At 64.0% G+C, this 104393-nt stretch carries 88 protein-coding genes and 6 pseudogenes (1 of these 94 running past the window's edge); 47 read left to right on the top strand and 47 right to left on the bottom strand.

Annotated features, from left to right (window positions below):
• The 4 genes and pseudogenes from M3I56_RS14885 to M3I56_RS14870 form a co-directional block, all read right to left on the bottom strand.
• The coding region (locus M3I56_RS14885; protein WP_254354611.1) for a transposase at positions 1 to 174 on the bottom strand (174 nt) is incomplete at its 3' end.
• 90 nt (positions 175 to 264) lie between these two features.
• Positions 265 to 2181, bottom strand: a complete 1917-nt coding sequence (locus tag M3I56_RS14880; RefSeq protein WP_254354601.1) for an SMP-30/gluconolaconase/LRE-like region family protein — start codon at positions 2179 to 2181, stop codon at positions 265 to 267.
• 273 nt (positions 2182 to 2454) lie between these two features.
• Positions 2455 to 4089: a class I poly(R)-hydroxyalkanoic acid synthase gene (gene phaC / locus M3I56_RS14875; protein WP_254354600.1), complete on the bottom strand. Its 1635-nt coding sequence runs from the start codon at positions 4087 to 4089 to the stop codon at positions 2455 to 2457.
• Positions 4067 to 4222: pseudogene (locus tag M3I56_RS14870) on the bottom strand (MaoC/PaaZ C-terminal domain-containing protein); the annotation flags it as partial. The gene phaC and the pseudogene M3I56_RS14870, both read right to left, overlap by 23 nt.
• Before the next feature lie 316 nt (positions 4223 to 4538).
• Between M3I56_RS14870 and M3I56_RS14865 the strand changes: the two are divergent.
• Positions 4539 to 4625: pseudogene (locus tag M3I56_RS14865) on the top strand (AraC family transcriptional regulator); the annotation flags it as partial.
• Between the two features lie 42 nt (positions 4626 to 4667).
• Here the strand turns inward: M3I56_RS14865 and M3I56_RS14860 are convergent.
• Positions 4668 to 5387: a TetR/AcrR family transcriptional regulator gene (locus M3I56_RS14860; protein ID WP_375541727.1), complete on the bottom strand. Its 720-nt coding sequence runs from the start codon at positions 5385 to 5387 to the stop codon at positions 4668 to 4670.
• 346 nt (positions 5388 to 5733) lie between these two features.
• Here M3I56_RS14860 and M3I56_RS14855 point away from each other — a divergent pair, with 346 nt between their 5' ends.
• From M3I56_RS14855 to hydA, 5 genes are all read left to right on the top strand, one after another.
• Entirely contained in the window at positions 5734 to 6999 is a 1266-nt protein-coding gene (locus M3I56_RS14855) for a Zn-dependent hydrolase (protein WP_254354599.1), read from the top strand.
• 123 nt (positions 7000 to 7122) lie between these two features.
• Entirely contained in the window at positions 7123 to 8517 is a 1395-nt protein-coding gene (locus M3I56_RS14850) for an NAD(P)-dependent oxidoreductase (protein ID WP_254354598.1), read from the top strand.
• Between the two features lie 62 nt (positions 8518 to 8579).
• Positions 8580 to 9857 carry an NAD-dependent dihydropyrimidine dehydrogenase subunit PreA gene (preA, locus tag M3I56_RS14845; protein ID WP_254354597.1) on the top strand — a complete coding sequence of 426 codons (1278 nt, stop codon included), beginning with the start codon at positions 8580 to 8582 and terminating at the stop codon, positions 9855 to 9857.
• Between the two features lie 64 nt (positions 9858 to 9921).
• Complete coding sequence (locus M3I56_RS14840) at positions 9922 to 11424, top strand: NCS1 family nucleobase:cation symporter-1 (RefSeq protein ID WP_254354596.1); 1503 nt, start codon at positions 9922 to 9924, stop codon at positions 11422 to 11424.
• Between the two features lie 44 nt (positions 11425 to 11468).
• The gene (gene hydA / locus M3I56_RS14835; protein WP_254354595.1) at positions 11469 to 12944 is read left to right on the top strand and encodes a dihydropyrimidinase; all 1476 of its coding nucleotides are present in this window, start codon (positions 11469 to 11471) and stop codon (positions 12942 to 12944) included.
• A 24-nt stretch (positions 12945 to 12968) separates the two neighbouring features.
• Here the strand turns inward: hydA and M3I56_RS14830 are convergent, their stop codons facing one another.
• The 5 genes from M3I56_RS14830 to M3I56_RS14810 all read right to left on the bottom strand — a co-directional run bounded on the left by M3I56_RS14830 (position 12969) and on the right by M3I56_RS14810 (position 17074).
• Positions 12969 to 13820, bottom strand: coding sequence for a lipase family protein (locus M3I56_RS14830; RefSeq protein ID WP_254354594.1), 852 nt, complete (start codon positions 13818 to 13820; stop codon positions 12969 to 12971).
• A gap of 199 nt (positions 13821 to 14019) precedes the next feature.
• The gene (locus M3I56_RS14825; protein ID WP_254354593.1) at positions 14020 to 14802 is read right to left on the bottom strand and encodes a phosphoribosyltransferase family protein; all 783 of its coding nucleotides are present in this window, start codon (positions 14800 to 14802) and stop codon (positions 14020 to 14022) included.
• A 19-nt stretch (positions 14803 to 14821) separates the two neighbouring features.
• Entirely contained in the window at positions 14822 to 15235 is a 414-nt protein-coding gene (locus tag M3I56_RS14820) for a hypothetical protein (protein ID WP_254354592.1), read from the bottom strand.
• 81 nt (positions 15236 to 15316) lie between these two features.
• Positions 15317 to 16435, bottom strand: coding sequence for a patatin-like phospholipase family protein (locus tag M3I56_RS14815; protein WP_254354591.1), 1119 nt, complete (start codon positions 16433 to 16435; stop codon positions 15317 to 15319).
• Positions 16436 to 16510: 75 nt separating this feature from the next.
• Complete coding sequence (locus tag M3I56_RS14810) at positions 16511 to 17074, bottom strand: TetR/AcrR family transcriptional regulator (protein ID WP_254354590.1); 564 nt, start codon at positions 17072 to 17074, stop codon at positions 16511 to 16513.
• Positions 17075 to 17135: 61 nt separating this feature from the next.
• On the opposite strand from M3I56_RS14810, the gene M3I56_RS14805 reads away from it, so the two are divergent.
• The gene (locus M3I56_RS14805) at positions 17136 to 17588 is read left to right on the top strand and encodes a monooxygenase family protein (RefSeq protein ID WP_254354589.1); all 453 of its coding nucleotides are present in this window, start codon (positions 17136 to 17138) and stop codon (positions 17586 to 17588) included.
• A 13-nt stretch (positions 17589 to 17601) separates the two neighbouring features.
• Here M3I56_RS14805 and M3I56_RS14800 read toward each other — a convergent pair whose 3' ends face one another.
• Positions 17602 to 19680, bottom strand: a complete 2079-nt coding sequence (locus M3I56_RS14800) for a triacylglycerol lipase (protein ID WP_254354588.1) — start codon at positions 19678 to 19680, stop codon at positions 17602 to 17604.
• Between the two features lie 211 nt (positions 19681 to 19891).
• Between M3I56_RS14800 and M3I56_RS14795 the strand changes: the two genes are divergently transcribed.
• From M3I56_RS14795 to M3I56_RS14745, 11 genes are all read left to right on the top strand, one after another.
• On the top strand, positions 19892 to 21508 hold the full coding sequence (locus M3I56_RS14795) for an MFS transporter (protein ID WP_254354587.1): 1617 nt from the start codon (positions 19892 to 19894) through the stop codon (positions 21506 to 21508).
• Between the two features lie 461 nt (positions 21509 to 21969).
• Positions 21970 to 22389: a cellulose biosynthesis protein BcsD gene (gene bcsD, locus M3I56_RS14790; protein WP_254354586.1), complete on the top strand. Its 420-nt coding sequence runs from the start codon at positions 21970 to 21972 to the stop codon at positions 22387 to 22389.
• 98 nt (positions 22390 to 22487) lie between these two features.
• Positions 22488 to 22934 (top strand): BcsR/BcsP family cellulose biosynthesis protein, encoded by a 447-nt coding sequence (bcsR, locus tag M3I56_RS14785; protein WP_254354585.1) that lies wholly within the window; start codon positions 22488 to 22490, stop codon positions 22932 to 22934.
• Between the two features lie 17 nt (positions 22935 to 22951).
• Positions 22952 to 25177 (top strand): UDP-forming cellulose synthase catalytic subunit, encoded by a 2226-nt coding sequence (gene bcsA / locus M3I56_RS14780; protein ID WP_254354584.1) that lies wholly within the window; start codon positions 22952 to 22954, stop codon positions 25175 to 25177.
• Positions 25174 to 27540, top strand: a complete 2367-nt coding sequence (gene bcsB, locus M3I56_RS14775; protein WP_254354583.1) for a cellulose biosynthesis cyclic di-GMP-binding regulatory protein BcsB — start codon at positions 25174 to 25176, stop codon at positions 27538 to 27540. The genes bcsA and bcsB (M3I56_RS14775) overlap by 4 nt, the downstream gene beginning before the upstream one ends.
• Before the next feature lie 40 nt (positions 27541 to 27580).
• Positions 27581 to 29911: a cellulose biosynthesis cyclic di-GMP-binding regulatory protein BcsB gene (gene bcsB / locus M3I56_RS14770; protein WP_254354582.1), complete on the top strand. Its 2331-nt coding sequence runs from the start codon at positions 27581 to 27583 to the stop codon at positions 29909 to 29911.
• 13 nt (positions 29912 to 29924) lie between these two features.
• Entirely contained in the window at positions 29925 to 33923 is a 3999-nt protein-coding gene (locus M3I56_RS14765; RefSeq protein ID WP_254354581.1) for a cellulose biosynthesis protein BcsC, read from the top strand.
• Positions 33924 to 33967: 44 nt separating this feature from the next.
• Complete coding sequence (locus M3I56_RS14760) at positions 33968 to 34618, top strand: SGNH/GDSL hydrolase family protein (protein ID WP_254354580.1); 651 nt, start codon at positions 33968 to 33970, stop codon at positions 34616 to 34618.
• 43 nt (positions 34619 to 34661) lie between these two features.
• Positions 34662 to 35402: an alginate O-acetyltransferase AlgF gene (locus tag M3I56_RS14755; RefSeq protein WP_254354579.1), complete on the top strand. Its 741-nt coding sequence runs from the start codon at positions 34662 to 34664 to the stop codon at positions 35400 to 35402.
• Between the two features lie 4 nt (positions 35403 to 35406).
• On the top strand, positions 35407 to 36816 hold the full coding sequence (locus M3I56_RS14750) for an MBOAT family protein (protein WP_254354578.1): 1410 nt from the start codon (positions 35407 to 35409) through the stop codon (positions 36814 to 36816).
• A gap of 4 nt (positions 36817 to 36820) precedes the next feature.
• Positions 36821 to 37987: a cell division protein FtsQ gene (locus M3I56_RS14745; RefSeq protein WP_254354577.1), complete on the top strand. Its 1167-nt coding sequence runs from the start codon at positions 36821 to 36823 to the stop codon at positions 37985 to 37987.
• Between the two features lie 41 nt (positions 37988 to 38028).
• Here the strand turns inward: M3I56_RS14745 and M3I56_RS14740 are convergent, their stop codons facing one another.
• From M3I56_RS14740 to M3I56_RS14720, 5 genes are all read right to left on the bottom strand, one after another.
• The gene (locus M3I56_RS14740; RefSeq protein WP_254354576.1) at positions 38029 to 38406 is read right to left on the bottom strand and encodes a hypothetical protein; all 378 of its coding nucleotides are present in this window, start codon (positions 38404 to 38406) and stop codon (positions 38029 to 38031) included.
• 79 nt (positions 38407 to 38485) lie between these two features.
• Positions 38486 to 38986: a hypothetical protein gene (locus M3I56_RS14735; RefSeq protein WP_254354575.1), complete on the bottom strand. Its 501-nt coding sequence runs from the start codon at positions 38984 to 38986 to the stop codon at positions 38486 to 38488.
• 165 nt (positions 38987 to 39151) lie between these two features.
• Positions 39152 to 40414 carry a patatin-like phospholipase family protein gene (locus tag M3I56_RS14730; RefSeq protein ID WP_254354574.1) on the bottom strand — a complete coding sequence of 421 codons (1263 nt, stop codon included), beginning with the start codon at positions 40412 to 40414 and terminating at the stop codon, positions 39152 to 39154.
• A 26-nt stretch (positions 40415 to 40440) separates the two neighbouring features.
• Positions 40441 to 41223 carry a 3-hydroxybutyrate dehydrogenase gene (locus M3I56_RS14725; protein ID WP_254354573.1) on the bottom strand — a complete coding sequence of 261 codons (783 nt, stop codon included), beginning with the start codon at positions 41221 to 41223 and terminating at the stop codon, positions 40441 to 40443.
• A gap of 34 nt (positions 41224 to 41257) precedes the next feature.
• Entirely contained in the window at positions 41258 to 42055 is a 798-nt protein-coding gene (locus tag M3I56_RS14720) for an acetoacetate decarboxylase (protein ID WP_254354572.1), read from the bottom strand.
• 578 nt (positions 42056 to 42633) lie between these two features.
• On the opposite strand from M3I56_RS14720, the gene M3I56_RS14715 reads away from it, so the two are divergent.
• Positions 42634 to 44646 (top strand): hybrid sensor histidine kinase/response regulator, encoded by a 2013-nt coding sequence (locus tag M3I56_RS14715; RefSeq protein ID WP_254354571.1) that lies wholly within the window; start codon positions 42634 to 42636, stop codon positions 44644 to 44646.
• Here the strand turns inward: M3I56_RS14715 and M3I56_RS14710 are convergent.
• Positions 44643 to 45338: a response regulator transcription factor gene (locus M3I56_RS14710; RefSeq protein ID WP_254354570.1), complete on the bottom strand. Its 696-nt coding sequence runs from the start codon at positions 45336 to 45338 to the stop codon at positions 44643 to 44645. The two genes, M3I56_RS14715 and M3I56_RS14710, sit on opposite strands and share 4 nt — an antisense overlap.
• Positions 45339 to 45520: 182 nt before the next feature.
• On the opposite strand from M3I56_RS14710, the gene M3I56_RS14705 reads away from it, so the two are divergent.
• Positions 45521 to 45952 carry a hypothetical protein gene (locus tag M3I56_RS14705; RefSeq protein WP_254354569.1) on the top strand — a complete coding sequence of 144 codons (432 nt, stop codon included), beginning with the start codon at positions 45521 to 45523 and terminating at the stop codon, positions 45950 to 45952.
• Between the two features lie 26 nt (positions 45953 to 45978).
• Entirely contained in the window at positions 45979 to 46344 is a 366-nt protein-coding gene (locus M3I56_RS14700; protein WP_254354568.1) for a hypothetical protein, read from the top strand.
• Between the two features lie 195 nt (positions 46345 to 46539).
• On the opposite strand, the gene M3I56_RS14695 is transcribed toward M3I56_RS14700, so the two are convergent.
• Entirely contained in the window at positions 46540 to 48021 is a 1482-nt protein-coding gene (locus M3I56_RS14695; protein ID WP_254354567.1) for an HD domain-containing phosphohydrolase, read from the bottom strand.
• A 151-nt stretch (positions 48022 to 48172) separates the two neighbouring features.
• Here M3I56_RS14695 and M3I56_RS14690 point away from each other — a divergent pair, with 151 nt between their 5' ends.
• Positions 48173 to 48757 carry a DUF308 domain-containing protein gene (locus M3I56_RS14690; RefSeq protein ID WP_254354566.1) on the top strand — a complete coding sequence of 195 codons (585 nt, stop codon included), beginning with the start codon at positions 48173 to 48175 and terminating at the stop codon, positions 48755 to 48757.
• Between the two features lie 235 nt (positions 48758 to 48992).
• Positions 48993 to 49202: an alpha/beta fold hydrolase gene (locus M3I56_RS14685; protein ID WP_254354565.1), complete on the top strand. Its 210-nt coding sequence runs from the start codon at positions 48993 to 48995 to the stop codon at positions 49200 to 49202.
• Positions 49203 to 49265: 63 nt separating this feature from the next.
• Here the strand turns inward: M3I56_RS14685 and M3I56_RS14680 are convergent, their stop codons facing one another.
• Positions 49266 to 51305, bottom strand: coding sequence for a pyridoxamine 5'-phosphate oxidase family protein (locus M3I56_RS14680; protein ID WP_254354564.1), 2040 nt, complete (start codon positions 51303 to 51305; stop codon positions 49266 to 49268).
• A gap of 33 nt (positions 51306 to 51338) precedes the next feature.
• On the bottom strand, positions 51339 to 51980 hold the full coding sequence (locus M3I56_RS14675) for a glutathione S-transferase family protein (protein ID WP_254354563.1): 642 nt from the start codon (positions 51978 to 51980) through the stop codon (positions 51339 to 51341).
• 126 nt (positions 51981 to 52106) lie between these two features.
• On the opposite strand from M3I56_RS14675, the gene M3I56_RS14670 reads away from it, so the two are divergent.
• Entirely contained in the window at positions 52107 to 53051 is a 945-nt protein-coding gene (locus M3I56_RS14670) for a LysR family transcriptional regulator (RefSeq protein ID WP_254354562.1), read from the top strand.
• A 47-nt stretch (positions 53052 to 53098) separates the two neighbouring features.
• Here M3I56_RS14670 and M3I56_RS14665 read toward each other — a convergent pair whose 3' ends face one another.
• The 5 genes from M3I56_RS14665 to M3I56_RS14645 all read right to left on the bottom strand — a co-directional run bounded on the left by M3I56_RS14665 (position 53099) and on the right by M3I56_RS14645 (position 58316).
• Entirely contained in the window at positions 53099 to 54337 is a 1239-nt protein-coding gene (locus M3I56_RS14665) for an NAD(P)/FAD-dependent oxidoreductase (protein WP_254354561.1), read from the bottom strand.
• Between the two features lie 194 nt (positions 54338 to 54531).
• A complete protein-coding gene (locus M3I56_RS14660; RefSeq protein WP_254354560.1) occupies positions 54532 to 55806 on the bottom strand; it encodes a DUF2252 family protein in 1275 nt (424 codons plus the stop codon).
• Positions 55807 to 55940: 134 nt separating this feature from the next.
• Positions 55941 to 56309 (bottom strand): DUF2784 domain-containing protein, encoded by a 369-nt coding sequence (locus tag M3I56_RS14655; RefSeq protein WP_254354559.1) that lies wholly within the window; start codon positions 56307 to 56309, stop codon positions 55941 to 55943.
• A 52-nt stretch (positions 56310 to 56361) separates the two neighbouring features.
• Positions 56362 to 57417, bottom strand: coding sequence for a hypothetical protein (locus M3I56_RS14650; protein WP_254354558.1), 1056 nt, complete (start codon positions 57415 to 57417; stop codon positions 56362 to 56364).
• 302 nt (positions 57418 to 57719) lie between these two features.
• Entirely contained in the window at positions 57720 to 58316 is a 597-nt protein-coding gene (locus tag M3I56_RS14645; protein WP_254354557.1) for a DUF1571 domain-containing protein, read from the bottom strand.
• A gap of 104 nt (positions 58317 to 58420) precedes the next feature.
• Between M3I56_RS14645 and M3I56_RS14640 the strand changes: the two genes are divergently transcribed.
• The 5 genes from M3I56_RS14640 to M3I56_RS14620 all read left to right on the top strand — a co-directional run bounded on the left by M3I56_RS14640 (position 58421) and on the right by M3I56_RS14620 (position 64024).
• The gene (locus M3I56_RS14640) at positions 58421 to 58912 is read left to right on the top strand and encodes an SRPBCC family protein (protein ID WP_254354556.1); all 492 of its coding nucleotides are present in this window, start codon (positions 58421 to 58423) and stop codon (positions 58910 to 58912) included.
• Positions 58913 to 59024: 112 nt separating this feature from the next.
• Entirely contained in the window at positions 59025 to 59498 is a 474-nt protein-coding gene (locus tag M3I56_RS14635; RefSeq protein WP_254354555.1) for a bacterioferritin, read from the top strand.
• 25 nt (positions 59499 to 59523) lie between these two features.
• Entirely contained in the window at positions 59524 to 60210 is a 687-nt protein-coding gene (locus tag M3I56_RS14630) for an ABC transporter ATP-binding protein (protein WP_254354609.1), read from the top strand.
• Between the two features lie 3 nt (positions 60211 to 60213).
• The gene (locus M3I56_RS14625; protein ID WP_254354554.1) at positions 60214 to 62856 is read left to right on the top strand and encodes an FtsX-like permease family protein; all 2643 of its coding nucleotides are present in this window, start codon (positions 60214 to 60216) and stop codon (positions 62854 to 62856) included.
• Between the two features lie 4 nt (positions 62857 to 62860).
• Positions 62861 to 64024, top strand: a complete 1164-nt coding sequence (locus tag M3I56_RS14620; RefSeq protein WP_254354553.1) for a lipocalin-like domain-containing protein — start codon at positions 62861 to 62863, stop codon at positions 64022 to 64024.
• Positions 64025 to 64039: 15 nt separating this feature from the next.
• On the opposite strand, the gene M3I56_RS14615 is transcribed toward M3I56_RS14620, so the two are convergent.
• From M3I56_RS14615 to M3I56_RS14585, 7 genes are all read right to left on the bottom strand, one after another.
• Positions 64040 to 64885, bottom strand: coding sequence for a GNAT family N-acetyltransferase (locus tag M3I56_RS14615; RefSeq protein WP_254354552.1), 846 nt, complete (start codon positions 64883 to 64885; stop codon positions 64040 to 64042).
• Between the two features lie 126 nt (positions 64886 to 65011).
• On the bottom strand, positions 65012 to 65419 hold the full coding sequence (locus M3I56_RS14610) for an OsmC family protein (RefSeq protein ID WP_254354551.1): 408 nt from the start codon (positions 65417 to 65419) through the stop codon (positions 65012 to 65014).
• Positions 65420 to 65484: 65 nt separating this feature from the next.
• On the bottom strand, positions 65485 to 65955 hold the full coding sequence (locus tag M3I56_RS14605) for a hypothetical protein (RefSeq protein ID WP_254354550.1): 471 nt from the start codon (positions 65953 to 65955) through the stop codon (positions 65485 to 65487).
• Positions 65956 to 66233: 278 nt separating this feature from the next.
• Positions 66234 to 66452, bottom strand: a complete 219-nt coding sequence (locus M3I56_RS14600; protein WP_028204606.1) for a DUF2945 domain-containing protein — start codon at positions 66450 to 66452, stop codon at positions 66234 to 66236.
• 139 nt (positions 66453 to 66591) lie between these two features.
• Positions 66592 to 68172: an isocitrate lyase gene (locus M3I56_RS14595; RefSeq protein WP_254354549.1), complete on the bottom strand. Its 1581-nt coding sequence runs from the start codon at positions 68170 to 68172 to the stop codon at positions 66592 to 66594.
• A gap of 441 nt (positions 68173 to 68613) precedes the next feature.
• Positions 68614 to 69921: a chloride channel protein gene (locus M3I56_RS14590; protein ID WP_254354548.1), complete on the bottom strand. Its 1308-nt coding sequence runs from the start codon at positions 69919 to 69921 to the stop codon at positions 68614 to 68616.
• Positions 69922 to 70011: 90 nt separating this feature from the next.
• Complete coding sequence (locus tag M3I56_RS14585) at positions 70012 to 70431, bottom strand: MarR family winged helix-turn-helix transcriptional regulator (RefSeq protein WP_254354547.1); 420 nt, start codon at positions 70429 to 70431, stop codon at positions 70012 to 70014.
• 208 nt (positions 70432 to 70639) lie between these two features.
• Between M3I56_RS14585 and M3I56_RS14580 the strand changes: the two genes are divergently transcribed.
• Positions 70640 to 70909, top strand: coding sequence for a hypothetical protein (locus M3I56_RS14580; protein ID WP_254354546.1), 270 nt, complete (start codon positions 70640 to 70642; stop codon positions 70907 to 70909).
• A gap of 41 nt (positions 70910 to 70950) precedes the next feature.
• Here M3I56_RS14580 and M3I56_RS14575 read toward each other — a convergent pair whose 3' ends face one another.
• The 5 genes from M3I56_RS14575 to M3I56_RS14555 all read right to left on the bottom strand — a co-directional run bounded on the left by M3I56_RS14575 (position 70951) and on the right by M3I56_RS14555 (position 75495).
• Positions 70951 to 71379 carry a hypothetical protein gene (locus tag M3I56_RS14575; protein WP_254354545.1) on the bottom strand — a complete coding sequence of 143 codons (429 nt, stop codon included), beginning with the start codon at positions 71377 to 71379 and terminating at the stop codon, positions 70951 to 70953.
• A gap of 70 nt (positions 71380 to 71449) precedes the next feature.
• Positions 71450 to 72808, bottom strand: a complete 1359-nt coding sequence (locus tag M3I56_RS14570; protein WP_254354544.1) for an epoxide hydrolase family protein — start codon at positions 72806 to 72808, stop codon at positions 71450 to 71452.
• A 153-nt stretch (positions 72809 to 72961) separates the two neighbouring features.
• Positions 72962 to 73897: an NAD(P)H-binding protein gene (locus tag M3I56_RS14565; protein ID WP_254354543.1), complete on the bottom strand. Its 936-nt coding sequence runs from the start codon at positions 73895 to 73897 to the stop codon at positions 72962 to 72964.
• A gap of 79 nt (positions 73898 to 73976) precedes the next feature.
• Positions 73977 to 74969: a carbon-nitrogen hydrolase family protein gene (locus M3I56_RS14560; protein WP_254354542.1), complete on the bottom strand. Its 993-nt coding sequence runs from the start codon at positions 74967 to 74969 to the stop codon at positions 73977 to 73979.
• 49 nt (positions 74970 to 75018) lie between these two features.
• Complete coding sequence (locus tag M3I56_RS14555) at positions 75019 to 75495, bottom strand: MarR family winged helix-turn-helix transcriptional regulator (RefSeq protein WP_028204584.1); 477 nt, start codon at positions 75493 to 75495, stop codon at positions 75019 to 75021.
• 240 nt (positions 75496 to 75735) lie between these two features.
• Here M3I56_RS14555 and M3I56_RS14550 point away from each other — a divergent pair.
• Positions 75736 to 76317 (top strand): annotated as a pseudogene (locus tag M3I56_RS14550) (alpha/beta fold hydrolase); the annotation flags it as partial.
• Entirely contained in the window at positions 76244 to 77080 is an 837-nt protein-coding gene (locus M3I56_RS14545) for a GlxA family transcriptional regulator (protein WP_254354541.1), read from the top strand. The pseudogene M3I56_RS14550 and the gene M3I56_RS14545, both read left to right, overlap by 74 nt.
• A gap of 39 nt (positions 77081 to 77119) precedes the next feature.
• Here M3I56_RS14545 and M3I56_RS14540 read toward each other — a convergent pair whose 3' ends face one another.
• Complete coding sequence (locus M3I56_RS14540) at positions 77120 to 77767, bottom strand: transcriptional regulator (protein WP_254354540.1); 648 nt, start codon at positions 77765 to 77767, stop codon at positions 77120 to 77122.
• A gap of 94 nt (positions 77768 to 77861) precedes the next feature.
• Positions 77862 to 78830, bottom strand: a complete 969-nt coding sequence (locus M3I56_RS14535) for an ornithine cyclodeaminase family protein (RefSeq protein WP_254354608.1) — start codon at positions 78828 to 78830, stop codon at positions 77862 to 77864.
• Positions 78831 to 79000: 170 nt separating this feature from the next.
• On the opposite strand from M3I56_RS14535, the gene M3I56_RS14530 reads away from it, so the two are divergent.
• Together M3I56_RS14530 and M3I56_RS14525 are read left to right on the top strand one after the other, a co-directional pair.
• Positions 79001 to 79798, top strand: a complete 798-nt coding sequence (locus tag M3I56_RS14530; protein ID WP_254354539.1) for an ABC transporter substrate-binding protein — start codon at positions 79001 to 79003, stop codon at positions 79796 to 79798.
• Between the two features lie 31 nt (positions 79799 to 79829).
• Positions 79830 to 81074 carry an FAD-binding oxidoreductase gene (locus tag M3I56_RS14525; RefSeq protein WP_254354538.1) on the top strand — a complete coding sequence of 415 codons (1245 nt, stop codon included), beginning with the start codon at positions 79830 to 79832 and terminating at the stop codon, positions 81072 to 81074.
• Positions 81075 to 81145: 71 nt separating this feature from the next.
• Here the strand turns inward: M3I56_RS14525 and M3I56_RS14520 are convergent.
• A pseudogene (locus tag M3I56_RS14520) lies at positions 81146 to 81343 on the bottom strand (helix-turn-helix domain-containing protein); the annotation flags it as partial.
• Between the two features lie 438 nt (positions 81344 to 81781).
• On the opposite strand from M3I56_RS14520, the gene M3I56_RS14515 reads away from it, so the two are divergent.
• Both M3I56_RS14515 and M3I56_RS14510 read left to right on the top strand, forming a co-directional pair.
• A complete protein-coding gene (locus M3I56_RS14515; RefSeq protein WP_254354537.1) occupies positions 81782 to 82819 on the top strand; it encodes a 3-oxoacyl-[acyl-carrier-protein] synthase III C-terminal domain-containing protein in 1038 nt (345 codons plus the stop codon).
• 28 nt (positions 82820 to 82847) lie between these two features.
• On the top strand, positions 82848 to 85436 hold the full coding sequence (locus tag M3I56_RS14510; protein ID WP_254354536.1) for a hybrid sensor histidine kinase/response regulator: 2589 nt from the start codon (positions 82848 to 82850) through the stop codon (positions 85434 to 85436).
• Here M3I56_RS14510 and M3I56_RS14505 read toward each other — a convergent pair.
• Together M3I56_RS14505 and M3I56_RS14500 are read right to left on the bottom strand one after the other, a co-directional pair.
• A pseudogene (locus M3I56_RS14505) lies at positions 85409 to 86117 on the bottom strand (response regulator). The gene M3I56_RS14510 and the pseudogene M3I56_RS14505 sit on opposite strands and share 28 nt — an antisense overlap.
• Positions 86118 to 86310: 193 nt before the next feature.
• Entirely contained in the window at positions 86311 to 88197 is a 1887-nt protein-coding gene (locus M3I56_RS14500) for an EAL domain-containing protein (RefSeq protein ID WP_254354535.1), read from the bottom strand.
• Between the two features lie 270 nt (positions 88198 to 88467).
• Here M3I56_RS14500 and M3I56_RS14495 point away from each other — a divergent pair, with 270 nt between their 5' ends.
• Positions 88468 to 88827 carry a DUF3564 family protein gene (locus M3I56_RS14495; protein ID WP_254354534.1) on the top strand — a complete coding sequence of 120 codons (360 nt, stop codon included), beginning with the start codon at positions 88468 to 88470 and terminating at the stop codon, positions 88825 to 88827.
• Between the two features lie 46 nt (positions 88828 to 88873).
• On the opposite strand, the gene M3I56_RS14490 is transcribed toward M3I56_RS14495, so the two are convergent.
• Positions 88874 to 89131, bottom strand: a complete 258-nt coding sequence (locus tag M3I56_RS14490; protein ID WP_254354533.1) for a hypothetical protein — start codon at positions 89129 to 89131, stop codon at positions 88874 to 88876.
• 264 nt (positions 89132 to 89395) lie between these two features.
• Here M3I56_RS14490 and M3I56_RS14485 point away from each other — a divergent pair, with 264 nt between their 5' ends.
• From M3I56_RS14485 to M3I56_RS14475, 3 genes are all read left to right on the top strand, one after another.
• Entirely contained in the window at positions 89396 to 90202 is an 807-nt protein-coding gene (locus M3I56_RS14485) for an IclR family transcriptional regulator (protein WP_254354532.1), read from the top strand.
• A 65-nt stretch (positions 90203 to 90267) separates the two neighbouring features.
• Positions 90268 to 90969, top strand: coding sequence for an ectoine/hydroxyectoine ABC transporter permease subunit EhuD (ehuD, locus tag M3I56_RS14480; protein WP_254354531.1), 702 nt, complete (start codon positions 90268 to 90270; stop codon positions 90967 to 90969).
• Positions 90970 to 91107: 138 nt separating this feature from the next.
• A complete protein-coding gene (locus tag M3I56_RS14475) occupies positions 91108 to 91914 on the top strand; it encodes an ABC transporter substrate-binding protein (protein WP_254354530.1) in 807 nt (268 codons plus the stop codon).
• A 30-nt stretch (positions 91915 to 91944) separates the two neighbouring features.
• Here the strand turns inward: M3I56_RS14475 and M3I56_RS14470 are convergent, their stop codons facing one another.
• Complete coding sequence (locus M3I56_RS14470) at positions 91945 to 93237, bottom strand: GGDEF domain-containing protein (protein WP_254354529.1); 1293 nt, start codon at positions 93235 to 93237, stop codon at positions 91945 to 91947.
• Between the two features lie 178 nt (positions 93238 to 93415).
• Here M3I56_RS14470 and M3I56_RS14465 point away from each other — a divergent pair, with 178 nt between their 5' ends.
• The 7 genes from M3I56_RS14465 to M3I56_RS14435 all read left to right on the top strand — a co-directional run bounded on the left by M3I56_RS14465 (position 93416) and on the right by M3I56_RS14435 (position 102738).
• Positions 93416 to 96313 (top strand): EAL domain-containing protein, encoded by a 2898-nt coding sequence (locus M3I56_RS14465; protein WP_254354528.1) that lies wholly within the window; start codon positions 93416 to 93418, stop codon positions 96311 to 96313.
• 98 nt (positions 96314 to 96411) lie between these two features.
• Complete coding sequence (locus M3I56_RS14460; RefSeq protein ID WP_254354527.1) at positions 96412 to 97104, top strand: thioredoxin family protein; 693 nt, start codon at positions 96412 to 96414, stop codon at positions 97102 to 97104.
• Between the two features lie 148 nt (positions 97105 to 97252).
• Complete coding sequence (locus M3I56_RS14455) at positions 97253 to 98365, top strand: beta-propeller fold lactonase family protein (protein ID WP_254354526.1); 1113 nt, start codon at positions 97253 to 97255, stop codon at positions 98363 to 98365.
• Positions 98366 to 98493: 128 nt separating this feature from the next.
• Positions 98494 to 100518 carry an NADPH-dependent 2,4-dienoyl-CoA reductase gene (locus M3I56_RS14450; RefSeq protein WP_254354607.1) on the top strand — a complete coding sequence of 675 codons (2025 nt, stop codon included), beginning with the start codon at positions 98494 to 98496 and terminating at the stop codon, positions 100516 to 100518.
• Positions 100519 to 100557: 39 nt separating this feature from the next.
• Positions 100558 to 100998, top strand: a complete 441-nt coding sequence (locus M3I56_RS14445) for a nuclear transport factor 2 family protein (RefSeq protein WP_254354525.1) — start codon at positions 100558 to 100560, stop codon at positions 100996 to 100998.
• A 91-nt stretch (positions 100999 to 101089) separates the two neighbouring features.
• Entirely contained in the window at positions 101090 to 102208 is a 1119-nt protein-coding gene (locus M3I56_RS14440; RefSeq protein WP_302056841.1) for an enoyl-CoA hydratase-related protein, read from the top strand.
• Between the two features lie 248 nt (positions 102209 to 102456).
• Entirely contained in the window at positions 102457 to 102738 is a 282-nt protein-coding gene (locus tag M3I56_RS14435; protein WP_254354524.1) for a CBS domain-containing protein, read from the top strand.
• Here M3I56_RS14435 and M3I56_RS14430 read toward each other — a convergent pair.
• The 3 genes and pseudogenes from M3I56_RS14430 to M3I56_RS14420 form a co-directional block, all read right to left on the bottom strand.
• Positions 102725 to 102936: pseudogene (locus tag M3I56_RS14430) on the bottom strand (hypothetical protein); the annotation flags it as partial. The gene M3I56_RS14435 and the pseudogene M3I56_RS14430 sit on opposite strands and share 14 nt — an antisense overlap.
• Before the next feature lie 425 nt (positions 102937 to 103361).
• The gene (locus M3I56_RS14425; RefSeq protein WP_254354523.1) at positions 103362 to 103961 is read right to left on the bottom strand and encodes an NADPH-dependent F420 reductase; all 600 of its coding nucleotides are present in this window, start codon (positions 103959 to 103961) and stop codon (positions 103362 to 103364) included.
• A gap of 311 nt (positions 103962 to 104272) precedes the next feature.
• Positions 104273 to 104393, bottom strand: the final stretch of a protein-coding gene (locus M3I56_RS14420) for an SDR family NAD(P)-dependent oxidoreductase (RefSeq protein WP_254354522.1). Its footprint extends 614 nt past the window's final position; the window shows 121 of its 735 coding nt (coding positions 615-735); the start codon falls outside the window, past its right edge; it ends in the stop codon at positions 104273 to 104275.

The raw sequence follows: 104393 nt of genomic DNA, 5'->3' as shown, positions 1-104393 counted from the left end.
GGCATCCAGGGACTGCGGAAACGAACATTGCGGAGCGTGCGAGAGTTGTCGCGCGAGTGCGATCAAACGCTGCGTCAGGCGAGCGTCGCCCAACTGCGCCGCACCAAACTCATCATTCGCCCAATCATCGTCATTGTTCGCGTCCGACAATGCCGCTCCTCGCTTCGGGGACATCGCACGAGCGAAAAGTTAACATCGTGAGCGGCAGTTTACAAGCAGCGCCATTCCGAGATGTGGGTAAACCTGAGCCTTCAAGGACAGGGGTCACGGGTGCCAGTGATAGACCACGACGCTCGATCCGTTGTAATTGTCTTTCGTGACGACGTATTCGCCGGTCGAGCGCAGGTACGCGCGAATGCCGTACATCGAATCCACGTCGTTGCCGACATCCATCGCCGACGCGTTCGAGTTCGTCAATGTCGTGACGAGACTGCCGGTGTCGAGGTCGAACACGTCGATATTCGGCACTGTATGCACATAGCCCACGAACAGGTAGTGGCCCGCCGCCGCGATCGATTTCGGATTTGCGCTGGTGAGATCGATCACCGGGCCCGGCGCGCTCACGTTGCCCGCTTTCCAGCCGTGATAGATCTCGATGTGTCCGTTCATGGCTGTCCAGTCCCAGCTCCCGGCAATGCCTTGCGCGAGGATCATCGTGTCGCTGTCCGACTGGTAGATGATGCGCGTGAGCGGGCGCACGGTCCGCGGGATCTGGATCGCGCTGGCGGCTCCCCATGATGGCTTGCCGTTCGCGTCGAAGCCCGTTAGCGGGTAATGGGAGATCTGGTTGGTCCGGTCGAGGCCGGCCCAGACGTCGCCATTGCCGTCGATCGCGAAGCCGCCCGTCACCTTCGTATTCGTATTGAACGCGTTGCCCGGGATCGAGCCGTCGGGAATGGCAATGTACCCGCTCGACGGCTGGAAATGAAAGAAGTTGAAGGTGTCGGGATTCTGCCCGGAGGCGACGAGAATGCGGTTGCCGCCCACCACCACGAGTTGCGCGAACAGCTGGCCGCGCTGATAGTCGTTCATATTCAGGCGCGGGTCGGCCGGCCAGCTGAACGGATCGATCGTGTTGGCTACGAACGTGCCGCCCGATGTCCCCGTGTAGATGTTGTTGCCGCTGTAGAAGTTCGCACCGTCGGTTGCCGGGTCGGGCGCCGCGATCGCCTCGAAGTTGAGTGCCTGCAAGGTCCACTGCAGCGTGCCCGATGAGTTGTACGAATGAATGTCGGTGCTGCCGTTGCGGCCCATGTCCCAGTCGCCGCCCCATGCGTTGTTGAGCACGTACAGATTGCCGGCGGCGTCTTTGCCGATACCGGCGACGCGCGTGAAGCGCTTGTCGCCGACCTGCCCCTTGATGCCCGTCGTGGTGTCGAGATAGCCGCCCTGCACGCCGAACGTGCCGACCAGCGCCGGCACCCCGGTCAGGGCATAACACTTGATGTTCATGTCGGGCCCCTCGTCGCCAACCAGCAGCTGGTTCGTCGGCGCGTCGAAATCGAGTGCCGATGGCCGGGCGCCCGCGGCCATCTGGATCGTGTTCATCGGCGCGCCAGCCGGGCTGAACTGCGCGATCACGCCGACGTTTGCGCGCGCGACCCAGACGTTGCCCGCACCGTCGACCGCGAGTGCGCCGGGTTGCTGGACGCCGATGTCGCGCTGCCAGACGCCGTCGGTCGTGTACACCCGTACGCGGTTGCCGTAATAGTCGCTGGCGTAGAGGAGTGTGCCCGCTGTCGCGAGGCCGGTGATCACGTCCGCGTTCTGGATGCCGGTCCACGTGCTCACGGCAATGCGAAGGTCGCGTGTTTTCGAACTTCGGCTGTAGCGGCCCACCGATCCGCTGCCGAACGCCCGGCTATAACCGAGCGCGACGAAGATCGACGTCGCGTTGCCCGTGATCGCACTGCCCTGGAACTCGTCGTGCGCGCCGATGGTGCCGAGCGTTGCGCCGTTCTGATAGAGCGCGACGCCGCCCGCGTTTTCGTCCCAGCGCGATGACGTATAGATGACACCCTCGGGCGAGACCCACAACGAGCGCGCGCCGTTACCGACGTGTGCGGCGAGCGTGCCGAAGCTGTTGGCGAGCCAGTCGGTCGTGTATTGCGCGTGACTGGCGGGCGCAATTGCGGTGACGAAAAGACCCAGCAATGCTACGCGAATCCGGTTGTTGAACATGCGCTGGGCTTCCCATAGACATCGCGCCGCGATGGCGTGAATCGCGGCGCATAAAGTGACCGATAATGAAGCCACGCCGCAATCGGGAGGTCGTGCTCTGTGAGCGCGTGTATCTGGAGTGTAGTCAGTAAATCGCGTTCAGCGTTTCAACCCGTTCATGGATTTCGATAAAGGATGCGCAGCGAATGATTCAGTGCGCATCAGCTTGTATTGGGTCACTGGAAGATAATCAGGAAAACGTAGTACATGCAATGACTTCGCGTGCGAGTGGACTCAATTCGCCCGCGCCTTGACGTAACGGCCAGGTGCGGGCTCGATCGACCGAAACTTCGTACTTCCCAGCTTCGTGCGCGCCTTGACTTGACCACCCGCATGCGGCCGCAGCCACGCGATCCAGTGAGTCCACCAGCTGCCCGAAGTCTGCTGCGCGGATGCGAACCACTCATCAGCGTCACTTTCAGGATTGCCGTTCACGCCGTCGACCCCGCCGTTGACCCCGCCGTTGACCCAATAGCTCCGTTTGTTCTTCGTCGCCGGATTAATGACGCCGGCGATGTGTCCGCTCGCCCCCAGCACGAACTGGTTTTCGCCGCCAAGAAGCCGGGTGCTGCGCCACGCCGATTTCCACGGCACGATGTGATCCTCCTGGGTCGCCAGCATGTAGGCCGGCATGTCGACACGGCCGAGGTCGACCGGCACGCCGCACATGGTGAGCTTGCCGGGCTCGCGCAGGGTGTTTTCGAGGTACATATTGCGCAGGTACCAGGTGTACATCGGGCCGGCCAGATTGGTGCTGTCTGCGTTCCAGTAGAGCAGGTCGAACGCCGCCGGGCTCTTTCCCTTCAGATAGTGGTTGATCACATTAGGCCAGATCAGATCGTTGGCGCGCAGCATCTGGAACACGAAGCCGAGTTCTCGGCCCGGGTAGATGCCGCCACTGCCTATCGAACGCTCACGCTGCAACACGGTTTGCTCGTCGATGAACACGCCGAGATCGCCCGGATCGGTGAGGTCGAGCATGGTCGTCAGAAGCGTCAGGCTCGCAACCTTCTCTTCTTCGCGCGCGCGTAACACCGCAAGCGCCGAAGAGAGGATCGTTCCGCCCACACACCAGCCTACCGTGTTGACCTTGTCCGCACCGGTGATCGCAAGCGCAACATCGATTGCCTGCATCACGCCCATTTCCAGATAGTCGTCCCAGGTCGTATGCGCAGTGTCCGCATCGGGGTTGCGCCACGACACCATGAAGACCGTTTGTCCCTGCTCGACGGCGAAGCGCACAAACGAGTTTTCGGGCCGAAGGTCGAGAATATAGAACTTGTTGATGCAAGGCGGCACGATCAGCAAAGGACGCTTTACTACGTGCGTGCCGAGCGGGGCGTACTGGATTAGCTGAAACAGGGCGTTCTCGAAGACCACCGCGCCTTTGGACACGGCAACGTTGTGACCCACTTCGAAAGCGGCTTCGTCGGTGATCGTAATGGTGCCGCGCGCGAGGTCTCCAAACAGATTCGTCATGCCCGTACGAAGGCTTTCGCCGTTCGACTCGATGGCCGTACGGATCGCTTCGGGATTGGTCGCGGCATAGTTGGTGGGGCTCGCCGCATCGATGAACTGGCGCATGAAAAAGCGCAGCCTGTGCTTTTCGCTCTCGTCATAGCCTGTCGCGCCGACCATGTCTTCGAGCAGGCCCGCGTTGGCCAGGTAGCTCTGCCGGAGCAGGTTGTACCAGACGTTGCTGGTCCATTCGTTCGCCCGAAACCGTGGGTCGCGGCATGCCTGACTGGCTGCCGCCTGCGGGTTCAGCATGTTCGTCCACAGCGCCCACTGCTGTTCCCAGTAGCGCGCGCCGGCTTCATGCAATACAGCCGGCGCAACGGCTGCGCGTTTTGCGCGAGAACTCTTCATCGATGTGCACGGCGTTGTTGTCGCCCGAAGCGCCGGCGAACAGCACGATATCCGCGTCGGTAATGGTCTTGGCGAAGCTCGCGCTCATCCCTGGTGCGAGGTCTTCGAAGTCGTATCCTGCAATATCGTTCATACGTGATCCTAAGGAAATGGTGATCGCTTTCAGCCGCCGTGCCGGTCCGTGCAGGGAAGACGATCACCTCGCGTAGCGGGGCGGAGAATGCTGTCGCGGCCCGACCGTCATGTCGTGATTCTTCACGCGAAGTGTCGTCGGTACTGGGTTCATGATCGAAATCGCACGATACGGCAAACGCGGATCTCGCATTTCCGATTGGGCGCCATGGTTTTAATATTTCGCGCCATCGTTCGTTTTGGAATCGGGCGGAAAAAGGGAGGCAAGCGGCGCGCGCCACGTTTGCGCGAGCAGCACGCCGGCGAGCGCCACGCCGCTCGGTCACGGCTACAGGAGCCAGAGCGCGTTTGCTGCGATGTTCAAGCGGCATTTCGGCGTCGCGCCTTCGGAGTTTTGCCGCTGAGATAACGGCCGCAGAAATCCTCGGAGCGAGGGCGCGCTTCGCTCAAAGCCCAGGCGAGCGCGCTCCACACGCGCGCAAAATCAATTGCACCACTTCCTCGGTGCTCGCCTCGAACCCCGCCGATGAAAGCGCGCGCTTGCCCGAGAGCGCGCGAATTTGCGCCTCGAAATCGGCGTAGTGCTGCGTGGTCGCCCAGATCATGAATAGCAGCGTTTTCGGATCGACGGGGGCGAGCAAACCTTCCGCAATCCATCGGTCGATCAGCTTCACGCGCGTTTCCATCCAGGGCCTCACACGCTTGAGCAGGATGTCCTGCATATGCGTCGCACCGCTGATGATCTCGTTCGCCCACACTTTCGACCCGAGCGGCCTGCGCCGCGAGAGTTCCATCTTCGCGCGCACGTAACCGCCAATGGCCTTGACCGGATCGTCGCTCGCGTCGAAAGTGTTGGCGGCCGCGTTCCATTCCTCGAACAGATCGTCGAGCACGCGCCAGTAGAGCGCGAGCTTGGTCGGAAAGTAGTAGTGCAGATTGGCCTTCGGCAGGCCCGCGCGCTCCGCGATCAGCGCCGTGCTCGCGCCTTCGAAGCCGCGCTCGGCGAACACGGCTTCCGCGCAGGCAAGCAGATGCGCTTCGTTCGACTCGCGAATGGCGGCTTTGCGCCGGCGCGGCTTGTGCGTTGCGTCAGCGGCCTCCCGCATCAGCGCCGCGACGCGCATCGCGCGGGTCGCGGCTCGCGTGGTGGGTTCGTCGTCGCGCATGATGGTCGGTCCGTTCAGAAGGGAAAAGGCGGCGCACGGCTGGCGCGCCCATGTCGGCTTCATTGTAGCCACGATGTAAGCGCCTCGTGCATTCACCGCCCTCGGGGAAAACGCACGGAGCGCGTGGGCGTTTTCGCGCACTGCAGCATCGATGGCACGGTTCTCGCTGGTAACACCGCATTGAATTCGCAAAGTTTATCGTCTACAACCTGTCCAATCGGACAGGATTCGCGGGGCGAGGTTTCGGGAGTCGCGAAGCGCCATTCGAGCGTGCACCGCCATGGCTCTTCCCGCCCCAGAAGGTGGCACCAATGCACGTTTGACGAACACGGACAGGAGAACACGCATGAACGCAGTAAGCGAAGCCGCGCTGACGACCGCGATTCACGTGAACGGCCAGCGTTTGTGGGACAGCCTGATGGAGATGGCGAAAATCGGCGCCACGCCCAAGGGCGGCGTATGCCGTCTCGCGCTCACCGATCTCGACAAGTCAGGGCGCGATCTCATCGTCCAATGGGCGAAGGAGGCGGGCTGCACAGTGAGCGTCGACCAGATGGGCAACGTGTTCATGCGCCGCGCGGGGCGCAACAACGACCTGCCGCCGGTGATGACCGGCTCGCACGCCGATTCCCAGCCCACCGGCGGGCGCTTCGACGGCATCTATGGCGTGCTGGGCGGGCTCGAGGTGATCCGCTCGCTCAACGATCACGGCATTCAAACCGAGCGCCCCGTCGAAACCGTGATCTGGACCAACGAGGAAGGCTCGCGTTTCGCGCCGGCCATGGTCGCCTCGGGCGTGTTTGCAGGCGTCTTTACGCTCGACTACGGGCTCTCGCGCAAGGATGTCGATGGCAAGACCATCGGCGAGGAGTTGCAGCGCATCGGCTATGCGGGCGAACTGCCGTGCGGCGGGCGCAAGATTCACGCGGCGTTCGAACTGCATATCGAGCAGGGGCCGATACTGGAAGCCGAAAACAAGACCATCGGCGTCGTCACGGACGCGCAGGGACAGCGCTGGTACGAAGTCGTGCTCACGGGGCAGGAAGCGCACGCGGGCCCGACGCCCATGCCGCGCCGTCGTGACGCGCTGCTAGGCGCCTCGCGAGTCGTGCAGCTCGTCAACGAAATTGGCCTGCGCCATGCGCCGCTGGCCTGCGCGACGGTCGGCATGATGCAGGTGCATCCGAATTCTCGCAACGTGATTCCGGGCCGCGTGTTCTTTACCATCGATTTCCGCCATCCGCAGGACGACGTGCTCGCGCAGATGGACGCCGAGCTGCGTGAAGGAATTGAAAGGATTGCCGGGCAAGGCAAGCTCGAAACGCAGGTCGAACAGATTTTCTATTACGCACCGGTGCCGTTCGACAAGGCCTGCGTGAACTCCGTGCGCGCGGCGGCGGAGCGCTTTGGCTACTCGAACCGCGAGATCGTTTCGGGCGCGGGCCACGACGCGTGCTATCTCGCGACGGTCGCGCCGACTTCGATGGTGTTCGTGCCATGCATCGACGGCATCAGTCACAACGAAGTCGAGGACGCGACGATCGAATGGATCGAGGCGGGCGCGAACGTGCTGCTGCACGCCATGCTCGAACGCGCGAGCGAACCAGGCTGACGCCTTTGACGCTAACGCAAGCGGCCTGAGAGCCGCGTTTGCTTTCCCGTTGTCCCCACGTACCGGCTGCGCGCGTCGCGCACAGCCGGCGGACCCGTGTTTTGCCTCGCAAGGAGCATCCGGATGTCCCAGCCCAACTCGAATGCCGCCGACGGCATCGCGCCTGGCCGCCTCACGGCCGAACAGCTTGGCTGCAACTTTGCCGACGTCGCGCCGCCACTCTCCAACAATGCAGCCGTCATCGCCGCCGACCGCTGCCACTACTGTTACGACGCGCCCTGCGTCGCGGCTTGCCCGACCGGCATCGACATTCCGGGCTTTATCCGCAAGATCGGCAATGGCAATCTCAAGGGCGCGGCGCGCGACATATTGAGCGCGAATCCGCTGGGCGGCACGTGTGCGCGCGTGTGCCCAACCGAAATCCTCTGCGAAGGCGCGTGTGTCCGGAATCATCAGGATCGCGAACCAGTTCAGATCGGCGCACTGCAGCGTCATGCCACCGACTTTCAGATGGCGCGCGAAGCCACCGGCGCGCCAGCGCTCTTCAAACGCGCGAGCGAGACGGGAAGGCGCGTGGCCGTGGTCGGGGCCGGACCGGCGGGGCTTGCCTGCGCGCATACGCTTGCGCTCGCCGGGCATCGCGTGAGCGTGTTCGACGCCGGCGAAAAGCCGGGCGGGCTCAACGAATACGGCATCGCGGCGTACAAGGTCGTCGACGATTTTGCGCAACGCGAAGTGCATTGGCTGCTTTCCATCGACGGGATCGAAATACGTCAGGGCCAGCGGCTTGGCCGCGATGTCACGCTTACGGAGCTGCGGGCCGCGTATGACGCCGTGTTCATTGGCGTGGGCCTCGGCGGCACGCAATCGCTTTCCATTGAAGGCGAAGCGCTCGATGGCGTGCGCGATGCGGTGGAATTTATCGCACGCCTGCGCGAAGCCGACGATCTTTCTACGCTTGCGGTGGGCCGCAAGGTGGTGGTGATCGGCGGCGGCAATACGGCCATCGATGCCGCCGTGCAAAGCCGCAAATTGGGCGCCGAGCAGGTGACGCTTGCGTATCGCCGCGGCGCGGCGCAGATGAGCGCCACTTGGGCGGAACAGGAATTCGCACGCGCGCAGGGCGTGGTGCTGGTCGAATGGATGAAGCCGTTGCGCATTACCGGCGACACCTGCGTGCAGGCCGTGGAGTTCGAGCGCACCGCGCTCGATGCGGGCGGCGCGTTGCGCGGCACCGGCGAGATTGTGCGTGTAGAAGCCGACATGGTCCTGAAAGCCATTGGCCAAAAGCTCTTGCCAGAAGGTCTGGTTGGTCTCGATGCCCTGCAACTTGCCGCGGGCGGCGCGCGCATTGCCGTGGATGCGGATGGTGCGACCTCCATCGAAGGCGTATTCGCAGGCGGCGACTGCGCAGCCCATGGCGCAACCGATCTCACCGTGCAGGCCGTGCAGGACGGCAAGCTCGCCGCGCGCGCGATCGACCGCTACCTCGCGAGTCAGTCCGCTAAAGCCGCTTGAACTGCGCAGCTCGATCCAGGCGAGCAACACACCGAATCCAGACAATACGAAGGAGTTGCATCATGGCCGACCTGCGTTGCACGATTGCCGGCATTGAATCGCCGAACCCGTTCTGGCTTGCCTCCGCGCCACCCACCGACAAGGCCTACAACGTCAACCGCGCCTTCGAGGCGGGCTGGGGCGGCGTGGTCTGGAAAACACTCGGGCTCGACCCGCACGTGGTGAACGTGAGCTCGCGCTATGGCGCCACCACGTGGCGCGGTCAGCGCATTGCGGGGTTGAACAATATCGAGCTCATTACCGACCGCCCGCTCGACGTGAACCTCAAGGAAATCGCGCAGGTGAAGCGCGACTGGCCAGACCGGGCGCTCATCGTCTCGCTGATGGTGCCGTGCACCGAGCAGGACTGGAAGTGGATCCTGCCGCAGGTGGAAGATACCGGCGCCGATGCGGTGGAGCTCAATTTCGGCTGCCCGCATGGCATGAGCGAGCGCGGCATGGGCGCGGCCGTGGGGCAGGTGCCCGAATACATCGAAATGGTCACGCGTTGGGTGAAGGAGGGCACGCGCCTGCCTTGTCTCGTGAAACTGACACCTAACGTGACCGACATACGCCACGGCGCGCGCGCGGCGATGAAGGGCGGCGCGGACGGCGTCTCGCTCATCAATACGATCAACTCGATCGTGGGCGTCGATCTCGACGTGATGGCGCCGCTGCCGACCGTGGATGGAAAAGGCACGCACGGCGGCTACTGCGGCCCCGCAGCGAAGCCCATAGCACTGCACATGGTCGCGGAAATCGCGCGCGACCCGCAAACGCACGGCTTGCCCATCTCCGGCATCGGCGGGATTTCCGACTGGCGTGACGCCGCCGAATTCATCGTGCTGGGCGCGGGAAGCGTGCAGGTCTGCACCGCCGCGATGCACTACGGATTCCGAATCGTCAGCGATATGATCGACGGCCTCTCCAACTGGATGGACGACAAGGGCTACGCGAATCTCGACGCCATTCGCGGCCGCGCCGTGCCCAACGTCACCGACTGGCAGTACCTGAACCTCAACTACGACATCAAGGCGCGCATCGATCAGGACCGCTGCATCCAGTGCGGGCTCTGCCATATCGCCTGCGAGGACACCTCGCATCAGGCCATTACGGCCACGCGCGACGGCAAGCGTCACTTCGAGGTGGTCGACGCAAACTGCGTCGGGTGCAATTTATGCATGCATGTCTGCCCGGTCGACCAATGCATCACGATGGAGCGCGTCGACTCGGCCCGCTACGCGAACTGGACCACGCATCCCAACAACCCGGCGCGCGTGGCCGATCCGAAAGCCGCCTGACGCATCGAAACAGCACTGAGCCGAACCGAACCAGACCAACGACAAGCCACGGAGAACTGCAACCATGAGTCAGCCATTGACAGGCGACGCGAGCGTGCGCCGCGCCGAAAGCGAGTTATACAACGACGATCTCGCGCCCACCGGCGCAGCGCAGCGCACGTGGCGCTGGTATCACTTCGCGGCGCTCTGGGTGGGCATGGTGATGAACATCGCCTCGTACATGCTCGCGGCCGGGCTCACCGAGCAGGGCATGTCGCCGTGGCAGTCCGTGCTCACGGTGCTGCTCGGCAATCTCATCGTGCTCGTGCCGATGCTGCTGATCGGCCACGCCGGCACGAAATACGGCATTCCCTACGCGGTGCTGGTGCGCTCCTCGTTCGGCACGCAGGGCGCGAAGCTGCCCGCCATGCTGCGCGCCATCGTGGCGTGCGGCTGGTACGGTATCCAGTCGTGGCTTGGCGGCAGCGCCATCTATACGCTCGCCAATATCCTCACGCACAACGCGCTGGTGGGCGACGCGCTGCCGTTTCTCGGCATCTCGATCGGCCAGGGCGCGTGCTTCCTTGTGTTCTGGGTGCTGCAGCTCTATTTCATCCTGCACGGTACCGATTCGATCCGCTGGCTCGAAAGCTGGTCCGCGCCCATCAAGGTCGTGATGTGCGTGGTGCTCGTGTGGTGGGCCTGTTCGAAGGCGGGCGGCGTGGGTTCGATGCTCTCGCAGCCTTCCCAGTTCGCCGCTGGCGGCAAGAAGGCGGGGCTCTTCTGGGCGACGTTCTGGCCGAGTCTCACGGCCATGGTGGGCTTCTGGGCCACGCTCGCGCTCAACATCCCCGACTTCACGCGCTTCGCTAAAACGCAAAAGGACCAGTTCGTGGGGCAGGCCATCGGCCTGCCGATTCCGATGGCGCTGCTTTCGGTGGTCTCGGTCGTCGTGACTTCGGCCACGGTGGTGATCTACGGCAAGGCGATCTGGGATCCTATCGATCTCACGAGCCGCGTGGAAGGCGTGGGCGTGGGCATTGCGCTCGTCATCCTCACGCTCGACACGATGTGCTGCAATCTCGCCGCGAATCTCGTCGGGCCGGCCTACGATTTTTCGAGCCTCTGGCCCAAGGCGATCTCGTACAAGGCGGGTGGGCTCATCACCGCGGGTATCGCCATCGTCATGATGCCGTGGAAGATTCTCGCCACCACGCAGGGCTACATTTTCACCTGGCTCGTCGGCTACTCGGCGCTGCTCGGACCCGTGGCGGGCATTCTCATCGTCGATTACTTCCTCGTTCGCGGCACGCGCCTGAATACTGCGGAGCTATTCGAGGAGAACGGCGAATATGCCTACTCGAATGGCTGGAACCTGGCAGCCGTCGTCGCGCTGGTCTTAGGGGTGCTGCCCAATCTGCCGGGCTTTCTCTACACCGCGTTCCCGAATGTGTTTCCCTCCGTGCCCGACGCATTCAAAAGCATTTACACCTATGCGTGGTTCGTGGGGCTCGCCATCGCGGCGCTCGTCTACGGCGTGATGATGAAGCTCGGCAAGAGCCGGCGCCCGAGCGTGGCAAACGCGTGAGTTGTGGCAGCGCGAATTCGTTCAACTGAAGGAGACTTGGCATCATGGCGATCCTGATTCGAGGCGGCACCGTCGTCAATGCGGACAAGAGCTGGCGCGCGGACGTGCTCTGCGAAAGCGGCGTGATCCAGGCCGTGGGCGAAAACCTCGACGCGCCCGCGGGCGCGACCGTGGTCGACGCGGGCGGCCAGTATGTGATGCCGGGCGGCATCGACCCGCATACGCACATGGAGCTGCCGTTCATGGGCACGACAGCGAGCGACGACTTTTACACGGGCACGGCGGCGGGCCTGGCGGGCGGCACGACGTCGATCATCGATTTCGTGATTCCGAACCCGAAGCAGCCGCTCATGGACGCGTTTCGCGAGTGGCGCGGCTGGGCCGAAAAAGCTGCCGCCGACTATGGCTTTCACGTAGCGGTCACGTGGTGGGACGATAGCGTGCATCGCGACATGGGCCTGCTCGTGAACGAACACGGCGTGTCGAGCTTCAAGCACTTCATGGCGTACAAGAACGCCATCATGGCCGACGACGAGATTCTCGTGAACAGCTTCGCTCGCTCGCTCGAACTGGGCGCTTTGCCTACCGTGCATGCGGAAAACGGCGAACTCGTCTTCCAGTTGCAGCGGCAGTTGCTCGCGCGCGACTTCACGGGGCCCGAGGCGCATCCGCTTTCGAGGCCGCCCGAGGTCGAAGGCGAGGCGGCAAATCGCGCAATTCGCATTGCGCAGGTGCTGGGCGTGCCGGTGTACATCGTGCATGTTTCGGCGAAAGACGCGCTCGAAGCCATCGCCCGCGCGCGCAGCGCAGGGCAACGCGTGTTCGGCGAGGTGCTCGCGGGGCATCTGGTGATCGACGAGTCCGTCTATCGCGACCCGGACTGGACGCGCGCCGCGGCCCATGTCATGAGCCCGCCGTTCCGTACGAAAGAGCATCGCGACGCGCTTTGGCGCGGGCTGCAAGGCGGCCTGCTGCACACCACGGCGACCGACCACTGCGTGTTCTGTGCTTCGCAGAAGGCAATGGGACGCAACGACTTCACAAGGATTCCGAATGGATGCGGCGGCGTGGAAGACCGCATGGCCGTGCTGTGGGACCAGGGTGTGAACACGGGCCGGCTCACGCCGAACGAGTTCGTGCGGGTGACCTCCACTAACGCCGCGCAGATCTTCAACCTGTATCCGCGCAAGGGTACGGTGGCTGTCGGCGCCGACGCCGACCTCGTCGTGTGGGATCCGCAGGCCACGCGCACGATCTCAGTGAAGACGCACCATCAGAACGTCGACTTCAACGTCTTCGAAGGCATGACGGTGCGCGGCGTGCCCACGCATACGGTCTCGCAAGGCGAACTGGTGTGGGCGAACGGCGATCTGCGGGCGCGGCGCGGTGCGGGGCGTTACTTGAAGCGGCCTGCGAATCCTGGCTATCTGCAGGCGTCGCGGCTCGCGAAGAGCCTGAAGGAGACGCAGCCCGTGCATCGTGAGGGGGATGCGACTAGCGAGGCGAAAGGGCTCGGTTAGTCTGATTGACGGCGACGTGTCGCTTCAGGGAACCAGACTTCTCACGTAGTTGATCGGGGCGTGATCCGCGAGGTCGCGCACCATGACGTCACCGATGCGCCACGCGTATTGGAGCAGATAGTCGTCGCGCGCGGCGGCGCGGTCCGCTTGCACGAAAGCATCGTCGGCATGCGGTGCCAGTTTGCCTTCGCGCGTGATGTAGTTCGACGCTCCCGCGTGAACGTATCCGCCAATGGGCGGTGGCAAATCGGTGACGAGATCGCAGCAATCGACATAGCGCGTGATGTCGACATGGGCGAGCGTGGCGACAAACGCCGCGTCGCCGACGCGTGGCGAACCGATCGTCACGAGGGCGTTGGGCGTGCACAGGCTGGCAAAGAGCGTCGCGATGGCCGCACCGAGGCTATGGCCCGTCAAGATGAGCTGTTTTCTCGTCGGCGCGGTTTCGTTCAACCAGTTGCCGACTGCTTCGCGCAAGCCGCGGGTGGCGCGTGCAAATCCAGCATGAACCTGGCCGGCGCTTTCCGTCCAGGCGGACAAGCTGCCTTCGAGGTCGAGAGCGATATCGGTAAGCGATTGCGGCTCCGTTCCCCGGAACGCGAGCACGGCGAGGCCATCGGAGCGCCTCACTGCGCCGAAGCCATGCGTGTCGTCGTCGGCATTGTTGAAGGGAGCAGCGCCTTCAAAACCCACCAGGGCGAGCGCTTGTTCGAGCCGCTGGAGTTCAGCGCCGCCTTTCTCGTAGCGTATATAGGCAAGCCGCGCGAACTCCGCGCACAGTGCGTCAATATCGTAGTTGCCACCGGCAGTGAACACAGTCGGCCTGAGTTCCGGTGAGTTGAGCGCGTCGCGCGATGGGTCGTAGGGGATAGGCATGTGCACCTCGGTGGTATCGTTGGGAAATGAGGCGCTCGCGGATTTCGGCGCCGAAATCGACGCGAGCGTTTCGGTCACATCTTGACGCATCACCGGCTGATGGACAGCCACGCGATCTTTGCGGCCTCGAACGTGTTCTGGCCAATCAGCGTCTGGAACAGTTCATTCGCCCGGACAGGGGCGGCGAGTGCCGAATCAGTCATTGATCAAAGGCACTTATTCTGTATCGCTTGTTGTTAATTGTTTTATACATTATGGAAAACGGGAATTCATCCAGAATGAGGCCTATCAGGGATTCGTTGTTGCAATAAATCTCCTCTGGCCCGACGGCTTTGATGGTATCGAATAGTGAGTTGTGGTCACCTTTGAATTCCACGTGGCAATCCACCCTCCATTCATGCTTCAAGTTCAACGGGTAGGCGGAATCGTCGATGGCCAACGTCTTCTTATAGCGTTGATCCTCTAGCAGTGCCGCTTCCGCCTTCACGAAATCATCGAGGCACTGGCGGCTGGTGACATACCGCTCCCAGGGCAATATTGCGCGCACGGAGGTGCAGTCTCGGCAGTAATCAGCCTTCGTCCTGCTGTTTACGTGGTGCACCAACGTCAGAACCCTGATCAAAGACTCGTCTTTAACAAACGAAAGCAAATACTCGTAGCAATTGGCCAGCGTATATCCAACGCCGGCAACATCGTCCACCAGCAGGATTCTCTTGCCCTCCTTGATGCAGGTGTCGACGAGATCAAACACTTTGTTGTTGTTGATTTCAGCCTTTGCTTCCCGACGATCGTAGTGTACAAACTCGACGGGCAGGCCCAACATCTGCGAAAGCATCAGGGCCGGTATGGCGCCTCCGCGCAAGATGCCGAGTATCAAACCGATGTTTTCCTGAACCAGTTGCTCTCTTTTAGACAGGCAAAAAATTTCTATGTCGTCGTAGCCATAGAAGTAGACGGGAAGTCTGGCAAATTCTGTGTTCACCTGGTTTTGCTCCGTTCACCTACAGCGATAGCGGCAACGCAAGATGTCGCGCGTACATCAGGCGGCGAGACCACCCCAAACCGCTTTCACCGCACAGTTCATGCGCGAGGCCGAAAGCCAGCGCACGCTCGGCGGGGTCCTCCGGCAACAACGAAGGTGCGGGCACCAACCGCTCCGCGAGTAGAAGAATATCCGCCCAACCGCGGCGCGGTCGCTCCTGACCGACCATGAGCGCGGGCGCGCTCAGTTCCCCGGTCCACTGCTTCAGTGTCTCGCTGTCGTAGGCGAGTCGCACGGCAGCCCACTCGATACCCTTGATGTGCAGAATGCCCTTGGCCGCTTCGCTCCAGGGACTCGGAACGCCACCTACCACGACCATGCGCAAGCCATCGCGCTGCACGGCTGTTTCGACGTCGATATATGCGAACGGCATTGGTCTGCTCCCTCAAGGCGAGCGGGGCCAGCGCACTGGCCCCGCTCAGCCGATCCAGGCCAGAATGTTACGCCACGCACTTTATTGCGTTTGCGATCCGCTGACCTGCTTGAGCGTGGGATCGAGCAGCGCATCCTTGACGTTGAGCGAAGACGCTTGCCCGAGATTCGCGTAGTCCTTCTTGAGCCACCCGTCCGCCACCTCGCGTCCACGCTCGAACAGCGTTTTGAGTAGCGACCAGGACGTGCTGCTCTTGGAAACGAAGCCGAACTGCGCGAGAAAGTCGTCGTCGCGAATCAGGTGAAACCTGACGGTCTTGAAGCGGCTTTTGCTCGCGGCTTCCTCGCCAACCGAGTCGAGCACGCGGTTGACCGCTTCGATCGCGTTGATCTCCAGCACGACGGAAGCGTTGAAACCGATTTCGTTGAGCCGGTCCAGAATGCCGCGCGCATTTTTCGGCGGCATGTCGCGGCGTACGAACGGATTCACGAGGATCAGGATCAGGTCCTGGGCATGGGCGATCAACGGCGCCAAAGGCGGATTGCCCAGATAGCCGCCATCCCAGTACGGCACGCCGTGAACGTTCACGGTGCGGAATTCGCTTGGCAGGCACGCGGAAGCGCGCAGCACATCGACGGAAATTTCGGGCTGCGTAAAGATGGTGCGTTGATTGGTGCGTACGTTGGTCGCGCAAATGAAAAGCTGCAGGCTCCCGCTCTTCGCGTTGAGCGTGGAGAGATCGGATTCCGGGAGCGCGGAGCGGATCACCGGGCCGAGCGGATCGCGATAGAAGGGATTGTTGTAAGGCGAAGCGACGAGTCCCACGATCTCCGAGAATATGGCCCCAGGACTCCAGTCGATATTCCAGCCGCCAAACGGCCCGGGCTCGGAAAAGCCGAAGAGCGCATTGCCGGTCTGCTCCCCGACGCGCGACACCGCTTCCCAGAAGGTTCGCAGCCTCTCGCGCGCTTTCGTGGCGCCCCCGCTGGCCAGGCCCGCCGCGCAGAGCGTCGCGTTGATTCCGCCTGCGCTCGCGCCGCTGATCGCCTCGACGCTGAACGGCGTGCCCTGCGATGTCGATTCGAGCAATCGATCGAGCACGCCCCACGTGAAGGCGCCGTGCGAGCCGCCGCCTTGCAGCGCAAGCGCGACTTTGGGGCCGGACTGCTGCATGCCGCTCGTGGATTCCTCTATCGCCATGGCTCCTCTCTCGTCGTCATCGCGCTGCACGCAATCGTACGCGCGAGAGGGAATGCGCGTGCTGCGAATGCCGCCTCAGGAATTGATGAGGACGGGCGGTGCGGCCTTCAGCGCGTGGGTCATCAGCGTGATCGCCGCACGCTCAGCGGCCGGGTCGGCCGGAATTCTTCCGTCGAGCGCCAGCGTCGCCAGACCGTGAACCAGCCCCCAGCAGGCGAGCGCCCCCCCCTCGACGCAATGCGGCGCCAGCTCCGCCACCCGGCGCGCCATCAGCGTATACGCACTTCGGCAATCTTCATGGGGCAGGGCGAGTCCTGCGCCATCCGCGAACATCAGCCGGAACAGCGCAGGATGCGCGCGGGCGAAGCCAACGTAGGCCAGGCCCTGCGCGGCGAGCGCTGCGCGCGCGTCGCCCGCCTCGTTGGCGCGCGCGGCGCCTGCCTCCAGCATGGCAAAGCCCTTGAGCGCGACGGCGCCCATCAGCGCCGCCTTGTCCTCGAAATGGCGATAGGGCGCCATCGCCGAAACGCCGGCGGCACGCGCCACCGCACGCAGGCTGACGTCGCTTTCGCCCTGTTCGAGCAAGGCCAGCGCGCAATCGACCAGACGGTCACGGAGGGACAAATTCGAATCGCTCATTCGTTGTTTACACTGTAATCATTCGGGACTATGCTTACAGCGTAAACAACCGGGAGCCCCCATGCAAGCCTCTGTTTCCCGTAGGTCCGTCGACCTCAGCACGTACCCGAATCTTGTGGTCATCATTCTTGGCTTTCGCGTGCGCCGGCTGCGGGGAATCGCCACCTTGTTCGGCATCGGCAAAGGCTTGCGGCAAATCGAATTGAATCCGCCTGCAGGATTGCTCTCGAGCGAGCAGTTCCTGTTCGCACTCAATCATGTGGGTATCCGCCAGTATTGGCGCGACCTCGAAAGCCTCGAAGCCTTTACCCGCAGCGCGCCGCATTCGCGCTGGTGGGGCGAGTTTCTGCGCGACAGCGGCGGCGCGGGCTTCTGGCATGAAAGCTATAGCCGGCAAGGAATGGAGGCGGTTTATATCGACATGCCCGGCCCCGTGGGCTTCGACCGCTTCGCGCCGGCGCGCCAGCCGACCGGACCTTTTATGACCGCGCGAAAGCGCATGGCGGCAGACTAGACGAAGGCGCCATTCACTGCGTCTCACGCACAGCCTGGTGCCTGCGGCAAGCGCCTTCGTGTGCGCCCTGGTTATCAAACACATCGATATCCTCGTGCAAAATGCGGCGGATTTCGAAAATCGCCTCAGGAGTTTCCTGAACACTATGTCCCGAAACGATCACCTTTTCGGAGAGCGCGCCATCGAGGTGCGCGCTGCGATAGGGGACGACCCCGTCGTCGGAATCTTCGAGCGGGCCCGTCTCACGGCGCCGCGCAATGATCGAGTGAAAGCACACATCGGGGCTGATCGGCAGTCGTGAAATCGACTGGATGATCGGATCGGTCTCCCGCAACTGCTCGATGCTGTTGGGAATCGGGATGGTCTTTCCGGCCCGCTGAGTGCTATCCGCGTTGGTGGCGCTCTGCAGCATCTCGTCGATCTCCTTGAACAGCGCAAGCGGCAGGCGCACCAGGTTTGCGACCCAGCGAGACAGGCGATTGCTCGCGAACGGCGTGCCGCGATGTGGCGTGGCGATGAAGATCGCGCGCTCGACCTGTGGCATCGGCGTAAAGCGCAGCAGACGATCGAGCCGCTCGTCCTCGCGCACGATGTCGACGCCTTCGGGCAGGTACTTGTTCTGGATGGTTATCCACAGTACGTCGTCGGAGGACGAGACGAGCAACCGCGCGAGCACGCCGCCCATGCTGTGCCCGATCAGCACCATACCGTTCGAAGCCGGCAGCTTGCCTGCGGGATCGAAATGCGCGAGTGTCAGTTGTACCGCCCGCCGAATTCTCGCGAGGTTGATGAGAATGGGTACGTTGGTCGGGTAATAGACCTGCCAGACCTGGAAATGCTGGCGCAGCATTTCGTCACCCTGAAGGTCGTTGGCGACGTTGACCCATGCCTCGGGACTGCTGGCCAACCCGTGCAACATCAGCACGATGCGCCGGTCCGGATCGAACGGTTGCATCATGTAGATGCGCGGACGATCGATACCCCTCGTGCGGCCGAGCAGCGAACGCAAGGACTGCCTGGCAAAGCCGGAGCGGGCAAGCCAGATGCCGTAGCCCGCACTGAAGTTGGCCGCGAGCGGCACGGTCTCGCCATTGATCTCTACGCTCTCTACGCGAAACGGATCGTAGGCGGAGAACACCACGTCGTGCGAATCGAGCAGCTGCTCGAGCGTGCCATTGCCGAACAGCAGCAGTGCGGTGACGTTCGGCGAAGGCATTTCATTGAATGGACGCGAGCCGGGTGCGAACCAGATGGTTGCGCCTGCGTTCGCATTCGCATCGTCTTCAGCGGTTGTCGCTGCGTTGTTAGTCGTCGCGCTATCCGGGTCGGGTTGGGCGGGCTGTGTGACCGCAACCAGATCCGCACCCAGACCGTCACGGCGATAGGTACTGTGGAGTCCCGCGAACGACAGCCCCGAGGCGGGAATGACTTCGCTGAGTTCGCGTACGCCCTCGGGCAGCCGGACCTCTCTCAGGTCGACATGGATGGTCCAGCCTGCGATGAACTGCTTTGCCGGATCGCGCTGGCCGGTGGTCGTTTCAGTGGAGGTGCCGCGCAGAAACAGCGCGCCGGCAAGCTCCTGGACCGCATAGTTGTAGTAGTCGCGAACCTGCGTCTGGCGGTCCTCGAAGGCCCGTTCGCCAGCCGTGCGCTGGCCGAGGAACAGAAACGCATACGCGTATCGCGCTGTCTTGAGCCACGAATCGAATTGCGCGTCGGTCCAGGGGGCGCCGGCAGGCGGCGTTTGCTCGAGCGCCATCTGGAGCGATAACTCGGCGAGGCAGGCAAGGCGCTGTCCGGTACTGAGTCCGCCGACGGTTGCGATCGTATCGATACACGCTTGCGGTGCACTCTGGCACGAACTTTCGTCCAGGGCCGCAACCCGCAACGTGGCCTGTGTCGCCGCGCTCAACTGGCCGGTCGAGAGAATATCTCCCCGACGCATGGCAAAGTACTGCTGCGGGCCGAGCGAGTTCACGCGCACCATCGCGCAGCCGCATAGCAGCGCGGCAACGACGAGGGCCGACACATTGGCCAACAGATGGGCTAACGGCGGGCAACGCGACATGCGTGGTGGGTAAGGGCGCGTCATGAAGGATCCAGGCCATTCGCGCGGTCGCGCTCAAGCGTGTGGCGAAATGGGGGACGGCGCAGCGCGGTGGCCGGCAGACCGATGTATACCAGCCTGATCTGGATTGCGTCCGCACGGTGATCCGCGGCCGACGCCTTTGCGCTCTGCCGGGTTGACTCGCGCCGCTGGCATCAACAGACTCTAGTCACCATCGATCGACACGGGAGCGAACTTGGCCAACCCGGATCTTGTTGAAAGCGGGCCGAAGGGCGCGCATGTCGTCGCCGCGCAGGCGAGCCCGTGCGACGAGCTCGTGATCCGCACGCAGCCCACCTCAGTCGACCGTCCGTGCCGGCGCAAGCGTCTCGCGCTCGCGGCGACGATCCTGGGTTCGAGCATGGCGTTCATCGACGGCTCCGTCGTCAACGTCGCACTGCCGTCCATTCAGAGCGAACTCGGTGCGAGCGTCGCCGCGATGCAATGGGTCGTCAACGCGTATTTGCTGTTTCTCGGCTCCCTCGTGCTGGTCGGCGGGTCGATGGGGGACAAGCTTGGCCGCCGCACGGTATTTATCGCGGGCATCGCGCTGTTTACGCTGGCGTCGGCGGCTTGCGGTCTCGCGCCGAATGCGGCTGCGCTGATCACCGCGCGCGCGGTTCAAGGCATCGGCGCGGCGCTGCTCGTACCCAGCAGCCTCGCGATCATCGGCGCGGTGTTCGACGACGAAGCGCGTGGCCGGGCGATCGGCACCTGGGCGGGCGTCGGCGCGATCACGTCGGCGGTGGGGCCCGTGGCGGGCGGCTGGCTCGTCGATGCATTTTCCTGGCGCGCGATCTTCTTCCTGAACGTCCCGCTCGCCGCGCTAACCATCGCGCTCGCCATTTCATCGGTGCCCAACAGCCACAGGCCCGATGCGCCCGGGCAGCTCGACTGGCCCGGCGCGCTTGCCGCGGCCGGGGGACTCGCCAGTCTGACTTTCGGGCTGACCCAGGCGTCGGCGCGAGGCTTCCAGCATCCGGTCGTACTGGTCGCAATCGGCGCCGGCGCGCTCGTGCTCGCGGCGTTCGTCATGATCGAAGCGCGCAGCGCCAACCCCATGATGCCGCTCGATGTATTCCGTTCGCGCGACTTCACCGGCGCAAACCTCGTCACATTGCTGCTTTACTTCGGGCTCGGCGGCGCATTCTTCTTCCTGCCGTTCACGCTGATCCGCGCGCATGGTTTCACCGCGACCGAAGCGGGCGCGGCGCTGCTGCCGGTGCCCGTCATCATCGGCTTGCTGTCGCGCTTCACCGGTGGCCTGACGAGCCGCTTTGGCCCGCGCGCGCTGTTGACCGTTGGCCCGGGCGTCGCCGGGCTCGGGTTCACGCTATTGGCGTTGCCGTTCGTGCGCGGCAGCTACTGGACCGGATTCTTTCCTGCGCTCGCGGTGCTCGGGCTCGGCATGACGATCACCGTCGCGCCGCTCACCACGACCGTGATGGGCTCGGTGTCGAGCGAGCGCACCGGCGTCGCATCTGGCATCAATAACGCCGTTGCACGCGTGGCGAGCCTGCTGGCGGTGGCGGTGCTCGGCATCGTGTTCGTGTGGTCGCATCACGCAGCGCTGGCGGCGCGCCTCGACGCGTTGCACGTGCCGGTGAACGCACGCCAGACGGGGCAGCTGCTGGAGCCGGAGGGGCAAGGCGGGCTCGCATCGGACGGCGCCGGCACGCCGCACGCAACGCTGGTGGCGCGTGCGGAAGCGGACGCGATGATCGACGCGCTGCGTGCCGTCGCCATTGTGTCTGCCGCGTGCGCATTCGCTGGAGCGGGTATTGCGGCGCTAGCCATACAGCACAGGAAATGAGCTGCAAACGTTTGCACCTGATCGAATTCGCGGAAATGACACTTCGGCATGAATAATTAGCGAATCCAGGTGAATTTATAAATGCGCGGAGAAATTGCCAGCTCAAAATGAAAACGACCGAATTCGTGTTTCGTATTCGGGGAAGCCGGCGGTATGGGTTAATGAATTCGATGCGGCGTTAAATTCGCGCGCCCCTTTTTTATGCGCAAACGTTTTCGTTTTTGATTTGTCGCGAACGCGTGACAAATTTAGCGATGCAGACAAATTAAATAATAAACACGGCGAGAATAATACGTATAATCCGCCGCGCGTCAGTTGATCCGCCGTTCTTCCGGAATCACCCACAAGGATCGCCTGCGCTTAACGCCGGTCACTGCCCGAATGGTGACTATGGCTGCTTCTGCAAATTCTGTTGACCCTGTGCGTCTCCTTTCCGGGCGCATGAATAGGTGATGAATTCCATGCCAGCACCGCAATGGCGTCCGTTCCTGTCGTTCCTCACGCAAGCGTTGACGCAGAACCTGACGCCCAGGTTTTTGGCCCAGCTTATGCGCGCTGCGGGCGGTCAATTCGCGCATCAATATGCACCTGGTGAGGCGGCCACCGTGGCTGCGATGCGGGACGCCATGAATCAGGTGTGGGGCGAGCTGGACTGGGGCCGGGTCGAGATACGCGAGGCTCAGGACTGGCTGGTGCTCACGCATTACCACGCACCGCTCACGGCCGTATTCGGCGCGGAGAACGTGGCGTGGGCCGGGGCGTTCCTCGAAGGGGCCTATGAAGCGTGGATGCATCAGTTGGGCGCCGACACTCAGTTGCGCATGACCACGGCGGGTCCTGCGGATGCGTCGGGCACGATGGTTTTCCTGTTTGGTAAGTAGAGGTCGGCAGGTCGGCAGTTCAGGAAAAAAAACACAAAACGTGCTGCGCGCATGACGCGCCTTGATGGACAGCACAACGAATACTACGGGGTCGGGGCATGAGCAGTGCATCGGACATTGCGAATCTTTTCGAGGTAGCGGACGCAAGCCCATCGCAGTACCGGGAAGTGGAAAGGGCGGAGCAGACGCAAGGTCTGCGTGGGCGCTGGTCCACGCTGGACGCGGCGGAGCCGGACCCCGTCGCGCCCGCGCCTGTCGCGTCGGCGCAGGGCGACGCCGCTGATCCGGCCGATCTTCCCGTTGCGACTGATGCGCTCGATGCGCCCGTTACGACCGATGCGTCACCCGACGCGGTTTGCGCCACGCCTGTTGCCGCGTCCGAACCTCCTCCGGCAGAGCAGGCCGCACTCGAAGAGCCTGTCGTTCAACCCACGCCCGAGCCTGTCGTCGCGGTGCAGCAGTCCGCCGCGCTGAGCAGTGTGTTTGCGCGCCTCATGGAACGCAATGAACCTCGTGGCGATGTTGCGCAGCGTGGTGCGCCATGATCGTCAAGCGGAAATCGATGCGGCCGCAACGACAAGCGGCCGGTGCGGGGCAAAGTGACGATGCCGGAGACTGGGACGACACACTGCTGCAAGCGGGGGCGTCGCTGCTCGCGTCGCGCTGGTCACGCGTGCTCGTGACGCTGGCGGCCGTGCTGTTGTTCACGTCGGCCGTGACGGTCCATCTGGCGGTGTCGAAGCAGTGGCTGTTCGCCATCCTGTGCATGGGCGTCGCGATCGCGCTGAGCCGCGTGCGCGGCCGCGTCCTCACCGTGTCGCTGGTGGCGTTGTCGGTATTCATGTCGCTGCGCTACCTGTACTGGCGCGTGACGCAGACCCTGTCCTTCACCAACTCGCTGGACAGGACCTTCGGCTATCTGCTGTTGCTGGCCGAAGGCTACGCGGTGCTCATGCTGTTGTGCAGCTACTTCCAGACGCTTTGGCCGCTGCATCGCCGGCCTGCGCCGCTGCCGGCCGATACGTCGGCCTGGCCCACGGTGGACGTCTACATCCCCACCTACAACGAGCCGCTCGACGTGGTGCGGCAGTCGGTGCTGGCCGCGACGCTGCTCGACTGGCCCGCCGACAAGCTGCGCGTATACCTGCTCGACGACGGCCGCCGTGACGAGTTTCGGGCATTCTGCGAGCAGGCCGGCGTGGACTATCTGACCCGCCCCGACAACACGCACGCCAAGGCGGGCAATCTCAACGCGGCGCTGGCGAAGACCCACGGCGAGTACATCGCCGTGTTCGACTGCGATCACGTCACCACGCGCTCGTTTCTGCAGATCTGCATGGGCTGGTTCCTGAAGGATCCCAAGATGGCCATGGTGCAGACGCCGCACGTGTTCTATTCGCCCGATCCGTTCGAGCGCAACCTCGAAACCTACCGCAAGGTACCCAACGAGGGCGACCTGTTCTATGGCGTGCTGCAAAACGGCAACGATCTCTGGAATGCCGCGTTTTTTTGCGGTTCCTGCGCGGTGTTGCGGCGCTCCGCGCTCGACGAAGTGGGCGGCGTGGCGACCGAAAGCGTCACCGAAGACGCGCTGACCGCGCTCAAGATGTGCATGAAGGGCTACAACACGGGCTACCTCGCCATTCCGCAGGCGGCGGGGCTGGCGACCGAAAGCCTGGGCCGCCACATCGGTCAGCGGATTCGCTGGGCGCGCGGCATGGCAGAGATCTTCCGCCAGTTCAACCCGTTGTTGATCTCGGGGCTGACGCTGCCGCAACGGCTGTGCTACCTCAGCGCGATGATGCACTTCTTCTTCGGCTTGCCGCGCATCGTGTTCCTGATCACGCCGATGGCCTATCTGTTCTTCGGCGCGCACGTCTTTCATGCGTCGGCGCTAATGGTGCTCGCCTATGCCGTGCCGCATCTCGTGATTTCGAGCATCGGCGCCTCGCGCATTCAGGGGCGCTTCCGCCATTCGTTCTGGAGCGAGGTCTACGAAACGGTGCTGGCGTGGTACGTGATTCTGCCCGCACTCCAGGCCGTGCTGTTTCCCGGCAGTAGAGGCTTCAACGTGACGTCCAAGGGCGGGGTGATCCGGCAGTCCTTCCTGGATTGGGCGATGGCGCGGCCCTACATCGTCCTGTTGCTCATCAACCTCGCCGGCTTCGCAGTGGGGGTGGCCGGTCTGATCCGCAGTCCCGGCTGGCCCGAGGCGATGAGTATTCTGTTCAACCTGGTCTGGGTGATCTACAACGTCATGAACCTGAGCGCGGCGGCAGGCGTGGCGTCCGAGTCGAGGCAGCTGCGCCTCATGCCGCGCGTGCAGATCGAGTTGCCGGCCGCCATCCGTCTGGCCGACGGGCGTCGCGTCGTCTGCCAGACCAGCGACTATTCGCACGGCGGCCTCGGACTCGTGCTGCCCGAGGACGCGCCGCTGCCGCAGCGCGGCGAGCGCGTCGTGGTCTCGGTGTTCCGCGACGACTACGAGGGCAAGTTTCCCGCCGAGGTCCAGGTGTGCCGCGGCCGCACCGTGGGCGTGAGTTTCCCGGCCCTGACGATCGATCAGGAACGCGACCTGATGCGCGTGACGTTCTCGCGCGCCGACAGCTGGATTGCTTCCTGGGGCCGCTATCGTCGCGACCGGCCGTTGCGCAGCCTGTTCGAGGTGCTCGGCGTCGGCGTGCGCGGCCTGAAGGAGTTGTTCCGGCATCTGCTGATGGGCTCACGCGAGCGTCTCGTACGTTCGACCGAGGCGCAGGCGGGCGAGTTGGGATCGAGGCAATCGTGAGTCCCGTCCATCTGTTGCCTTTGCGCGCCCTGGCGTGCGCGCGCCGGCTGGCGCCGCGGTTGGGTTCGGTGCTCGCCGTGCTTGCGCTCGGTGGCAACGTTGCGCTGGCCGCGAGCGCGCGTAGCGCGCCGACCGCATCGGCGCCGCCGTTTGCGTCGCAGGCCGTGACGGCCGAAGCGCCTGCATCGGCGCAGCCGCAGACCGCCACCGGCTCGGGCGATACCTATATCTATCGCATCCCGCTGCTGCGGCAAAACGCTGTGCAAGGCCTGACGCTGCTCGGCGAGGACGCCTATGGCGGCATGGACTTCGGTTTGCGCCGTGACGAGCGCGTGGTCGGCGCGCGGCTCGTGCTCGACTACCGCTATTCGCCTACGTTGCTCCCCGCGCTCTCGCACCTCAATGTGCTGCTCAACGGCGTGGTGGGGGCGACGATTGCGTTGCCGGAGCCTGTGCCGCGCACGTCGACGCAGGTGAGCGTGGATTTGCCGGTGTCGCTGCTCGGCGAGTTCAATCACCTCAACCTCGAGCTGATTGCGCATAGCAAAGCCAGCGATCAAGGTAACGATCCGCTGAGTCCCGACCTGTGGCTGAAAGCCGGCCCGAATAGCGCGCTCGAACTGACTGTGGCGCCGGCGGCGGTCTCCAGCGACCTGTCGCAACTGCCCGCGCCTTTCGTCGATGCGCGCGATGAGCGCCGCGTGAATCTGCCCGTCGTGCTGCCGCGCGCACCGGGCGAGCGGCGCCTCGAATCCGCGGGGATCGTGGCCTCGTGGCTGGGCGCGCAGGCGGGCTATCGCGGCTCGCACTTCACCGCGAGTCTCGGCGCGCTGCCCGCACATGGCCATGCCGTCGTGCTGGCGCTGCGCGACGAGTTGCCTTCCCTGGGCCTGGCCCCGCTCGCCGTCGACGCCCCGACGCTGGCGATCGTGCCCAACCCCAACGACCCCAACGGCAAGCTGCTGCTGGTCGCGGGCCGCGACGAGCCGCAACTGCGCACGGCGGCGCTGGCGCTGGTGCTGGGCGCGAAGACGCTGGCGGGCCCGCAGGTCCGCATCGACGGTCCCGTTGCCGCAGCACCGCGCCAGCCTTTTGACGCACCGAACTGGTTGCCGGGCGACCGCCCGGTGGCGCTGGGCGAACTGTTGCCGGCGGACCGGTTCACGATCCAGGGGCTCCGGCCCGGCGCGATCGATGTGGACCTGCGCCTGCCGCCGGGCCTGTTCGGTTTCAACAACAGCGGCGCGGTGCTGAACTTGCGTTATCGCTATACGGCGCGCCCGGAGTCGACGCGTTCGGCGCTGAATGTGCTGGCAGGCAACACGCCGATCGCGACGTTGCCGCTGCCGGGAGACGCATCGGACGGCCATGCCGTGATGCGGATTCCGACGTATCTGCTGCCGCCGCTGACGACGCTGCAATTCGACTATCGCTACGAGCCGGTCAAGACGAAAGACCACTGGCAGGACGTGCCCGGCGGCCCGCTGCTGAGCGCCATCGATCCGACTTCGACGATCGATATTTCGCAGTTGCCGCGTTACACGGCCATGCCCGATCTGGGCGCGTTCGCCAACGCGGGCTTTCCGTTTACGCGCCTCGCCGATCTGTCCGAAACCGCGGTGATCCTGCCCACGCAGCCGGCCGCGGACGACGACTCCGCCTATCTGACGCTGATGGGCAGCATGGGGCAGGCCACCGGCTATCCGGTGCTGGGCGTGACGGTGGCCGATCCGGCTCAGGTCGAATCGCTGCGGCAAAAGGACTTGCTCGTGCTGGCATCGGGCGACAACCAGCCTTTGCTCAAGGCGTGGCGCAGCGACTTGCCGCGCGGGTTCTTCGCACCGGCTCCGTCGTCCGGCAACGGGCTCGCCGGTTGGTGGGACAAGCTGACGGGCGGCCAGACGCAAGCCAGGCGCGAAGCCGACATCGCCGCGCTCTATCGCAGCGACGACCACGACGGCATGGTGGCCGGGTTCGAGTCGCCGCTCGCGCATGGCCGCAGCGTGGTGGTCGTATCGGGCAATACGCCGGGCGGCCTCAGCGCGGTCGCGGACGCGCTGCAAGCGCGCCACTACCGCGTCGACGACACGATCGGCGGCAGCCTCGTGGTCGTCAATGACGGCATCCTCACCACGCTGAACAAGGACCAGAGCTATTTCATCGGCTCCTTGCCGCTGCGGCTCGCGATCGAGTGGTTCTTCGCGAGTCACATCGTGCTGCTGCTCGCGGCGACGCTCGTCAGCGTCGTGCTCATCGGTTTGCTCGGCGGCGTACTCCTGCATCGGCGCGCCCTGAGACGCCTGAATCTGGACATTCCCCAGACATCGCAACGTGAAGAAGGACGACGAGGTTCTCATGTTTAAAAGACGGCCGGCTATTTCCCGGGCACGCCTCGCGCGTTGCATGACCGTACGGCCGGTATTGCGGGCGTTGCCGGCACTGCTGTTCGGCTGCACCTTCGCCTCGACGGCGCACGCCCAGGCCGCGGCTAGCGGCAATGGCGCAAACAACGCGCAGGCGCAGCCCGCTGCGGCTACGGCGGCGTCGTCAACGACCGTGACCTGGTCGTTGCGGCAATTGGGTGCGCAATACGCGCTCAACCTGCGCGGTGTCGACGGCAGCAACACGGTGCCGGTCGGCGTGCGCGACGATCAGGTCGTGAGCGGTGCGCGCCTGAATCTGCGCTATGCCTATTCGCCGGCGCTGCTGCCCGATCTCTCGCACATCAACGTGCTGGTCAACGACCAGGTGGCGGCCTCGATCGCGGTGCCGAAGGATACGGCCGGCGCGAGCCTGCAGCGCACGATCGCACTGCCGGCGTATCTGTTCACCTCGAACAGCAAGTTGCGCCTGCAACTGATCGGCCACTACACCACGCAGTGCGAGGACCCGCTGCATTCGAGCCTGTGGGCCAACATCAGCAACGAAAGCACGCTGAGCGTCGATACGCAGCCGCTGCCGCAGGCCAACGATCTGGCGCGCCTGCCCAAGCCGTTCTTCGACGGCCAGGACATCCGCCGGCTGAACCTGCCGGTCGTGTTCGCGGGCAATCCCGATACGGCCGCGCTCGAGGCCGCAGGCGCCGTGTCGTCGTGGTTCGGCGCGCTGGCCAGCTATCGCGGCGCAGACTTCCCGGTGTCGCTCTCCACCGTCCCCGCGCAGGCCAACGCGGTCGTCATCGTCCAAGGCGCGCAGCAGGCGGCGCTCGCCGGAGCGCCGCTGCAAGGTCCGACGCTCGCCATCGTCAGCAACCCGAACGATCCCAACGGCAAGCTGCTGCTCGTCATGGGCCGCGACGGCAAGGAACTCAAGCAGGCGGCCGACGCGCTGGTCACGGGCAGCCAGACGCTGGCGGGCTCGAGCGCGCTCATCACGCATTTCGCCGATCTCGCGCCGCGCAAGCCCTACGATGCGCCGCGCTGGCTGCGCACCGACCGCCCCGTATCGTTCGGTGAGCTGATCGACACCAAACAGTTGAGCGTGTCGGGCTACAGCCCGGACCTCATTCGCATCAATACGCGCGTGCCGCCCGACCTGTTCGGCTGGCACGCGTCCAACGTGCCGATCGACCTGCATTACCGCTACACGCCGCAGCCTTACATGGTCAATTCGTCGCTGCTGTTCAGCGTCAGCGATCAGTTCATGAAGTCGATTCCGCTGCTGCCGCTCGAGCGCCTGGAAGGCGGCGACAAGCTGCGCGCCGAAGTGCTGCCCGACAGCAGCCTGCCGCGTCAGGCGAACCTGGACGTGCCGCTGGAGACGCTCCTGCATCCGAACACGCAGCTGCAGTTCCGCTACATGTACGACTACATCAAGCAGGGCGAGTGCCGGGACATCATCATCGACAACGTGCGCGGCGCGATCGATCCCGAATCGACGATCGACCTGTCGAGGTATCCGCACTACATCGCGATGCCGAACCTGGCCGCGTTCGCCCAGGCGGGTTTCCCGTTCACGCGCATGGCCGACCTGTCCGACACGGACGTCGTGCTCGGCGCCAATGCGGGGCCGCAGGAGTACAGCACGTATCTGGCCGTGATGGGCCGCATGGGCGACTCGACCGGCTATCCGGCGCGCGGCGTGACCGTGCTGCGCGGCCAGCGGATCGACGCCATGCCTGCGGCGAAGGATCTGCTCGTGATCGCCTCGGGCGCCGATCAGGCCTGGCTCAAGGACTGGGCGGCGTACATGCCCGCGGCGTACGACCACGGCGCGCAGTTCTCACTCTCGGATCTGCCGGGCCGCGTGCGTGGGTGGTTCCACGCCAATCCGCGTCTCGATTCGGCACCCGGGCGCCTGTCGCTCGCCTGGACGGGGCCGGGCGTAAGCGCCGTGCTGGCGGGCTTCGAGTCGCCGAAGGAAAAGGGCCGCAGCGTGGTCATGCTGGTCAGCAATCAACCCGACGGTCTCAAGGATGCGGCCGCGGCGCTGCTGGGCGTGCCGAACTACGACAAGCAGCCCATCCAGGGCAGCCTCGTGTCGATCCGCGGCACCGAAGTCGATGCGCTCGTGGGCGAGCACACGTACTACGTCGGGCATCTGGGCCTGTGGCGCGGCCTCGACTGGTGGCTGGCTTCGTTCGGCGTGTCGCTGGCCTCGCTGCTGAAGGCGCTCGGTGTCGTCGCGCTCGTGCTGCTGGCGGCGGGTGGGTTCGTGGCCTTGCGGCACCGTCAGGCGCGGCGCGATGCCGAAGCCGAGGCACGGCTGCGCGCCAGGCAGCACGCGCAACAATAATCAGGAAACCTTCATGTTAGTCAGCCGCAGCCAGGCCTGTGTTCTGGGTTTGTTGCTCACCTCGGTCAGCCACCCCGCGTGGGCGCAGGACGCCAGCTCCAGCATGCTGCTCGAGCAGGGCCGCTATTGGCAGGCGCATGACAAACCCGATCTGGCCGCGCAGTCCTGGTCGAAACTGCTGCTGGCGGACCCGAAGCAGCCCGAAGGCCTCTATGGCATGGGGTCGATCGCCATCGGCAAGAAGCAGTTTGCGGTCGCCAAAGACTATCTGGCGAGGCTGCGCGCCGCTGCGCCCGACAGCCGCTTCGTGCCGCTGCTCGAGCAGGACCTGCGTCTTGCCGTGGAGCCCGGCAAGTCCACGTTCGCCAAGGCGCGCCAGATGGCGCAGGACGCGGTCAACCAGAACGACCCGAAGGCGCTGGCGGCCGCGATCGCGCAATACGACAAGGCGTTGGGCGGCAAGGCCCCGCAGGGCAGTGTGGCGCGCGAGTACTACACCTTCCTCGGCTATACGGACGGCGGCGTGGATCCGGCCATTCAGGGCTTGACGCGCCTGAACGCCGAGACGCCCGATCCGTATACCCAGTTGGCGCTGGCCCAGCATCAGGTGCGCGACGAACGCTATCGTGCCGCGGGCGTCGCGTTGCTGGAAAAGCTGGCCGCGCGCCCGGACATCGGCGGCGCGGCCACGGAAGCCTGGCGCTCCGTGCTGACCTGGGTCACGCCCACGCCGAAGAACAAGTCGTGGTTCGAGGACTATCTGAAGCTGCATCCCGATGACGATGAAATCCGCCATCAGATGCTCTCGCCGCGCGCGGCGGGCGCCCCTGCCGTGCCGGTCATGGACCCGCGCCTGACGCGCGGCTTCGCGGCGTTCAAGGCGGGCGACATCACGACCGCGGAACAATCCTTCACCGATGTGCTGGGCGACAAACCCAACGACACCGATGCGCTCGGCGGGCTGGGTCTGGTGCGCATGCAACAGGGCGATCTGGCGCAGGCGCAGACGCTGCTCGCGCGCGCCGTCGCGCGTCCGGGCGCCGGAGCCAACTGGAACAAGGCGCTCGCTTCGGCACGCTTCTGGCTGCTGGTGAATCAGGCCGAAGGCGCGCAAAGCGTGGGCGACTACGCCGCCGCGCGCAGCAAGCTCGACCAGGCGCTGCGCATGGACCCCGCTGAGCCGGGCGGCCGCAATGCGTCGGCCCGGCTGTATGCGGCGCAGGGCGATCTGACCCGCGCCGAAAAGGTCTACCGCGAGGTGCTGGCGGCACACCCGAACAACCGCGAGGCGGTGAGCGGGCTCGTCGATATCCTTGCCGCAACGGGGCGCGCCGACGAGGCCCAGAAGTGGGTCGACGGCATGTCGCCCGAGCAGCAGGCAGGCATCGGCGGCCTCGACCGTTTGCGTGCCGCCGTCGCCGCGGGCCGCGCCGACGCCGCCGAGCAGCGCGGCGATCTGGACGCCGCGCGACGGATCCTCGAAGACGCGCAGCGCCGCGATCCCGACAATCCGTGGATCCGTCTGGAACTGGCGCGCTACGAACTGCGGCAGGGCCACGCCGACGAGGCGAGGGAACTCGTGGACGGCCTGCTCGCCTCGAACCCCGACAATCCCGACGCCCTCTACGCGAGCGCGCTGCTGGCCATGCAGATGGGCGACTGGACGCGCGCGCAGGACACGATGGCGCGCATTCCCACCGCCGCGCGTACGCCGAACATGGTCGCGACGGCGCAGCAGATCGATTTTCAGGCGGTGGCGGCACAAGCCTCGCAACTGGCGCGCGACGGCAATCTGGACGACGCGCGCAACATGCTGGCGCGGCTCGAGGCGTCGGCGGGCAAGGACCCGGTGCGGGTGAGCGCGCTCGCCCAGGCCTATGTCGACGCGGGGAATCTGCCGCGCGCCATGGCCTTGATGCATGGGCTGATGCCGGGCGGCCTGAAGGGCAGCGGTCCCGATGTGCAGCTGGCCTATGCGGGCCTGCTGCTCAAGACTGGCCAGAACGTTCAGGCCCAGGACGTGATCCGCGGGTTGCAGGGCGAGACGCTGACCGCAGACCAGCGGCGGCAACTGGATGATCTGAATTACCTCTACGCCGTACGCCTCGCCGAGCAGCAACGCCAGCAAGGCGATCTTGCGCAGGCCTACGACACGCTCGCGCCGGTTCTCGCGAAGCGGCCCAACGACAGCCTGGCCAACGCCGCGCTGGCGCGAATGTATGCGGCCGACGGCCAGTACAGCAAGGCACTGTCGCTGTATCGGAAGGCGCTCGCGAACGATCCCGACAACCCCGGTCTGGAGCTGGGCGTGGCGATGACGGCGGTGCAGGCCGGCGAGGGCGGCGTGGCGGACGCCGCCTTGAAACTGGCCGTTGCGAAGGCGCCGAACGATCCGGACGTGCTGGCGGGCGCCGCGCGCATCTACGTCATGCAGGGCAAGACCCGCGAGGCGCAGTCGCTGCTGGTGACGGCCATCGCCGCCAAGGAAAAGCGGCTCGGCGTGCAGGCGCAAGGCGTCCACGTGGCGGGCAATCCCTTCGTGCACGACGACGATCGCCGCCGCCGTGCGGCTCGCGAGAAGCGCCAGCCGGCTGCCAATGCGTTTGCCGCGCAGGGCACAGCAGGCGCTGCCACTGATGGCGTGCTCGCGAACGACGCGGGAACGGCTTCTGGTCTCGCGTCTGCAACGACGTCGAAGGCGGCGCGTGCGTCCGCGCTGCCTTCCGTGGCCGGCACGCCGATCGGCGAGCAGACGCCGCAGGACGCGGTGGCCACGAGCGCGCCTCAGGAGGGCGCCATCTCGCTCGACGACATGCGCAACGAACTCGACGATATCCGCTCGGAGCGCTCAGCGGAAATTCGCGGTGGCCTGTTCGTCTCGTCGAACAACAGCGCCGGCGGGACCTCGCAATTGACGGATGTGCAGCAGCCGCTCGAAACCTTGCTGCCGGTCGGCAACGGCAAGTTGTCGCTGCGCGTGACGCCGGTGGAACTCGAGGGCGGCACGCTCGGCACCGATGTCTACAGCAGCAGCCAGTTCGGCGGCGGCCCGGTCGCCGCGCAGGCGCAGAAAGACGGCACGGTCGCCGCGCCCGGTGCGCAGAGCGCCCATGGTGTGGGTCTCGGCGTGGGCTACGAGACGCGCAAGTGGGCGTTCGACATCGGCACGACGCCTTTGGGTTTCCAGTACACCAATGTCGTCGGCGGCGTGTCGTTCAGGAGCGCCATCGATGCGAAGGCGGGCAGCTGGTTCAACGCGGGCGTGTCGCGCCGCGCCGTGACCGACAGCATCACGTCGTTCGCCGGTTCGACCGACGCGCGCTCGGGCCTGCGCTGGGGCGGCGTGACCGCCACGGGGCTGCATGGCGCGATCGGCCTCGACAACCAGGACTTCGGCTTCTACGGCTACGGTTCCGTGAAGTACCTGGACGGCTATAGCGTCCAGTCCAACGAGGGCGCCGAGGTCGGCGCGGGCACGTACTGGTACCTGCTGCGCAGCGCCAGCAACATGCTGACCATCGGCATGAATCTGAGCGGCGAGTTCTACCGCCACGACCAAAACAACTTCACCTACGGCAACGGCGGCTATTTCAGTCCGCAGCGCTTCTATGCGTTCACCGTGCCGATCACGTGGGCGCAGCGCTCGGATCGCTGGACCTACAAGCTGCAAGGGTCGGCGGGTTTGCAGTACTACCACGAGGCCGGCGCGCCGTACTTCCCGACCGACAGCACGCTGCAGGCGGCCGCCGTCACAGCAGCGTCGTCGCTTGGCTTGAGCGACGGCGCGGTCCATCCCGCGCAGTCGAAGACCGGCATTGGCTACAACCTGCTGGCCGCGGCCGAATACCGCTTCAGCAATCACCTCACGGGCGGCGCATCGGTAGGCGCCAACAATTCGTCCAGCTACCGCCAGTGGGTGGCTGGGCTGTATCTGCGCTTTAGCTTCGCACCGCAGACGAAATCGCTGGATATGCCGGTCATACCTTACCAGTCGCATTACAACGATCAGTAGCCCGGTCGATCGGAGATCGATCGTTTTTCAGGAGTCTTAAGTTCATGCTTGCTTCCGTACTTGCAGGTCTCAGCATTCTCATGATTGGCGACAGCCATCTGAGCGAGCCGGGTTATCTCATCGACACGTTGCAGGACCAGCTGATCGCCGCCGGCGCGCAGGTGCACACCTACGGGGTGTGCGGCAGCGTGCCGGGCGACTGGGTGAAGTCGGTCCCGGGCACCTGCGGCGGCGCCACGCGCAACGGCAAGGCGCCGCTCGTCGTCGATCACAGCGCGAAGACGCAGCCTATCGATCAACTGGTCGCGGCGAACAAGGCCAACCTCGTCATCATCGTCGAAGGGGACACGTTCGGCGGATACGGCAAGGACGATTTCCCCAAGAGCTGGGCGTGGCAGCAGGTCACGGCGCTCACGCAAGACCTGGCCGCCAGCAAGACGGCGTGCGTCTGGGTCGGGCCGGCGTGGGGCACGGAGGGCGGCAAGTACCAGAAGACCTTTGCGCGCGTGAAGCAGCTCTCGTCGTTCCTCGCCACCAATGTCGCGCCGTGCCAGTACATCGACTCGCTCACGTTTTCGAAGCCGGGCGAATGGGCGACGGTCGATGGTCAGCATTTGACGACGACCGGCTACAAGTACTGGGGCGCCGACATCATGAAGGCGCTGGTCAAGCTGCCGGTCGTCCAGCACAAGTAAGGCGCTGCCGCCGCTTCGTCACATCGAGAGTTGGAGAAAAACAATGAAAAACGTCCATTCCCAGCCGCTGCGCTTCGTTGTTCGCAGCCTCGCGCTGTCCGGCTTCGCGCTGTCCGCGCAACTGGCCGTCCAACTGGCCGTACCGTTCGCCATTGAACCGGCCATGGCCGCCGATATCCCGTTGTACGCGACCGGTCCCGCGGAGGATTCGTCGTTCGTGCGTTTCGTCGATGGCGGATCGCATCCCGTGGATGTGACCTCTGCCGGTTCGAAAGCACGCCTGACGCTCGATGCCGAGAACCCGGCCAGCCGCTTCTTTCCGATCGCCGCGGGCAAACCCGTGGCCGGCACGCTGACGGCGGGCGGGGCGCACCAGGACGTAAGCGCGACCGTGAAGCCCGGCGAGTTCGTCAGCATCGTCGCGCTCGACGGGGTGGAGAAGGGCGCGCGTTCGCAGGTCGTGACGGTCCGCGAAAAACCGGACGACTTCAACGCGCTCAAAGCGTCGGTGGGCTTTTACAACCTCGATGCGCACTGCGCGAGGCCCACGCTGAAAGTGCCCGGCCGCGACGTCGTGCTGCTCGACGGCGTGGCCGCGGGCCAGAGCAGGCGCCGGCAGGTCAACCCGGTCGCGCTGTCGGTGCAGCTCGCCTGCGGCGGTCAGCCGGTGGGCCAGCCGCTGAATCTGGGCACGCTCGTCGCGGGGCAGCGTTATACGGTGTTCCTCGTGCCGGCCGGTGCACAGTCGCGCATCTTCTTCGCGAACGACGCGGTGAGCCGCTGATCGCATGGTTTTCGCGTCCCTCGAATTCCTGACGCTGTTTCTGCCGGCCTTCCTCGCGATCTATGTCATGTCGCCCGCGCGCTGGCGCAACGGCGTGCTGCTCTTTTGCAGCTGGTTCTTCTATGCCTGGTGGAGCCCGGTCTTTCTGTTGCTGTTCATCGCGCTGACCTTCTGCGGCTGGTTCGGCGGCGTGGTCATCGACCGCGCGCCGAGCCCGCGTGCGCGCGGCGGCTGGCTCGCGGTCTTTATCGCCGTGAACGTTGCGATCCTGTGCTGGTACAAGTACGCCAACATCGTGGTCGATAGTCTCGACAATGTGCTGGCGGCAGGCCATGCGGGGCCGCTTCCCTGGCAACACGTCGTGTTGCCGATCGGGCTGTCCTTCATCGTGCTGCAATCGATCTCGTACCTGATCGACGTGCAGCGCGGCACGGTTCCGGCCGACCGCAGCGTGATCCGCTATGGGGCCTATCAGGGAATGTTCGTACACCTGATCGCCGGGCCGATCATTCGCTACGCGTGGGTCAAACGCGAGCTGGTGTCGCGCACGGTCGACTGGGACGCTTTTGCAGCGGGCGCGCGGCGGCTCATGGTGGGCATGAGCATGAAGGTGCTCGTGGCCGATACGCTTTCGCCCATCGTCGACGCGGTGTTCGCCATGCATGCCCCCACGCTGGCAGACGCGTGGCTCGGTTGCGGCTTCTACACGCTGCAGCTGTTCTTCGATTTCGCGGGCTATAGCGCCATGGCCATCGGGCTGGGGCAGATGCTGGGCTTTCGCTTCCCCGAGAACTTCAACCATCCGTACCTCGCCAGCAGCATTCAGGACTTCTGGCGCCGCTGGCACCTGTCGCTGTCGAGCTGGATTCGTGACTACCTGTACATCCCGCTGGGCGGCAACCGCGATGGCGAGTGGCAGACCTGCCGGAACCTGCTGCTGACCATGGCCCTCGCGGGCCTGTGGCACGGCGGCGATAGCTGGAACTTTCTGCTGTGGGGTATCGCTCACGGTGTGGCACTGACGGTGGCGCGGCTCTGGCGGCGCGCCGGCATGCCCGTTGTGCCGCTCTGGTTGTCGCACGTGCTGACGCTCGTGTTCGTCATGCTCGCGTGGACGCTGTTCCGCGCGGTGGGTTTTCATGCGGCGCTCGCCATGTACCGTGGCCAGTTCGGCTTGAACGGAATCGGCTTCAGCGACGCCACGATCGTGCTGCTGCGGCCCGTGCATGGGCTGGCCGCCGCGCTGGGCATCGTCTGTGTGCTGCTGCCGGTCTGGCAATCGCGCTGGGAGCGCCTCGCGGATACGGCTCCAGGCCGGTTGTGGCAGGCCGTGTGGCCGCTCGCGGGCTTTCTGCTGTCGTTCGGGTTGATCGTCGCGCGCGGCGCCGTGCCTTTCCTTTACTTCCAGTTCTGACGCCATGGAAGATCCCAAGCCGCTACCGCCACTACCCGCTACGCGCGCCGGCAAGGTCGTTGCCGTCATGCTGATGGGCTTCCTGTTCGCGGGCCTGTTCTTCAATATCCGGTTCGCGTCGACGACGGCATCGCTGTTGCCTCACGCCGTCACGCGTGCGGGCATGCTATCCGGCACGGTGTCGAAGGAACTCGCCAGCCGCATGGCCGATACGCAGATCGCCGCCGACGCCGCGCGCATGCAGCGCGCGCTGGGCTGGCTGACGCTGGGCGATCTGGGCCCGCGCGTGCGGCAAGGCTGTCCCGGCTGGCTGTTCCTGCGCGACGAACTGAACGTGTATGCCGACGGCGACCGCCATCTCGCGGCGCGCGCCGAAACGGTCGCCGCCGTGCAGCGCGAACTGGCGAGCCACGGCATTGCATTGCTCGTCGCCGTGGTGCCCGACAAGTCGCGCATCGAACCGCAGCATCTGTGCGGCCTGTATCGGCCGGCATCGCTGAGTGCGCGCCTGAGCGACTGGACAGCGCGTCTCGCAGCCGTTGGCGTGCCCGTGGTGGACCTGGGCCCGGCGCTGCGCGGCGTGCCGGGCGATGCATTTTTCCGGACCGACACGCACTGGACCCAGGACGGCGCGGGCGCCGCGGCGCGCGCGGTGGCGCAGCGCATTCGGGCGATGGACGAGCCGCCGGGTTCGAGCGTGTCGAGCCAGCCCGGCTACCGAGTTGCCGACAAGCTGCCCGCCCGGCGGCCCGGCGACCTCGTGCGGCTGGCGGGGCTCGATGCGTTGCCGGTGTCCTGGCAGCCGCGAGCGGAGATCGTGACTGCCCGGGCTTACCTTCACGTGGCCCAGGCGGCTGCGTCGGCGGACGACCTGTTCGGCGATGCCGATCTGCCGGGTATCGCGGTCATCGGCACCTCGTATTCGACGACCTCCGATTTCGTGCCGCAACTGGCGTTGGCGTTAGGCAAGGGCGTGGGGAATTTCGCGCGCGAAGGCGCCAGGTTTGGCGGCGCGGCGCGCGCGTATTTCGCGAGCGCCGCGTATGCCCAGACGCCGCCCAAACTCGTGGTTTGGGAACTCGACGAACGGGATTTGCAGGCGCCGCTCGAAGCGGAAGACGACGTTGTCGTACCGAAATCCCGTCCGGTCGGCACGATGGCTTCGCGTTGAGGCTTCCGGTCCGGGTAATCGATGCAGCGGGCCGCCTGCGGTCAGGCCTTCAGCAGCTCGGCTGCGAAAGAATTCGCATGCGCTACGGCCTCTTGCGCGTTGATGAACACGCCGAGTTCCTCCCAGCGCTCCTCGACCGCGTATGTGCCTTTTATCGCGAGCGCCCTCTGCACGCGTAATTGCGCTGCGTACCTGCCGTCCTCCAGGGGGTGAGCCGTCGCGATGACCCTGTGCGGAGGGCTGGGTCTTTCTGGCTGAACCAGCTGGGCAGGGCCATCAGGCATGCCGACATCCTTCAACTCGTTGCGGGCGTTGCAGTCCGGGCAGTAGAAACACCAACCCTTGTCCTCCTGACTGGATCTGACCTGCCCGCGAGCCAGCACGGCACGACATTCAACGTTTTCGCAGATGAACGGCATCGCAGTCTCCGGAGTTGTTTGAAGGGAGCCTAGCACGTCCGCCGTCGGTCAACCATTGGCGATGTTGCCGGGCCCGGCGTCAAGGAAAACCCTCAAGCGCGCGCCTATGTCTTCGCCTCAAGCCGCACTCGCAACGCTCCATATCGGCCCGATGGCTGCCTTCGGAGAAGCTGACCTCCGAGCCGAACGGCAGCGCGCAGTCCTGGGTGTAGAAGAAGAACCACGCGCCCTCGCGCGCGAAGTACGCCCGGAAACAGGGCGAATCGCCACGCACGTCCGGAGCGTCGGAACAGCGAAACCAGTAGGTGGTCCCATCCAGGACACCGTGTGCGAGGCGGTGCGAAGGGACTTCGTCGCAAGCCGGGGACTGGAAGGCAAGGGCGCGACTCACGTTTCCACTGGGCAGGAGAACGGTCACTTGACCGGCGACGCGCGCCTCGCAGGTGGGCGCCGTGTTATTCGGAGCCGGATCGATTGCGTTGCCACCCGTGCCGGGACACCTAATCAGGGAGCGAACGTGTGCGAGGTGGAAAGACGGTATCGCCTTCGATCCGGGGCGGAAGGGCTTGATGTTTTCCACGCTGCGGCTCCTGTGCAATTGGTACTCGGACAACTGCAAGGATAGGATTTCAGCGGCTTGATGTCTGCGACCTGGCGGCGCACATCGAGGCTCCACTCCACCTTTTGGGCAGAGCGGCCTCTCGTCAATCGTAGGAGGTTGATATCTCCACTAACATTTCTACCCCTACGCGACCTTGCGGGTCAGATCCACCTGTCCGGATGCGCCGGCGCTCAGCTCGGCGCGATCCGATTCGGGCACTTCTCCCGCGCGCCGATGGATGTCGTGCGTGACGAAGCCTTGCTCGCGGCTCGGGATCGCGAACCAGTCCGGTTGCGCAAACGACGCGCGAATGTCTTCGACGCCGCTCGACCAGTGCTCTTGCATGGTGTCGGCGCTGAATTCGTAGTCCTTGTAATGCCCTTCGTAAGGCTTGTTCTTGTAGATCAGATGGACCACATTGATCGACGAACCATCGGCCACCTTCTCGGCGAGCCCGAAGAGGGGATCGCTGCGGCGCGCCTCGGCGGGCACGTGCTCGAGGAGTTCCTTGATAAAGCGCGCGTGCTTTTGCCGATCGGCAAGCATGTTGGTGATGGCGCGCGTGCGGCTCGAATATTGAATGTCCTTGGCGCGCTCGGCCACGTCCAGGAAATCCGCGGGCACGTTGCCGCTCGCGCTCCATAGATCGACCTGGAAAACGAGCGTGTCCTTGTGGTCCGCGTCACGCAGCACCTCCGTGAGCGGTGTGTTCGACACCAGGCCGCCGTCCCAGTAGTACTCGCCTTCGATTTCCACGGCCGGAAAACCAGGCGGCAGCGCGCCCGATGCCATGAAGTGCTCGGGCTCGAGCCGCATTTTGGCGTTGTCGAAATAGACGAGATTGCCGCTGCGCACGTTCACGGCACCCACCGACACCCGGATCGGGCCGTCGTTGATACGGTCGAAATCGGCGAAACGTTGCAGCGTCGACTTCAGCGCGGCGGTGTCGTAGTAGCTCACCGCACTCGGCATCGCCTTCTGCCAGCCCGCGACCGGCAGCGGGCGGCGCGGGGCGAAAAACCCCGGCTGGCCTTCGGTGAGTGCGCGACCCGCGGCCCACATGCTGGCCCAACGGCGCGACAATTCCTGATGGCTGAACAGCGGCATGGCGAGCGCGCCGAGGTTCCCGAACCAGTCGAGTGGATGGCAGATCGACTCCCAGAAACCACGCAGCGCTTCGACGCGCCGCGCGGGCTCGTTGCCCGCAATAATCGCCGTGTTGAGCGCGCCGATCGACACGCCCGCAATGCGATGCGGTTCGACCCCGGCCTGCGCGAGCCCTTCGAACACGCCGGCCTGATAAGACCCGAGCGCGCCGCCGCCCTGCAAAACAAGGGCGATTTCATCGTAGCGCGGCAGCTCAAAGGGCTTGCGCTCCGTGCGGGCGGTTAGATTGCTGCTGCGCATACGTTCTCCGTTCGTTCGTTGGTTGCTTAGTGCATCGACCAGCCGTGCGTGACGAGCACCGACTGGCCCGTCAACGCCTGCGACCCGAAGCCCGCGAGGAACGCGACCGTGTTAGCCACGTCGTCGAGCGAGGTGAACTCGCCGTCCACGGTGTCCTTAAGCATCACGTTCTTGACGACGTCGGCTTCGGAAATGCCGAGCGCCTTGGCCTGCTCGGGGATCTGCTTGTCGACGAGCGGCGTACGCACGAAACCCGGGCACACGACGTTGGCGCGCACGCCGCGCGGACCGCCTTCCTTCGCCACGACGCGGGCCAGGCCGAGCAAACCGTGCTTCGCCGTGACATAGGCCGCCTTGAGCTTCGACGCCTCGTGCGAGTGGACCGATCCCATGTAGACGATCGAGCCGCCCTTGCCGCTGCCGTACATATGCTTGAGCGCGGCCTTGGTGGTGAGAAACGCGCCGTCGAGATGGATCGCGAGCATCTTCTTCCAGTCGGCAAACGGGAACTCGTCCACCGGGCTGATGATCTGGATGCCCGCGTTCGACACGAGCACGTCGATCCCGCCGAACGCTTTCGCCGCTTCGTCGATTCCCGCATTCACGGCTTCCTCGTTGGTGACATCCATCGCAACGGCAAGGGCCTTGCCGCCCGCGGCTACGATGCTGTCCGCCACCTTTCCGGCGTTCGCGAGATTGAGGTCGGCGATCACGACCGCCGCACCCTGGCTCGCGAACATGCGCGCGCAATGTTCGCCAATGCCGCTCGCGGCGCCCGTGATGACTGCAACCTTATCTTTCAAAGACATGCGTATTCCTTACTAAAAGCGAGTGATAAACAGATCAGGCGAGCTCGGCTTCGGGTTCGCCCAGAGCCGCGTCGTGGCTCGATGTCGCGGCGAGATAGTCGAAGGCGACCTCGCCGATATCGAGCGTGAGGTCCGCAATGACGTGACGTGCACCCACCACGCGGCGCACCGGCAGATCGGCGACGGGCGCGAGCGCATGCGGATGCAGCTCGATCGCGGCCGGCCCGCTCCATGCGCCTCGCACCGTCACGTCGCGCAGATAGAAGCGCACGAGCTCGCAGATGCGCGCCGTGCCGTCCACATGCGGAATGATCTTGAGAAGGTAGTTGGGCGTGTCGGCGAGCTTGCGGCGCTCGTCTTCGCTGTTGAGCACGTGATGCTTGTAGCCCATCGTGCCGGTCGCGATGCGCTGCGTGCCGTAATCGAGCGTGCCGAGCAGCGTGTCGTTGCCATCGACTGCGAGCACGGGGCGCGCGAGCTTCTTCGGGAAGCCCCAGATTTCACGGCCGCCGGCAATCGGGCCTTCGTCGTCGAGATACATCGAATGGGTGTAATTCGCGAGGCGGCCTTGCGGGTCGCGTACGGAAATCACCTGTCCGCTTTCGGTGTAGTCGCCAAAACCCGACGAGTCGGGCATGCGGATGAATTCGTAATGCACGAGATTGTTTTCCGGCTTGAGCGGCTCCGGCACGATGGCGCGCAGCGCATCGGGATCGGTCTCGTACGTGATGATGAAATATTCGCGATTGACGAAGCGAAACGGCGGCCGCGGATACGCGGGGTTGTGCATGGGCATCGCGAACGCATCGCGACGGATTCTTGCCAGATCCATATTGTTCTCCAGGCTAGGCTGCGTGAAAACGTCGCGACAGATATTAGAGGGAAAACATGACACGATCGCATTTATGACGATAAAACACCGTTTCAATTTCGTTAAATAAAAAGGAAATTGAAAGTTTTTTGGCCATCCCAGCGTCATTTTCGTGTGATTGGCACAACCTCGCGTATGGCAACTTTTGCAGCTTAATCATGACATTACGTTCGTTGCGCCCGAAACATATGATGAATGCTGTTCAAAACGGGAAATAGATTAATGCGTGGATTGGCAGAGGAGGCTCGCCACTTCGCACAGGGAAGGAACGCCTCGATCCGGCATAGGTGTACTTCGTCCAAATTAAGCAGGAATGCGAAGTATGCAGGTTGCCTGGAAAGAGCCGCCGCGATACCGGATCGGCGAGCGCCGAACACCATGTTATATGACATCTCTTATGGACGGCCTGGCGTAAGATATCCTCGCTTCCGGCGGGGAAGCGGGCGGGGCAGGCTGTGACCGACTAGAATGGATTGGCACGCCTAAGCACGAGACGTGCTTCCTGCTTCGTTAGCCAGCGAGCATACCGGCGAGATGCGATGAGCATATTCAGGTTTCAATCGGCGACGGAATCGGCATTCCTCAAACGCTCGCATGCGCCCAGCGCGGTTCGCGCATGGCTGGTCGATATGCTTTGCTGGCCCGCCCGCTTCGAGGATCCGCAGGTCGAACGGGAATTTACGGAGGAGTATGGCCGGCGTTTTGCCGACTTTCGCCGTGCTGCGCTGGTGCTCGGAACCCTGATCTGGGTGTGTTTCGGCTTCTGGGAATTCAGCCTTGCGCAGACCAGTCCGGTGTTCCGGCCGTACTTCCCAGTGGTGTTCGCGTTCCGGTGCGCCGGTGCGCTCGGCGCGACCGTCGGCATTGTGCTGGCCTTCAAGCTCGAATTTCATCGGGACAAGGTTGCACACTGGATCCTGCTGTCGGGCCTGGCGTTCATGTGCTTTTGCCTGTTGATGCAAACGGTCCTTGCCCCGCGCCCATTCAATTTCACCCATTTTTTTGTCGGGTTTTATTTAATTCTCTTTTATCTGTTCGGTTTTCTGCGCCTGCGGGCCAAGGCGACGCTCATGCTGACCGCGTGCGTGATTGCCGTGATCGTGATGGCGCAACTGGTCACTCAGGCGGTCGAGCCCGACAACTTCGCCGCGGGCATGTTCTATCTGTTGAACGTCGCCGTGCTCGGGCACAGCGTCAACGTGAATGCCGAGCGGCATGTGCGTGACCGGTATGTTGCCGTCCAGGCTCTTGCCCAGAGCAACGCCGCGCTGCAAAGCGCGAACGCCGAACTCGCGCAAAAGCACCATGACCTCGAGCGCGCTCGGCGCGACCAGCAGACCAAATCGGAAGCCCTGATTGCGTTGCGCGAGCAGCAGCGCGAAGCCGCGGAGCAGGCGAGCCGGGCGAAATCGCGCTTTCTGGCCGCGGCCGCGCACGACCTGCGCCAGCCCATGCATGCGCTGAACCTGTTTCTTGCGGCGGCAGACGAAGCGCTGGAAGCGCGCGACATCGAAGCGTCGGGCAAGCTGATCGGCGAAGCGCGCAAGGCGTCGGTATTGACGGCGCGTCTGTTCAACGCGGTGCTCGACCTGTCGAAGCTCGAATCGGGGCACGTCAACCCGACCTATACGAGCGTCGACCTGAGCCGCGTGACCGAGGAGGCGGTCGAGCAGCTCGCGTCGTTCGCTGCGAGCCGCGGCGTTGTGCTGCGCTATGCGAAGGCGCTGCAAAAACCCGCATGGGTACGCACCGACGCCGACTGGATTCCCCGCGTGCTGAGCAACCTCATTGCGAACGGCATCAAATATTCGGATCCGTCGAAAGCGGGCCGCTCCACGGTGCTCGTGGGTTTGGTACGTATGCCTAATTATGTGCGGCTCGACGTGCTCGATAACGGCATCGGCATCGCGTCGGAGCATTGGGACGCGATCTTCCAGCCGTTCGTCCAGCTCGGCAACCCGGAGCGGGACCGTGAGAAAGGGCTCGGACTCGGTCTGTCGATCGTGAATGCGGTGGTGTCCCTGCTCGAGGGACATCGTCTCGAACTCAAGTCGATCGAGGGTCACGGGTCGCGCTTCTCGGTGCGCATGCCGGTGGCGGATCAATTCGCGCACGGGGAGGCCGCGATATCGCCCGCCGATGCGGCGGCGTCGCCGTCACCGTCGTCGCTGCGCGGTCTCTACGTGTTGCTGGTCGAGGACGACAGCCTGGTGCGCGCCTCGATGGAGGCGTTGTTTGCACGCTGGGGAGTGCTGTGCGATTCGGTTCGCTCCGCAGCGGAACTCGACGAACTGTTGCAGACAATCGAGCGCGTGCCGGACCTGGTGATCAGCGACTACCGGCTGCCGGAGAATTCGACCGCACACGACGTCATCCGCCTCCTGGGCGAGCACGTTGCGCGGCCCGTGCCGTGTCTCGTGGTGACGGGGGAAGCCGTGGCAAGCACGGAGGGCGTGTTGCCCGAGCGCTGCGTGCTCAGCAAGCCGTTGGCTCCCGACCTGCTGATTGCGCGCATGCTCGAATTGACAGAGGCATCGGCCCGGGCGACCTAGACCGCGGGGGCGTGCGCAACGGTGGGAATCTCGATGCCGCGGCGCGCCATTTCGACGATCAGGAACGTGCGCCGCGATACGTTAAAGCGGCTCAGCAGATCGCTGATGTACTCCTTCGCGGTGTTCTCCGAGATATTCATCTTTCGCGCGATGGCCTTGTTCGACATGCCCTGCAGGAGAAAACCCAGGGTCTGCGCGAGGCGCGGCGGCAGGTTCAGCGAGTCGATCGGAATGGCCTTGCTCGGGCCCGGAGACTGCGGGGTATGGCCGCCCTTGCCGAGTACGCTGTTGGGCAGGTAGACCCGACCATTCAGGATCGTCTGCAGGGCTTCCCGGAACACCGCGCCGCCTTCCTCGCTGGCCTTCGAGATGAAGCCGCCGGCGCCATTCTTGATGCAGTCCAGCACGGTCTCGCGGTCGTCCTGCGCGGACAGCATGACCACATGCGCCGCGCGCTCGTTCTCCTGCAGCCAGCGCAGCAAATCAAGCCCGGTGTGATTGTCCCCGATCTGGTAGTCGAGAAAGACCAGGTCGTAGGTCTTGTTCTGCAGTCGCTCGACAGCCGCGTCGTACGAGCCGGCCTCATCGATGTCGAGCGTCGGTTCCGAGGTCAGGATCAGGCTCTTCATCGCGATACGCGTCAAGCCCTCGTCTTCGACGAGCAGTACGTGGCGGAAATACAGGTTGTCCATCGGGCGCCTCTCTAGTCGGGATCACTGTACCCGCATTCCTTCAGGTTGCGATCCCCCCAAAGCGGGGGACGCTTCTGGGGCCGTCTTCTGGGGGCGTTTTCCCCCCGGCATGGCCGGTTTTGCCAGCGCCCCGGGACGCGCAGGATGGAGTCGCTGCAGTTCGGACGATGAGGGACTCCACCATGCATACGCCGCATCCCGACTTCAAAAGCCTGTTGAACATTTTCCGCTTCGCGTCGGATGACGAAACCCGCGCACGCCCTTGCAAGCCGGAGCCTGAACCGGCGACGCAGCCGGACGCAACGATTCTGGCGGAGCTGCTTCGGGCAAGGGCGCTCATGGTCCGCATCGAGTCGAGCGGCGTGACATTCCCGGACCAGATCTACGACGTCTTCGTGCAGGCCCTGGCCGCCTATGACCAGAAGTGCTGGACGGAGCAGATCGACCGGAGTTTCTGCATCACGTTGAGCCTGCTGGAGTCGGTCGCACGCCACCGGCGTGGCGCTGCGGCGACGCCCTCCGTCTGCACCGATGCGACCCTTGTCAATCACGACAATCCGGGCCCGAGGGTCATCATCAGCGAGCACCGGAACTTGCTCGACGGTAATTGGTGAGCGATCGCCGACGAGGAGACCGTGCGATGCAAGACAACGCCATCCGGTACGACGCGCTCGATGAGCAGCGTCTGCAATCCCTGCTTGCGCAGGAACCCGATAGCCAGGCGGGGGGCAAGCGCGCAGGGCGCGAGAAAACGATTCAGACAAAGACGGAGACAGCACGGCGACCTCCCAGTCCCTACACTGTCCACACTCTCGACACAGCCATTGCTCACCTCGAAAGCGCGATTATCGCGGACAGGGCGATGGCGATTTTCGGTGCGAGCTATTGGCACTCCCGCGTGCTCGAGCTCCGTTCCACACCGGGGATTCTGCACATTCAGGAGCGTCGGCTGCAGTGTTTGCTGGATCGGTTCACGGCCAGAGCCGGGGGACAAGAAATAGACTGAGTCATGCCTGATTCGGGGGAGCAGAGGAAATCAAACAAGTTCGGGCGGCGTGAGAGACCACCAAATAATTCGGGAAGCGTGAGAGACCACCAATAAATCAGCGAAAACACCATTAACTTGCATAGCCGCAGCGCGTTGCTGCCACCGGACACGGCAACGCGCGGTGTTTTCTTCCAGAACGGATCGGGATGCTTTCTAAAGCAAGCCCATTGCCGATGCCTTGAGCGTTGCTGCCGCGCGGCTGGAGCATTCGAACTTGCGAAACACGCTTTCGATGTGCGTGCGTACTGTGCTCGGACTCAGCGCCAATTCTCGCGCGGCTTCCTTGTTGCTTGCACCGCGCGAGATGGCACGCAGCACGTCGATTTCGCGCGGCGTTAGCGGCGCGCGCTGCGGCGTGCTGTTCATTGGGCGCCTGACGGCGACCGCGCCTTCGGCCAGCAGCGCATCGACCGCTTCGCTGCTCAGCCGGCCGCTTGTGACTTCGTCGCGCAGTTGTTGCGCGGCTGCGTCGCCGGAAAGCGCGGCTCGCCACGGGCGCGCCGAGCGCAACGCGACCCACGCCACCGACGCAGCCAGCACGCGCGCCTCCAAAGTCATGGCCTGGTCGCGCGCCCCGCGAAAATAACCCGAGCCGTCCAACCGTTCATACGCATACGATGCGAGTTCGGCCGCATCTCCGAGCGCGCCGGCCTGTCTGCCTGCACGCGACGTCCAGTAGGGCACGAGGCGCACCTTCTCCCAGGCACTTTCGGGCAAACGCGCGCTCAGATTCCAGATGCCGTTCGGCACCGCCGCCCGCCCAATCCCGTGAATCAATCCTGCGCGATAGACGCGTTCGTGCGCGGCCTGGTCCGTCGTGAGACGTTCGCAACACCGGGCGGCCGCCGCCGCGACCGCGCGCGAGAAGCCGGTCATCCAGGGCAGCTTGAGGTCGATGACGTCTGCGATCAACTCCGCCGAGGTTGCCTGCTGCATAGGCGATGTCGTCAGCGCAGCGTCGAGTTCGGCGGCTGACGCACGTTCCAGTTCCGCGAGCCAAAGGGGCGCACCGCGCTGCGCGGTCTCGACCAGCCGCAGTGGATAGCGCGTGTCGGCGCGTTGCGCAATGAGACCAAGCGCCTGCTCGACACCGTAGGTGCGACTGAAAATCTCCAGATCTCCGGCAAGCGCGACGACGAACACCGGCATCGGCACTGCTTCGCGTGCAAGATGCGCGGGCACACCGTTGCCGTCCCACGTTTCGAAGATATGACGCAACGCCGTTTCGGTCGCGAGTGGGAGGCCCAGCATGCGCGCCACTTCGCCCGCCACTTCGCAGTGGGTCTGCGCGAGCGGCATGAGTACCGCGGCGGCACCGCCACGAGACTGAAGCGGCGTGACCCAATCTGTGCGGCCGTCAAGCATCGAGACGCGGCTTTGGATGTCGTCGCCGAAAACGTCGGCGAAGCCCGCCGCGTTCGCCGTGCATCCCGACCAGCGCAACAGAGACGTCTCCCGCACGGTGTCGATTGTCGACGCGTCGAGGCGGGTGGCTTGCGCGAGGCGCGCCGCGAGCCATCCGGTGCGCGGCGAATGATCGGTGGGCTGTCCCATGCTCAGATCGCCGATGAAGGCGAGTGCTTTCACGGCATCGAACACGCGCAGCGGGAAAAGGCCAGCTTTGTCGTCGGTCATCGGCATGGGAGGCAGAGCGCACGTCAGGCGTTCGAACACTATACGTCACAACGCCATTTGACCCCGCGAGGGTCGGTCATTCGACCGATGTCGCAGAAGCGAGGCGAGTGCGATCCTTTGCACCATTGCCACGAACTGTTCAGGAGTTACCATGGCTGATCGACACGCAGATATCACGCTTACTCGCGAAGAGAGCTGGCTCAAGCAGTATTACTTTGTCCGGACCGCGTTTTCCGCTGCCTGGGTCGCACTGGCTTTCTCGCTCGGGCAGCATTCGCCGGCCAGAATCGCCGCACTGCTTGTCGTGTATCCGGCATGGGATGCTTTGGCCAACTACATCGACATGTTGCGCAGCGGCGGGGCGGCTGAAAACCGTACACAAGTCGTCAACGTCGGCATCAGCATCATGACGACGGTCGCCGTGATTGTGGCGTTGAAGCTGGGCGCGCATGGGGTGCTGGGCGTGTTTGGCGTGTGGGCCATCCTTGCCGGGTTGCTTCAGCTCGGCACCGCGGTGCGTCGCTGGAAGCGCTTCGGCGCGCAATGGGCGATGATTCTAAGCGGTGGTCAGTCGGCATTGGCGGGGGTGTTTTTCATCGTGCAGGGCGGCGCGCCTCTGGCCTCTGCGATCGACAAAGTGGCGGGCTATGCAGCGGTCGGCGCCGTCTACTTTCTCATCTCCGCCTTGTGGCTTTCGGCTGGCCAACTGCGCAGCAAGATGGCCAGAACATCTTGATGCATCGGCGCGTTCGCCTGCAGACAGGCCCACAATCGCTGTGCAACCGGGCCATGCGAGGCGTCGCGGCGCCGCGCGGCAACCAGTGTCTCCGTATGGCGGGAGAGCGACCGGCTCGCAAGGGATTTCAAGGCGCCACTACGCAACTCCGCTTCGATCAGGAAGTCCGGCAGATGCCCCCACGCAAGGGCTTGCATGATGACATCCTTCTTCATGCCCTGGGCAGGAAGCGGATATGAGGGAGTCGCTTGCGCGCATCGTGCGGCCGACGCTGGTGATTGCCGGCGAGCACGATACGGTGACGGCGGCGAGCTACAGCGTGCAAATGGCGAAGGCGATTGCGGGCGCGAGGCTGCTGATGCTCCCGGCGGTGCACCTCTCCAACATCGAGTATCCCGAGAGATTCAACGACGAAGTCGTGCGACTTCTGCGCGCGCCGAGCTGACGCTGGACGCGAGTGCGTGCGAGCGACTTCGCGGCTGCGTGCGCATGCAGAAGGCAGCGGTGGCTAGAGATCCAGCGTCACCCCGCCCGCTGCCGGACGCCCGACGCAGATCAGCGCGTAACCCCGCTCGACGTCGAACTCAGGCGGTTCGTCGTATTCCACGCCGCCATCGAGCACGCGCGTGGTGCAGGTCCCGCACATGCCGGAGCGGCAACTGGACACCGCGTCGGCGCCGCAGCGCTCGGCGGTATCGAGCAGTGAGCCCTGCTGCGGCTCCCAATGTGCCGTTTTCCCCGTGCGCGCGAAGGTCACCGGTCTGACTGTCGTTGCCTCGCTCGCAACGGGAGCGTGATCAGGTGCACGCTTCAGGCTCGATGGCCCGAACGCCTCGAAGCGGATCCGCTCGTCCGTAATATTCAGCGCGCGCAGTCCGTCGTACAGATCGCGCATGAACGCTTCGGGGCCGCACAGGTAGAAGTCGTAGTCGTCGAACGGCAGGAAGCGACGCAACGCATCGATGTTCACGCGGCCCGCGAGCCGGTCGCCTTCGAGCGAGTCGTGCTGCGCCGTGCTGTCGTACAGATGCATCGAGACGTTCGGATGCGCGCGTTCGATCTCCCGCAGCGCCGCTGCGAACGGCCTCTCGTGCTCGCCGCGCGTCCCATGAAACACGTGGATCCGGCGTTGCGGTTCGAGCATGAGTGCCGCGTCGAGCATCGCCAGCATCGGCGTGATGCCAATGCCCGCCGCCGCCAGCACGATCGCGCGCGGGCTGCGTGCATCGAGCCTGAACGATCCGCGCGGCGCCAGCGTCTCGATCAGCGAGCCAATGCGTGCGTGATCATGCAGCCAGCGCGATACCGCGCCGTCGCGCTTCACGCTGATCCGGTAGCGCGCCGGATGCGCGGCATCGTGCGCCGCGGAGAGCGTATAGGTGCGCATGAGCGGCTTGTCCGATCCGGGCATGGTGATGCGCAGCGGAAGGTACTGCCCAGCTTCGAACGGGGCGAGTGGCTCGCTGTCCACCGGTTCGAAATGGAACGAGCGGATCGTTGGGGATTCGTCGCGCACCTCGGCCACGCGCAGCGTGCGCCACGGGCGCGCGTCGGCTTCCTTCGGCGCAGCCGCCGGTGAGGATTGCGTTGCGGCCTGCGCGAACTGCGGCGCATAGTCGACCGCCGACCATCGCAACGGCAAGGCTTCCCGCACGCGGCGCACTTCGGCCACATGAAACCGCACCAGCCGCTGTGCCAGCGGGAATTGCGCGATCTCGGGGCCGTCCCAGATTACCTCGGCGCGTACGGCCAGATACAATAGATCCCCGCGCACAAAGTCGACGAACAGCAACCCCGCGCGCGGATCGCGCAGCAGGTTGCCGATCGTGTTGAAAAACTTGTTGCCGCTGAAGTCGGGCGCGGTCAGCGTGTGCGCGTCGTCGATCCGCACGAAGCCGGGCATGCCGCCGCGATGCGACACATCGGCGCCGCCCGCCGCGCCCGCTGCATCGTCGAGATTGGCGGTGGCGATGAAAAATACGTCGGCGCGCGCGATCAGCGCGCGGTCTTCCTCCGAGAGTGCGTCCGCATGTTCGACCGTCGCGTGCGTCGGCGCATTGGCGACGAATGCCGGCTCGCGTCCATTGATGTACTTCGCGCAGTTGCCGAAGCTCTGTTTGACTGCAAGCGTCACCACACCGCCATCGACCGCTTCGATCACGCCATTCACGCGGTTGCGCCGCCGGGTATGCGGCTGGATGCCGAGCCCGCCGATACGCGCGCCCGGCACCCAGCTCCCTTCGAGCGGATCGCCCGGCAGCACGCCGCCGTCGATGCGCAGCGTGCGGCTGTCCGGCGTCGACACGAAGCCCACCGTATTCGCGCGCAGCGTGGCCCACGGCTGACCGCTTGCGTCGACACCGCCGAACACCATGAACGGCAGCATCGCGAAGAACGCGCGATGCTGGTCCGGCATGTAATCGCGAATGCCGCGCGAGCCGTTTTCAAGTGCAACGCCGGCCACGCCCGCGCGCAATTGGGCCTCGCGCTCACCGTCGTGAAACGGCCCGGCGGCGCGGTACGGATTCAGTTCGGGGAGAGCGATCATGACGGCCTCGGGTGGTTAGCGCGCAAGTGTCGTTCAGGCGGCGAGCAGGCCCGCTTTCGTCGATAGCATCGGCACAAAGCCCGGCAACGCGGCCACGCGTTCGAGCCACGCGCGCAGATGCGGATACGGCTCCAGCGAGACGCCGCCTTCAGGTGCATGCGCGATGTAGGTATGCGCGGCAATATCGGCGATCGTCACGCGATCGCCCGCGGCGAACGGTTTGTGCGCGAGTTCGGCATCGAGCAGCGGCAGCAGCGTCCGCGCGATTTCCTGGGCTCGCGCCAGATCGAGATCGCGCTTGAATACGTGGACGAGGCGTGCGGCGCACGGGCCGAACGCGATCGGACCGGCTGCGAGCGACAACCAGCGTTGCACGGCAGCCGCGCCAGATGGATCGTCGGGCAGCCACGACGGATCGCCGTAACGCCTGGCCAGATAGACGAGAATCGCGTTCGAATCGAACAACACCGTATCGCCGTCGACGATGGTTGGCACTTGGCCGAACGGATTGAGCTTCAGGTACGCGGGCTGGCGGTGTTCGCCCGCGGCGAGATCCACCGGCACAATCTCGAACGGCAGGTCCAGCACGGACAGGAACAGCCGGACGCGGTGTCCGTGGCCGGATAGCAGCGTGGTGTACAGGCGGATCGGCGTGGCGGGACGGACAGCGGGCATCGCATTCTCCATAACGAAAGCGCCTCGGGATGAAGCGGCAGTGAGCGCTCAGAATAGGCAATGGCTGCGCGCGCGAGAAGACTGCTAAGCTTGCATTCATTTTCTATCGAAAGTGGACAATCGCCGATGACCGATGTACGCGACGTGAATCTGAACCGGCTGGCGGTGTTCGTTGCCGTGGTCGAAGCGGGGTCGCTGACCGCGGCAGCTGAGCGGCTCGGCATCGCCAAGACGATGGTCAGCGCGCACATGCAGCGCCTCGAACGCGAGATCGGCGCGAGCCTCATCACGCGCACCACGCGGCAGCTCTCCGTGACCGATGCGGGCCGTGCGTTTTACGACGCCAGCTGCCGCATCCTGCAGATGACGGAAGAGGCGCTCGCGGCCGTCTCGGACGAGGCCATGCCCGCACGCGGCGCGCTGCGGGTGAGCGCGCCCGTCGACTACGGCGCGCAGATCGTCGCGCCTGCGCTCGTCGATCTGCGTGGCATCTATCCGGAACTCGACATCGAACTGGTTTGCGCCGATCACTACGTCGACCTGATCGGCGAGGGGATCGATCTGGCGGTGCGGCTGGGCAATCTGCCGGACTCGAACTACCGCACGGTGAAACTCGGCAGCTACGTGCGCTGGCTGGTCGCGAGCCCCGCGTTCGTTGCGCGGCACGGCATGCCGAGGTCGCTGAACGCGTTGGCGTCCTTGCCGCATATCGCGATGAGCGTGCTGCGGCATCCGTCGACGCTCGAGTTGACGCGCGATGCCGGGCGGCTCGCGGCGGGCCGCGTCAGTCACGGCAACGCCGTGCGCCGCGTGCGCTGCGCGAATGCGCTGAGCGTGAACACAGCGACGTCGGCGCGCGCGGCGGTCCTCGCGGGCGGCGGCTTTGCCGCGCTGACCGATTTCTCGACCCGGGCGGATCTTGCGTCCGGCGCGCTCGTCCGCTTGCTGCCCGAATGGTCCGGCGTGCCTTTGAGTGTGCAGGCCGTGTTTGCGCCGACGAGCTACCCGTCGGGCAAGGTGCGGGCGGTCATCGAGGCGCTGAAGGCGAGGATCGCGACGAGTGCCGCGTAAGCGTGGCTCGCCGCTGACGTGAGCGACGTTGAACATGCGCCGCGCGATCAGCCGTGCGGCAAAAAACGATCCTCGACGAAGAACCGCCGGCGCGCCTCTTCATCCGATGGCGTCTCCGGACCGAGCCCGGGAAGATCGGGCGCGCGATCGGGCTCCATGGCGAAACACGGCAGGATGCGGGCGCGGCGCTCGTCGGCGCTCGCGCCGCGTTCGTACAGCAGCTGGGTGAGCCAGTCCAGTACGCGGTGCAGGGCGCCGTAATAGCGGTCGTGCTCGAAGGCGTATGCGTGCGCGGCGGCTTCCCAGTCATCGCTCGCGAGCAGACGGTCAAGCAGTACCCTCACGTCGCGCAGCGTCAGCGACAGCCCGCATCCCCATGACGGGTCGCTGGCCGCCGCCGCGTCGCCGATCAGCACCACGCCGCCGTTGCAGGGATGCTCGACCCAGATGTCCGCGCCGGGATACGCCGCGAGCGGGCCAACGACACTCGCGCGTTCGAACCAGTCGCGCGGCACGCCCGTATCGACGCAGGCGTCGAGGAACTCGAGGATATGCCCGCTGCCGCTGATGGGGTGCGCGCGCTGCCCGACCCATGAGACGAAGTACGACCTGAACCGCTGGTGCCCGATCGGAAAAATCAGTGCGGCCTGTCCCAACGCCGGGGACTGGAAGTGGTGAACCGAATCTTCCGGCGCGTCGAGCCCCTCGTAGAGCACCCCCGCCACGACCAGCCGCCCGGGATCCTGGTCGAGCGTGAAGCCGGCTATTCTGCGCACCGTCGACCTGCGTCCGTCGGCGCCCACCACGAGCCGCGCTTTCACCCGACGTGTGCCGCCATCGGTGCGAATCTCGACGACCGGCGGCTTGCCCGGCGCATCGCCCGGATCGACGCGCACGACCTCGGCGCCGCGCAGCACAATGGCCCCCGATGACTCGGCCGCGTCGAGCAGCGTGCGCTGCATCGACGGATGATAGAAGTCCAGACACGGGGCGTGCCCGGGGGTGGTATCCGCGAGGTTGCGGCTTTCGGCTGGCACCAGTCCCCTGTACCGCCTCCAGAGCGGGACCACGTGCGCACCGTCATCACAGAGCAGCCGATCGATGCCGAGCGCGCGGGCTTCGACGACACCCCAAGGCATCATGCCCTCGCCGCGCACGCGGTCCCGGAAAGCCGTCTCGCGTTCGACAATGAGCGTGCGCACACCGGCGCCTGCCAGTGCACGGCCAAGCGTTGCACCGCCAAGACCGCCGCCCGCGATCACGATGTCGTAGCTGCCCTGTGTCATTTGAAAACCTCCATGCCATGGCGGCGACGCGAACCCGGATGTCAGCAAACCGACGGCGCATGAGGCGCGTGAGCGCGCGTGTCGAGAGGCGTGCGGATAGCGCTATTATGCGACTCGCATACGCTGTGGAGGCAAGATTCGAGGTTCGGGATGCGAAGCATCTGGATGATGAGGTCGAGCGTTGGCAGGCTGTCTCAATTCACGCCAGTGGCATAGCGGCGGCAATGCTCGAGATATCCGGCTTCGTGGCTGCTCGCCAGTTGCACAATGCTTGTCCAGAGCCACAGGGGCGCGTCGATCGTCTTCGAGCGAGCGCGCCGGAGTTCGGCGAGCCAGCTGCGCCGCGTCGGCGGGTCCATCTGGCATGCGTGCGCGTTGCCGACCACCGCCGCGAGATAGAACGCAACCTTACGCGCTTCGCCCTCTTCGAGTTCGTCGATTTCGAGTTTGAGATCCTGCGGCAGCAACTCGCGAATCACCACGGCGCGATCGCGCAGGCGGGACGCCCGCATGCGCTCGCCGAGAAAGGGCGAGAGATGACGCGCGCCTTCCACCACTCGCTCGGCGTTGTCGCGCGGCATCGATGCGTCTTCGTAACGCGGCGCAGCGGCTTTCACACCCTCCTTGATGTCCATGAGGCACAGATCGTCGCCATCGATCACACCGCCGTCGACATCGAGCAGGACTGCATAGCGTAGTCTGCCTAGCGAGCTGCAGCCCTTGACCCAGTACGCCGCGTCGACCACCTCGACCTTGCCGGCATCGTTGCGGCCGCGCAGGCCCGTGGGCAGACTCGCGATGGCTTCGTCGCGAAAGAGCGTGTCGATTGCCTTGCGCTCGGTGCGCGTGAGCGGCCAGAAACGCTTGCCAAGCGGAATCGTAGGCTCGAGGTCCTCAATGCGCTCCTCGGCCAGGTGCTGCCATGAGCGGCGTACGGCCGCTTTCATCGCAAGATGCACGGGCTCGGGGCGCCCCGACATCCGGCTCTTCGCGTGCTTTGACCCGAACGCCGATTCGTAGCCCGCTGCGAGCGCTTCCATCATGTGCACGATGGTGAGACCGGAAAGCGAGGAGCCGCGTGCCGCGGTCGCCAGCGAGAGGCCGAGGCGGATAAGGTCGTGCGCGGGATTGCCGATCACGGTCTGATCGAGATCGCGGATATGGACTTCGACCTTGCCTTCCTGATTCGCGACGGGGCCGAGATTGCCGGTATGGCAATCGCCGCAGATCCAGATCGCCGGGCCGCGCGGCAGCGAGTCGCCGTTCGTCTCGACGATCCATTCGTAGAAGCGGGTGGTATTGCCGCGCACGTAGGCGTGAGGCGAGCGCGCCATTTTCAGGCGGCGCTGCTCGGTCAGGAGGGCCGCGCGCTCGCCGGGTTTGGGCAGCGCCTTATACGGCCGTGCGCCTTTCGACGCTTTTGGTCTTGTCTCTTTCGGCGGGTTGTCACGGTTTTTCTTGCTGGACATGTTCGTCATCCCCTTTTTGCAGGCGCTGAATTGCGTCGACGCCGATGTCAGCGTTCGCGGGGGAAGAGCAAGCGGTGTGCCGCCAAGGTCCTGCCAGTGTCGTTCCGGGCTGAAAGATCGATGTGCTGTTGCCGTCACGAACGCGGCGGGACACGAAACCACGTGACTGCAACAACCAGCAGGAACGCTGCATAGGCCGTCGCGAACACCCAGCCGGGCAAGTCGTAGTACAGCAAGTTGCTCACCCAGCGCTGGACGAAGCCCTGCGGCCCTGCATGTCCGGTACGTAACCAGTCCTCGAGGACCGTGAGCGGACACGGGATGTCGAGGACCGCAAGAAGGGCGATAATGCCTATCGCAACGAGATGTGTGAGCCGGAACACGCGGTTGCGTACCCAAGCGCGCTCGAGCCATGCGCCCACCCAGATCGCGAGCAATCCGCCGACGATGAAGAGTACGACCAGCGCGTGCATTACGAGAACGGTATTGGCCAGCCAGTCCATGACGATGCTCGCAGTTGCCCTCGCCCTGCGTTCTGGCTCCGATGATACGTCTTCAAAGATCGAGGGGCCGGGGGAGGGTTCCCGCGTTTGGCGTCGTCCCGGCTACCGTGAACGGCGAGCCGAAAGCGGCGTTTTCGGTTTCGGGATTGACGAGGTCGTTGTCGCGCTTGTTCTGCTCGGTCCAGATCTGGCTATCGGGAAACCAGAAGGCGTTTTCGCGTGGTGGCACGACGAGCCTCACCCGCAGCGACGGATTGAAGATCTTCGACCACGCCGAGAGATAGGAGGGCGTCTTGATCAAATGGCCGCAGTTCGCGAGTAGCAGGCTCGCGACCAGGGCTTCGCGGCCGATGGCGAGTCCGGGATGTCCGCTGAAGTGCACGGGCTTCTCGCCGCTCGCGAGCAGCGCGGCAGGCGCGACGTTGACGGGCACCGTGAAGCCCCACTTCCGGAAGAAGTCCAGGAAGGGCTGCTCGTCGCTGGAGACGAAGATGTTCGTGAGCCGGTGATCGTCCGCAAGGGTTGTCTCGACCATGCGGCAAAACGCACTCCAGTCGATCGTATGGGCCTCGAACTTTTTATCCGTGCCGCGAAAATGGACGCCCAGCGTCGAGGCGCCGATATCGAGCCGCGCGCTGATGCGCGCGACTTCCTGGCGAATCGATTCGCCAGGCCGATAGTTCGACAGGAATAGCGTACTCGCGCGCTCCAGCCGGAGGCCGGCTTCGTAGCGGCGAAAGCCCAGATCGCCGAGATCGCGCACGATCGACGTTCGCAAACCGGGCCTCGCCGCGTCCGCCACGGCGGACGGTGCGAGGTTTTCAAAATATTCGGCTAGCCAGTCGATTTTGCCTTCCGCGTCGCCATAGCTGCCGCCGCGCGCCGAAATGACGGGTGTCAAACGCTTCTCGTCGCAGTACAGGAGGATGCACAGGACGATCTGCATGACGGAAAAGAAGCCCGAATTGGCGCGAATTTCTATGACGAAGCAGCCACGGTTGAGGCGTTGCTTCGCATGCAGGGAAAGGCGGGCTGGCGTATTGAGCGCGTTCTTGAAGTCTTCGCTGCGCCGCACTTGTCTTGCGAACTCGATAAGGTTTCTGAACATGCCATGTCCCTTCGATCCAGGAAACGGGGATTTACCTTACGGGCAGAGCGACGCCGCTTCCCGTTTGCGGGCGAGCGGGGCGCTCACGGTAGATTCCGTCGATGGATTCGCCTTTAACTGCGTTAGCAACGATTGGGGGGATCAGACGTATGTTTTCCGACGAAAGCTTGCTCGTCGCGCACGCTTGGGCAGGCTGGTTATTTGGCATCCTAAGCGGTTGAGACATTCTAGGATGTCATGTTTACGCCTTGATTAACCTGAGGATTCAGTGACATCCCCAATGGCAGTCATCGCTCGCGCGACTAGCCGAACGGCCTGAGCTGAGAATGCGGCACGTCGATGCGCAGGTTTTCCATCAGCACCGTTTCGATCGGCTCATGTGACTCGCCCTCGCTCACGACCTTGATGGGCAGCCCATGGCTCAAGTCGAACCACAACTCATAGCGGAACACGCCGGTCACGAAGTGTCCGGGCCGGCACGTCACGATCACATGCGCCGCCTGGTGCGTGCCGATGGTCCCGGCGCCGACGACCTGGGTGTCCCCATGCGCCTGGAGCGCACGGACATTGACGAGCAGCGCGCCGAGATCGGACTCGTCGACGCGATGACCCTGCGGGCTCTGAATCATGTGATTGTCTGGGCTCAGCGTGAGCCGCGGAAACGTGTCGATACCGAACGGCCAGAGCTTGACCTTCCCCGATTCCGGGTCGAAGGTGAGCGTCGCGCCGCCATGTGGCCGTATGAAGTCCATCCGAATGAAGCCGGGCTTTCGGTAGCCATAGAGCACCTCGACCGTTTCGGCTCCCGCCGATGTCGATTTCAACGTGACCTCGTAGTTTGCGAGCGCATCGAAGCGTGCCTGCGCGACGGCCACGAAATCCCGGTCTGGGAGCGTCATGGCTCCCTCCTATACTCGAACGTGGAAGACAGGTAATTTTGGAGCACGGCTTTGCACCATGCAATGCACAGTTAGCCGTATCGCCAACAAGGAGGAAGCGAACGATGGCGGAATTCCGTCTGACCACCTTGTGGTGCATCGAGGCGCCGGTGCAGCCGGTATGGGACGCGATTCACGATGCGATGAACTGGCCGAGGTGGTGGAAGAACGTCGAAGCGGTACGCGAGTTGCGGGCGGGCGAGACCGACGGGCTGGGCGCGGTGCATCGTTACACGTGGAAAGGCGTGCTGCCTTATCGCGTGATCATCGATGTGCGCGTCACGCGCGTCGCGCCGCTCATCGCCCTCGAGGGCGAGGCCAGCGGCACGCTGGAGGGCGTGGGGCGCTGGCATTTCGCAGCCGACGGCAGCCGCACGGTGGTGCGCTACGATTGGCACGTCAGGACGGCCAGTGCGTGGATGAGCGCGATCGCGCTCGCGCCCCTCGCACGGCTGGTATTCCGCTGGAATCACGATTCGATCATGCGCGAAGGCGGCCTGGCGCTTGCACGCCTGCTCGATGCACGTTTGATCGACTACAGCGGCGAACCTCGATAAGTGCAACAATCGAATTCGTCAGTGCGCTTGCACACGCTTTCTGCAAGATTTCTGCGAGACGGAGGTGTTATGAACGGTCCCCACCGCTTACTTGCCGTGCATGGGAGGCAACATGACTGAGATCGAGAAGGAGCCGGTCGTCGCCGTGCTGAACAAGATCCTCGAATCCGAGTTGGCGGGCGTGGTGCGGTACACGCACTATTCGTTCCTGGTGTTCGGATTCGGCCGCATTCCAATCGTCTCCTGGCTGCGGCAGCAGGCGGACGAGTCGCTCTTGCATGCGCAGCAGGCTGGCGAATGGATCACGACGCTCGGCGCGTATCCGTCGCTCGCCATCGGTCCGCTGCTCGATTCCCATACCTTCGATATCGGGGCCATTCTGCGCGAATCGCTCGAGGCCGAACAGATCGCGCTCGGCCTCTACCGCGAGCTGCTTTCGCTCGTGGAAGACCGCTCGGTTGCGCTCGAGGAGTACGCGCGCCAGATGATCCAGGTCGAGGAACTGCACGCGGGCGAAGTCGACAAGATGCTGCGCCGTCCGGGCTCGACCGCGACGTCGCCGCAGCAGGACATGGGGCCCGCCTGACAGGCGCTGCGTTTCGCTCGACATGATGCTGATGCTCGCCAACGTATCGAAACACTATGACGGCACCACGCCGCGCAACGTGCTGCGCGGCGTGAATCTCGAACTGCGCTCAGGCGAATGCGTCGCGATCATGGGCGAATCGGGCGCCGGAAAATCGACGCTGCTCAATCTCGCGGCCGGTCTCGACCGGCCGGACGCGGGACACATCGTCTTCGACGGACACGATCTCGGCACGCTCGACGACGACGCGGCCACCCTGCAGCGCCGCCAGAAAATGGGCTTCGTGTTCCAGGCGTTCCATGTGCTGCCGAACCTGTCGGCGGCGCAGAACATCGCGCTGCCCCTGCTCCTGAACGGCATGCGGGCGAAAGACGTGCCGGCGCGCGTGTCGTCTGTGCTGCACGCCGTCGGGCTCGGGGGGCGCGAGCGCGCGCTGCCGCGTGAATTGTCGGGCGGCGAGTTGCAGCGTGTGGCGATCGCGCGCGCGCTCGTGCATCAGCCGCGTCTCGTGCTGGCCGACGAGCCCACCGGCAATCTCGATCACGACACGGCGATGCGCATCCTCGCGCTGCTGCGCGAACTGGCGCAAACGAACGGCGCGGGCGTGCTGCTCGCGACGCACTCGGCCGCCGTGGCGGCTGCCGCCGACCGCGTGCTGCGGCTCACGCCCGCCGGGCTCGAGCCGTATGCGCCCGGCGCAGGCGGCGCGTAGGCGATGCGCTGGTTCGGCGCCGTGGGTTCGTCGCGCGACGCTGCTGCATCGCGCGCGTCGCGTTGCCTGGGCAAGCGCCTGCCCGCGGGCGGCGTCGGCGCGGCGCTCATCGCCGGTGAAATGCGCGGGCATCCGCTGCGCACGCTGATCGGCATTCTCGCGATCGCGGCGGGCGTTGCGACGGGCTACGCCGTGCAGTTGATCAATCGCGCGGCGCTTAACGAGCTGTCGGCCACCGTCAACTCGCTGATGGGCAACGCCGATATCGAATTGCGCGGCCCGCGCGCGGGCTTCGATGAAGCGCTGTACCCGCGCGTTGCCCGGTTGCCCGAGGTCGCCGCGGTCAGCCCGGTGGTCGAGGTCGATGCGCGCGTGGCGGGACGGGACGAGTCGTTGAAGCTGCTCGGCGTCGATGTGTTTCGCGCTGGGTATGTCACGCCGAATCTCGTCGGACGCGTGGAGCTGGCCGATCGCACGAACGGCACGCATGGCACGAACGGTACGAAGGCCACCACGCTCGATCTGCTCGACCCCGACACCGTATTTCTCTCGCCAGCCGCGCTGAGCTGGCTCGCGCTCAAGCCCGGCGATTCGCTCACGGTGCAGGTCGGGCTTGCTTCGGTCGCGCTGCGCGTCGCAGGCGTGTTGCCCGCATCGGGCGATGCGGTGCGCGTCGGCGTGATGGACATCGGCGCCGCGCAATGGCGCTTGCAGCGGCTCGGCACGCTCGGGCGCATCGATATCAAGCTCAAGCCTGGCGTCGATGCCGAAGTGTTCGCGCATTCGCTCGCGCCGCGCTTGCCCGCGGGTGTCGCCGCCGTCACGCCGGGCGACAACGCACAGCGCACCTCGATGCTCTCGCGTGCTTATCGCGCGAATCTCAACGTGCTCGCGCTCGTCGCGCTGTTCACGGGGGCGTTCCTCGTCTTCACGATGCAGGCGCTCGCCGTGCTGCGGCGCCGTGCACAGTTTGCGCTGCTGCGCGCGATCGGCGTGACGCAGCGTGGCGTGCTGTGGCTCGTCGTCTCGGAGGGCGCCATTCTCGGCGTGCTCGGTGCGGCAGCGGGTCTTGCCGTCGGCTTCGGGCTCGCGGCCGCCGTGCTCCGCTATGCGGGCGGCGATCTGGGCAGCGGCTATTTCGAAGGGGTGCAGCCGCGCGTGCATTTCGATGCGATGCCCGCGGCGATATTCTTTGCGCTGGGGATGGCCGCGTCGGTGCTCGGCAGTCTCGCGCCGGCGCTCGAAGCCGCGAGGGCGCGACCCGCGCGGGCGCTGAAGGCGGGCGACGAGGAAGCGCCGGCCGCCCGGCTGCGTACGAAACGCACGGTGACGGCGGCGCTGCTCGCCATCGCCGCCGGGCTCTTAACCGCGCTATTGCCGCCCGTGGTTGGCTTGCCGGTGTTCGGCTATCTTTCCATCGCGCTGTTGTTGCTGGGCGGCGTGCTGGCGATGCCGGCGCTCGCGCGCGCCGTGTTCGCCGTGCTGCCGCGCTCGAATCATGCCTTGCCGCAGCTCGTGCTGGCGCAGCTCGCCAATGCACCCGGCCGCGCGACGATTGGGCTCGCGGGCATCGTCACGAGCTTCAGCCTGATGACGGCGATGGCGATCATGGTCTCGAGCTTTCGCGTAGCGGTCGACGACTGGCTGCAGTTGCTGCTGCCCGCGCCGCTCTATCTGCGCGCTTCGCCGGGCGGTGACAGCGCATTCCTGTCGCCGGGCGATCAGGCAGTCATCGCCGCCACGCCCGGCATCGCGCGCGCCGAATTTCTTCGCGCGACGCAAATCTCGCTCAATGCTGGCCTGCCGCCCGTGAGCCTGCTCGCGCGGCCCATCGATGCGCGTAACCCCGCCGCGCGCCTGCCGCTGACGACGGCGCCCCGTGTGCCGCAAGCCGGCGAGCCGCCGCCGGTGTGGATCAGCGAGGCGGCCGCCGATCTGTACGGGATGCACACAGGCCAGCGCATCACGCTGCCGCTGGCGGGACAGCGCTTGCCGTTCACGGTGGCCGGCATCTGGCGCGACTATGCACGCCAGTTCGGGGCCATCGTGATCGACGCGAGCGACTACCGCCGGCTGACTCGCGACACGCGCGTGAGCGATGCCGCCTTGTGGCTCGACCCGGGCGTGGCGCCGTCGCAGGCGATCATACGCTTGCGCGAGAGCGTGCATGGCGGGCAGCGCCTCGAGTTCGCGCAGCCCGGCGAGATCCGCGCGGCGAGCCTGCGGATCTTCGACCGCAGCTTCGCCGTGACGTATCTGCTGGAAGCGGTGGCGGTGATCATCGGCCTGTTCGGCGTCGGCGCGAGCTTCGGGTCGCAAGCGCTCGCCCGCACGCGCGAGTTCGGCATGCTGCGGCATATCGGCGTGACGCGCCGCCAGATCGCGATCATGCTCGCGATGGAGGGCGCGCTCGTTGCGCTGCTCGGCGTGCTTGCCGGCTTGACGCTTGGCCTGAGTCTCGCGATGGTGCTCGTGCATGTCGTCAACCCGCAGTCGTTTCACTGGACGATGAGCGTGCACATGCCGTGGGGGTTGCTGGCCGCGCTGGCTTCGGCGGTCGTCGTGGCCGCCGCGCTCACGGCGCTCCTGAGTTCACGCGCCGCGATGTCGGTCGATGCAGTGCGCGCCGTGCGCGACGACTGGTGACGCCATGAGACGGCGCACGTTTCTGCGCAGGTTCCTGTCATGGCCGCTCGCCGCGCTGCCGCCAGGCGCTGCGTGGGCGCGCATGCCGGACTATCCCGCGGTGACGATCGGACAGCCGCTCGTATTCCCGCGCGACTATGGCGCGCATTCGAGCTATCGCACGGAATGGTGGTACGTGACCGGCTGGCTGCAAACGGATGCCGACGGGGCCGCGGCTACCGATGCATCGCTGGGCTTCGAAGCGACCTTCTTCCGCTCGCGCCCCGCGCTCGACGACGCGAACCCGAGCCGCTTCGCACCGGATCAACTGCTGTTCGCCAACGTGGCGCTCAGCGATCCGCACGCGGGCAGCCTGCAGCACGATCAGCGCATCGCGCGCCGCGGCTTTGGTCTTGCCGATGCGAGCGAGACGGACACGGCGGTACATATCGAAGACTGGTCGCTCGAGCGCAACGCGGACGGCCGCTACCGCCTGAACGTCGCCACGCCCGGCTTTGCGTTCGCCTTCACGTTGGCGCCGACGCAGCCGATGCTCGTCAACGGCGCAGGCGGGTATAGCCGCAAAGGTCCGCTGCCGGACGAAGCGAGCTACTACTACAGCGTACCGTGGCTGCGAGTCGACGGTGTGCTCAAGCGCGGTGATGATTCGAACAGGAACGCCGCGCATGTGCGAGGGCAGGCGTGGCTCGATCACGAATGGTCGTCGGCGCCGCTCGCCCAGGATGCGGTCGGCTGGGACTGGATCGGCATCAACTTCGATGACGGCGGCGCGCTGATGGCCTTGCAGATTCGCGACAAGGCCGGCCGCAAGTTCTGGGCAGGCGGCACGCTGCGCGCCGCCGATGGCAGCACACATACGCTATCGCCCGATAGCATTCGCTTCACGCCGCTGCGCCAGTGGCGTTCGCCGCATACCGGCGCACAGTATCCGGTGGCGATGCGTGTCGACGCGCAGGACGTACATCTGACGCTGGTGCCGCTCATGGACGATCAGGAGTTCGACAGCCGTGCGACCACCGGCGCGGTGTACTGGGAGGGCGCGGTGACGGCGTTTCCCGCGGACGCGGCGAGCACCGGCACGGCAAACACCGCCGCGAAACCCGCAGGAAAACCGCTAGGACGCGGCTATCTCGAACTCACGGGCTATGTTCATCGGCTCGAGCTTTAGAGCGATCAACCGCTATCAACCCAGCTCGAACGACGTCACCCCGAACACGCGATCGAGCGCAATCGCAGGCGCGCTTTTCGTGTACATGCGCGCGGTTTCGAACACGCTCGTCATACCGTGCCGCTGTGCCAGCGCGACGGCCGCAGGGTTCGTTTCCGGCACGTCGAGCACGATGACCTCGCCGGGCATGCTCGCCGCCAGCGCGCGAAAGAGGCCCGTGGCAACGTCCGTATCGTCGGCGAAGAGCGGGCCGATCTTGCAGCCCGCCTCGCAGCGACGCACAACGCCATATCCGGCGACACGGCCCGCGTCGACGGTAGCGAGCGCAACGGCATCCGGCTGCGCGATCCAGGTGCGGAGGAAACGCTCGCGCGCCGCGGGAAAACAGGCGCGATCGTAGGCAAGCAACTGCTCGAACGGCACGTCTGCGGCTGGCGCCACGCACGCGCACCCGATGCCGCTCACGCGCCCCTGATAGCGGATGTTGCGGTGCGCGAGCCGGAACCCGGACTTCCCGTAGTTCGCCTGCTGGGCGACGACTCCATCGAGACCGATGTTGCGGTCTCCCAGGTAATGCATGCCGTGCTGCCAGATGCGCATGCCGAAGCCCTTGCCACGAAATCCGGGTTTCACGATGTAGAGACCGATGAAGCCAAAGCTGTCGTCGTAGGCGGCGGCGCAGAGGCACGCGACCGGCTCGCCGCGCCAAACGCCGACGAAGAAACCGTCCGGGTCCGCTTCCCGGAAGCAGCGCGGGTCGTGCCGCCCGGGGTTCCAGCCCTCTGCGGCAGCCCATTCGACCGACAGGGCCACCTCGTCGGCCGACATGGTGCGTACGATGAAGTCGCCAGACTGATTCATGAAATTGGGGCTACGGTGCTTGTTGCGGTGGTCACAACGTGATGCGCCCAAACCAGAAACCAGTAAAGCACGCCGGCACCGTTATGGCAAACGGACTGCCAGCGCCGGTATGCCTGCCCTGGCTAGTCATGCAATGCGCAACGTCGTGTCGATGCGCGTGCCGCGCTTGATGAAGAGCGTGACTGGCGTCTTTTCGCAGATTTCGGCAAGGCGCGCGCGCTGCGCTTCCTCAAGCGGTCCGTCGACTGCAACGCCGCGGCGGATGTACTGGGTGCCGTCGTGATCCGCGTGCAGGCTGACCTCGACGGCGATCGCGGCGGCTGGCCAGGTCTTGCGCTGCATGTACATGCGCAGCGTGGCGGCCGTGCACGCTGCGAGCCCGGACAGCACGAACGTGAATGGCGCGGGGCCGCGATCCTGGCCGCCTTCGTGCGCGCCTTCGTCGCCGGTCAGCGGGTGGCGGCCAGCCTCGATGGCGACGACGTAGTTGGGCGCGTCGGCGGCAAGGCTGGCAGTAGCAGTAGCGAGCGGCATGGACAACTCCTCGAAAGTGATGCGATCTCGCGCGCGAGATCATTAGCGAAGCGGCGGCGCGTAGCTTACTCGATCGGCTTCCACGGCCAGCCCGTCCGCATCGCAGATGACTGTGATGTTCCGCCGTTCTCGTCGTCACGATCGTTCACCCGTGTTGAGACGTGGGCCGTCTCGTCGAGCTCGAGTCCGAACCAGCTGACCTTCTGCCTGACGTAGGCGGCGTACGATGCCCAACCTTGCGGATCGTCCGCGAAGAGTTCGCGCTGCACCGTCGAGGCAAGCTCGATGCGATCGAGTTCCGTCTCCAATAGCGCCCTGGGCCAGCTCGCGTAGGCACTGGCGGCCCGTTCAAGAAAATCTCTCGCACGCATGCGAGGCGACATCTGCTGCAAAAAGGGCAACGCCTGCAACGAAGGCTCGCGCGCCGCAAGATGCGCAACAGGCGAAAAGGGTTGAGTCGCGCCGACGTTGCGCATCGCCTCCAGAACATCTCCAAGGTGCAGCAAAAGTTCGCGTCGGTCGAATCGGTCGTCCACGATAGGTTCCAGGTCGTATTCCCCGGCGCTGGTGCGCGGCCGCGTGCCAGGGAATGGATTATGAGGTTAGCACCGGTGCGTTTCGGCAAGCCATCGGCTTGCCCGCACGGGAAGTTTACCGACTCATCGTGCACAGAACGTTGCGAGTTGTATCAGGGAACAGTGAGCCTGTCCCTCAAAGCGATCAGGCTCACAGCTCTTGCCGCCGACGCCACCGAACCTGTTGCCGACAACTCGATGCGCGTGGCGACGAACTCGACCCTGTAATCCCGCGCAGGTCAGTGCTTGTGGACCTTCTCCAGTCCTTCGGCGGGTTGCACCGCGTGCTCACCGTTTTTCTCGCTTTCGACCTCGTAATACGGGTCGTCCTTCGACGCGGCGACAGTGTGACCTTCCAGTTCCGTATCCCTGATGATCCGGCGGACGACCGTGCCTGTCGCCATGCCTTCCGGGGTGTTCCACGTGACGCGATCGCCTGTTTTGAGTCGATGGGACATGATTGTGCGCTCCGGTGGTTGAATCCCCTCCGGAGTCGCATTCTTCGTTCCTGCGGCGGGGTCCCGGCGAGCTATCTCGACGGACGAAAAAAAACGCCAACCCCCATGGGTTGGCGTTTTGCCTTGGGGCTGACGAGTATCAGAACTGATTCATCGTGTTGTCTTTACCCGCCGCTTTCAGCGCCGCTTCGCCGCTGAAATACTCCTTGTGGTCGTCGCCGATGTCCGAGCCGGACATGTTCTGGTGCTTGACGCAGGCGATGCCCTGACGGATCTCCTTACGCTGCACGCCAGCCACGTAACCCAGCATGCCCTGGTCGCCGAAGTATTCGCGGGCCAGGTTGTCGGTCGACAGTGCGGCGGTGTGGTAGGTCGGCAGCGTGATCAGGTGGTGGAAGATACCGGCGTCGCGCGACGCGTCGGCCTGGAAGGTGCGGATCTTTTCGTCGGCGGCCTTCGCCAGTTCGGTCTCGTCGTACTCCACGCTCATCAGCTGGGCGCGGTCGTAGGCCGACACATCCTTGCCCGCGGCCTTCATCGCGTCATAGGCCTGCTGGCGGAAGTTCAGCGTCCAGTTGAACGACGGGCTGTTGTTGTACACCAGCTTGGCGTTCGGGATGACCTTGCGAATCTCGTTGACCATGCCGGCGATCTGGGCGATATGCGGCTTTTCGGTTTCGATCCACAGCAGGTCGGCACCGTTTTGCAGCGAGGTGATGCAATCGAGGACGCAGCGTGCTTCGCCCGTGCCGGCGCGGAACTGGAACAGGTTGCTCGGCAGGCGCTTCGGACGCAGCAGCTTGCCGTCGCGCTTGATGACGACGTCACCATTGCCCAGTGCGTCGGCCGAAATTTCGTCGCAATCGAGGAAGGAATTGTATTGGTCGCCCAGGTCGCCCGGCGTGCTGGTCACGGCGATCTGCTTGGTCAGGCCGGCGCCCAGCGAGTCGGTACGGCACACGATGACGCCGTCGTCCACGCCCAGTTCCAGGAAGGCGTAGCGGATGGCGCGGACCTTGGCCAGGAAGTCCTCGTGCGGCACGGTGACCTTGCCGTCCTGGTGGCCGCACTGCTTCTCGTCGGACACCTGGTTTTCGATCTGGATGCAGCATGCGCCGGCTTCGATGAACTGCTTGGCCAGCAGGTAGGTGGCTTCCGCGTTGCCGAAACCCGCGTCGATGTCGGCGATGATCGGCACGACGTGGGTGACGTGGTTGTCGATCTTTTCCTGGATGGCAGCCTTGGCAGCGCCTTCAGCTGCGTCCAGCTGGCGGAACAGGCCCCCCAGTTCACGGGCGTCGGCCTGGCGCAGGAAGGTGTACAGCTCGCGGATCAGCGCGCTGACGGAGGTCTTCTCGTGCATCGACTGGTCCGGCAGCGGGCCGAACTCGGAGCGCAGCGCGGCCACCATCCAGCCGGACAGGTAAAGGTAGCGGCGCTCGGTGCTGTTGAAGTGCTTCTTGATTGAGATCATCTTCTGCTGGCCAATGAAGCCGTGCCAGCAGCCCAGCGACTGGGTGTACTTCGACGGATCGGCATCGTAGGCGGCCATGTCGGCGCGCATGATCTTCGCCGTGTACTTCGCGATGTCGAGGCCCGTCCTGAACTTGTTCTGGGCCCGCATGCGTGCGGCAGATTCGGGATTGATGGCATTCCAGGCGCTGCCTTGTTTCTCCTTCAAACCAGCCACTGCCTTGATGTCGTCTTGATATTGAGCCATGTGTATCTCCTGAGTCTCCGAAGAGCAAAGCGCGATTGAATGAACGGTTCAGCGTGCCGCCACGTATGTCGAAGCGAACTGCATGGCTCAATTGTAGGGTCTTCCTGATGCGTCGCAGCAAAGTCTTATATAAGACATATGACTTATTTATTCGTTATTTATCAATGAGATAGATAACAATTTTTGTGCTGTAGAACATGTTTTCATAAAGCGGAATGGCACCGCTTCAGGAATTCAAGATGCATTTCACGATGTGAAGCGCTCTTTCGGTTGCCGGAGGCAGGCGAGCACGGATGGCTCGAGCAACGCCAGGCGGGGGTTTGGTAGACGTCCGTTTTGACGAACAGACGTCGCTGCGCGCGATCAGACACGGCGTCGATGCGGCCTGATCGGAATCGTCAACCGTCACGCTTCGTGGACGGGTGAGCGCGGGCGCGCGCGTCAATGCTTTAGATAGCGATGCGCGAGAGCTTCGTACAGCGGTGGCGCGAACAGCTTCGATACCTGGCTCGACACGAGCGCCGTCGCCATCAACGAGATCACGAGCGCGTGCCCGTCGATCATTTCGATGACGATCACGAACGCCGTAATCGGACTTTGCGTGACGGCCGCCAGATAGCCGACCATGCCGAGCGCGATCAGCATCGGCAGCTGCATCTGCCCGAACACCATGTGCAGTGCATTGCCGATGCCGGCACCGATCGCCAGCGAAGGCGCAAAGAGGCCGCCCGGCGTGCCCGGCAGATACGAGCCCACCATCGAGGCCATTTTCAGCACGGGATAAGCCGCGCCGAGCTGCGAGTGGCCCTCGAGCATGCCGCGCGCTTCCGCATAGCCGCTGCCGAACAGATTGCCGCCGCTCGCTACGCCGATCACGGCGATGAACAAACCGCACAGCGCGCCGAACGCCACGGGCCGTTCTTTTCGGAGAGCGAACAAGCGGGCGGGCATCCATCGTTCGGTATTGAGCAGCAGCCAGCAGAACACGCCGCCCGCGACGCCGGTGATCACGCCAACGAGAATGACGGCGACCGCCAGCAGATCGGGAAAATGGCCGCCGATGGCGATGGTGCCGAAATACACATAGTTGCCTTGCAGCGCGAGTGAGACGACGCCCGAAAAGATGATCGCCGTGATGATCACGCCGCTCGTTCGCGCTTCGAAGCTGCGCGTGAGTTCCTCGATAGCGAAGACCACGCCCGCGAGCGGCGCATTGAACGCGGCGGAAAGGCCCGCGGCGGCGCCCGCGAGCGCGAGCTTGTATTCGAGGCCGACGCCGGACATGCTGCGCAGCCGCGCCGGATAGAAGCGCCGCAGGCTGTACATCAGCGCGGCGCCCACGTGGATGGTCGGCCCTTCGCGGCCAATCGTGAATCCGCCGAGGATCGCGAGGAACGACAGGGCGATCTTGCCGATCAGGATGCGCAGCGTGAGCAGGCGCGGGCCGAATTTGCGCACGTCGTGCAACGTTGCAATGACTTGCGGGATGCCGCTGCCCTCCGAACCCGGAAACCAGCGGCGCGTGGCCCAGACGCTGAACGCGGCGATCGCCGGCGTGATGACGAGCGGCAACCACCAGTTGCGGGCGGTCATCTGCACAAAGACGTCGAAGCCGAAGTCGATGAGCCGCGCGTAGATGACCGCGACGAGCCCTGTCGCGATGGCGCCAAGCCAGAACACGCCGAAATAGCGCCAGCGCCGATGGCTTCGCACAATCGTGCGCCGATCAAAAATGTTCGCAAATCGCATGGGTGGCCGGAGAAAATGGCATTTAAGGCACATTGTGACATAAATTGCCTTTTTCACCGCGCCAGGCTAGCAGGCCCGCTCCGGGAAGGGCTAGCTGCCGGCCTCATCGAACACCCAGCCGAACGCGCCATAGACCGCCTTGTGCTCGGCCGCGAGGTCGAGCAGGAACATCTCGCCTTTGGGTGTGAGATGGACCTGCACCTGGCGACGGTCGGCGGGATCGGGTTTGCGCGTCACGAGCCCGGCCGACTCGCAGCGCGAGACGAGCGCCGCAGTGCCGTTCGGCGCCGCCTGCAACCGCTCCGCGAGTTCGCCGACGGTTGCCCAGTGGCGGTCGGGAAAGCCGCATACGTGCAGCAGCAACTGGTACTGGAGCGTCGTGATACCCGCGGCGTTGGCGATCTCTTCGGAAGCCCGCAGAAACTTGCGCAGGTCATACCGGAACGCCGACATCGCCTCGAGCTCGCGCTTGCCTGGCAGCGCGCGTCTGGTTGATTTGACTGAATTCATATGCTGTTCCTGATCCGTTGCCGGTCGTGCGGGGTGCCTTGCAGGGCAAACGGGTTGCGGCGGGCAATGGGATGGTGGCGGCAGACCGGCCGTCGGGAGGTTACCACGCACGTGTTTTCGGCCATCGGTCACGCACGGTGTCAGCTCGCCGGCAGCGATTGCTGCAGGCTGATGAGATTCTGGGGAATCACGCGGATGAATCCCCCGCGTGCCGGATGCGCCTTCGCTGCAGTTCATCCCTGCCATCGTTCAAGCGGGAAAGGTCGGTGTGATCACAACGGAAGCGGTCGGTCCTGAAAGATGCTCTTCATCACGAGCGTCGACCTCAGCCGCAGTACCCGTCGTCGGCATGGGTTCGAAGGCCATTCTGACGACCCGGCCAAAGGCGGCCCGCAGGTTGAGTCAGTTGTCCGGCGTGACGATGGTCATGGTTGCGGTCATTCTGTTCGCCGAGCAGGCTTTTGCTTTCATGCATTGACTGCCGCGGCGGCCGCGCTCGGCTCGACGCTGCTTGACGAACTACGTCGTCTTCATGGCCGCCGCATCCGGTCCGCTCAGATAGTGATCGCGGAATCGTTCGTCTACCCGCTCCCACATCAGTGCCGAAAACAACAGCGCTGCCTTGAGCGGCCGATGGTTGATGACGACCGAATCCGTTTCGCCATTCTGGTTCAGATGCGCGACGACCACGGTTTCGATCGGTTCTCCCTGGATCTGCGATCGATAGGACTCCATGTAGAGGCTGTCGCCGATTTTCCCCTTGTAGCTGTGATGCTGGAACTCATAGAGAGAAACGGCATGCCTGATCACGGAAAGGATATCTGCGCGGCCCTCTATCGGACGCTTCAGGACGGTCGCTTCCAGCGTCGCATTTTCTGCCAGTCTCGCCAGCCAAAGCGGCGGCGCGTTTTCGGGCGCCAATACAGGCGCAGTGTCGTTGAATTTCATGTCGGACGTTCCTTGGGTTTCAGGCAGGCGCCGGGAGTCGCGTCCCGGCGCCGTACAGACGGCTCGCGCGTTATTGCTGACGCAGCGGCCGCAAGCCCGCTCGCACCTCTTGTGCGAACAGTTGCGGCTGTTCCCACGCCGCAAAGTGGCCGCCCTTGTCGGGCCGGTTGTAATAGATGAGGTCGTGATAGGCGCGCTCGGTCCAACTGCGCGGCGCCTGATAGTTCTCGCGCGGGAAGACGCTCACTGCGGCCGGCACCGATACGTCGGCAGCCGCGGTAAAGTTGAAATGCGACTCCCAGTAGAAGCGCGCGGCTGAGATTCCCGTGTTCGTAAGCCAATAGAGCGTGATGTCGTCGAGTACGTCGTCGCGCGTCATCGCGCCCGCCGATTCTCCGTTGACGTCGCGCCCGTACACGGCCGATGTGAGCGCCGCAGCCGGCTGGATATAGCCGTCGCCGTGATCGAGGAGCCAGCTGGCCAGCGCGATCGGCGAATCCGAGAGCCCATAGAGCGTTTGCGGGCGCGTGCCCTGTTCGAGCGCGTAGGCGCGTCGCGATTTGGCTGCGCTCGCGAGCTGCTCGTAGGCGTGCTTTTCGTCGTCGCTGAGATTGGCTGGCGGCGGCGAGCCGGCTTGCAGCGCCTTGACGATTTCGGGCGGGACAGCCGCCGGGAAATTCACGTGCATGCCGAGCAGTTCCGGCGGCGCCTGCTTGGCCATCACGTTGGCGACGACACCGCCCAGGTCGCCGCCTTGTGCCGCAAACTTGTCGTAGCCAAGGCGCTTCATCAGCACGACCCACGCGCGCGCAGTCCGCTCGGGACCCCAGCCTACCTCGGTCGGCCGGCCCGAGAAGCCATAGCCCGGCAGTGATGGAATCACCAGGTGAAAGGCGTCGGAAGCGCTCGCGCCGTAAGCGGTGGGATTGGTCAGCGGGTCGATGATCCTGAACTGTTCAATGACCGAGCCCGGCCAGCCGTGCGTGACGATGAGCGGCATGGCATTCTCGTGCTTCGAGCGCACATGAATGAAGTGAATATCGAGTCCGTCGATTTCGGTCACATAATTCGGCAGCGAGTTCAGCTTCGCTTCGCAGCGGCGCCAGTCATAGTCGGTTGACCAGTGGCGGGCGACCTCCTGCATCATGGCGAGCGGCACGCCTTGCGAATCGTCGCTCACCGTCTCCTTGTCGGGCCAGCGCGTGGCCTTGATGCGGCGTCGAAGATCCACGAGCTGCGCTTCGGGCACATGCACGCGCAGCGGTCGAATCGCGGTCTTGTCGCCGTTCGGTGCGGGCTTGACTTCCGTGATGCCTTGCAGGGTTTGCGAAAACGCCAGCTGGCTCAGCGAGGCTGCAGCCACGGCGGCCGCGGCCGTGCCAATGAAGCGGCGGCGCGACGGCGATGGGATGAGTAGCTCGTCAGACATATGTACTCCGTTTTTCTGGTATTGGAGGCAGAGCGCATGTGGATGCTTCGCAATACCAGGCGTAGTCGTGCTGGCGCGCGCATGCGCTGCAGTCGCGCATCGCTCGCCAACGGGATTCGAGCCGGATGTCCCGGCCCGCAAACGCGTGTCGCATCAAGCCGATGCCGTGCTGCTCGAAAATGCTGCGGCGTGGCGCGTCACGAACTCGCGCATGCCGATCGGCGCCTGCCCCGTGAGCTTGCGCAGGTCGTCGGTCATGCGGTCGTACCGGCCTTCTGCGTGCAGTTCGGCCATGACCGCGAGATGCTTGACGATATGCGCGGATAGTCCGAACTCGCCCAGCTTCGCAGCCCATGCTTCGACGGGCACGTCGCGGTAGCGAATCGTGCGGCCGAGCACCTCGGAGAAGAGGCGCGCATAGTGCTCCATATCGCAGGACTCGAGGCCCGTGAGGTGATAAACCTGGCCGATATGCGGCGCCGGATTGTCGAGGATCTCCACGACGGCACGCGCGACGTCGAGCGACGAGATCGGCGAGGTCCGGCCTTTGCCGAGCGGCAGCACGAGTTCGTCGTTTTTGCGCACGCCCTCTGCGGCAAGAAGCAGGAAGAAGCTCTCCAGAAAAACCGTAGGCCGCACGGTGACGACGGGCAGGCCCGACCAGGCGAGCGCCTGCTCGGCGAGCCAGTGCTGCTTTTGTTGCCCGCTGTCGGTGGTTTCGGTGATGCTCATCTGCGAGACGGTCATCTGCGACATGTTCACGAACGCTTCGACGCCGTGATGGCGCGCAACCGCCGCGGTGTTGATCGTCGCTTCGAGGTAAGCGGGCGACACTGACATGCCGAAGTAGACGCGCGAAATGCCTTCCATGGCGCGATGCATCGAATCGAGATCGGTCAGATCGCCGAGCACGACCTGTGCGCCGAGACGGCGCAGCTCGTCGGCGCGCGCATCCTCGCGGCGCACCAGCGCGCGCACGCGATGGCCCTTCGCAAGCAGGTTTTCGGTGATGCTGCGGCCGACGGCGCCGATTGCGCCTGCTGCGCCCGTGACGAGAATCGGACGGTCATGCTGGATTTGAGTGGTCATTTCGCTTACCTGTTTCGTAACACTAAAGAGTGTATATACACATTTAAAGGAGGCAATAGCCGGAACGGGCAGTGCGCGCTCAGGCAACGATCGTGCGTGGCTCCTCGCCTTCGTTTCCGGTCGCCGCAGCGGCGTGCTGCACACGTTCGTGAACGTTCGCCGTCGGCGTGCGGTCGATCTGCAGGCTGAGCAGCTCCGGGCGGTTGTAGTGGCCGGCCGCGTCCATCAGCATCTTGCGACGGTCGATCAGCGAGAAGTCGAGGTCGGCGATGACTTCGCCTTCGCCCTCGCGCAGCGGTTCGCCGATCAGCGAGCCGTCCGGCGCGACGATCGTGGTGAAGCAGCCGCCCGAGATCGGACCGATTGCGCAGCCCGTGTCCTTCATGATCTGTGCCTGCTGGTCGGCATCGAGCCACGCGGTCGCATTCACGACGAAGGCGCCGGATTCGAGCGCGTGCTGGCGGATATTGATTTCCATGCGTTGCGCGAAGCCTTCGCCGAAGGCCGAGCCCGGATACATGGCCGAATGGATCTGTTCGCCGTCGGCGATCATTGCGTAGCGCGCGAGCGGGTTGTTGTGCTCGAAGCAGGCGAGCTGGCCAATGCGGCCCACCTTGCTGTCCACCGCGCGCAGGCCCGAGCCGTCGCCCTGGCCCCAGATCATGCGCTCGAAATGGGTGGGCGTGATCTTGCGGCGGCGCTGGATCAGCGTGCCGTCGGCGTCGAAGAGCAGTTGCGTGTTGTAGATGGTGCCGCCGTCGCGCTCGTTGACGCCGATGGAGACGACCATGCCCGCTTGCCGTGCGGCCTCGCCGATTGCATCCGTGGCGGGCGAGGGCACCGTCACGGACTGCTCGAGCAGGCGCAGATGCTCGGTGCCCGCGAGCAACTGCATGGGCGTTTGCACCGCGGAAAAGTACGGGTAATACGGCACCACGGTTTCTGGGAACGTCGCGAACTGCACGCCCTTGCGGCCGAGTTCGAGAATCTTCTGCACGACCTTGGCGACGGTTGCCTCGCGGCTGTAGAGCACGGGGCTGATCTGGACGGCGGCGGCTTTGACGACTTTCATTGCAGGCTCCTGATGGTGTTGCATATGCAACATTGACGATGACAAAAATTCAGACGGTGGCTGACGGCAGATCCGCCGCGATGTTCATGAGCGCGCTCGCGCCCTCCAGGCCGAGCACGCTGGCGGCGCGCTGTTGCGCGGTGGACCACGCCGGCCCGGCGGTGTGAAGCAGCGCGCGGCCCGCTTGCGTGACCGAGAGCGCACGGCTGCGGCCGTCGCCGCCGGGCTGGCCATCGGCGACCCAACCGTGCGCGATGAGCGGCTGCAGATTGCGCGTGAGCGTCGTGCGGTCGTGATGGTTCTTGCGGCCGAGCGCGGCGCGGCTCACCGGGCCGAACTCCGCGACGAGCACGAGCAGCGAAAGCTGGGACGAGCTGATGCCGAGCGGGCGCAGCGCCTCGTCGTAAAGGGCGGTCAGCACGCGTGCGATCTGCCGGGTGCGCGTCAGCAGGCAGTGGCGGGCGATCTGTGCGCTCACGCTGCCCGATGATTCAGTGCTGTGCGGAACGGTTTCGATGCAGGACATGCTTGGCGACTCCAGGGTTCGTGCGGGGCGGTTTGCCCGGTTGACGTATTGAAGCGTGCTGATGTATCCCGCACGTGTCGGGCGGCCCGGCTTTGTGTATGTGCGTGTTTCCACGCGGCGGCCCGATACATGGCGATACAAACCCGATGCGGGGCAGCCACGCAGCCGCCGTATGTAAGAGCGCCCACCTATACTGCCCGTGGCCCGCCGTTGCGCACGGCGTAAAACGGAGAGACGAAAATGGCCGAAAAAATCGATACGCGCCGCCGCGGTTTGCTGGGGACCGGCGCGCTCATGCTCGCCGCCGCGCAGCTTGGCGCGTCGAGCGCGGCGAACGCGCAGACTGCCGCCTCGAAGGCCGCGCCGCTGCCGCCCGTCAAGCCGGGCAGTCACACGTCCTTCGCGTCGCTCAAGCAGATCAATGCGGGGCTGCTCAATGTCGGCTATGCCGAAGACGGTCCGGCCGATGGCCCCCCGTGATCCTGCTGCATGGCTGGCCCTACGACATTCATAGCTTCGTCGATGTCACGCCACTGCTCGCATCGCGCGGCTATCGCGTGATCGTTCCGTACCTGCGCGGCTACGGCTCGACTCACTTTCTTTCGGCCGACACGATGCGCAACGGCCAGCGGCGCGCGTACTGCCGACATCATCGCGGCGCTCTGGCCGCAGCGCTGCAAGGCGCTGGTTTCGGTGAGCGGTTACATCATTAGCAGTCCAAAGGCGGGCATGGCGCCGCTGCCGCCCGATGCCGAATACCTGTGGTGGTATCAGTTCTACTTCGCGACGGACCGGGGCCGCGCCGGCTACCAGAAGCATCGGCCGCCGCGAGCAGATCGAAAAGCTCTCGAGGGCGCTGCGCTGCCAGCACAAGGCAGGTGCCGTGCTGGCGGCCTACTGCACAGGCAATTACCTGCTTGCCGAAGCAGGCCTGCTAGACGGACGGGTCGCCACCACGCACTGGGCGAAGGCGGCCGACTTCGCACGACGTTATCCGGCCGTCGAGCTTCGCGCACGCGAGGTCCTGACCGGGCAGGACCGCATTATTTCCAGCGGCGCGGTCACGTCATATCTCAATCTCGCGATACGGCTCGTGGCAATGCTCGCCGACGAAAAGCTTGCCGCCGTGACGGCGAGATCCTTGCTGATCGACGTCAATCGCATTGATCAGGCATCCTATGCGACGCTGGTCGACGAGCACGGTCACACGGATCCCCTCATCGCCCGGGCGCAGCAGCGCATGGAAGCGACGATTGCCGAAGGGTTCCGCTTAAGCGAGCTTGCCACGTGGCTCGCCGTGAGCGAGCGGACGCTGAACCGCCGCTTCAAGCAGGCCACGGGCCTCGCGCCGCTCGAATATCTGCAGAATCTTCGCATCGAAGTGGCGAAACAGTTACTGGAAACCCGGCCCATCGCGCTCGAAAGCCTCAGCGACCGGGTAGGTTACGCCGATCCCGGTTCGTTTCGCGTGCTGTTCAAGCGCAAAACGGGTCTCTCGCCACGCGAGTATCAGGTGCGTTTCTCGCGCCCGTCCGCCCATCCGGAAAGCCAGAGTGGCGGGAACAAGGAGCCTTCGCAGCAGTAGCGACAGCCGGACTGCTGCAGAGGCTCCTGGGCTTGCGCGCTATTCGGCGTCCGCCTTCATTTCGCGCAGATGCTTGTAGACCGTCGCGCGCCCCATGCCCAGCACCTTCGCCACATAGTTGGCGGAACTCTTGCCCTTGAACGCACCTTCGGCGTGTAACGCCTCGACCAGTTCACGCCGGTGTTCGCGCGTGAGCGAGTTGAGCGCGATCTGCCTCTCGCGCAGCCAGCCGTGCAGAAAGGTGTTGATGCGCTCCTGCCAGTCGTCCCTGAACAGCTCCTCGGGCTGCGCAATCACGCCTGCGCCGCGCAGGAAGAGGTTGAGCGTGGCCTGCATGTCGTCGAACGCGGCGATGTTGAAGTTGATACACATGACACCCGCTGCGTGCCCTTCGTCGTCGAACAGCGCCGTGCTCACGCAACGCATGCGGCGCCCGTCCCAGTTCACCTTCTCGTAGGGGCCGAGCAGCTTGTTACGCGTGGTTTCCTCGACGTCTTCGAGCGCGGCGTCGTCGCCGATCTCGCGCTTCGAGAGATTGTTCGAGAGATACGCTACTGTCTGGTCCGACAGGTCGTGAATCACGACCTCCGCGAACGGGAAGAACAGCGTGGTGATGCTATCCGCCACGTGCGCGTAGCGCGCGAGCAGCAGGTCGCGCGCGGTCTTCGGGCTGGCGATTTTTTTCACGCGGGTTTTCTCGTTTTCTCGTTTCGGCATCGAACTGGGACCGGGTTGCGGTAGCAAGGATGTCGATGATACTGCGATCGCTCGACGCCGCGCATCAACGGGCGTGACGCAGATGCTCATACAACGCGTTCGCGACGGCGATGTCTTCGAGACCAAGGCCGATCGAGCGGAAGAAGGCATGGCGCGCGTAAGCCGGTCGCGGGCATGCGCCGTTGACGAGTTCCGCGAGATCGCCTGCGATCGCATCGGGTGACCAGCCGTGCTCGCGCGCGGCCAGCACCATTTCGCCCGCGCTTGGCGGCGTGGTGTGGCGATAGTCGCAGTACACGTCGAGCGAGGACAGCGCGGCCGGATCGATTTCATGCGCGTGCGCGACGTTCGTGCTGATCGAGGTGACGAGCGCGGGTTTCGTGAGCGTGTCCAGCGCGAGCACGGGTTTGCCCGACGAGGTGCACAGCATCACCACGTCGGCGTCGTGCACGCAGGCTTCGGGCGTCTGTGCCACGCTTGCCCGTGCGTCAAGCGCGCGCAGTTCGGCCTGGCGCTGTGCGTCGCCGGCGAGCTTCGGCGAAAACACGCGAATGCTCTCCCACGCGCGAAGCGGCGCGACGTGACGAAGATGCGCCAGCGCGCCCGCGCCCGAGCCGATCACGGCAAGGCGCTTCGCCTCGCGCGGCGCGAGCTGGTCGACGGCGAGCGCCGTGGTGCCGGCGGTGCGCTCGGTGGTGAGCAGCGCAGAGTCGCACCACATGAGCGGCTGGCCCGTTTTCATCGACATCAGCGCGGTCCATGCCGTGATGATGGGCGGCTGGCCCTCGGCGCCCACGATGTACGGCGAGAGTTTCGCGCCGAACACGCCCGCTTCGGCGAGCACGCCGAGATAGGTGATGAAGTCGCCGGTCTGCTTCGGAAACAGCGTCAGGGTTTGCGGCGGCTGCACGGCATCGCCGCGGCCGAGCGAGGTGAAGAGGCGGGCCAGTTCGCCTCGCACGTCGAGGCTGGGCAGGGCGGCGCGCACCTGGGCGGCGTCGACGACGAGCGGCGCGGCGATGGCTTGGGACATCTCGTTCATGTTGGGGCTCCGGAGTCGCGGTGTAGACATTTTTGTCCATTCTAGACTTTATTTTTATTTTTCGTCTATATTCTTCCTGCGGCCGCGGCCCGCATGGAAAGGGCGCCGCACGAAAGCGCAACATACTTGAACAGACACTTATTACGAATTGGGTGACGACGATGAACAGGAAAATGATTCGCTTTGCGGCTGCGGCCAGCCTTGCGTGCCTGGCGGGCGTGACGGCGGGTGCGGCGCACGCGCAGGACCCGAAAACGCTGCGCTTCGGGGTGGAGGCGTCCTATCCGCCGTTCGAGAGCAAGACGCCTTCGGGCGATCTGCAAGGCTTCGACATCGATATCGGCAATGCGGTGTGCCAGAAACTGCAGATGAAGTGCGTGTGGGTGGAGAACAGCTTCGACGGCCTGATCGCCGCGCTCGAGGCGCGCAAGTTCGACGTCATCAACTCGGCCATGAACATCACCGAGAAGCGGCGTCAGCAGATCACCTTCACGCCCGCCATCTACGTGATGCCAATCCAGATGGTTGCGAAGCGCGGCTCGGGCCTGCAGCCCACGCCCGCGAGCCTGAAGGGCAAGTCGGTTGGCGTGCTGCAAGGCTCGACGCAGGAAGACTACGTGCGCAAGCACTGGGGCACGCAGGGCGTGAACGTCGTGACCTATGAGAACCAGGACCAGATTTTCGCGGACCTCGCGGCTGGGCGCCTGGACGGCGCGGTGCAGGAAGTGCAGACCGCCACCGACGGCTTCCTCTCGAAGCCGCAGGGCAAGGGCTTCGAATTCGCGGGCGCGCCGCTCAAGGACCCGACCACGCTCGGCGAAGGCACGGGCTTCGGCATGCGCAAGGACGACGCGGCGCTCAAAGCCAGGGTGGTGGCCGCGATCGATTCGCTGCGCCAGGACGGTACGCTCACGAAGCTGTCGATGAAGTACTTCGGCCGCGATATCGTCGCGAAGTGATGTCGATGACTTCGGACTCCAGAGCAGCTTCATGAGCCAGAGCGCGATCGTTCTCGGGGCGGGCATCGTGGGCGTGAGCGTCGCGCTGCATCTGCAGGCGCGCGGCGTGCAGGTCACGCTCGTCGACCGGCGCGGGCCAGGCGAGGAAACGAGCCATGGCAATGCGGGGTTGATCGAGTCGTCGTCGGTGGTGCCTTATGGCTTTCCGCGCGACTGGCGCACGCTGCTGCGCCTCGTGCGCAACGACTCGACCGTGCTGCGCTACGACGTGCGCTCGTTGCCCGCCTACGCGCGCTGGCTCGCGTCGTTCTGGCGCGAGTCGTCGCCGGCGCGCCTTGCGCACGCTGCGCGCGATATGCTGCCGCTCATCGAGCGTAGCGTGGCCGAGCACGACGCGCTGATCGCGCGTGCTGGCTTGCGCGACATCGTGCGGCCCATCGGCTGGCTCGAAGCATGGCGCTCGCCCGCCGGCTTCGAGCGTGAAATGCGCACGGCACAGGGCGTGGCCGACGCACATGGCCTGCATGTCCAGATGTTCGACGCGCGGGGCCTGCTCGCACTGGAGCCTTCACTCAACGCGGGCTATGCGGGCGCAATTCACTGGATCGATCCCGCGAGCGTGGCGGATCCTGGCGCGCTGACGAAGGGCTATGCGCAACTGTTCGTGCGTGAAGGCGGTGCATTTGCACAGGGCGATGCGCGCACGCTGATGCCCGAAGGCAAGGGCTGGCGAGTGCAGACCGACGAAGGGCCGTTGAGCGCCGAGCTTGCGGTCGTGGCGCTCGGCCCATGGTCGGATCTCGTGACACAGCCGCTCGGCTACCGCGTGCCGCTCATGGTCAAACGCGGCTATCACATGCACTACGCGAGCGAGGCGCGTGCGCCGCTCGTGCGTCCGGTGGTGGATATCGAAGGCGGCTACGTCGTCGCGCCGATGCGTCGCGGCCTGCGTCTGACCACGGGGGTAGAGCTTGCCACGCGCGAGCGTCCGCCCAACTACGCGCAACTCGATGCGGCCGAGCGCGAGGCGCGTCCCGTGTTCGGCCTCGGCGAGCGGCTGGACGAAACGCCGTGGATGGGCTTGCGCCCCTGCACGCCCGACATGCGCCCGCTGCTTGGGCCTGCGCCGCGCCATACGGGGCTCTGGTTCGCGTTCGGTCACAATCATCATGGACTCACGCTCGGGCCAGTCACGGCGCGCCTCCTTGCCGAGCAGATCGTCGGCGAAACGCCGTTCATCGATCCCACGCCGTATTTGCCGGCGCGATTTGGCTAAGGTACGCGCGTTCTTCCAACACGCGCACGTATGCCGAACCACGGCACATCGGCCGCCCGGAATGACGAGTTCGCGCGCTTGAAAGCGCGGCTGAAGGCTTCAGGGCTGTCGAAGCCCGCGTCGAACGCGGCATCGAGCACCGAACAGAACTCACGTGAAGCGAGGCGTTGTGCCGCCTTGCGCAGGCGCATCAGCTGCACGAAGCGTGCGACTGGCACTCCCACATAGGCGGCAAACTGCCGATGAAAATGAAACTTCGAGAAATTTGCTTGCTCAATCTCCTGACGGCCTGCCTGATAAGACTCCAAGTCATTAAGCCGGTCGTGCGCAGGTGCGCAGTACGGGATCGCCCGACTCTCAAGTTTCACTCACTGTTGCCGATACTCCGTTCGGGGTGACTCCCGCGAAGTATGCGCCGAACATGAGCTGTGAAGCCTGAGCCGTCGCCGAATGGCTCAGGCAGTCAAAAGGTGAATTGACAGGATGGGAGGGCGGCAGGCAGGCTCACGGGAGCATGGCGACGAGCGCCGGGCGCTCGAGGCCCGGCCGCTGAAAGTCAACGCGTAGAGAAGAGGGGGAATTCGTGATAAACGGTGGGGGCGCTAACGTACGGGGGCCGTTCGGCCGGATATCTGGTGTCCAGGTATCCGCGTGCCATACGCGCGAGACCTTTACTCATCCATCTTTTCGCGATTCACGGATTCTCTATGCTTATCAAGAACGTCGCAGTCAGTCTCCCTTCGAGGGTCGTCACGAACGAAGAAGTTGTCGATATGATCCGGTCCCACTCTACGGCTTTCGATGGCGACATCGACAGGACCGCGCGAACCATCAAGACACTGCTTGACCGGAGCGGTCTGGTCCATCGTCGCTGGTGCGACAGCCATGAGTCGCCGATCGATCACGTTGCGATGGCGACGCGCAAGGTATTGTCGGAAACATATCTGAGGCCGGAGCACATCGAGCTGTTCATCTTCGTCGGCATCGGCAGAGGGTTCCTCGAGCCGGGCAACAGTCACATGATGGCGAGCACGCTCGGCTTTGGTAATGCCGAATGCTTCGATGTTGTCGATGCCTGCATGAGCTGGACGCGGGCCATGTCGATTGTCGACAGCCTCTTCAAGACCGGCCAGTATAAAAACGCGATGATCGTGAATGCCGAATTCAATATGCTCGCAGGGGGACCGCTCTATCCTTCGAATTTCGCGCTCAAGCATCACGCCCAGGTCGAATACACGCTGCCGTCGTTTACGATAGGCGAAGCGGCGACGGCCACGCTGGTGGTGGCGAAGGAGCCGGACAACTTCAGCTTTGCGTTTCGCGGCAAGCCGGATGTCTCGGACCTGTGCACGATTCCGATTCCTGGCTACGAGGGGTATTGCCACCCCACCGACCGTATCGGCAAGAACGGCGAAATGCGGTTCACCTCGTTCGGCCACGAACTGCACAAAAATTCAGATGAGCTTTCCCAAGTCTTCTCCAGACTGGCCGTTCCCAAAAAAGACATCGACATCGTGTTTACGCACGCCTCCTCAAAGGCCGCGTGGCACGGCTACGGCGTGAAGGCAGGCATCGACGATAAGATGTATCACATCTATCCGGATACCGGAAATCTGGTGTCCGCCTCGATTCCGGCCGCGATTTCAATGGCCAAGGAGACAGGGAAGCTAAAGCGGGGCGACAGGGCGATGTGCTGGGTCGGCAGCGCCGGCATGTCGTTCAACGTGAGCAGTTTCCTGTTCTGAGGCTCGGTATCAGTTTATTGAGAACGATATGAAAGGCATTGCAGGAGGCGTTCGCTATCTGAAGCAGCGGGTTCGCGACGCGTACGGGTTGTCGGACCTTAGCGTGCTGGCGGTGGGCGTCATCGGGACAATCGGACATCCGCTGTACTGGTTGTGGTGGACGTACATCGACCCCCAACCCAACGAAAGCACGCTGATGCGGGTGATCGGCGCGCTCGCCTGTCTGCTGTTGCTGCTGCGCCGCTTCTGGCCCGCAGCAGCAGTGCCTTTCCTGCCGTGGTATTACTTCCTGACGGTAGCTTATACGCTACCGTTCTTTTTCACCTACTACCTGATAACCGGCCACTATTCGATGATCTGGTCGATGGCGGAAGTCGGGATGATGTTTTTCCTGATTGCGATATTTCCGTCGTTCGTCGCGCTGGCGCTGAATCTCGCCCTCGGGGTTGGCCTCGCCATCTTCTGCGCGTGGATTGTCAATCCGGAGTCCCTTCACGTCGACGGCCATTTGCTGCTCTACACCTACCTGCCGGTTTTTGCGTTCGGCATCAGTGCGGGCCTCACATTCAGCTACAGCAACATGCGGGGGATCACGGCGCAGGCAAAGAACGGTGCACTTCGGGCGCTCGCGGGCACGATCGCCCATGAAATGAGGAATCCGCTCAGCCAGCTCAGGTACGTACTCGACCGCGTCGAGGAGGCGCTGCCCGCGATGGCTGAGTCGAGGCCCTCGCCGGCGTTGCCGGTCGATGCGGTGGCTTCGCTCTCGCAGCACGTTGCGCACGGACAGCTGGCGATCGATCGCGGGCTGAGAATCATCGCGATGACGCTCGATGAAGTCAGCGCCAAGCCCATGCAGTCCGATAATCTCAACTATGCGAGCGCCGCGGAGGCGACACGCAAGGCGCTCGACGAGTACGGCTTTAGCGGCAGGAAGGAGCGCAGCCGCGTGAAACTGATGGTCCTCGAAGACTTTACCTTCAAGGTCGACGAGACCGTCTATCTGTTTACCTTGTTCAATCTGATCAAGAATGCGCTGCATCACATGGCGGCGCATCCCACGGCAACACTTACGCTGACTGTCGACCGGAACAGGGTGATCGTTCACGACACGGGACCGGGCATCGCAGCCGAGATGATGTCCCATCTGTTCGAGCCTTTCCGTACCCAGGGAAATTCTGCCGGCACGGGTTTGGGGCTCGCCTACTGCCAGCGTGCGATGCGCTCGTTCGGCGGCACGATCGAGTGCCGTTCGGAACCGGGCAGATTCACCCAGTTTACGCTCGATTTTCCTGCCATACCGGAGAGCGAAATCGCGGCTTACCGGCAGACGCTTCTCGCGCGCGCCACGGACTTCTTTAGCGGGAAGGCCATACTGTTTGTGGACGATGACGCGGTGATACGCGAGAAAGTCTGCCACGCGTTTTCAGGGGTGGGCGCCCGGGTTGTCGAAGCGGAGAGCGGCGAACGCGCGCTGACGCTCCTTCGAGAGCGTGCGGCCTACGATCTCGTGCTGATGGACATCAACATGCCGGGTCTCGACGGCTACACGACCACGGAGAAGATCCGTTCCGATGCCGACCTGGCCGGCGGCAGCCTTCTTGTGGTCGGTTATACGGCCGAAGCTCACAACCTGGCTCGTGTGCTCGCGAAGGGTGCCGGCATGGACGCAACGATCAGCAAGTCCATACGCATGGTGGAGCTGGTGAGTACGCTGCAGAAACTCATGGAAAGCGGCGATCGCCATTTGCGCCACCCACGCTTTGACGGATTCGCGGGCAAGACGATTCTCGTCGCGGACGACGACACCTACAACCGGATGGTGGCGAAGAGCTATCTGGAGCGATGTGGCGCCAGCGTCGTGGAGGCGGAAAACGGACAGGGCGTGCTGGCGCGCCTGCAGGGCGGCGGCAACGTCGACGCCATCGTGATGGACATGAACATGCCCGGCATGGGCGGCGTGGAGACGGCAGCGTGGATTCGCGCCCGCGTGGACGAGTATGGCGAGATGCCAATTGTGGCCCTGACCGGCCAGTCCGATATGGCGGCGGTCAGGGCCTGTCTCGCAGCGGGCATGAACGAGGTCATGACTAAACCCGTGCAGGTCGGCGTGCTCTATGCCTGCCTCGCACGGCAGTTTGCACACTTGCGCGTGGCGAGCGCCCCGGAGAAACGCGAGCGCCCGGCGGTGCCGGTCATGCGGGTTGCAAATCGCGCTGCCAATCCGGCAGCGATCGCGGAAAACGACCTGCTCGATGAGGCACACCTCGACGAACTGGCGTCGCTCGACATGCTGGATCAGACCTTCCTCAAGGGCATTGCGCAAATCCGCTCGCTACTGGCGCAGCTTGCAAGCAGTGTAGAGGCCGGTGACATCCGGGCAGTGCACGCGACGCTACACGTTCTTTTAGGTATCAGCGGGAACATCGGCGCGAAAGCGCTGCACCTGTATGTTAAGCAGATCTATCCACGGGTTCTCGATGGCCAATGGCCGGTCGAGACCGACTGGTTCGACCAGACCACCGCGCTGGGGAACCGCTCGGCCGACGCGTTGCATCAGTATTTTGTGGCTGCGATAAGCCCGGTCGATCAGCCGGACGCATCGAGCGAGGACTGAGGTTCGAGCGGCCGTTCCGTGCCAGTCGCTTTCGCGCGTTCCTTGCGGGTGCCAAAGCGCATGGTCACGGTCGTTCCGACGCCCAAGGTGGAGTCGATTTCGAGGCCGCCGCCAAAAGATCGCATGATGCGGTTGCAGAAGATCATGCCCATGCCAGGGCCACCTTCTTCGGCGTGAGTCGTGATGGGGTCCCGCAAGAGTCGCGCCTTGATTTCCGGAGCAATGCCAGGACCGTTGTCGCGCACGCGGATCATCCATCGCCAGCAATTGATGCTGACGCGTTTCACGCTCGGTCCACTGCGCAATCGCCTCGCGCAGCGTCTCGCGTACCATTTCGATCCGCAGCGGCTTTTCGATGATGCGAAATACGCCGCCCGTATTCACCGTACGCAACAACATGTCCTTGTCGGCATAAGCGGTCACCAGAATCCGCACGATACGGGGATATCGTTGGGCGGCTTCACGCAGCAACTGATCGCCATTGCTGACCGGCATGCGGAAGTCGGTCACCAGGACAGCAATGTCCGGTCCGTGCTCCTCGAGTATCTCGATGGCTTCGTTCGCGTTGCGCGCGAGATGGACCGGGTAAAGCCCCTGGATGGCGCGCGCGAAGTGGGTACGAGACATCTCGTCGTCATCGACGAAAAGAATGGAGAACGGCTTATGCATGGCGCTTGTCATTGCATTTTCAGCGTATCAGCGGTGTGCGGACCACAAGCCGGGTCGGGCGGCATATTCACAACGACCGCACACGGACTTTTTGATGTCGCTGATGCGCTGGAGTATTGTGGGTTTTGGCAAGTCACGTGACGCCAGCATAGCATGCACTTGCGTGGACTTTCAGGCGTTGCTTGCCCGCGCGGCGCTGCGCGGCTCAGACGATGACGTTTTCGCCAACCGTGGCAAGCGAAGGCCGCGGTAGTGGGCTGCCGTCGGCGAGCACACGCGTGATGCTCCCGGCATCGAGCGGTCTGCTGAAGCGAAATCCTTGCGCTTCCACGCAACCGAGAGCGAGCAGGAACTCCTGCTGCGCGAGCGTCTCCACACCTTCGGCGATGACGGATAAACCGAGCGTCTGCGCAAGCGTAACGATCGCCTTCACGATCGCGCCCGTGTCCGTTTCCCCGACGCCTTGCATGAACGTACGGTCGATCTTGATGCGATCGACCGGCAGCGCGTGCAATTGACTCAGGCTCGAGTAGCCCATGCCGAAATCGTCGATCGCAATACGGATACCCGCGCGGCGAAATTCGTGAAGGCGGCGCGCGGCGATCTCCGGTTGCTTCATCAACGCAGTCTCGGTGACCTCGAGTTCGAGGTCTGTCGGATCGACGCCCGTCTCCTGCAGGATGGCCTGAAATGTCTCGACAATATCCGTGCGTTGCAACTGAAGCGGCGACAGATTGACCGATATGCGCACGGGCGCAATCCCCATGTGCCTCCAAAGCGCCGACTGACGGCAAGCCTCACGCAGCACCCACTCGCCGAGCGTCGCGACAAATCCCGCAGCTTCCGCCATCGACACGAATTCGGCAGGGGCGATCTCGCCGTAAATCTCATCGTGCCAACGCGCAAGGGTTTCGACGCCAAGCACCCGGCCGTTGCGCATGTCGACCTGTGGCTGGTAGTCCACGCGCAGCGTACCTGCTTCGATCGCCTTTCTCAGACGCGCCGAAAGGATGAGCTTTACGTCAGCGTTCTCGCGCATTTCGGGTCGATAGCGATCCCAGCAATTGCGGCCACGACTCTTGGCCGCGTACATCGCCATGTCCGCGCACGAGATCAGCGTTTCGACATTGTCTCCATCCGCTGGAAACACGCTGATGCCGACGCTCGCGCTCACCACGAGCTCATTTCCGCCGACGAGCACCGGCTTCGCGATCGCCGCGAGCACGGCATCGGGCAGATCGAAGCGTGTGTCGTCCCGCCCGCGCGGCGCAACGATCATGAACTCGTCGCCGCCGTAGCGACCGAGAATGTCGCCCGGGCGGGCGCAGGCTCGCAGACGCCCGGCAACTTCGACGAGCAGTTGATCGCCGACGCTGTGCCCGAGCGCATCGTTGACGGTCTTGAACGTGTCCAGGTCGAGGAACACAACGTAGACGGACTCGCCGTGGCGGCCGGGATCAGTAAGGAGTGCCTGCAATCGTGCGCTGAGCGCCGAACGATTCGCGAGCCGGGTCAGGCTGTCGCATTCGCTGAGTTCGCGTAAACGGCGCGACCGATCGAGAAGCCTGACTGACATGTCATGGGTCGTTTTGGCGAAAAGGAGTGGATAGATAAAGATGATGGGCAGCCACACCGGCGCGATCCGTACGTCCAGCGGCGTTGCCGCGATACCGAAGATTGCCGCTCCCGCGATAAGGCCCGCCGCACTCGCGCCCAACCCGGCGACGAAGACCGGCCAACCACCCACCGCCATGGTGTCGAGCGCAAACATCAACAGGATGACGACGGTTGCGACCGGTTCGAAATGAACCGCCGCGGCCAGCCAGCCGCCAAAAGCCGAATCGAAGAGCAGGCTCCATTTCTCTTTGCGGAGTGCATCGTCAGCGACAGTGCGTATCCGCAAATAAGCGACATGCGGCCAGATGAGACAGATGGCAAGAACGCCGAAGAAGAGCAACGCCGGGGCATGTTGCACATGCAGCAAGGCCAGGACGGGTATGGAGCCGATCGCGTAGCCCAGGACCCTGAGAACATAAATGCGGCGCAAAATGCCGGCGGTCCAGAACTTGTCGCCCCTGGCGGACGTGAGCACGTCGTCTCCCCGATTCAGATCATATGATTTCATGAGCATAGACCAGATCGGACGCAAGGATGCGGAGAACTCATTCCGACCCCCGGGCGAACCGAAGCTGCGCCGCCGTCATCGAATCTCGGTTGGACCTACGCATTATGTGCGTATCCGCACCACGGAGTTTTCCCAATATATGGAAAATCCGCTTGCGTTCCATCGCGGAACTTCTAGACTGACAACTTGCGATTCGAGCCGCGATCCCACTAACGAGCCGCACTGCACGGAGTGCTCATGCGACTGACCATCCTGATCAATGGTTCCAACCCGGCAGTCAAACACGAATTCGCCCTTGTGTGGATCGATCTCGACCAGAAACGCTGGTCGCGCGAGTCACATGAAGGTGTCAACCTGCCTTCGTGGGGCGACGTCCGCGGCGGCGGCGACGAGACGGTCTTATGCGCCCCGCAAACCGATGCACCCCTTTGCACCATGCGCGGTCTCAGCCTGGACGAGCGGCAGGAAGTCCGCTCGGGCCATGGCGATGCGCGCTGGTCGGATAACAGCGCGTGCAACGAAACAGCATGGCAGTGGCGGTTGCAGGCTGTTGACCGTAAATCGGTGCGCGCCGCGAATTCGCTTTTTGCCTGCTAGTCGTTCGTAAAACGGCCGTGTGAGCCGTCGCCGTTGCCGTGCGCCATTACTCCTTCAATGTCGCGAGTAGCCGGTCGATTTCGTCGAACTGGCTTTTCGACAATTGATGGCTTTGCATGATTTCCTGCAAGCGCTTTCGCCAATAAGCCGGCGGCAAACGCGACTCGTTCAGGTCCTCTGCAGACAATCGCTGAATCACGGATTTGATGTGCAGGATATCGCTGTGAGCGGCTTGCGACGACCAGGCGCCCGACTTTCTCGGTTCCCCGCCACCGACCAAACCCCTTTCTGACACTGTTCCCATCTTTATTTGCCGTCGGAATATGGCGCCGCGCATGCATGCCCCGAGCGCACCACCGGCCCTGCGGCCTCCTGTTGTCATTTACCTGGGTAAGGCACGCCATGAATCAGGCGTCCCGTATGCCGAATAAATATTTTGTTCGGCTAGGCCGAACGTCGTTCGGCGCGTTATTTATGGTAGTTTCCACCTTGATGACTGTCAATATTGGCAGCGCTAAGCTGGCTGAAACGCTCGACCGTCCGCTAGCGGATAAAAGACGAAATACAAATGACACAAACGGACCAAACCATTGGGGAGCGCAACGCGCTTCGCAGCGTAAGCCGCGCGCTCGATGTCCTGGAGACGCTGGGGGGCAGCGATAACGAGGGGCTTACCGTTGCCGAGATTGCGACGGCAATCGGCGTGTCGAAGAGCACGGCGTTCGAGTTATTGCAGACCTTGCTCGCCCGTCATTACGTCACCGATGTGCGCCTCGGCGGCTCACGGCGCTATCGGCTCGGCTTTGCGCTCATGCACCTCGGCGACCGGGCGGCGGCAGACGTCGGCATATCCCAGCTTGCGATGCCGGTTCTGCGCGAGCTGACCGACACGACCGGTCTCACATCCCGGCTTGCGGTGCTCGACGACTACGGCTACGCAGTCGCAATCAACCGTGTCGAGGCGCCGGGCATCGTGCGGATCGCGTCCGCGCTCGGACAACGCGAACTCCCGCATTGCTCGGCGCTCGGCAAATCCCTGCTCGCGCTATTGCCGCCGGCGCGGGTCGTCAAGCTGCTGGCGCACACCGGCATGCCGCGCCGTACCGAGTACACCCGCCTGACACCCGCGGAGCTGATGAAGGATCTGATCCTGGTCGCCGAGCGCGGCTACGCATTCGACGACGAAGAAGACAATCTGGGGGTGGTTTGCGTCGGCGCGGCGATTACGAACCGCGACGGCGAAGGCGTGGCTGCGATCAGCGTGACGACGCTCAAGAACGGACTGGATGACGACGACCTGCACGCGCTGGGGCGCACGCTGCGCAACCATGCAGAACGCATCAGCCGGATGCTCGGCGCGCAGGTTGGCGCGTAACGCGGCGAGCTGGCGCGCATCTTCCTGGCGGATCACTGGTGCCCCCGCGACGGGGCGAGGACCTCATGCTGACCACCTTTTTCGATCTGTTCGATCTGCACGACGTGAGCAGCTATCTGCCCGATCTGCTCAAAGGAGCGCTCACGAGCATCGAACTGACCCTTAGCATCCTGGCGCTCAGCCTGCCGTTCGGCCTGCTGCTCGCCATCGCCAGAATCAGCCGCGCGCGGCTGCCGCAAGCCATTGCATCGGTGTATATCGAGGTCATTCGCGGCACGCCCGCGCTGCTGCAACTGTTCTACATCTACTTCGTGCTGCCCTCATTCGGGATTCGCTTCGCGCCGTTCACGGCGGGTGTCATCGGGCTGTCGATCAACTATTCGGCGTATCTCGCCGAGGTGTATCGCGCGGGCATCGAAGCGGTGCCGAAGAGCCAGACGCAGGCCGCGAAGGCGCTCGGCATGTCCGGCGGCCAGACGCTGCGCCTGATCGTGCTTCCCCAGGCCATTCGTATCGTCGTACCGCCGCTCGGCAACTATGCGATTTCGCTCTTCAAGGACACCTCGCTCGTGTCGATCGTGACGGTCAAGGAGCTGATGTTCACCGGCCAGATCATCTCGTCGACGAACTTCCAGTACGTCACGATATTCACGCTGGTCGGCGCGCTTTATCTGGCATTTTCCTGGCCGAGCGCCCTGGTTGTGCACTGGCTCGAGCGCAAGATGGGCGCCACGCGCACGGCGAACGCCGTAGTGCGTCCGCGATGACCGGCGCGCTCGCGCGCGAGGCAGCAAGGCGAATAATACGAACGATTCACCACATCTGGATAACTAACTAATTCGGGGCGTTTCATGCGTAAGGCTACGCTGGCATTTGCATCGATATTGATGGGTGTTGCAACCTTGTTGTCCAATGCTCATGCGGCTGATGGCAGCGCAATCAGCGACGTGCGTTTCGATGGCGGAGACGGATCGTACGCGCACGCCATCAGGAACGGCATCACGCTCGTGATCGCCGCCGATCCGCCGTCGACCTTCCGGGACGAAAAAACACACACGTTCGACGGCGCGGACGTGCGCATCTTCCGCGAAATCACGAAGCGACTGAAGATCACGAGGGTCACGTGGGATATCGTGCCGTTCGACGCGATGATTCCGGCGCTGCTCGCCGGCCGCGCCGACGTCATCGTCGACAACCTGCACGAGAACGAGCAGCGCTTGCGCGTCGTGGCATTCACCAGCCCGGCATACTGGTACGGATCGGGCATCGCGGTACAGCGTGGCAATCCGTCGAACATTCATGGGTGGGACGACTTTGCCGGGCATACCGTCGGCACGGTGCGCGGGAGCATCAATCACCAGTTGCTCGAAGGGCGCAAGGACCTGAAGGAACTCAAGCTCTACACGAGCAACGAGGCGGAGTTCTCCGATCTGATCGCGGGGCGCATCGACGTTGCAATGGAAGACGACATCAAGATCGGGCAATTTCTGAAGCAGCATCCCTCTGCCGCCATGCAAATGGTGGCTGACTACAGGCCGCTGCCGCAGGAGTACGGGTACGCGCGCTACGCGTTGCGCAAGGGCGACGTCGATCTGAACAACGCGGTGTCGCGAACGCTCGACGAGATGCGGGCCGACGGCACGCTGGCATCGATCATCAGGCAGTTCGGCTATACCGACCGCAATCTCTGGTATTTCCCGGTGAAGAACTGATTTCGTCGCCTACCGGGCTGCCTGGCTGTTTCAGGCAGCAAATGCGCGGTCGCAGATCTCCACGCGGTTACGGCCGAGATGCTTGGCGTGATAGAGCGCCGTGTCGGCATCGCGCGCCAGTTGCTGGATCGTCGCTTCGGCGGCGGCAAGGCAGGCCACGCCGATGCTGCATGTGTATCGAATCACGGGCGCAGTGAAGCCGGGCTCGCAGATTCGCGCGCAGATCGCTTCGGCCAGCCGGTGAGCGTCTTGGAGGGCGAGCGCCGGCAGCAGCACGGCGAACTCTTCTCCTCCCCAGCGCGCGAGATACGCTGACGCCGGTATTGCCGCGCTGGCGCGCTCCGCGAAGTCGATCAGGACGTTGTCTCCCATATCGTGCCCATGCTCGTCGTTGACCCGCTTGAAGTGGTCGAGGTCGATCAGGAGCATGGAGAGCACGGCCCCGTTACGCTTCGCCAGTTCACGTTCCTCTTCGAATGCGAGCGCGAGCGCGCGGCGGTTGAGCAAACCTGTCAACGGATCGCGGTATGACTGCCGCTCGAGCTGGATGCGTAACCGCTCCATGGCAATCAGCAGCAGGCCCACTGTCACGAGCAGGGAAAACGCGGCGCCCGCGGTGAGATACACCGTCTGCATCCACTCCGGATGAAAGAGATCGGGTAGGCCCCTCGTCGCAAGCGCGACGGAGAGGCAGCGTGCGCCCGCAACTGCGGATTCGGCAAGAAGCAGTGCGCCAATGGAAAGCGCCGTGCGGCTGGGTCGACCCAGGCGGAGCATAACCACGCCGTGCGTGCCGTAGAGTACCGCGAGCACCCCGGTGATCACGATCGTGCGGCCCGCAACCGATGGATGGACCAGCCACAGCCAGGTCGTGCCGGCCGCCGCAACGAAGACGAGCAGCGAGACGAAGCGCCAACTGGGTCGGCACCCATAGAGGAGCTGGGTGCCAACGAGTCCCAGCCCCGCGCCAAAAACGATTCCGCAGTTCGCAACCAGGATCGAAAGCCAGTCCGCCAGGCTGCCGCGAAACGCGAGGAGGAGTACCGATACGCTGACCACCAGCGCACCTGATGCCCAATGACGGACGCCGCGTATGTTCTGAGGAAAGCTTCGGGCCAGCGAGAACAACGCGATTGCCATGAGTCCTGGCATAACCGAAGACATCAGGATGACCGTGCGCAGATCGAAGAGCGGCATGCAGGTTCGGCGAGAGTAGGCACTGCGCCTATATAACATATCGATGTCGTCTAAAGCGATGCCAGAGTGAGGCGTGATCGATAACACACGCAAACGTTGAATGAATTCGCGGACAGTGCCCGCCATGTGCTTGCCGGAAATCCATCGCTCCCATTTTTACGCTCTTCAGAATTTCCGTATCCTGCCGTTACCGCATTGATGGCATGCCGTGTTGCGCGTTGTTGAAGTTGCCGATTCCGGGAACGCGTGCGTAGATGGCGTTGTACGAGCACACATTCTCTTTGACAGCATGAGAAACCCTGGAATGGACGCAGAAAGCGACTACGGCGAGCCGCTCAGCAACCTGCCTATGCCGGTCATCCGTTACGACGCGCAGGGCCAACGGCGCTACATGAATAGCGCGGCCGCGGCGATGATGAGGGCCGCATCCGAAAGCGCCTGCGCGACGAATGCCGAAGCCCGGATGTTTTCACCCCAGGCGCTGCAGCAGTACCTCGATACCATTCGCGAAGTCGCGATCACTGGCGTTGCGCGTGAGCTGGAACTGCCGTTCGATGGGCTGCCGCAGATGCAGGGCGAGCATTACCTCGTGCAGTTCGTAAGCCATCCGACAGCGGACGCGGGTCCTGCGGTGCTCGCGATCTATTTCAACATCACGGCGCGCAAACGTGCGGAGGCGAAGCTCCGTGAACGCGAGTCGTTTCTCGAATCGTTGCTCGATACCATGCCCATTCCTGTCTTTTCGAAAGACAGGGAAGGGCGGTACCTTCATCTCAATCGGGCTTTCGAAGAATTTCTTGGCGTCCCCAAGGAGCGATTCATCGGCAAGACCGTCTTTGAGACGAGTCCTTCCGAGCTGGCGCAAACCTATTTCGCCATGGACGAGGAGCTATTCGCGAAAGGCGGTATCCAGCGATACGAATTCAAAGTCCAGAACGCAAAGAAAGCCGTGCGTGACGTGGAATTCAGCAAGGCGGTTTTCCACGACGATGAAGGCCGCCAGGCCGGCTTGATCGGTGCGATTCTGGACATCACCGAACGTAAGCGGGCGGAGTCCGAGCAGCGGGCCCAATACGAGAGGATCCTTCAACTTAACGGACGCCTCGAAGACAAGGCGCGTCAACTGTCCGACGCGCGCGCACAGTTGATGACCGTGCTCCATACCATCCCCGATATGGTGTGGCTAAAGGACACCGCTGGGATCTTCCTGCTTTGCAATTACAGCTTCGAGCAATTTGTCGGCAAGCCGAAAGCTGAAATTCTCGGCAGAACCGATTACGACATTTTCGATGCCGAGCTGGCGGACTACTTCCGGGAACGCGACAAGGCAGCAATCGATGCGCTGCATGTTTGCGTGAACGACGATTGGGTGGTCGCTCCGTCGACCCGCGAACGTACTTTGCTCGAAACTCGACGCCTGCCGGTGTTCGATGCAGGGGGGACGGTGGCGGGCGTTCTCGGCGTGGCACGCGACATGAGTGAACGGCGCCGTTTCGAGGAAATGCTGGCCCGCCGGGAACGCGAATTTCGAACCCTCGTTGAAAACTCGCCCGATACGGTCGCCCGGTATGGACGGGATTGCCGACGCCTCTACGTCAATCCAACTTTCGCCGCGCTCGCCAATGGAGGGGCAAAAGCGCTGCTCGGCAGGACGCCGGCCGAATATCCAGGCGGGCCAGGCTCCGTCCTCTATGAGCAGCAGCTCAGGGAAGTATTCGCGACGGCAAGCGACAGGGAATTCGAGTTGGTCTGGGGGCCTGACGGGAACAGGGAACTATGCCAGCTGATCCGGTTGACAGCGGAACTGGGAGCGGACGGCAAGGTGGAAACCGTCCTTGCCGTAGGGCGGGATATCTCGGAACTGCACGCTTCCAGAGGAAAGATCCATCGGATGGCGTACTTCGACGCGTTAACGGCGCTGCCGAATCGCGTCCTGTTCAACGAGCAATTGCGTCTGGCGATCGCGAACAGCACGCACGGCCACTATACGGCCGTCATGATGATCGACATGGACCGCTTCAAGGGTGTCAACGACACGATGGGTCATGCGGTCGGTGATGAGTTGCTGCGTGAGGCCGCGCATCGCCTGGTTTCATGCGTGCGGGTGGGGGACACGGTTGCCCGCTTTGGTGGTGACGAGTTCGCCGTTCTGCTGCCCGAGATTGCCGATCGCGGCATCCTCGAGGAGATCTCCGCGAGCATCATCAGCCGGCTCGACGAACCTTTCCTGCTCGACGGAAGAGAAGTGTTCATATCGTGCAGCGTCGGGATTGCGCTGTATCCCGTCGACAGCACCGATGCGAAAGACTTGCTGAGATACGCAGACTCTGCGATGTACCTTGCGAAGCGCTCAGGGCGTCGCGGTTTTCGCTTTTACACGAAGGACCTGACCGTCGAGGCCACGGCACGTCTTTCGCTCGAGTCGGAGCTGCGGCGCGCAGTCGATCTGGGCGAGTTTGAGTTGTATTACCAGCCGCAAGTTACGCTTCGCGGCGCGGAAGTCATTGGTTCGGAAGCCTTGTTGAGATGGAATCGCCCTGGAGTGGGCTTTATTCGCCCGGATCAGTTCGTGCCGCTTGCGGAGGAAACCGGCCTTATTGTCGATCTTGGGCGGTGGGTGCTTCGCGAAGCGTGTCGCTCGGCCGTCGAATGGAACACCGGGCGTGGCGAGCGCCACAGGGTGTCGATCAATCTTTCGGCGAGACAGTTTCAGTCGCGCGACCTCGCACTGACGGTCAAGGATGTCCTCGATGAAACCGGCTGTCGACCGGAGTGGCTGGAGTTTGAGATTACCGAAAGTCTGCTGCTGGAAGAGGACGACTCGGTCCTGAGCGCGCTTCTCGAATTTGAAAGCATGGGTCTATCGATTGCGATCGATGATTTCGGCACCGGCTATTCCGCACTCAGCTATTTGACCCGATTCCCCATTGATACGCTCAAAATCGACCGTACGTTCGTACAGCGAGTCACGACTGACCGGCGCCATGCCGAACTTGTGAAGGCGATCCTTTCCATCGCTCGTTGCCTCGGGCAGCGGGTCGTTGCCGAAGGCGTCGAGACAATAGAGCAGGCCGCCTTTCTCGATGCGCATGGCTGCGAGATTGCCCAGGGCTTCCTCTACAGCGTGCCGCTGCCAAAGCCTGCCATTGCATCGCTTCCCCGTTTTCTCGATCCAGGTGCTGCCCACGACGTCAATCCGTAAGTGCGCGCGAGGCCCGACGAAATATATTCCTTCCGGCTGTAACCGGCATGCGTAACCGAACGAATTAAGAGGCAGTCCTGTCGTCCTGGAGACCGATCATGCCCGTTCGGCTCGTTGCTATTGCGCTCTTTTTTCTGGCCGCACCCGTCGTGGCGTCGGCCAGGCCTGTCGTTGTGGAGCTGTTCACCTCGGAAGGGTGCTCCTCGTGTCCTCCCGCGGATGCCTATCTATCTGAGCTATCGCGTGACCGTCAGGAGGTGCTTCCCCTCGCGTTTCACGTGACGTACTGGGACGGCCTGGGCTGGCGCGACCCTTACTCGCTGGAAGCCGCCACGCAGCGCCAGGCCGAGTACAGCGCCCGGTTTGGTGAGAGCGCCTACACCCCGCAAATGGTGATCGACGGCCAGAAGGGACTGGTGGGTTCGAATCGACGTGCAGCTGAGGCGGCAATCGCGATCGCGCAGAAAGCGGACGAGGCGGGGGTGGAGGTTAGTGGTGTGCGCCACGGCGGGACGTTATCAGTCATGGTGGGGCGCGGCACCGGCCATGGTCAGATCTTGCTGGTTGGCTATGACACCGGGCACGTGACCGAGGTCGGGCGAGGCGAAAACACGGGGCGTACGCTCAGGGAGTCAAATATCGTTCGCTCGATACAGGCCGTCGGCGAATGGACCGGCGCTCCGTTGAAGCTCGAGCCTGCGCCGCCGGCCGGTGAACAGGCGGCAATACTGATCCAGTCGACGGACGGTGCAATCATCGGCGCGGCACGAGTCACCAACGGCACGCATTGAGCCGCAAGGGCCGACGTTCCCAGGCGCCCGCCGTCATTAATAAGGTGTGCTTTCCATATTCGCAACCGGTGCTACGAGAGAAGAACGAGTGTGCAGTGCAGTGGCAGTTCCCTTAACGAAGTCGTGTCTACCAGGCAAGGAGTTCGTCATGTCATTTGTCACGTACGTTTCATCGTTTCCATTGCGGACCATCGCGTTCGCCGCAGCGCTGGGATTCGCTTCAAGCAGCTTTGCGCAAGCCGCTTCCGAGGTCGATCCGCCCGGGGCGGTCTACGTCATGTCGAACCAGCCTTCCGGAAACTCGGTGCTTGTCTATGCTCGAGCCGCAAACGGAACACTGACCTACGCGGCCACCTATCAGACCGGCGGAAAAGGAGCGGGCACGGGCGCCGATCCGCTAGGCTCGCAGGGCGCACTGACGTTGGACTCGGGCTTTCTGCTCGCGGTGAATGCCGGCAGCAATGATGTTTCGCTTTTTGCAATCGACGGCAGCAAACTGACGTTGCTCGACAGAAAGCCATCGGGCGGTAAGATGCCCGTCAGCGTGACGGTCAAGGGGCTCATCGCTTATGTGCTCAACGCCGGCGGCACGCCGAACATTAGTGGCTATTTTGTCGACGCGTTCGGCAAGCGCCTCGTTGCTTTACCCGGCTCGCAGCGACCACTTGCCGGCGGAACCTCTGCCCAGCCGGCGCAAGTCAGGTTCGCACCGGAAGGCAACGAATTGCTGGTGACCGAAAAGGGCACGCAACTCATTGACACGTATTCCGTCGGCTTTACCGGCTACGCTTCGACACCGACCCCGCATGCCTCAAACGGCGTTACACCGTTCGGGTTTTCCATCACGACACGCGGTTATGCAATCGTCTCTGAAGCCGGCTCTGGTTCGGTTTCCTCATACGAAGTAGAAGACGGCAAACATCTTGAATCAATCAGCGCGGCGATCCCGCTGGGCCAGTCCGCTCCTTGCTGGCTCGTCACAACCGGCGACGGACGTTTTGCCTATACCGCCAATGCCGGTAGCGGCACGATCAGCAGTCTGCGCATTGCTGCGGACGGGAAGATAAACCTTCTCAATCCCGCTGCAGGTGCGCTCAGCGCTCCGCTCGACATGGCGCTCAGCAGTCGCAGCAAATTCCTCTATGTGCGGGAGGGCAACGGCGCCGTAACCGGGTTTCGCGTGATGCCCGACGGCACGCTCGAACCGATTGGTTCAGTGACCGGCGTACCGCCTGGAGCCCAGGGGATCGCAGCGCGCTAGGAGTGCGAGAGTCACGTTTGATCAAAGAGACGTTGTAGAGGAGGTTTTCGAAATCCTCGCATTCGCTTGATTCTCTATGCAACTGGTTGCATCATCGACTTCGCCGTCATACAACCAGTTGCATGAACATGACAAATCGCTATCCCTACCTTTTGCGCCCGCTCGATCTGGGCTTCACGACCTTGAAGAACCGCGTGCTGATGGGCTCCATGCACGTCGGTCTGGAGGAAGCGCCGAATGGCTTCGAGCGCATGGCCGCGTTCTATGCGGAGCGCGCGCGTGGCGAAGTTGGGTTGATCGTGACCGGCGGCATAGCGCCGAACGAACGCGCGCGCCCCATGCATGGCGGCGCGATGTTGACCACGGAAGAGGAAGCCGGGCAGCACCGTACGATTACGCGCGCCGTCCACGCGGAAGGCGGCAAGATCGCCATGCAGATCCTGCATTTCGGCCGCTACTCGTATCAGCCGATGCTGGTCGCGCCCAGTGCGCTGCAAGCCCCCATCAATCCGTTCACCCCTCACGAGTTGAGTGACGACGAGGTTGAGGAAACCATCGACGATTTCGTCCACTGCGCAGCCCTTGCACACTATGCAGGGTACGACGGCGTGGAAATCATGGGCTCCGAGGGCTACCTCATCAACGAGTTCATTGCGATGCGCACCAATCATCGCACTGACCGCTGGGGCGGCAGTTACGAGAACCGCATACGTTTTGCGGTGGAGATCGTGCGCCGCGTGCGGGAACGCGTCGGCCGCGACTTCATCATCATCTACCGGCTTTCGATGCTCGATCTGGTCGAGGGCGGCTCGACACTGGAGGAGGTCATCCAGCTCGCACAGGCCGTCGAGCAGGCGGGTGCCACCATCATCAATACGGGCATCGGCTGGCACGAGGCGCGGATTCCCACCATCGCCACCAAGGTGCCGCGCGGCGCCTGGGCCTGGGTCACGCAGCAACTGATGGGTAAGGTCTCGGTGCCGCTCGTTGCCACCAATCGCATCAACACGCCCGAGCTCGCCGAACAGTTGCTCGCCGACAGCGCGTGCGACATGGTCTCGATGGCCCGTCCGTTCCTCGCCGATGCCGAATTCGTGCGCAAGGCCCGCGAGGGTCGCGCCGACGAGATCAATACCTGCATCGGCTGCAATCAGGCTTGTCTCGACCATACGTTCGCAGGCAAGGTCACGTCCTGCCTCGTCAATCCGCGGGCCTGCCACGAGACGGAAATCGTCATCCGGCCTGCCTCACAGCCAAAGCGCGTGGCGATCGTGGGCGCGGGGCCGGCAGGTCTCGCCTGCGCGGTGACTGCGGCCAGCCGCGGGCATGCCGTTACGCTCTTCGAGGCCGGCACCGAGATCGGCGGCCAGTTCAATATCGCCAAAAAGGTACCGGGCAAGGAAGAGTTCAATGAAACTCTGCGCTACTTCCGCCGCCAGATCGAATTGACGGGCGTCGAGCTTCGCCTCGGCACGCGCGCGAGCGCCGAAGCGCTGATGCAGGAGGGCTTCGATGAGGTGGTCGTGGCGACCGGCGTTCTGCCGCGCGAGCTGCGCATCGAAGGGGCCAGCCATGCCAAGGTGCTGGGCTATCTGGACGTGTTGCGCGACGGCAAGCCGGTGGGATCTGACGTCGCCATTGTGGGGGCTGGCGGAATCGGCTTCGACGTGGCCGAGTACCTCGTGCATGAGGGCGAGTCCGCGAGCCTCGATCCGCAAAAATTCTTCGCCGAATGGGGCGTGGACACGGCCTATGCCGAACGCGGCGGATTGCGTCGGGCAGCGGTGGGTCCGGCGACTCGCAGCGTGCATCTGCTGCAACGCAGGCGCTCGAAGGTTGGCGAAAACCTCGGCAAGACCACGGGGTGGATTCACCGAACGGCCTTGAAGGCGCGCGGTGTTGGCATGTCCTCCTCGGTGGAATACCAGCGCGTCGACGACGATGGGTTGCACGTGAGCATCGACGGTGTGCCGCAAACCCTCGCCGTCGACAACGTCGTGGTCTGCGCGGGACAGGAGCCGCTGCGCGAGCTGGCCGACCAGTTGCTGGCCGCCGGCCGCAAGGTCCACGTGATCGGCGGTGCCGCCGAGGCCGCCGAACTCGACGCCAAACGGGCCATCCACGAGGGCACCACGCTTGCCGCCTCGTTGTGAGCGCGCTGCGTTTTCTCTCGACCTGAAAACGGACCTGAAATGAACGACGCCATACTCAACCTGCCTCCCGCTGTCGCGCGGTCCCTCGCGATCTGGCATGAGCTCGTGGACAGCAAGGATCTCAGCCGGCTGGAATCCATCGTGCATCCAGAGGCCGTATTTCGCTCGCCGATGGCGTTCAAGCCCTACGGTCCCGCGCCCGCATTGCTGATGGCGCTGCGTACGGTGATCACCATTTTCGGGGACTTTACCTACCATCGGCAGTTCAGCAGCGCCGACGGCCTGAACGTCGTGCTCGAGTTCAGCGCGACCGTGCAGGACAAGCAGCTCAAAGGCATCGACATGATCCGTTTCGACGAGGCGGGTCGCATCGTCGAATTCGAAGTGATGATCCGGCCATTCAACGCACTGCAGGTGCTGGGTGCGGAGATGGGCGCACGTCTGGCTCATCTTCTCCCGGCGTATAAGGCCGGGTCGTAACCGCCTGAACCGGATTGAGGGACTCGGCGTGAATGTCCGGAAGCATTGACACGGCTGCTCCCATCAGAATCGTCCTTTCGTCGAGCACCCCATGAACGATCAATACTTTCGCCTCAGTACCGAAGCAGGCATCGCGCATCTTCAATTGAACCGTCCCGACCGGCTCAATGTGATGGATCTTGCGTTTTATGCGGGCCTGCGCGAAATCGTGCAGACGCTCGATACGAGTGGCGAAGTCCGCGTGCTCGTCATCAGTTCGACGGGCAAGCACTTTTCGGCCGGCATGGATTTCGAGGTGTTCGCCAACATTTCGAACGACTTCGACACTAGCAGTCCACGCAAGCGCCTCGGTTTTCAGCGCGTCCTGGCAGGTCTGATGGACTGCTTCGACGTGCTCGACAAGGCACGTTTCCCCGTCATCTGCGCCGTGCAGGGCGGGTGCATCGGAGGCGGGCTCGACCTTGCCGTTGCTTGCGACATTCGCGTATGCACGGCGGACGCATTCTTCTGCCTGCAGGAAACGCAGATCGGCATGGTGGCCGATCTGGGCGTGCTGCAACGCCTGCCCAAGCTCATTCCGGCGGGCGTCGCGCGCCAGATGGCGTACACCAGCGAGCGTTTGAGCGCCGAACGGGCGCTCGCCGTGGGGCTCGTCAATGCCGTGCTGCCCGACGCCGATGCGCTCCAGCACCATGCGATGGAGGTGGCGCGCAGCATTGCATCGAAATCTCCGTTGGCAGTGGCAGGGAGCAAGACGGCGATGAACTTCGCGCGCGACCACGGAACCGCGGAGTCGCTGCAACACATGGCGCTCCTTCAGAGCGCCATATTCGATACCGCGGACCTGTCCGAAGCCATCGCAGGCTGGCAGGCCAGGCGTGCCCCACGCTTCGAAGCCTTGCCGCCGTTGCCTGCCTTTCAGAGCCAGGGTGAGCGCCCGGCGAGCGCTGATTTGCAGACGTCTGCCCACACAGACGGGATTCGAGAAAAAACTCTGATGTCCTACTCAATCGAATCCACCGTGGGCGACCTGCTGGAAAGCGCCGCGGCCAAAGCCATCGTCGAAAAGCATCTGCCAGGCATCTCCTCGCATCCGCAGATCGGCATGGCGCGCGGCATGTCGCTGACGACGGCGGCGAAATTCACAGATGGCCTCATCTCGCAGGACGCGCTTGAAAAGATTGACGCGGACCTCAAGGCGCTGGACTGAGCGGCCTTGTCGGGTTGCGCGTCGCAATGGAAGCTTCGACATGGTCGGACAGTTCAGGATGGCCCGAGAATCGAACACATTGGCGCTGGTTGCCAACCCGGTCCACGCCAGTCCCGAAAACGGCATTTCACATCGGGCGACGAAAGGTCCTAGCGCAAGCGTCCGCTTGATTGATTTAAGTCGATGCACCTGTGCAGCCGATCTCTAAATTGAGTTCCAGTGCGGCGTTAGCCGCTAACGGAGGAACCATGCAAGCTTCAGACATCATGACCACGGACGTCGTCAACCTGCGTCCTGACGCGTCGGTCTTCGAGGCCGCGACATTGCTCACCGACCATCACGTGAGCGGCGTTCCGGTCGTCGACGACACCGGCGCCGTTGTCGGGATTCTCAGCGAGGGCGATCTGCTGCATCGCGTGGAAAACACCGATGTAAGGGCGTCTTGTCCCCGGCGGCTTTCTCTTGCGCCGGGGATATTGTGCGGCCTCGCCAGGTCGTCGCGCTGCGTGCGGTCGGTCAATGAGACATGAGTACCGGCAGCGTCATCGTGGAGAGTACGGATCGCGTGGCGCCACCCAGAACGAGTTCCTGGAATCGCGCATGGCCATCGTTACGTGCGCCGCTCGCAGGATGAACGGCAGTGCGTCGTGAACCGCACGGGCGGCTTCGCGGCTCGCGTTCCAGGCAATGAGCACGCGGTCGCCGAACGACTCGAATCTTCCCGCGTTTATTTGCGGACCGAACCAACGTGTTTCGGTGTATCGCTGCCGAGGATTCGGTCGTATTCGTAGAGCATCGCCTCTCAGCCCGTTTGCCCAACGGGCGTCACTACTGCAACGACTACTGCTTCGTCTACGAAGTGAAGGACGGGCAAGTCGTGGCAATCAGGGAGTACATGGATACCCGGGGAGGCTGGGTCCAGGTCTTTGGCGATCGGGAGGCTTCCCGATTGATCGAGTCTCTGTGAAAGCAAACGTCTACGTTGCATTCCGATGCGCGCGGCAGCCATGAGCATCGGCCAGTGAGCGATGGAAGAGTGGCGTCGGAGAGCATGCGAATGGGCAGATCGCAGTGCCCGAAACGGGTGCGCCGTGACGCACCGGCACGCGTTTAGCCATGCACGTGGCCGATGTGACTTTGTCGTGACGCACCGCTATTTGAACTTGACGAGATCCTTGAAGATCAGTTGAGCCCAGCTATTCCCCCTGGCCTGGACAAGCGAGCCACCATCCTTGAGCGGTCCTAGCGCAATCGGCGCGAAACCGAGCTGTTCGGCCAAAGCTGCGACCGGTGTCACCGCATTGTCGTCATCGCTCGACAGAAACACGACGCGGCTGCCGCCATTCACGCTCGGATCTGCGGCCAGAGCGGCAGCGGGCAGATGGTTAAAGCCCTTTACGAACCTGGCGCCGCTAAACGCTTTGGCGACAACTGCGGACGACGGCAGACCTTCCAGGTCTGCGACGGGAACACCGAAAGCATTTGTCGTGTCGATGATCGTCTTGCCCTGCCAGGTCGAGAGTTGCTTCGCGACTTCGCGATGTTCCCAAAACGGAACTGCCAGGAAGATCGTGTCGGACGCGATTGCATCCTGCAGCGTCGTGGGGACAACGGTGGGGCCAATCGCTCGTGCCTGCTGCATCAACGCTTCGGGAGGGCGCCGGCTGGCGACGGTCACGTCGATGCTCTTTCTTGCAAACGCTCGGGCGAGCGCCTGGCCTACGGCGCCAAAGCCAATAATCGAATAGCTCATACGAACTCTCCTTTCAGGGGACGTTTTGATCAACCACGGACCCAATGTCAATGGGTAACCGGGCGAGCGGGACCGCGACCCGCGTTTGGCGGCCCGCTGCGCGCGATGCGCCACGCGGGCCACAGCAGATGCGCGGAGCCGGGCGCGCTCACCGTCGTTTGCAGTGACGGTAGCGCGAGCAGGCGTGACAATAGCCGCTGGACAATCACCAAAGCCAATCCCGCTTACTGATCAGGAATCCATAGTGGTTTCCACAATTCAGATCCTCTTCACCGCGTTGGTAGCGCCCTTACACGCTTTTCGGCGAGATTTTAGATGGCCGACAGGCCGCCGTCGACAGACAACTCCACTCCATTCACGAAGCTCGAATCGTCTGAAGCAAGAAACAGCGCGACTGTCGCAATTTCCTCAGGACGACCCATCTTTCCCCGC

The sequence above is a fragment of the Paraburkholderia sp. CNPSo 3281 genome, assembly GCF_024206515.1.
GTDB classification, from domain to species: domain Bacteria; phylum Pseudomonadota; class Gammaproteobacteria; order Burkholderiales; family Burkholderiaceae; genus Paraburkholderia; species Paraburkholderia nodosa.
This window is presented reverse-complemented; position numbering and strand designations above follow the sequence as displayed.

Excerpts from the sequence above, each read along its gene's own strand:
- M3I56_RS14805 (WP_254354589.1), top strand. The coding sequence starts at position 17,136 with ATGCAAGCCTCTGTTTCCCGTAGGTCCGTCGACCTCAGCACGTACCCG.
- M3I56_RS14620 (WP_254354553.1), top strand. The coding sequence starts at position 62,861 with ATGAGACGGCGCACGTTTCTGCGCAGGTTCCTGTCATGGCCGCTCGCC.
- M3I56_RS14725 (WP_254354573.1), bottom strand. The coding sequence starts at position 41,223 with ATGTCTTTGAAAGATAAGGTTGCAGTCATCACGGGCGCCGCGAGCGGC.
- M3I56_RS14625 (WP_254354554.1), top strand. The coding sequence starts at position 60,214 with ATGCGCTGGTTCGGCGCCGTGGGTTCGTCGCGCGACGCTGCTGCATCG.
- M3I56_RS14425 (WP_254354523.1), bottom strand. The coding sequence starts at position 103,961 with ATGAGCTATTCGATTATTGGCTTTGGCGCCGTAGGCCAGGCGCTCGCC.
- phaC (WP_254354600.1), bottom strand. The coding sequence starts at position 4,089 with ATGAAGAGTTCTCGCGCAAAACGCGCAGCCGTTGCGCCGGCTGTATTG.
- M3I56_RS14450 (WP_254354607.1), top strand. The coding sequence starts at position 98,494 with ATGACAAATCGCTATCCCTACCTTTTGCGCCCGCTCGATCTGGGCTTC.
- M3I56_RS14715 (WP_254354571.1), top strand. The coding sequence starts at position 42,634 with ATGAGCATATTCAGGTTTCAATCGGCGACGGAATCGGCATTCCTCAAA.
- bcsB (WP_254354582.1), top strand. The coding sequence starts at position 27,581 with ATGACCGTACGGCCGGTATTGCGGGCGTTGCCGGCACTGCTGTTCGGC.
- M3I56_RS14710 (WP_254354570.1), bottom strand. The coding sequence starts at position 45,338 with ATGGACAACCTGTATTTCCGCCACGTACTGCTCGTCGAAGACGAGGGC.
- M3I56_RS14690 (WP_254354566.1), top strand. The coding sequence starts at position 48,173 with ATGGCTGATCGACACGCAGATATCACGCTTACTCGCGAAGAGAGCTGG.
- M3I56_RS14455 (WP_254354526.1), top strand. The coding sequence starts at position 97,253 with ATGTCATTTGTCACGTACGTTTCATCGTTTCCATTGCGGACCATCGCG.
- M3I56_RS14535 (WP_254354608.1), bottom strand. The coding sequence starts at position 78,830 with ATGTCCCAAGCCATCGCCGCGCCGCTCGTCGTCGACGCCGCCCAGGTG.
- M3I56_RS14660 (WP_254354560.1), bottom strand. The coding sequence starts at position 55,806 with ATGTCCAGCAAGAAAAACCGTGACAACCCGCCGAAAGAGACAAGACCA.
- M3I56_RS14815 (WP_254354591.1), bottom strand. The coding sequence starts at position 16,435 with ATGGCGATAGAGGAATCCACGAGCGGCATGCAGCAGTCCGGCCCCAAA.
- M3I56_RS14565 (WP_254354543.1), bottom strand. The coding sequence starts at position 73,897 with ATGACCACTCAAATCCAGCATGACCGTCCGATTCTCGTCACGGGCGCA.
- M3I56_RS14880 (WP_254354601.1), bottom strand. The coding sequence starts at position 2,181 with ATGTTCAACAACCGGATTCGCGTAGCATTGCTGGGTCTTTTCGTCACC.
- M3I56_RS14800 (WP_254354588.1), bottom strand. The coding sequence starts at position 19,680 with ATGACGCGCCCTTACCCACCACGCATGTCGCGTTGCCCGCCGTTAGCC.
- bcsR (WP_254354585.1), top strand. The coding sequence starts at position 22,488 with ATGAGCAGTGCATCGGACATTGCGAATCTTTTCGAGGTAGCGGACGCA.
- M3I56_RS14600 (WP_028204606.1), bottom strand. The coding sequence starts at position 66,452 with ATGTCCCATCGACTCAAAACAGGCGATCGCGTCACGTGGAACACCCCG.
- M3I56_RS14575 (WP_254354545.1), bottom strand. The coding sequence starts at position 71,379 with ATGAAATTCAACGACACTGCGCCTGTATTGGCGCCCGAAAACGCGCCG.
- bcsD (WP_254354586.1), top strand. The coding sequence starts at position 21,970 with ATGCCAGCACCGCAATGGCGTCCGTTCCTGTCGTTCCTCACGCAAGCG.
- M3I56_RS14750 (WP_254354578.1), top strand. The coding sequence starts at position 35,407 with ATGGTTTTCGCGTCCCTCGAATTCCTGACGCTGTTTCTGCCGGCCTTC.
- M3I56_RS14585 (WP_254354547.1), bottom strand. The coding sequence starts at position 70,431 with ATGAATTCAGTCAAATCAACCAGACGCGCGCTGCCAGGCAAGCGCGAG.
- M3I56_RS14530 (WP_254354539.1), top strand. The coding sequence starts at position 79,001 with ATGAACAGGAAAATGATTCGCTTTGCGGCTGCGGCCAGCCTTGCGTGC.
- M3I56_RS14655 (WP_254354559.1), bottom strand. The coding sequence starts at position 56,309 with ATGGACTGGCTGGCCAATACCGTTCTCGTAATGCACGCGCTGGTCGTA.
- M3I56_RS14595 (WP_254354549.1), bottom strand. The coding sequence starts at position 68,172 with ATGGCTCAATATCAAGACGACATCAAGGCAGTGGCTGGTTTGAAGGAG.
- M3I56_RS14615 (WP_254354552.1), bottom strand. The coding sequence starts at position 64,885 with ATGAATCAGTCTGGCGACTTCATCGTACGCACCATGTCGGCCGACGAG.
- preA (WP_254354597.1), top strand. The coding sequence starts at position 8,580 with ATGGCCGACCTGCGTTGCACGATTGCCGGCATTGAATCGCCGAACCCG.
- M3I56_RS14730 (WP_254354574.1), bottom strand. The coding sequence starts at position 40,414 with ATGCGCAGCAGCAATCTAACCGCCCGCACGGAGCGCAAGCCCTTTGAG.
- bcsA (WP_254354584.1), top strand. The coding sequence starts at position 22,952 with ATGCGGCCGCAACGACAAGCGGCCGGTGCGGGGCAAAGTGACGATGCC.
- M3I56_RS14640 (WP_254354556.1), top strand. The coding sequence starts at position 58,421 with ATGGCGGAATTCCGTCTGACCACCTTGTGGTGCATCGAGGCGCCGGTG.
- M3I56_RS14855 (WP_254354599.1), top strand. The coding sequence starts at position 5,734 with ATGAACGCAGTAAGCGAAGCCGCGCTGACGACCGCGATTCACGTGAAC.
- M3I56_RS14485 (WP_254354532.1), top strand. The coding sequence starts at position 89,396 with ATGACACAAACGGACCAAACCATTGGGGAGCGCAACGCGCTTCGCAGC.
- M3I56_RS14650 (WP_254354558.1), bottom strand. The coding sequence starts at position 57,417 with ATGTTCAGAAACCTTATCGAGTTCGCAAGACAAGTGCGGCGCAGCGAA.
- M3I56_RS14435 (WP_254354524.1), top strand. The coding sequence starts at position 102,457 with ATGCAAGCTTCAGACATCATGACCACGGACGTCGTCAACCTGCGTCCT.
- M3I56_RS14850 (WP_254354598.1), top strand. The coding sequence starts at position 7,123 with ATGTCCCAGCCCAACTCGAATGCCGCCGACGGCATCGCGCCTGGCCGC.
- M3I56_RS14745 (WP_254354577.1), top strand. The coding sequence starts at position 36,821 with ATGGAAGATCCCAAGCCGCTACCGCCACTACCCGCTACGCGCGCCGGC.
- M3I56_RS14685 (WP_254354565.1), top strand. The coding sequence starts at position 48,993 with ATGAGGGAGTCGCTTGCGCGCATCGTGCGGCCGACGCTGGTGATTGCC.
- M3I56_RS14515 (WP_254354537.1), top strand. The coding sequence starts at position 81,782 with ATGCTTATCAAGAACGTCGCAGTCAGTCTCCCTTCGAGGGTCGTCACG.
- M3I56_RS14470 (WP_254354529.1), bottom strand. The coding sequence starts at position 93,237 with ATGGCGGGCACTGTCCGCGAATTCATTCAACGTTTGCGTGTGTTATCG.
- M3I56_RS14680 (WP_254354564.1), bottom strand. The coding sequence starts at position 51,305 with ATGATCGCTCTCCCCGAACTGAATCCGTACCGCGCCGCCGGGCCGTTT.
- M3I56_RS14755 (WP_254354579.1), top strand. The coding sequence starts at position 34,662 with ATGAAAAACGTCCATTCCCAGCCGCTGCGCTTCGTTGTTCGCAGCCTC.
- M3I56_RS14830 (WP_254354594.1), bottom strand. The coding sequence starts at position 13,820 with ATGCCTATCCCCTACGACCCATCGCGCGACGCGCTCAACTCACCGGAA.
- M3I56_RS14440 (WP_302056841.1), top strand. The coding sequence starts at position 101,090 with ATGAACGATCAATACTTTCGCCTCAGTACCGAAGCAGGCATCGCGCAT.
- M3I56_RS14590 (WP_254354548.1), bottom strand. The coding sequence starts at position 69,921 with ATGCGATTTGCGAACATTTTTGATCGGCGCACGATTGTGCGAAGCCAT.
- M3I56_RS14635 (WP_254354555.1), top strand. The coding sequence starts at position 59,025 with ATGACTGAGATCGAGAAGGAGCCGGTCGTCGCCGTGCTGAACAAGATC.
- M3I56_RS14820 (WP_254354592.1), bottom strand. The coding sequence starts at position 15,235 with ATGCCGTTCGCATATATCGACGTCGAAACAGCCGTGCAGCGCGATGGC.
- M3I56_RS14720 (WP_254354572.1), bottom strand. The coding sequence starts at position 42,055 with ATGGATCTGGCAAGAATCCGTCGCGATGCGTTCGCGATGCCCATGCAC.
- M3I56_RS14840 (WP_254354596.1), top strand. The coding sequence starts at position 9,922 with ATGAGTCAGCCATTGACAGGCGACGCGAGCGTGCGCCGCGCCGAAAGC.
- M3I56_RS14555 (WP_028204584.1), bottom strand. The coding sequence starts at position 75,495 with ATGTCCTGCATCGAAACCGTTCCGCACAGCACTGAATCATCGGGCAGC.
- M3I56_RS14765 (WP_254354581.1), top strand. The coding sequence starts at position 29,925 with ATGTTAGTCAGCCGCAGCCAGGCCTGTGTTCTGGGTTTGTTGCTCACC.
- M3I56_RS14675 (WP_254354563.1), bottom strand. The coding sequence starts at position 51,980 with ATGCCCGCTGTCCGTCCCGCCACGCCGATCCGCCTGTACACCACGCTG.
- M3I56_RS14670 (WP_254354562.1), top strand. The coding sequence starts at position 52,107 with ATGACCGATGTACGCGACGTGAATCTGAACCGGCTGGCGGTGTTCGTT.
- M3I56_RS14445 (WP_254354525.1), top strand. The coding sequence starts at position 100,558 with ATGAACGACGCCATACTCAACCTGCCTCCCGCTGTCGCGCGGTCCCTC.
- M3I56_RS14510 (WP_254354536.1), top strand. The coding sequence starts at position 82,848 with ATGAAAGGCATTGCAGGAGGCGTTCGCTATCTGAAGCAGCGGGTTCGC.
- M3I56_RS14700 (WP_254354568.1), top strand. The coding sequence starts at position 45,979 with ATGCAAGACAACGCCATCCGGTACGACGCGCTCGATGAGCAGCGTCTG.
- M3I56_RS14525 (WP_254354538.1), top strand. The coding sequence starts at position 79,830 with ATGAGCCAGAGCGCGATCGTTCTCGGGGCGGGCATCGTGGGCGTGAGC.
- M3I56_RS14740 (WP_254354576.1), bottom strand. The coding sequence starts at position 38,406 with ATGCCGTTCATCTGCGAAAACGTTGAATGTCGTGCCGTGCTGGCTCGC.
- M3I56_RS14705 (WP_254354569.1), top strand. The coding sequence starts at position 45,521 with ATGCATACGCCGCATCCCGACTTCAAAAGCCTGTTGAACATTTTCCGC.
- M3I56_RS14465 (WP_254354528.1), top strand. The coding sequence starts at position 93,416 with ATGGACGCAGAAAGCGACTACGGCGAGCCGCTCAGCAACCTGCCTATG.
- M3I56_RS14545 (WP_254354541.1), top strand. The coding sequence starts at position 76,244 with ATGCCGAATACCTGTGGTGGTATCAGTTCTACTTCGCGACGGACCGGG.
- ehuD (WP_254354531.1), top strand. The coding sequence starts at position 90,268 with ATGCTGACCACCTTTTTCGATCTGTTCGATCTGCACGACGTGAGCAGC.
- M3I56_RS14645 (WP_254354557.1), bottom strand. The coding sequence starts at position 58,316 with ATGACGCTCCCAGACCGGGATTTCGTGGCCGTCGCGCAGGCACGCTTC.
- M3I56_RS14560 (WP_254354542.1), bottom strand. The coding sequence starts at position 74,969 with ATGAAAGTCGTCAAAGCCGCCGCCGTCCAGATCAGCCCCGTGCTCTAC.
- M3I56_RS14630 (WP_254354609.1), top strand. The coding sequence starts at position 59,524 with ATGCTGATGCTCGCCAACGTATCGAAACACTATGACGGCACCACGCCG.
- M3I56_RS14495 (WP_254354534.1), top strand. The coding sequence starts at position 88,468 with ATGCGACTGACCATCCTGATCAATGGTTCCAACCCGGCAGTCAAACAC.
- M3I56_RS14665 (WP_254354561.1), bottom strand. The coding sequence starts at position 54,337 with ATGACACAGGGCAGCTACGACATCGTGATCGCGGGCGGCGGTCTTGGC.
- M3I56_RS14570 (WP_254354544.1), bottom strand. The coding sequence starts at position 72,808 with ATGTCTGACGAGCTACTCATCCCATCGCCGTCGCGCCGCCGCTTCATT.
- M3I56_RS14810 (WP_254354590.1), bottom strand. The coding sequence starts at position 17,074 with ATGAGCGATTCGAATTTGTCCCTCCGTGACCGTCTGGTCGATTGCGCG.
- M3I56_RS14760 (WP_254354580.1), top strand. The coding sequence starts at position 33,968 with ATGCTTGCTTCCGTACTTGCAGGTCTCAGCATTCTCATGATTGGCGAC.
- M3I56_RS14695 (WP_254354567.1), bottom strand. The coding sequence starts at position 48,021 with ATGACCGACGACAAAGCTGGCCTTTTCCCGCTGCGCGTGTTCGATGCC.
- M3I56_RS14460 (WP_254354527.1), top strand. The coding sequence starts at position 96,412 with ATGCCCGTTCGGCTCGTTGCTATTGCGCTCTTTTTTCTGGCCGCACCC.
- M3I56_RS14490 (WP_254354533.1), bottom strand. The coding sequence starts at position 89,131 with ATGGGAACAGTGTCAGAAAGGGGTTTGGTCGGTGGCGGGGAACCGAGA.
- M3I56_RS14610 (WP_254354551.1), bottom strand. The coding sequence starts at position 65,419 with ATGCCGCTCGCTACTGCTACTGCCAGCCTTGCCGCCGACGCGCCCAAC.
- M3I56_RS14860 (WP_375541727.1), bottom strand. The coding sequence starts at position 5,387 with ATGCGCGACGACGAACCCACCACGCGAGCCGCGACCCGCGCGATGCGC.
- hydA (WP_254354595.1), top strand. The coding sequence starts at position 11,469 with ATGGCGATCCTGATTCGAGGCGGCACCGTCGTCAATGCGGACAAGAGC.